This window comes from Streptomyces sp. NPDC047515, from assembly GCF_040643055.1.
GTDB lineage: Bacteria > Actinomycetota > Actinomycetes > Streptomycetales > Streptomycetaceae > Streptomyces.
The window spans coordinates 1-113,972 of record NZ_JBEYTM010000019.1; the positions used below are offsets into that span (position 1 = coordinate 1).

Consider the following 113,972-nt stretch of genomic DNA (forward strand, 5'->3'; position numbering starts at 1 on the left):
CGACATCTCGAAGCGTGGAGAACGGCCGCCGCTGCTGTCCCGCGAAGAACCGCAGATCAGCAGGTCGGGTGACAGGCGAGGTTAAACGTCAAGCTCAGGCGGCGGGCCTGGCCAGGGCCGCGACGAACGCCCGCTCGACGTCGGCGGTGGACAGCACGCCGTAGATCTCGCCGGTCTCCTCAAGGACGAGGTATTCGGTGGCGGGGCTGGCCTTGAGCCGGTCCAGCAGTGCTTCGCCGACCAGCTCGGCGGAGACCTTCATGCCCTCGGTGAGGTCCTGGGCGAGGCCGCTGACGGCGACCCAGGGGCGGCGGTGTTCGGGGATGGAGACGATGGCCGTTTCCCGGACGACGCCCTTGGGTTCGCCGTGTCCGTCGACGACGACGAGGGCGCGGGCGCCCGCTTCGTTGGCCCGGCGCAGGGCCTCGGAGAGCGGGGTGTCGGCCTCCACCGGGACGGCGCGCCGGGTGAGGGTGCGGGCGCGCAGCTCGGGAAGGTGCTCGCGCAGGCGTGCCATGCGCAGGCTGTTGCCCGCTCCGGTCCAGATGATGGCGGCGAGGATGGCGGCGAGCAGCGCGTCGGTGACGGTGTCCATGCCGCTGAGATCGCGGGGGTCGTTCCCGAACGAACCGGTGCGGGTGAGCAGCGGAAGGCCGATGAGGGTGACGACGGCGAGGGCGCGGCCGACCCAGGCGGCCGCGACGGTGCCGCTCATCGGGCGGCCGGTGATCTTCCAGACGACGGCGCGGAGCATGCGCCCACCGTCCAGGGGGAGGCCGGGGAGGAGGTTGAAGGCGGCCACCAGGAGGTTGGAGATCATCAGTCCGGCGAGGAGGACGCCGGGCACGGTGCCGGGCTCGACGAACGTCATCCCGGCGTAGAAGAGGCCGGCGAGCACCAGGGAGAGCAAGGGGCCGACGAAGGCGAGCAGGAATTCGCGGCCGGGGGTCTCGGACTCCTTCTCGATCTCGGAGACGCCGCCGAAGAACTGGAGCTGGATACGGCGCACCGGCAGCTTGTAGTGCAGGGCGACGACCGTGTGGGCGAGTTCGTGGACGAGTACCGAGGCGTAGAAGGCGATCGCGAAGAAGAGGGAGACCAGGTAGCGCGCCGCGCCGAGCTCGGGCAGCACTCGTTCGAGCTGGCCGCCGAAGACCCAGGTGATCAGTGCGGCGACGAGGAACCAGCTGGGCGCGACGTACACGGGCACACCGAAGGGGCGGCCCATGAGGAGCCCGCCGCCCGGCTCTTCGGGGCGCCGCGGTTCGCCCTTGTCGGGGCCGGCGCCGGGGGCCGTTCCCCCTGCGCCGGGCTGCGGCCGCCCGCTGTCGCCGCTCTCGTCCACGAGGTCCCTTCGGTCGGTGCCCTGCGGCACGGTCGTTCAGTGTTCCGGGGGTGTGTGGTCGATGGTATGCCGCCGAGTGTCAGTGGGGGGCCGTAGGGTCTTCGACATGACCTCCCTGCCGCGGCACGCTCAGCCGCCCACGTCCCTGTCGCCGTCGCGGGCCAGTGATTTCATGCAGTGTCCTTTGCTGTACCGCTTCCGGGTCATCGACAAACTGCCCGAGAAGCCCAGCGAAGCGGCTACCCGGGGCACGCTGGTGCATGCGGTGCTGGAGCGGCTCTTCGACAATCCGGCGGTGGAGCGCACGGCAGGCCGGGCGACGGCGCTGATCCCCGCCCAGTGGGACCGGCTGCTGGAGTCGAAGCCGGAGCTGTCCGAGCTGTTCGGGGAGGATGCCGGGGGCCAGCGTCTTGCGCGCTGGCTCTCGGAGGCGGAGAGCCTGGTGGAGCGGTGGTTCTCGCTGGAGGACCCGACGCGGCTGGAGCCCGCCGAGCGCGAGCTGTTCGTCGAGACGGAGCTGGAGTCGGGGCTGCGGCTGCGCGGGGTGATCGACCGGATCGATGTGGCACCCACGGGCGAGGTCCGGATCGTCGACTACAAGACGGGGAAGGCACCGCGTCCGGAGTACGCGGAGGGCGCGCTCTTCCAGATGAAGTTCTACGCCCTGGTGATCTGGCGGCTGAAGGGCGTGGTGCCGCGCCGTCTCCAGCTCGTCTATCTCGGCAGCGGCGACATCCTGACGTACGACCCGGTGGTGGCGGACCTGGAGCGGGTGGAGCGGAAGCTGCTGGCGCTCTGGGACGCGATCCGGCTGGCGACCGAGACGGGTGAGTGGCGGCCCCGGCCGACGAAGCTCTGCGGCTGGTGCGACCACCAGGCGGTCTGTCCCGAATTCGGCGGTACTCCCCCGCTCTATCCGTTGTCGGTACGCCCGGCGGAGTCGGAGCAGGACGTGCAGGGCAGAATGGATCCGGTCCGCGCTGAGGCCGGCCGGCCTGTGGCCCCCGAAGGACCTTGAGGAGACCTTGTGGCTATCCGCGTCCTACTGGTCGATGACCAACCGCTGCTGCGCACCGGCTTCCGGATGATTCTGGAGGCGGAAGGTGATCTCGCGGTGGTGGGCGAGGCCGGTGACGGTCTCCAGGCTCTCGACCAGGTGCGGGCGCTGCAGCCCGATGTGGTGCTGATGGACATCCGTATGCCGCGGATGGACGGCGTCGAGGCGACGCGTCAGATCACCGGTCCCGGCCGGGACGGTCCGGCGAAGGTCCTGGTGCTGACCACGTTCGATCTCGACGAGTACGTGGTGGAGGCGCTGCGCGCGGGCGCCAGCGGCTTCCTGCTGAAGGACGCTCCCGCCCATGAGCTGGTGCAGGCGATCCGTGTGGTCGCGGCGGGTGAGGCGATGCTGGCGCCGAGCATCACCCGCAGGCTGCTCGACAAGTACGCGGACCATCTGCCGTCCGGCGAGGAGCCGGTGCCCGACACCCTGCACACGCTGACGGACCGTGAGGTCGAGGTGCTGAAGCTGGTGGCGCGCGGACTGTCGAACGCGGAGATCGCCGCGGATCTGTTCGTCAGTGAGACGACGGTCAAGACGCATGTCGGCCATGTGCTGACCAAGCTCGGTCTGCGCGACCGGGTGCAGGCGGCGGTGTACGCCTACGAGAGCGGCCTGGTGCGCCCCGGCGCCCAGTGAGCGGCCCCGAGCGGCGGCCCCGGAAGCGGTCCGGGGCACGGACGACGCCCCGGCCGGGTTCGGCCGGGGCGTCGTCCGTGGCCGGCGGGGTTCAGACGGTGCCGTCGCCCAGCTCCCAGAGCTGGAGGTCGGCGGAGGAGTTGACCGCCCATTCGACACCGGTGAGGTCTTCGCGGGACGCGACGTACTGCTTGCCCTGCCAGATCGGCAGTACGGGGACGTCGTCGGCGACGATGTCCTGGAGCCGCTCGAAGGTCTTGGTCGAGGCACTGCGGTCGGCTTCGCGGCGGGACTGCGGAATGAGCGTCTTCTGGGCCGACGTCGACCTGTAGGGCGAGTTGAGGAAGTTGTTCTTGTCGAGGAACGGCGCCATGTAGTTGTCGGGGTCCGGGAAGTCGGGGAACCAACCCATGCCGTACACGGCGTAGTCGCCGCGCAGCTGTGCGGGGCGGTACTTCGCCCAGGCGGTGCCCTGGACGGTGACGTCGAACAGGCCGGTGTCGTCGAACTGCTTCTTCAGGGTTTCGAACTCGGCGGCGGTGCCCGCGCCGGCACGGTCGGTCGGGTAGTGGAGGGTGAGCTTCACAGGGGTGTCGATGCCCGCGACGTCCAGGATCTCCGCAGCCTTCGTGGCGCTGGGTTCGCTGTACTTGTTGTAGAACGAGTTGGCGTGCGCGGTGATGCCGGACGGGATCAGCGAGTACAGCGGCTCGGCCGTGGTGCCGTACACCTTGCTCGCGATCTCACCGCGGTCGACGACCTGGGCCATGGCCTGGCGGACGGCCTTGTTCTTCACGGCCGGGTCGTTGGTGTTGAAGCCCAGGAAATGGATGGCGAAACCGGGCATCTCGGTGAGCTTGATGCCGTCCTTGGGCTTTTCGAGCATCTGCTGGGACTGCTCCGGCGACATGGTGCGGGTCATCATGTCTATCTTCTTGTCGTCGAGGGCCTTGCCCATGGCCGTCGAGTCGCGGAAGACGTCCAGCTCGACCTTTTCGTTCCGCACCTTCAGATCCCCCTTGTAGTGGGGATTCCTGGTGAAGAGGATCTTGCGGACCTGGTTGTGCTCGATTTCCGGCTTCATGGTGTACGGACCGGATCCGTCCACCTGGAATCCGGTACGCGCGGACTTCGCCGCGTACTTGCTCCGCGGCACGATCCCGGCGACCGGGGTGGCGAGCTTGTACGGGAACGTCGCGTCCGGGGTGCGGAGATGGAAGATGACCTCCCGCTCGCCCCGCGTCTCGACCGTGTCGATGTTGGCGAGCAGGGCGACGGGCCCGTTGGCGGCGTTGATACGGATGACGCGGTCGATGGAGTACTTCACGTCATCGGCGGTGACGGCCCTGCCGCCGGCGAACCTCAGTCCGCTGCGCAGTTTGCAGCGGTAGCTCTCGTTCTGCGTGTCCGTGAAAGTGCAGCTCTCCGCCGCCTCGGGGACGGGCTCGCCGCCGCCGCGCGGCACGTGCGTGAGGGTCTGCACGGTCTGCCGGAGCACGTTCCACACCCCCGCCTCGTAGCCGATGGCGGGGTCGAGCGGCGCGGGGCTGTCCTTGGAGGCGACGAACTGGTCCGTGGTGCCGACAACGATGGCGGCCCTGCCATCGCCCCCGCCGCCCGACGCGCCGCAGGCGGCGAGTGCGGGCGTCAGCAGGCCGACGACGGCCGGCAGCACCAGAGTCTTGCGGTTCATCTTGGACGCTCTCCCTCATCCCGGCATTGAGACAGCGACATTAGTGGGCGCCATCGGCAATGCCGGACGGGAGATGTCCGGATGTGTCATCGGACGGTGATGGGAAATAACGGCGAGCCGCTTTCCTCTGCCGGGACCGTTTCACACAGGTCCCCATCAATCGGGATACTTCGACACCACGAAACGGACACCTGGGTGGATCTTGAAAGGCCCTCGGATACGATTCGGGTGACAAAGTTCACGCTGGAATCTCCATTTCGCCCTTGCCGTGCGTCCGGCTTACGCACTGACGTACGACAGAAAGTGCACCATTCGACGCCGAGAGCTTTTCGCTTCATTCACAGAATCACTCTCGGTGCGCGGGTCATCGCATTCCCGTGACCAGGCTCCGGAGAAATGCGAGATCGACTTCTTCCAGCGACCGTACGACGACCCGGCCGGACGCGGGGGCGATCGGTGCCACGGACGGGACGGCGACCACCCGGCAGCCGGCGGCCTCCGCGGCCGCGACGCCGGTGGCCGTGTCCTCGATGACCGCGCAGCGCTCGGGTGCCGCCCCGAAGCCGGACGCGGCGGTGAGATAGGGCTCCGGGTGCGGCTTGGTACGGGAGACCTCGTCGCCCGCGACGGTGAGGGAGAAGTGGTGGTGGCCCATCGAGTCCAGCACGCGGTCGATGATCCGCCGGTGCGAGGCGGAGACCAGTGCGGTGGGGATCTCGTGTCGGGCCAGTTCGGCCAGCAGTCGTGCCGCGCCGGGCATCAGCGGCACACCGCGGCCGATGCGCTCCTCGAAGCGGTCGTTGAGCAGCACGGTGAGTTCGGCCAGGGTGATGTCCGCACCGGTGACGTCCATGAGGTAGCCGGCACTGCGGGTCATCGGCCCGCCGACCACCACGTCCCGCCATGCCTCGTCGAGCTGGTGCCCGAGCTCGGCGAAGACCTCCACCTCGGCGTCCCACCAGAAGCCCTCGGTATCGACGAGGGTGCCGTCCATGTCGAGCAGGACGGCCTGCAACGCGGCGCCTTCGGCCGTGCGGGTCATGGACGCGGGAACCGTGCTGGTCATCCGGCACACCTTCCGTAAGGGACGAGAAGGCCGGCCGTCTTTTCCCGTGGGAAGGACGACCGGCCTGCACTGGACCGACAAGTGTACGACTTGACCTGCTACCACGCGTTGAACGTGGTCTTACCGCGCGTTGAAGTACTTCGCCTCCGGGTGGTGGATGACGATCGCGTCGGTGGACTGCTCCGGGTGGAGCTGGAACTCCTCCGAGAGATGCACCCCGATCCGCTCGGGCCCGAGCAGCTCGGCGATCTTCGCCCGGTCCTCCAGCTCGGGGCAGGCGCCGTAGCCGAGGGAGAAGCGCGCGCCGCGGTACTTCAGCGCGAACATGTCCTCGACGTCGGCCGGGTCCTCGCCGCCGAAGCCCAGCTCGGAGCGGACCCGGGCGTGCCAGTACTCGGCCAGCGCCTCGGCCAGCTGTACGGACAGGCCGTGCAGCTCCAGGTAGTCGCGGTAGGAGTTGGTCTCGAAGAGCTTGGCGGTCTCGCCGCCGATCTTCGAACCGACGGTGACGACCTGGAGGCCGATCACATCCGTCTCCCCGGACTCCTCGGGGCGGAAGAAGTCCGCCAGGCAGAGGCGTCGGCCGCGGCGCTGGCGCGGGAAAGTGAAGCGGGTGCGCTCGGAGCCGTCCTCGTGGAGCAGGATCAGATCGTCGCCCTTGGAGACGCAGGGAAAGTAGCCGTACACGACGGCGGCTTCCAGCAGGTTCTCGGTGTGGAGCTTGTCGAGCCAGCCGCGCAGATGCGGGCGGCCCTCGGTCTCGACCAGTTCCTCGTACGTCGGTCCGTCACCGGCGCGGGCCTGCTTGAGGCCCCACTGGCCCTTGAAGAGCGCGCCCTCGTCCAGCCAGGACGCGTACTCCTTGAGCTGGATGCCCTTGACGACCCGGGTCCCCCAGAACGGGGGCTCGGGGACCGGGTTGTCGACGGCGACGTCGGAGCGAACGCCCTCCTCGGGCTCGTCGACCTCCAGCACCGCCGTGTCGCGCTTGGGCACGCGGCGCTGCTTGAGCTCCGGCAGGGTCGCGCCCGGAACACCGCGCTTGACCGCGACCAGCGCGTCCATCAGGCGCAGCCCCTCGAACGCGTCGCGAGCGTAGCGGACCTCGCCCTCGTAGATCTCGTGGAGGTCCTGCTCGACGTAGGCGCGGGTGAGCGCGGCGCCGCCGAGGATCACCGGGTATTCGGCGGCCAGCTTGCGCTGGTTCAGCTCCTCCAGGTTCTCCTTCATGATCACGGTGGATTTCACCAGGAGACCGGACATGCCGATGACGTCGGCGCGGTGCTCCTGGGCGGCGTCCAGGATCGCGGAGACGGGCTGCTTGATGCCGAGATTGACCACGTTGAAGCCGTTGTTGGACAGGATGATGTCGACGAGGTTCTTGCCGATGTCGTGGACGTCGCCACGGACCGTGGCCAGCACGATGGTGCCCTTGCCCTCGGCGTCGGACTTCTCCATGTGCGGCTCCAGATAGGCCACCGCGGTCTTCATGACCTCGGCGGACTGGAGCACGAACGGCAGCTGCATCTGACCTGAGCCGAAGAGTTCACCGACGACCTTCATGCCCTCCAGCAGGGTGTCGTTGACAATGTCCAGCGCCGGACGCGACTGCAACGCCTCGTCCAGATCGCTCTCCAGGCCGTTCTTCTCGCCGTCGATGATGCGGCGCTGGAGGCGCTCGTCGAGCGGCAAGGCGAGGAGTTCCTCGGCCTTGCCGGCCTTCATCGACTTCGTGCTGACGCCCTCGAACAGCTCCATCAGCCTCTGCAGCGGGTCGTAGCCCTCGGCGCGGCGGTCGTAGACGAGGTCGAGCGCGACCTTCACCTGCTCCTCGTCGAGGCGCGCGATCGGCAGGATCTTGGAGGCGTGCACGATCGCGGAGTCGAGACCCGCCTTGACGCACTCGTCGAGGAAGACGGAGTTCAGGACGACCCGGGCGGCCGGGTTGAGGCCGAAGGAGATGTTGGACAGGCCGAGCGTGGTCTGGACGTCGGGGTGGCGCTTCTTCAGCTCGCGGATCGCCCCGATCGTGGCGATGCCGTCGCCCCGGGACTCCTCCTGGCCGGTGCAGATCGTGAAGGTCAGGGTGTCGATGAGGATGTCCGACTCGTGGATGCCCCAGTTCCCGGTCAGGTCCTCGATCAGCCGCTCGGCGACGGCGACCTTGTGCTCGACGGTACGGGCCTGGCCCTCCTCGTCGATGGTCAGCGCGATCAGCGCGGCGCCGTGCTCGACGGCCAGCGCGGTGACCTTGGCGAACCGCGACTCGGGGCCGTCCCCGTCCTCGTAGTTGACCGAGTTGAGGACGGCCCGGCCGCCGAGCTTCTCCAGCCCGGCGCGCAGGACCGGCAGCTCGGTGGAGTCCAGCACGATCGGGAGCGTGGAGGCGGTGGCGAAACGTCCGGCCAGCTCCTCCATGTCGGCGACGCCGTCGCGGCCGACGTAGTCCACGCACAGGTCGAGCATGTGCGCGCCCTCGCGGATCTGGTCGCGCGCCATCTCCACGCAGTCGTCCCAGCGGGCCTCCAGCATCGCCTCGCGGAACTTCTTCGATCCGTTGGCGTTCGTGCGCTCGCCGATCGCCAGGTAGGCGGTGTCCTGCCGGAACGGCACCGTCTGGTAGAGGGAGGCGGCGCCCGGCTCGGGACGGGGCGCGCGGGGGGTGAGCGCGGCGCCGCGGACGCGCTCGACGAGCCGGCGCAGGTGCTCGGGGGTCGTACCGCAGCAGCCGCCGACCAGCGAGAGGCCGTACTCCTGGACGAACGTCTCCTGGGCGTCGGCTAGCCCCTCGGGACCGAGCGGGAAGTGCGCCCCGTCCTTGGTGAGCACCGGCAGTCCGGCATTCGGCATGCAGAGCAGCGGGATACGGGAGTGGCGCGTGAGGTAGCGCAGGTGCTCGCTCATCTCGGCGGGGCCGGTCGAGCAGTTCAGACCGATCATGTCGACGCCGAGCGGTTCCAGCGCGGTCAGCGCGGCCCCGATCTCGGAACCGAGCAGCATGGTTCCGGTGGTCTCAAACGCCAGCGAACACAGCACCAGGAGATCGCTGCCCATCGCCTCCAGGGCGCGCCGCGCGCCCAGTACGGCGGCCTTGGTCTGCAGCAGGTCCTGCGTCGTCTCGATGATGAGCGCGTCCGCACCGCCGGCGATCAGACCCTCGGCGTTCCGCTGGAAGCCGTCCCGCAGCGCGGTGTAGGGAGCGTGCCCCAGCGTGGGCAGCTTCGTACCGGGCCCCATGGAGCCGAGCACCCAGCGCTGCTGTCCGGTGGACGCGGTGAACGCGTCGGCGACCTCGCGGGCGATGCGCGCGCCCGACTCCGAGAGCTCGTGGATCCGCTCGGCGATCTCGTACTCGCCCAGGGCGGAGGCGTTGGCGCCGAAGGTGTTCGTCTCGACGCAGTCCACGCCGACGGCGAAGTACTCCTCGTGCACGGAGCGCACGATGTCGGGGCGGGTGACGTTCAGGATCTCGTTGCAGCCTTCGAGGTTCTGGAAGTCCTCAAGGGTGGGGTCCTGCGCCTGGAGCATGGTGCCCATGGCACCGTCGGCCACCACCACCCGGGTGGCGAGCGCCTCGCGGAGGGCTTCGGCTCGGTTCCGGCTGTCGGCGGAAGGGGTCGGCGACGAGGCCATGGATTTACTCCCTGGGATGCGACGGCTGTCGGCTTTGCGGCTTCGGTGGAAGGCGCACCAGGCCAGCCTAGCCGGGCGGCGCCCGGGGCCGTCACTCCGTCCCACGGAACGGACGGCATGCTGTGCGGGGGGATGGCCGAATCGAGTGGTGACCGCAGTTTTCCTCTGTGATCGAGCACGGGTCGGCATCGACCGATAGTGTTCAGCATTGTCGAACCGAGGTGGAGGAGTACGGCGCGATGGCCAAGAACATCCAGTCGCTGGAACGGGCGGCGGCGATGCTGCGCCTGCTGGCAGGTGGCGAGCGTCGGCTGGGGCTGTCCGACATCGCCTCCTCACTGGGCCTGGCCAAGGGCACCGCACACGGCATCCTGCGCACGCTCCAGCACGAGGGCTTCGTCGAGCAGGACACGGCGTCCGGCCGCTACCAGCTGGGCGCCGAGCTGTTGCGGCTGGGCAACAGCTACCTGGACGTCCACGAGCTGCGGGCCCGCGCGCTCGTCTGGACGGACGACCTGGCCCGCTCCAGCGGCGAGAGCACCCATCTCGGAGTCCTGCACCAGCAGGGCGTGCTCATCGTCCACCACGTCTTCCGGCCCGACGACAGCCGGCAGGTCCTGGAGGTCGGGGCCATGCAGCCGCTGCACTCCACGGCCCTGGGCAAGGTGCTCGCGGCATACGACCCGGTGGCGCACACCGAGGCCCTGGAGGCCGAGCGGCAGCCCTTCACTCCGCGCACCGTCACCGACGCGGAGGAGTTCGAGGCGATGCTCGACCTGATCCGGGCGCGCGGCTGGGCGGCCGACGTGGAGGAGACCTGGGAGGGCGTGGCCGCGGTGGCCGCCCCGATCCACGACCGGCGGCGGATGCCGGTCGGCGCGGTTGCCGTGACCGGGGCGGTGGAGCGGGTCTGCGCGGGCGGGAAGCTGCGCCCCGAGCTGATCGCCGCGGTGCGCGACTGCGCCCGCGCCGTCTCCCGGGACCTGGGCGCCCGGCCCTTCTGACCGCCGCGGCCGGCGGTAACGATCGAGTTATAGGCCACACAACCCTTGACGCCTGATTCACCTGGGAGAAACACTGCCGTTCAGCGGTCGGCATTGTCGAACAGCTAACGGAAATTCGCGTTAGGGTGTGACAGCGCCAAGGGCCGGAAAACGCCCTCGCGTGAGGGCGCGGACCACCGGAGGGACCCGGGGTTCGGCTTCCCTGGACGAAGGACAAAGGAGTCGCGGGTGTCCAGCTCCGACATCTTCATCGGCGAAACCATAGGTACCGCCGTACTCATCCTGCTCGGCGGTGGTGTCTGTGCCGCCGTCACTCTCAAGCGCTCCAAGGCGCAGAACGCCGGCTGGCTCGCCATCACCTTCGGGTGGGGTTTCGCCGTGCTGACCGGCGCGTATCTGGCCGGTGGCGTTTCCGGCGCGCATCTCAACCCGGCGGTCACGATCGCTCTCGCGATCGAGGGCGGCACCAAGTGGAGCGACGTACCGCTGTACCTCGGCTCCCAGCTGCTCGGCGCGATGATCGGCGCGGTGCTGGTCTGGCTGACGTACTACGGGCAGTTCCGGGCGCATCTCACCGATCCGGAGATCACGGGCGCCCAGTCGGGTGAAGAGGCCATGGTCGACCAGGCCGCCGCTCCGAAGGCGGGCCCGGTCCTCGGCGTCTTCTCCACCGGCCCCGAGATCCGCAACGCCGTGCAGAACCTCGCCACCGAGGTCATCGCCACCGTCGTGCTCGTCCTGGCGATCCTCACCCAGGGCCTCAACAACGACGGAAACGGCCTCGGCACGCTCGGCGCCATGGTCACCGCTCTCGTCGTCGTCGGTATCGGTCTCTCGCTCGGCGGCCCGACGGGTTACGCGATCAACCCGGTTCGCGACCTCGGTCCGCGTATCGTGCACGCGCTGCTGCCGCTGCCGAACAAGGGCGGTTCCGACTGGGGCTACGCCTGGATCCCGGTCGTCGGACCGCTCATCGGCGGCGCGATCGCGGGCGGGCTCTACAACGTCGCCTTCGCCTGAGCCGTGACGCACAGAGCCGTGACCCTCCAGACCACACAGACTTCCGGGAGCACACCGTGACCGACGCACACACCACCGGCCCGTTCATCGCGGCCATCGACCAGGGCACCACCTCCAGCCGCTGCATCGTCTTCGACAAGGACGGCCGGATCGTCTCCGTCGACCAGAAGGAACACGAACAGATCTTCCCCAAGCCGGGCTGGGTCGAGCACAACGCGACCGAGATCTGGGAGAACGTCCAGGAGGTCGTCGCCGGCGCCGTCGTCAAGGCGGGCATCACCGCCGCCGACGTGAAGGCGATCGGCATCACCAACCAGCGCGAGACCACGCTGCTGTGGGACAAGAACACCGGTGAGCCCGTCCACAACGCCCTGGTCTGGCAGGACACCCGCACCGACGCGCTCTGCAAGGAGCTCGGCCGCAACGTGGGCCAGGACCGCTTCCGCCGCGAGACCGGTCTGCCGCTCGCCTCGTACTTCGCGGGCCCCAAGGTCCGCTGGCTGCTCGACAACGTCGAGGGCCTGCGCGAGCGCGCCGAGCGCGGCGACATCCTCTTCGGCACCATGGACTCCTGGGTCATCTGGAACCTGACCGGCGGCACCGACGGCGGCGTCCATGTCACCGACGTCACCAACGCCTCGCGCACCCTCCTGATGAACCTGCACTCCATGACCTGGGACGACAAGATCCTCGCCTCCATGGAGATTCCGGCGGCCGTGCTGCCCGAGATCCGCTCCTCCGCCGAGGTGTACGGCACCGCCAAGGGCGGCGTCCTGGCCGGTGTCCCGGTCGCCTCCGCTCTCGGCGACCAGCAGGCGGCCCTCTTCGGCCAGACCTGCTTCTCCGAGGGCGAGGCCAAGTCCACGTACGGCACCGGCACCTTCATGCTCATGAACACCGGTGAGACGCCCGTCAACTCGTACAACGGACTGCTGACGACCGTCGGGTACCGGATCGGCGACCAGAAGCCGGTCTACGCCCTGGAGGGCTCCATCGCCGTCACCGGCTCGCTGGTGCAGTGGATGCGCGACCAGATGGGTCTGATCAAGTCCGCGGCCGAGATCGAGACACTGGCCTCCTCGGTCGAGGACAACGGCGGCGCGTACTTCGTGCCCGCGTTCTCCGGTCTGTTCGCCCCCTACTGGCGCTCCGACGCCCGTGGCGTCATCGCCGGTCTGACCAGGTACGTCACCAAGGCGCACATCGCCCGCGCCGTCCTGGAGGCCACCGCCTGGCAGACCCGTGAGATCACCGACGCCATGACGAAGGACTCCGGTGTCGAGCTCGCCGCCCTCAAGGTCGACGGCGGCATGACCTCCAACAACTTGCTGATGCAGACGCTCGCCGACTTCCTGGACGCACCCGTGGTGCGGCCCATGGTCGCCGAGACGACCTGCCTCGGCGCCGCCTACGCCGCCGGTCTGGCCGTCGGCTTCTGGCCGGACACCGACGCGCTGCGCGCCAACTGGCGCCGGGCCGCCGAGTGGACACCCCGCATGGCCGCGGACACCCGCGACCGCGAGTACAAGAGCTGGCTCAAGGCCGTGGAACGGACCATGGGCTGGCTCGAAGACGAGGAGTAATCACCATGACCACCCTGCAGAGCGTCCCGGCACTCGGGACACACCCGGCCTCCGGCTCCCTTCCGAGCCGCGCCGAGACTCGGGAGCAGCTGTCCAAGGCGGCGTACGACCTCCTGGTGATCGGTGGCGGCATCCTGGGCATCTCCACCGCCTGGCACGCCGCGCAGTCCGGGCTGCGGGTGGCCCTGGTGGACGCCGGCGACTTCGCCGGTGCCACGTCCTCCGCCTCCTCCAAGCTGCTCCACGGCGGTCTGCGCTACCTGCAGACCGGTGCGGTGAAGCTGGTCGCGGAGAACCACTTCGAGCGCCGTGCGGTGTCCCGTCAGGTGGCTCCCCACCTGGCCAATCCGCTCACCTTCTACCTGCCGGTCTACAAGGGCGGACCGCACGGCGCGGCCAAGCTCGGTGCGGGTGTGTTCGCGTACTCGGCGCTCTCCGCGTTCGGTGACGGGGTCGGGCACGTGATCAGCCCGGCGAAGGCGCAGCGCGATGTGCCGGAGCTGCGTACGGACAACCTGAAGGCCGTCGCGGTCTACGGCGACGACCAGATGAACGATGCCCGGATGGCGCTGATGACGGTCCGCGCGGCGGTCGACGCGGGCGCGGTCGTCCTCAACCACGCGGCGGTGACCGGGCTGCGGTTCACCAAGGGCCGGGTGACGGGCGCCGACCTGGAGGACCGCACGGACGGCACGGAGTTCGGCGTCGACGCCCGGCTCGTGCTGAACGCCACCGGTCCGTGGGTCGATCACCTGCGCAGGATGGAGGACCCGAACGCGGCGCCCTCGATCCGGCTGTCCAAGGGCGCGCACCTGGTACTCAAGCGCACCAGCCCCTGGAAGGCCGCGCTGGCCACCCCGATCGACAAGTACCGGATCACGTTCGCCCTGCCCTGGGAGGACATGCTGCTGCTCGGCACGACGGACGAGGAGTACGAGGGCGATCCGGCGGACGTCGCGGTCACCGAGAAGGACACCGCGCAGATCCTGGACGAGGCCGCCTTCTCCGTCAGGGACCAGCAGCTGTCGCGCGATCTGATCACCTACTCCTTCGCGGGCCTGCGGGTGCTGCCGGGCGGTCCCGGCGACACGTCCAAGGCCAAGCGCGAGACGGTCGTGACGGAAGGGCGCGGCGGCATGCTGTCGGTCGCGGGCGGCAAGTGGACGACCTTCCGCCACATCGGCCGTACGGTGATGAACAAGCTGGCCGCGCTCCCCGGGCACCCCCTGGCGGACGACATGGAGCCGATCTCCCAGCTGCCGAAGAAGCTCCCGCTGCCCGGCATCGCCAACCCGAACGCGGTGGCGCACCGGCTGCTGATCGACGGCGGTGCGCCGGGCCCGCGGATGGCGGCCGACACGGCGCGGCACCTCGCCACGCACTACGGCTCGCTCTCCTTCGACATCGCACGGCTGGCGAACGAGAACCCGGCGCTGGCCGAGCGCATCCACCCGGACGCGCCGGAGATCTGGGCGCAGGTCGCCTACGCGCGTGATCACGAGTGGGCCGAGACGGCGGACGACGTGCTGCGCCGCCGGACGACGCTGACGATCCGGGGCCTGGCGACGGACGAGATCCGGACCGGTGTCGAGTCCATGCTCGGCGACCGGAGCTGACGGGGCCGGACGGATCGGACGGGGCGGCTGCCACGGGGGAGCCGCCCCGTCCGCACGTCCGGCGGCCCGCAGTGCGGTGAACGCGCCACACGGCTGCCATACGGGTGCAATACGGCACGGGGACAGGTGAGCCATGAAGTTTTCCGTGCTCTCCCTCACGGCCACGCCCCGCACCCGCTCGACCACCGGCTCCCCTCCCCCGCCGACCGGTTCGGGGAGGTGATCGAAACCGGGGTCGTCGCGGAGCGGCTGGGCTTCGACGCGTACTCGATGGGCCGGCTACAACACACCGTTCCGGACCATCGAGGAGGCCGTCGCGGACGGGCCCCAGCTGATCGGCAGCCCGCAGCAGATCATCGACAAGATCCTCGGCCGGCACGAGGTGTACGGGCACGACCTCCAGTCGATCACCGTGGACGGCTTCGGGCCCGAGCAGATCGAATCGCTGCAGCGGTTCGCCGAGGAGATCGCTCCGGTGGTGCGGCGTCAGGCCCCGTCGGCGCTCTGGGACTGGCCGGCCGGCCCCGACGGCCGCCCGGCCGGCGCGTGCCCGCGACGACCTGCGGCAGACCTGGCTCATCCGGCTCTCCCGACCCGCATAATGAGGAGAGACATCGGATGTCTGATTCCCGTCCGGATCCAGGAGGACCGTCATGGCTGTCACCGACGAGGCGATCGAGAAGATCAAGGGAATGATCGTCTCGGGCGCGCTACGGCCCGGCGACCGGCTCCCCAAGGAGAGCGAACTCGCAGCGGAGTTGGGGCTCTCCCGCAATTCCCTGCGGGAGGCGGTGCGCGCCCTGTCGCTGATCCGCATCCTCGATGTGCGGCAGGGCGACGGCACGTATGTGACCAGCCTCGATCCGCAGTTGCTGCTGGAGGCACTGAGCTTCGTGGTGGACTTCCACCGCGACGACACGGTGCTCGAATTCCTCGCGGTCCGCCGGATCCTGGAACCGGCCGCGACGGCCATGGCGGCCACCCGGATCAGCGAGGCCCAACTGGACGTGCTCAGCTCCCAGTTGGACGCCCTCGGTGGGCAGCCCTCGGTGGAGGAGCTGGTCGCCTGCGACCTGGAGTTCCACCGCGGCATCGTGCAGTCGTCCGGGAATTCGGTGCTCTGCTCGCTGCTCGACGGGCTCTCGGGGCCGACGACGCGGGCGCGGGTCTGGCGAGGTCTGACGCAGGAGGACGCGGTCAGCCGCACGCTCCACGAGCACCGGGCGATCGTCTCGGCCCTGCGGGACCGGGACGCGGAGGCGGCGCGCGCCTGGGCGACGGTACACGTGGCGAGCGTCGAGCAGTGGCTGCGGTCGACGCTGTAGCGCACGGCGGGTGGGTGACCGGGGCTCCGCACCGGGCCCCGCACGTCGGACACCGGCGGGGCCGAGGAATCAGCCCCGCCGGCGTCTGCGAGAACGGGTTCAGTCCTGCTTCTCGCCGCTCGCGAAACGGGAGATGACCAGGGCGACGATGATGATCGCGCCGTTGAGGAACTGGTTCCAGAGCGCCGGGACACCGCCGAGGGTCATCACATTGACCACCAGCTGAAGCGTCAGTACGCCGGTCAGCGCGCCGAACAGGGTGCCGCGGCCGCCCTTGAGGCTGATGCCGCCGATCACCGCCGCGGCGAACACCTGGAAGATCCAGCCGTTGCCCTGGGTCGCGGCGACCGATCCGTAGTGGCCGGTGTAGAGGACGCCCGCGAAGGCCGCCAGCAGGCCGCCGATGGCGAGCACGATCCAGGTGACCCGGTCCACCCGGATGCCCGCCGCGCGCGCGGCCTCCGGATTGCCGCCGATGGCGTACAGCGAGCGGCCGTGACGCAGCCAGGCCAGCGCGGCGCCGCCCACGGCGAACAGAGCCAGGCAGATCCAGACGGCGGCCGGCGCGCCGAGCCACTCGCTCTTGCCGAGGTAGCGGAAGGACTCCGGGACGTCGGTGATGGACTTGCCCTCGGTGATGCCGATGTGGAGGCCGCGCAGCATGGTGAGCATGCCGAGCGTGGCGATGAAGCCGTTGACCCGCAGCTTCAGCATCAGGAAGCCGTTGACCGCCCCGATGGCGAGGCCCACCAGCAGACAGAGCGGGATCGCCGACCAGGTGGGCAGCAGGCCCAGGCCCGCGAAGCGGCCGCCCTCGGCGGGCAGGACCAGCCACATCGCGACGACCGGTGCGATGCCGATCGTCGACTCCAGCGACAGGTCCATCCGTCCGCAGATCAGGATCAGCGCCTGGCCCAGGACCAGCAGGCTGAGCTCCGAGGACTGCTGGACGACGCTGATCAGGTTCTCGGAGGTCAGGAACACCGGCGAGACGATGAACCCGATCACCATCAGCACCAGGATCACCGGTACCAGGGAGAAGTCGCTCCACCGGATCAGCTTCAGCCGGTCCAGCGGGCTCTCGCCCGTCAGAGAGCCCTTCAGCCCTCCGTCGATGTCGTCGGCCGCCGGGGGCCGTACCGTGCCGGTCATTCCCTTTCCCCCACACCTTCCATGGCGGCGACGAGTTCCCCGTCGGTCCACCCGCTTGCGAACGTGGCGACCACGCGCCCGTGGAACAGGGCGAGCACCCGGTCACAGACCCGCAGATCGTCCAGTTCGTCCGAGATGATCACTGCGGCGTTGCCCTCGTCGGCCACCCGCCGTACGACTCCGAGCAGCGAGTCCTTGGACTTGACGTCCACACCCGCGGTGGGGCGCACCGCCACCAGCACGCTGGGCTTGCGGGCCAGCGCGCGGGCGACCACCACCTTCTGCTGGTTGCCGCCGGAGAGCCCGGAGACGGGCTGCTCGGGCCCCTGTGTCTTGATGTCCAGCGAGGCGATCATCGACCGTGCGAACTCCCTGGTGCGGGAGGGCAGTACGCTCCCCCAGGGACCGAGCTGGTCGGTGACCGTGAGGGTGGCGTTCTCGGCGACGCTGCGGTCCAGTACGAGGCCCTGGTCGTGCCGGTCCTCTGGGATGTAGCCGATCCCGGCGTCCAGCGCGTGCGGCACGCTGCCCGATCGCACGGTCCTGCCGTGCACGGAGACCGTGCCCCCGCCCGCCTTGCGCATGCCGGCCAGCGCCTCGCCCAGGGCCGTGTTGCCGCTGGCCGCGGAGCCGGCGAGGCCCAGCACCTCACCGGGACGGACCTCCAGGTCCAGTGGCTCGAACTGGCCCTCCAGGGTGAGCCCTTCGGTACGCAGGACCGGAGCGGCAGACTGGTCCCGTACCGCCGCGCCGTCGGCGCCCGCGTGCCAGGCGGTGGCGCCGGCGGACTGCTCGCCGGTCATCGCCGCCACCAGTTCGGCCTTGGCGATGTCGGCCACCGGGGCGGTCAGTACATGGCGGGCGTCGCGGTAGACGGTGACCGCCGTGCACAGTTCGTACACTTCCTGCAGATGGTGGGAGATGAAGAGGAACGCCACTCCCTGGCTCTGCAGTTCCCTGAGCTTGTCGAAGAGCCGCCCGATGCCGCGGGCATCGAGCTGGGCGGTCGGCTCGTCCAGGATGATCAGCCGGGCACCGAAGGACAGCGCCCGCGCGATCTCGACGAACTGCCGCTGCTCCACGGCGAGATCGCGCGCCCGGGTGGCGGGGTCGACCTGGACGCCGTAGTCGGCGAGGAGCCGCTCCGCGCGCCTGCGCAGCCTTCCCCAGCTGATCCAGCGGGAGTTGTCGTCGAATCGGTTGAGGAAGAGGTTCTCGGCGACGGTCAGATCGGGGACGACCATGGACTTCTGGTAGACGCAGGCGACCTTCGACTGCCAGGCCGTGGTGTCCCCGAAGGCGGGCGCGGGCTCCCCGCCGAACGCGACCGTGCCCGCGTCCGCCTTGTGGAGCCCGGTCAGGACGCTGACCAGCGTCGACTTGCCCGCGCCGTTGCGGCCGACGAGGGCGTGGGACTCACCGGGCCGCACGGTGAGCCGGACCCCGTCGAGCGCCACGGTGGGCCCGAAGCGTTTGACGATGCCTTCCGCCTGTACGGCAGGTGGTGCCTTTTCCATCAGACCCCTTCTCAGCGAAGCGCTGTAGTAATGTCGGTGCCCTGCCCTCGGGCGGCGGTCAGGGCTTGGCCGCGTCTCGGCTCTTCGTTGCCGAGAGGGAAGCCCTCTCGGCAACGAGAGGGAGGAGTCACGGCTAGCTCTTCTTCTCTAGCTGATTGGCCCACAGCTTCGGGTCGTCCACGTTGTCCTTGGTCACCAGGGGCGCGGGAAGCTGGTCCTCGAAGCCATTGGGAATCTTGATGATGTTCGAGTCGTGGTCGGTCGGGCCCACCTTGAAGGTCTTCCCGTCCAGCGCCGCCTTGGCGTAGTACAGCGCGTACTTCGCGTACAGGTCGGCGGGCTGGGAGATCGTGGCGTCGATCTTCCCGGCCTTGATGGCGTCGAACTCCTCCGGAATGCCGTCGTTGGAGATGATCGTGATGTGGCCCGGCGTACCGGCCGGCTTCAGCAGCTTCTTCTGCTCCAGGAGCGCGAGGGTGGGCTGCAGGAAGACACCGCCGGCCTGCATGTAGATGCCGTTGATGTCGGGGTTGGCGGTCAGGGTGGCCTGGAGCTTGGCGGAGGCGACGTCGCCCTTCCAGTCGGTGGCCAGCTCGAAGACCTTGATGCCAGGGAAGTCCTTGTCCATGCAGGCCTTGAACGCCTCGGACCGGTCCCGGCCGTTGATGGAGGAGAGGTCGCCCTGGAACTCGACGACCTTGCCCTTGCCCTTCAGCTGCTCGCCGAGGTACTTGCAGGCGTTGGCCCCGTAGGCCTTGTTGTCGGCCCGCACCACCATGTAGATGTTGCCCTTGTCGGGGCGGGTGTCGACGCTGATGACCGGGATCTTCTTCTCGTTCAGCGTGTTGAGCGACTCGGCTATCGCGCCGGTGTCCTGGGGCGCCATCACGACGGCCTTGGCACCCTGGTCGGTGAAGGTCTGGACGTTGGCGACCAGCTTGCCGATGTCGTTCTGCGAGTTGGTCAGCGGCAGCGCCTTGACCTCGCCCGCCTTGACCCCCTTCTCCACGTAGTTCTGGTACGAGTTCCAGAAGTCGCTGTCGCTGCGCGGCAGGTCGATCCCGACCTTTCCGCCGCCCGCGCCGTCAGTGGTGGATTCGCGGTTGCAGCCCGCGAGGGCAGTGACGGCCAGCAGTACGGCGCAGGCTGCCGCACTCGTCGTACGCACTCTCATTGGTGTCCCGTCCTTTGTGGAGTACCGGCTCGGAGCTCTGTGGGCAAAGCGGCGGTGCGTGGTGCGCGGGGGCACGGTCCGGTGGTGCGGCTCGGGCCCGTCCGGCGGATCAGGGCCGGACAGGCCCGGGACCGCGCGGCCTCGATCAGCTCTTGGCGGGGCGCAGGCGCAGTCCCTGCATGCCTCCGTCGACGGCCAGTGCCGTGCCGGTGACCGAGGCGGCGGCGGGACTGGCGAGATAGACGATCGCGGCGGCCACCTCGTCGGCGGAGACCAGCCGTCCCAGCGGCTGGCGGGCGTCCAGCGCCGCACGCTCGGCGGCCGGGTCGTCGGCCTGGCCCACCAGCCGGCCGATCCACGGGGTGTCCGCCGTGCCCGGGTTGACGCAGTTGACCCGGACGCCCTCGCGGACGTGGTCGGCGGCCATCGCGAGGGTCAGCGAGAGGACCGCGCCCTTGCTCGCGCTGTACAGGGCGCGCTGCGGCAGCCCGGCGGTCGCGGCGATCGAGCAGGTCTGGGTGATCGAGACCGCGCCGGGGCGTTCGGCGGCCGCACGCCGCAGATGGGGCAGGGCGTGCCGGGCGGTGCGGACCATGCCGAGGACGTTGATGTCCAGGACCCGGGTCCACTCCTCGTCGGCGTTGTCCTCGACCGTGCCGATGGAACCGATGCCCGCGTTGGACACGAGCGTGTGCAGGCCGCCCAGTTCGGCGGCGGCCCGGTCGACCGCCTCGCGCACGGCGTCGTCGTCGGTGACGTCCGCCTCGACGGCCAGCACGCCCTCGGGGGCGCCCGAGGTCTCCCGGTCGAGTACGGCCACCCGCGCGCCACGCGCCAGGAGCATGGTCGCGACAGCGGCGCCGATGCCGGAGGCACCACCCGTCACCAGGGCGTTCATTCCCTCGAAGTCGCTTGTGCCGGTCATCGGGCAGCCTCCTCGGTGGTGCGGCGGGCCTGCCATACGGGGCCCTCCGGATAGCGGTGTGCGGCGATCGACTCGGGGAGCATCCGGGCGGAGAAGCCCGGGGAGCTCGGGGCGGCGTAACGGCCGGACTCGATCACAGTGGGGTCGGCGAAGTGTTCGTGGAGATGGTCCACGTACTCGATCACACGGTTCTCCCAACTTCCCGAGACCGCCACATAGTCGAACATCGAAAGGTGCTGGACCAGCTCGCACAGCCCGACACCGCCCGCGTGCGGGCAGACCGGCACGCCGTACTTGGCGGCGAGCAGCAGGATCGCGAGGTTCTCGTTGACGCCGGCGACCCGTGCCGCGTCGATCTGGACGAAGTCGACGGCCCCGGCCTGCAGCAGCTGCTTGAACACGACGCGGTTGGCGACGTGTTCGCCGGTGGCGACCTTCACCGGCTGCCCGGCGCGGACGGCGGCGTGGCCGAGGACGTCGTCGGGGCTGGTCGGCTCCTCGATCCAGTGCGGCTCGTAGGGCGCGAGCGCGGTCATCCACTCCACCGCGTCGGCGACGTCCCAGCGCTGGTTGGCGTCGACCGCGATCCGGACGTCGGGCCCGACGGCCTCGCGGGCCAGGGCGAGTCTGCGGACGTCGTCGCCGAGATCGCCGCCGACCTTCAGCTTGATCTGGGTGAAGCCGTCGGCGACGGCCTCCTTCGCCAGCCTGACCAGCTTCTCGTCGGTGTATCCCAGCCAGCCGGGCGAGGTGGTGTACGCCGGGTAGCCCTCGGCGCGCAGCCGCTCGGCGCGCTCGGCCCGGCCCGGTTCGGCGGCGCGCAGGATCGCGAGGGCCTCATCGGGGGTGAGCGCGTCGGTGAGGTAGCGGAAGTCGACGAGGGAGACGAGCTCCTCGGGCGTCATCTCGGCCAGGAACTGCCAGACGGGCCGGCCCGCCTGCTTCGCCGCGAGGTCCCAGGCCGCGTTGACGACCGCGCCGGCCGCCATGTGCATCACGCCCTTCTCGGGGCCGAGCCAGCGCAGTTGGGAGTCATGGGTGAGCTCGCGGTGCAGGGCCGCGAGGTCGGCCGCGGTGCGCGGTGCCGGACGCCCGACCACGTACGGCCGCAGCGCCTCGATGGCGGCGGCCATCACCTCGTTGCCGCGCCCGATGGTGAAGCAGAAGCCATGTCCCTCGAAGACCGTGCCGTCGTGAAGGGGTTCGGTACGCAGCACGACGTAGGCGGCCGAATAGTCGGGATCGGGGTTCATGGCGTCCGAGCCGTCCAGTTGTTCCGAGGTCGGAAAACGGATGTCGTGGACCTCGAAATCCGTGACGGTCTGACTCATGTGCGCCCCCAGGGGAATAACATCGGACCTCTGTTCTGGTCATCCGATGTATAGCGTCATGAAGGCCCCAACGTCCAGGGCCGGTACGAAATTGACCGAACACAGCTCGGATGTATCCAGGGACCATGCCCTGATTCGACCGGTGATGCACTCTCGTGGAGCAGGTTCACCCGGCTGTGCGCAGGGGCTGCGGCGGGAGTGGCCGGAAGCCGTAAGGTTGGTTCGTACGCAAGGGAACTTCGGAAGGAGGCCTGGGTGATCGAGCTCGAGGGGGTTCCCGAGCTGATCGACCCGGTCATGGTGGCCGCGTTCGAGGGGTGGAACGACGCGGGTGACGCCGCCTCCACGGCGGTCGCGCACCTGGACCGGGAGTGGAAGGGCGAGGTCTTCGCGGCGCTGGACGCCGAGGACTACTACGACTTCCAGGTCAACCGGCCGACGGTCTGGCTGGACGGCGGGGTCCGCAAGATCACCTGGCCGACCACCCGCCTCTCCGTGGTCCGTATCGGCGGGGAGAAGCCCCGCGACCTCGTCCTGGTCCGAGGTATCGAGCCGTCCATGCGCTGGCGCTCGTTCTGCAACGAGCTCCTGGGCTTCGCCCATGAACTGGGCGTGGAGATGGTGGTGATCCTGGGCGCGCTGCTGGGCGACACCCCGCACACCCGCCCGGTGCCGGTCAGCGGGGTGACCTCCGACCCGGATCTGGCGCGGACCATGGACCTGGAGGAGACCAGGTACGAGGGTCCGACGGGGATCGTCGGCGTCCTCCAGGAGGCATGCACGCACGCGGGCGTGCCCGCGGTGAGTCTGTGGGCGGCGGTGCCGCACTACGTGTCGCAGCCGCCCAACCCGAAGGCGACGCTCGCGCTGCTGAACCGCCTGGAGGACCTCATCGGTCTGCGTATCCCGCTGGGCGAACTGCCGGAGGACGCCCGCGCCTGGCAGCTCGGTGTCGACCAACTGGCCGCCGAGGACAGCGAAGTGGCGGAATACGTGCAGACGCTGGAAGAGGCCCGGGACACCGCGGAGCTTCCCGAGGCGAGCGGCGAGGCCATCGCCCGGGAGTTCGAGCGCTATCTGCGCCGCAGGGATGTCGGTCCGGGACAGTCGCCCGGCGGGCACGCGACGGAGAGCGGGGACGCCTCCTATCTGCGCGACACCTCCAGCGGCCGCACCCGCCCGCCGAAGCCGGTCCGGCCGGATGCCGACGGCGACGCCGGTCCCGGATCGCCGCCCACGGGCGGCCCCGGCCGACGGCAGGTGGCCGACAAGGAGGACGACGACGGCGACGGCGACGACGGGAACCCTGAGGATCCGGAGGACTCCTCGAAGGACTGACGGGACCGGTGGAGCGCCGGGCGGACACACGCCCGGCGCTCCTGTGCTGTGCGGGTCGTTCGGCCACACCGGTCGTTCAGGAGCAGATGAACCGCGCCGCGGCCCAGTCCCCGTGGTCACCTGTCTTGGACCCGTTGGTGTCCGTGACCTTCAGGTGTACATGGCGCGCACCGTCGAGCTTCACCTCGACCGGTACGGTCGCCGATGCCCCGGTCACCTTCGGTGAGGTCCACAGGACCTTGCCGTCCGCCTCGACGGAGAACGCCACTTCGCCGTAGCCGTTGATCTCGTCGTCGATCCCGACGTCCGCGGTGAAGGCGGTGCATCGGCCGCCGAGGTAGACCTCGATGTCGGAGTCAGCATGGGTGCCGATGCCCTTCTCGTACGTCTTGCCCGCGAGGGTCAGCCGGTGTCCGTCGGCCGCGCCGGACTCGCCGTTGCTGCGGTCCCGCTCGGCGGGGCCGTAGCCGTTGACGGACTTCAGCCACACCAGATCGCTCGCCCAGGCCTCACCGGTGGGCGGCGGTGGCATCACTCCGGCCGCGAACCGCTGGACGGTGGTCCGGGATTCGCCGGCCGCCCGGTAGCGGGCGAGGGCGGTGAGCCGCGCCTCCCCCGCCGTGGCGTCCTTCGCCGGGGTGATGGACACCTCGACCCGCCGGGTGGTGCCCGCCGGGATCCGGTCCACGGTCGCGGGCCGCGCGACCTGCCAGCCCTCCGGAACGTCCAGGGTGACGGCGGCGTCCGTGACATCTGCGTCGCCCGCGGTGACATCGACGGCGACGGTGCCCTCGGTCCCGGCGCCGATCTCCTGCCCGGCCGGCGCGGAGACGCGGGCCGTGGTCGCGGCGTTCCGCCCGCCGACCGAGCTCGTCCTCAGCAGCTTCACGGAGAACTTCTTGTCGGTGGAGAGCGGCAGGGTCTTGATCTTCACGACGCCGCCGCGGTCGTCCTGGTCGTACCACCAGCCCTGCTTCGCCGCCTTGTACGCGGCCGCCGAAGTCAGCCGGGGCAGCTTGCCGTCGAGCTGGACCGCGCTCGGCGCGGAGCCGGTGTGCACGCTGAACTCGTACGGGCGGGTGCGCTGCTTGCCGGTGAACTTCCCCTGGCTCGCGCCGATCCGCACGGTGACGTCGCCCGCGCCCCGGAGCGGCGCCTTCACCTCGGCGGTCTGCGTGGCGTACTTGCCGTCGCGGTGCTGCCGGGTGACGCCGTCGTCCTCGTACAGCGTGAAGGACGACGTGCCCTGCGGGTAGATGTCCCAGGCGAGCGGCGAGTCGGCGGTGCGGTCCCGGTACGAACGGATCCCCGGCCACATCGGCACACTGGCACCGCCCTTGACGAACAGCGGCAGGGTGTCGAGCGGAGCACTGTAGTGGTCGAGGGTGGTCGGCCCCTCGTAGGTGCGACCGCTCCAGTAGTCGGTCCAGGTGCCCTTCGGCAGATAGATGCCGCCGCGCTCGGTGCTGTCCTGGTAGACGGGCGCGACGAGGAAGTCCTCGCCGGACATGAACTCGTACTTCGCCGCGTCCGTCGCCGCCTTCGGGTCGTCCGGGTATTCGAGGACCAGGGGCCGGACCATGCCGACGCCGGTCTTCGTCGCCTCGTGCGCGTAGGAGTACTGGTAGGGAAGCAGCGACTCCTTGAGCTTGAGGTAGTCGCGGTTGATGGAGGTGTACGGCTCGCCGTACCGGAAGGGCTGCTTGTCGCTGGCCGCCCAGCCGTCCATGGTCATCGTGGTACCGAGGAACATCTTCCACTGGAGGTCACGGGTGTACGTCTTGGCGCTGCCGCCGAAGATGCCGTCGACGTCGCCGGTGGTGTAGGCGAGACCGGACATCGTGGCGCCCGCGTAGGTCGGGATCTGCCAGCGGATGTAGTCCCAGGTGCCGTACTGGTCGCCGGACCACTGGACGCCGCAGCGCTGGGCGCCCGACCAGCTCTCCGGGGCGTAGGTGAAGCCGCGGGCGTCGCTGTTGTCCTCGATGCCCTGGTACGCGTCCTTGCAGCCGTCGAGCGCGAACTTGTAGCCCTCGCCGATCCAGGCGACATCGAGCTTCGCGACCCGCTGGCCCGCCTTGACCTGGTCGGCGATCTTCGCAATGCCGTCCTGCGTCCACAGCCCGAGCTGCATGCCGCGGTCCTGGAGACCCTTGGCGGTCTCGCCGAGGTTCTCGTGTCCGCAGCCGTAGCCGTCGTTGACGAGCATCCAGCCGTTCGGCATGTCGTGCTCGACGTAGCCGTCGGCGACCTTCAGGGAGTCCAGGGTGTGGCGCTCACCGCGGTTGGCATTGTGCAGGTAGCAGTCGGCGTCGCCGATCTCCATGCCGTACACGGGCGGCAGGAAGGGCTTGCCGGTGAGCTTCGTATACTGGCCGATGACGTCCTTGGCGCTGTCGCCCGCGAAGTAGTAGGCGTCGAAACGCTTCTCCTTCGCCGTGGTGGTCACCGGGTCGGTGAAGGCGTACGTGTTCGGCGCGTAGGTGTTGCGGAAGACGCCGTACCCCGCCGAGGAGAGGTAGAACGGCACCGAGTTGGGATGGCCGCCGTCGTCCCAGTTGTAGTCGACGCCGACCTCGACGGTCTTGTCGCGGTGCGAGGTGTTGCCGCGTCCGTTCTGCATCCCGGCGCCGTAGAACTGCTCGTCGGCGCCGCGGTCCAGGGTCTGGGTGGTCTGCTTCCCGTCCCAGCTCAACCCCTTGGCCTCGGACCAGACCCGGGTGCCGTCCGCGCGGTACAGCGCGAAGCGCAGGGGTGACTTGTAGGCGCGCAGGGTGACGCTGCCGGTGGAGAGTTCGTAGCGGTCGTCCCGCTCCTTCCACCGGGTGTGCGGCGGGGCGCCCTGCGGCAGGACGATGTCGTCGCCGGCCGGGTCGGAGAACGTGCCGTCCGGGGCGAGTTCGATTCGGAAGGTCTCGGCGGAGACGAAGCTGACCCGGGCCTCGGCGGCGCCGGCCCTCAAGCGGTAGACGGGACCGTCGGCGGAGAATCCGGTGAGGTCGCCGACCGTGGTGCTGTCCGGTTCGGCGGCGCCGGCCTGGGCGGCACCGGGCCCCGCGAAGACGGCGAGCAGCCCCAGCAAGGCTGCAACTGCCGCCGTTCTGATGCTCGTTGATGATTGCATAGAGCGCTTTTAGCGCAACATCGAGCACTTGACCATGGACAAAACGGAACCGGCCCTGAACTTCGTCGAGAAGTCCAAGGCCGGCTCATCGGATGACGATCAGCGGAATGTCACCGCGCGCGGCACTACAGTGCGACACCCAGCAACGCGTCGACGGTGCGCGAGACGAGGCCCGGTGCGCCCTCGTCCGTACCGCCCTCGGCGTTCTGGCGCTCGGCCCAGCGGTCCACGGCGGCCAGGGCGGCCGGTGCGTCCAGGTCGTCGGCGAGGACCTCACGGACCTCCTCGACGAGGGCCTCGGCGGGCAGTCCGTCGGGCCGGGAGACGGCGGAGCGCCACCGTCCGAGCCGCTCGACGGCATCGGCGAGCACCTGGTCGGTCCACTCCCAGTCGGACCGGTAGTGGTGCGACAGCAGGGCGAGGCGGATCGCCGCCGGATCCACGCCCGCGCGGCGCAGCTTCGAGACGAAGACCAGGTTGCCCCTGGACTTGGACATCTTCTCGCCGTCCAGGGCGACCATTCCGGCGTGCACGTACGCCTGGGCGAACGGGTATTCGCCGGTCAGCACCTGGGCGTGCGAGGCACCCATCTCATGGTGCGGGAAGGCCAGGTCGGACCCGCCTCCCTGGACGTCGAAGCCCATGCCGAGGTGGTCCAGGGCGATGGCGACGCACTCGATGTGCCAGCCGGGCCGGCCGGGGCCGAGCGAAGCCCCGTCCCAGCTCGGCTCGCCCTCACGGGCGGTCATCCAGAGCATCGGGTCGAGCGGGTTCTTCTTGCCGGGGCGCTCCGGATCGCCACCGCGCTCGGCGGAGAGCAGCCGCATCGCCTCGGCGTCGAGGTGGGAGACCCCGCCGAAGTGCGGGTCGGTCTCGACGGAGAAGTACACGTCCCCGTCGAGCTCGTAGGCGGCGCCGGCGTCCCGGAGCCGTTCGACGAGCGGGACGATGCCCGGTATCGCCTCCACGGCACCGATGTAGTGCTTCGGCGGGAGCATGCGCAGGGCGGTCATGTCCTCGCGGAACAGGGCCGTCTCGCGCTCGGCGAGCTCGGTCCAGTCCTTGCCGTCGCGCACGGCCCGCTCCAGCAGGGGGTCGTCCACGTCCGTCACGTTCTGGACGTAGTGAACCTGCCGCTTGGTGTCGAGCCACACGCGCTGAACGAGGTCGAACGCGTTGTAGGTCGCCGCGTGACCCATGTGGGTCGCGTCGTACGGCGTGATGCCGCAGACGTAGATGCGGGCGACGGGACCGGGGTCAAGGGTGATCCGTCCGCCGGTCGCGGTGTCGTGGATCCGAAGGTCGCGGCCCTTGCCAGGCAGGGCGGGGACCTCAGAAGCGGGCCAGGCATGCATGCCACGAGCGTAACCGGATGCATGTTCCGGATACGAACCGGATACCCGATCCTGGCCGAAGAGGCGGTCTTGCGCTTCGTGGGTCCATCTGTCTCGGGTACGGCGGCTCCGCCTCGTACGCCCGCTCCCCCGGCCCCGGACCGGCCCGCTGTCCTCACACCGGCGGCCAGGGGATCGACGGCCATTCGCCGCTCGGCTCCGGATGTCTTCCCGACGCCTTCAGCGCCTCCACGCGCCCCCGCAGCGCCTCGATCTCGACGACGGTGATCAGCTCGCCCAGCCGGGTGACGAGCGAGGTCCCGGGCGCCAGCTCCGCGCCCAGCCGGTCCACGACGGCGACGGCCTCGGCCGTCAACGGCTCCCCCGCCCACCCCCACAGCAGCGTGCGCAGCTTGTCGTCGGTGTTGAAGGTCACGCCGTGGTCGATGCCGTAGAGCCGGCCACCGGGCGCTGGCAGCAGATGGCCGCCCTTGCGGTCGCCGTTGTTGATGACGGCGTCGAGGACCGCCAGCCGCCGCAGCCGCGGATCGTCCGCGTGCACCAGCAGGGCCGTCCTCCCCTCCCCGGTCTGGGCGAGGGCGACGGCCTTCCAGCCCTCCCCCGGCTCCTCGTCCTCGACGAGCGCGAGGAGCGGCGGCTCCCCGGCCTCGTCCGGCCCGTCGTCCCGCGGGGCCGCTTCGATCCACAGCTGGCACATGCCCTCGCCGTACGGCCCGTCCCGCAGCACGGTGGGCGGTATGAGCCCCCAGCCGGTCGCCTCGGAGATCTCGTACGCGGCCACCTCGCGCTGGGCGAGCGTGCCGTCCGGGAAGTCCCACAGGGGCTGTTCGCCCGCCACGGGCTTGTAGACGCAGGTCACTTCCTCGCCCTCGTGGGCGACCGTGCAGTAGAGCACCGCGTTGGACGCCCTGCGGATCTGGCCGCGCACGGTGAGCCGCCCCTCGGCGAGCACCGTGAGCACGGTAACCGGCTCGGTGTCGGTCAGGCTCCGCGACGGTACCCGTTCTGGCGCGGGCATACGTGTCCTTCCGGGTCGAGCGGCAGGCTGCACAGCGGGCACGGCGGGCGCCCGGCGTTCACGACGTCCAGGGCGCGCTTGGCGAAGGCACGGGCCTGCGCACCGCTGAGGCGGACCCGGAGCATCGGCGGACCGTTCTCCTCGTCCTGCAGCAGCCGCTCCTCGGCCTCCGCGAGATCCTCGTCGGAGTCCACGTCCAGCTCGACCAGCGCCTGCGCCTCGACGATCATGCGCTGTTCCTCGCCGTCCCAGGCGAGCGCCATCGTGCCGACCCTGAACTCCTCCTCGACAGGCACGTCGAGAGGGGCGGTGTCGGTGACGTCCATGGGTGCCACGGCGGGCACCGGAGAGTTTCCGCCGGTCCGCCGCACCACCTCGTCGAGCAGTTCGTCGATGCGCTCGGCGAGCGCGGCGACCTGAGTCTTCTCCAGGGCCACGCTGGTGACACGTCCGCCTGAGGATGCCTGCAGGAAGAACGTACGACGTCCAGGCAACCCGACCGTACCGGCCACGAAGCGGTCCGGGGGGTCGTAGAGGAACACCTGACGGGACACGTCCTGTCTCCCTTGAAAATTGACGGCAGATGAAGGGCGGCCGGGGTCCGGGGGATTCACCCCGGGGAAGGCGCCTACGGCGCGTCCACCCTACTGCGCGAAGCGATCACGGCGCCCCAGCGCCGCCCCCGACCGCCGCGTCCGCATCGCTCTCCGCCGCCGGACGCCGTCCCGGCTCCGCCCCGGCGGTGCTCTCACGCGGCGCCAGCGGGGCGAGATCCCCCGTGTCGCCGAGCCGCAGCAGGAAGGGGCGCAGCCTGGTGTAGCGGATCGCGGTGACCGAACAGGGGTCGGCGTGGATCCGCTGGAAGAGGTCGAGGTGCATGCCGAGCGCGTCGGCGACGAGGGCCTTGATGATGTCGCCGTGCGAGCACATCACATAGACGGCGTCGTCACCGTACTCGGACTCGATCCGCGCGTTCCAGTCCCGTACGGCGTCCACGGCACGCGCCTGCATGGCGCGCATGGACTCGCCGCCGGGGAACGCCGCGGCCGACGGGTGCTGCTGCACGACGCTCATCAGCGGTTCGTCGGTCAGCTCCGCCAGCTTGCGTCCCGACCATTCGCCGTAGTCGCACTCGCTGATCCGCTCCTCGGTGTGCAGCACCAGCTCCGGCCGGGCGTCGAGGAGCGGCCGCAGGGTCTCCCGGCAGCGCTGCAGGGGACTGCTGACGGCGGCGGCGAGGGGCAGCTCGGCCAGCCGCCCGGGGAGCGCCGCGGCCTGTGCGGCTCCGCGCTCGTCGAGCGCGACACCCGGTGTGCGGCCCGCGAGCACCCCGGCCGTGTTGGCGGTGGAGCGTCCATGACGTACGAGGATCAGGGTGGGCATACGGGCCAGCGTAGGCCGCTGTCGCCGGTGGGGTGCGCCGGGGACCGCGGCAGGGAAGAATGCGCGCCGTGATTGTGGACTGTGCGATCTACCGGGACGGGCGTCGTACCGAAGGCCCCGCCGACCTCTCCGACGCCCTCGCGGAGGCGCGGGCGACCGGTGACGCGTTCTTGTGGATCGGGCTGTACGAGCCGACGGAGACGGAGGTCGCACGCGTCAGCAGCGAGTTCGGGCTCCATCCGCTGGCCGTGGAGGACGCCCTGAGCGCGCACCAACGGCCCAAGCTGGAGGTGTACGACGACTCGCTCTTCGCGGTCATCAAGCCAGTGGTGTACGAGCACCTGAGCGACACGGTCACCACCGACGAACTGGTGGCCTTCATCGGCGATTCGTTCGTCGTGACGGTCCGCCACGGGGAGGGCGCGCCGCTCGCCGCGGTGCGCCGCCGTCTGGAGGCGGAGCCGGAGGTGCTCAAGCACGGGCCGACCGCGGTGCTGTACGCGATCAGTGACGCCGTCGTCGACCACTACATCGACGTGGCCGGCGAGCTCCAGGACGACTTGGAGGAGTTGGAGACCGAGGTGTTCGCGCCCACCGGCACCGTGGACACCAAGAACACCGCGTCCCGCATCTACACGTTCAAGCGGCAGATCATGGAGTTCCGCCGGGCCGCCGGGCCGCTGAGTGCCCCGATGGCCCGGCTGGCGAGCGCCGAGGTGCCGTTCGTCCACGAGCACTCGCAGCCGTTCTTCCGCGACGTGAGCGACCATCTGACGCGCGCCAACGAGTACGTGGACGGGCTGGACCGGCTGCTCTCGGACATCCTCTCGGCGCACCTGGCCCAGGTGGGCGTGCGGCAGAACGACGACATGCGCAAGATCTCGGCGTGGGCGGCGATGGCCGCCGTACCGACGATGGTGGCGGGCATCTACGGCATGAACTTCGACCACATGCCGGAGCTCCGCTGGGTGTGGGCCTATCCGGCGGTGATCCTGCTGATGGTCGCCGTGGTCTTCGGCCTGTACCGCCAGTTCAAGCGCCGCGGCTGGCTCTGACGGAGGCCGGGCGCGACGCCCGGACCACGCGCCGCCGTGCGACTCGGCCCGGGGCGGCCCGGAACGACGGGTCAGGCGAACTCGTGGGCCTGTGCCGCGGGACCGCCCAGCGCGTCGCGCCGCTCGGGCGGCTCCAGACTCACCATGCGCCGCCACCCCACGAGCCGTTCGTACGCGTAGGCCCCGTGGATCCCCGCGGCCAGCACCGCCGCCCTGGCCCGTGACCAGTGCAGGATGCGGCCCATGTGATCCATCACGGCGAGGCTGACGTCGCGGTACACCCGGATCTCCGCGAGCGCGCACTCGCGGAGGATGCGCTGGATCGTACGACCGTGCCCGAAGCGGGCGAAGCGGAGCAACTCCTCGTGGCAGTACGCCAGGTGGTTGTCCTCGTCGTTCGAGATCATCTTCACCGCCCGGCCGACGTCGGGGTGGTCGGCGAAGTACTTGCGCAACAGCGTCATCTGCTCGGAGGCGCGCTGTTCGGTGACCCGGCTGTGCGCGAGGTAGGTGATGATGTCGCGCTCGGAGAGCGGCTCCCGACGCCCCAGTTGCTCATGGGCGAGGCCGATGCCGTGCCTCTCCAGCAGCATCGTGTAGTCGGTCTCGTGCGGAACCTCGACGGGCTGCAGTCCGCGCCTCCTCAGCAGCGCGTGGAAGATCCGGCCGTGCTTGTCCTCGTCGGCACCGTGGCGCGCGATCTTGGGCGCCAGGGCCCGTTGGCTCTCGGGCACGAGCTCCGCGATCCGGCCGTTCTCCCAGCCGCCCTGGGACTCCCCGCTGGCCGCGATGGAACAGAACAGCCGGAACGACTCGTCTTCGTCGAGAATCTCCTGGAACAGGTTTCTTGCCGAGAGCATCGCTGCCACCTCCGTACCGGCGTCACGCCCATCGCCAGTCAAATGCGGCGCGCCCACCCAGGCAACAGGAACGCCCCCCGGCTACGCCGGACGGGGCCGCTCCGGCCCGCCGCGTACGTCGACGCCTCCGGCCCGCACACCATTCGGCGTAACCTCGGGCGCCCGAACGCGTTGTTCCGCGTAACGGCCGTGGCGGGGAGGACCCCCGAGCCCCCACCACGGCCGTGGCGCCGCCCGGATCCCCAGGGCCGGCGCTACGCGAGACCGGAACGCTCCAGCGCATCCGTACCGGCCCGCAGAGCCGCGATCCGCTCGTCGAGCGTGAAGCCGGCCGGGGCCAGGGTCAGCGTCGTGACACCCGCCGCGGCGTACGCCTGCATGCGCTCGGCGATCCGCTCGACCGGACCGAGCAGCGTGGTCTGGTCGATCAGCCGGTGCGGCACGGCGGCGGCGGCTCCGCTCTTGTCGCCGGACAGGTACTTGTCCTGGATCTCGGCGGCTTCCTTCTCGTACCCCATGCGCTGCGCGAGCTGGTTGTAGAAGTTCTGCTTACGGCTGCCCATGCCGCCCACGTACAGCGCGGTGTACGGACGGAACATGTCGGCGAGGCCGTTGACGTCGTCACCGACGGCGAGCGGCAGGGTCGGGCAGACGTCGAAGCCCTCCAGGGTCCGGCCGGCCTTCTCCCGGCCCGCCCGCAGGTACTTCACGGCGGTGTCCTCCAGGTGCTCCGCGGAGGGGAAGATCAGCAGCGCGCCGTCGGCGATCTCGCCGGTCTGCTCCAGGTTCTTGGGGCCGATCGCGGCGATGTAGAGCGGGATGTGTTCGCGCTGCGGGTGGACGGTGAGCTTGATGGGCTTGCCCGGACCGTCCGGCAGCGGGAGCGTCCAGTGCTGTCCCTCGTACGACAGCCGCTCGCGGGACATCGCCTTGCGGACGATCTCGACGTACTCCCGGGTGCGGGCCAGCGGCTTGTCGAACTTGACGCCGTACCAGCCCTCGGAGACCTGCGGTCCCGACACGCCGAGGCCGAGCCGGAACCGACCGCCGGAGAGCGAGTCGAGAGTGGCGGCGGTCATCGCCGTCATGGCGGGCTGACGGGCCGGGATCTGCATGATCGCGGAGCCGACGTCGATGGATTCGGTCTGGGCGGCGACCCAGGAGAGCACGGTCGGCACGTCGGATCCGTACGCCTCGGCCGCCCAGCAGACGTCGTATCCGAGCCGGTCCGCCTCCTGGGCGACGGCGAGGTTGTCGCCGTCCATCCCCGCGCCCCAGTAACCGAGATTGATGCCGAGCCGCATAACCGCTCCCCTTACTGATCAGTAACGTCCCTGAGCTCCGGACTCTAGCGCGCGGCAACGTGATCCGGCAGGGGCGACTTGGTGCCGGGTTGTCCACAGGCTTCCGCCGAGTGGGGTTCTGGCCAGTAATCTCAGCGCCCATGGAGCAGAGGCATCTCGGCCGCACCGGCCTTCGAGTGTCCCGGATCGGGCTCGGCACCCTGACCTGGGGCCGGGACACCGACGAGCACGACGCCGCCGAACAGCTGAAGGCCTTCTGGGAGGCGGGCGGCACACTGGTCGACACGGCCGACGTGTACGGCGGCGGGGAGGCCGAATATCTGCTCGGGCGGCTCACCGAGGGTCTGGTGCCACGGCACGATCTGGTCATCGCCACGAAAGCGGGCAGCGTGGCCGACCCGTACCGGCGGTTCAACGGCTCGCGCGGGCATCTGCTGGCCGCGCTGGACGCCTCCCTGGAACGGCTCGGCACGGATTACGTGGACCTGTGGCAGGTCCACGCCTTCGATCCGGTGACCCCGCTGGAGGAGACCCTTCAGGCGGTGGACCTGGCGGTGTCGACCGGCCGCGCCCGGTACGCAGGGGTGTCGAACTTCTGCGGCTGGCAGCTCGCCAAGGCGGCGACGTGGCAGCTGGCCTCGCCCGGGGTGCGCACCCGGCTGGCCAGCACCCAGATGGAGTACTCGCTGTTGCAGCGGGGCGTGGAACGCGAAGTCCTGCCGGCCGCACTCGATCTGGGGGTGGGGCTGCTGCCCTGCTCCCCGCTGGGCAGAGGGGTGCTGACCGGCAAGTACCGGACGGGCACTCCGGCGGACTCGCGCGGTGCCTCGGAACTGCTGGCCCCGTTCGTCGAGCCGTATCTCGACGACCCGGCGAGCCGCATCGTGGACGCGGTGGCGACAGCCGCCGACGGCCTGGCCACGACGGCGCTCCAGGTGGCTCTCGCCTGGGTGCGGGACCGGCCCGGAGTGGTGGCGCCGATCGTCGGCGCCCGCAACGCGCAGCAGCTCACGGAGGCATTGTCAGTGGAGGCGCTTAGTCTTCCTGACGAGATCTGCCAGGCGCTCGACGATGTGTCGGCGCCCGTGCACCGCTATCCCGACCAGGACTGGAGCACGCTGTGACTGCGCTTCCCCGGGGGGAAACCCCCGGCTCCCCGGCAGCCGACGACTCCGATGTCGCGGCTCCCTCCGCCGCCGCGCCCGCATCGTCCGCGCAGGACGAGGGTCACGAGGCGGACGAGGGATCGCCGACGGCCGCCGAGGCCGCCGCCGCCGAGGAGACGGACGGCGGCACCGCCACAGGCTCCGGGACGGACGAGGCGGCGGAAGCGGCCGCCGAGTCCGGCGCGGCGTCCGCGGCCGACGGTGCCGCGGAAGGGGCCGCCGACGCCCCCGCACCGCTCTCCGAGGCCGAGGCCGAGCTGGCCGCCCAGCGCGAGCTGCGGGAGCGGATCGAGAAGCGCAAGGCCGACAAGGGCGGCCCCATCGCCGCCGGTGCGAAGCTGAGTGGCCAGGCGGCCGATCTGCTCGCGGCCGTGCGGGCCGTCGAGAGCGGCGAGAAGCCCGCTGCCGCGTTCTTCGACTCGCCCGCCCCCGCCGCTCCCCGCCGGGCCGCTCCCGCACCCGCGCCGACCCGCCCCCGCGCACCCGAGCGCGCCCCGGCTCCGCAGGGCGCCTCACCGGAGGCCGTGGCCGCCACGGCCGCCGTGCTGGCCGAGGGCGGGGCTCCCGGAACGCTGGCGGGCCCGACGGCCGAGGCACTCGGTGAGCAGGCGGGCGACGCCCTGCGCGAGGATCCCTGGCGACTGCTGACCGTGCCGGGGGTCAGGCCCGAGCAGGCCGACGGGTTCGCCCGCGCCCTGCTGGGCGCCGCGTGCGGTCCCGACGACGAGCGGCGGACCGCCGCGCTGGTCGGCTGGCTGCTGGAGCGGGCCGCGCTGCAGGGCCATACGGCGCTCGACGCGATGGCAGTTCGTGCCGCACTCGCCGAGCGCTCGGTGACCGACCCCGAGGCGGCCGTCCGGCACGCCGTCGCCGAAGGCGTCGTCCTGGTGTTCCAGGACGACGAGGACGTCCAGGATGCCGAGGACGTCCAGGATGCCGAGGCACCCGCGGGCCCCGGCGAGGAAGGCGCGCGGGAGCCGGTACAGGTGCTGCTCGGTCTCGACCGGTACGCGCTCGCCGAGGAGAGTCTCGCCGACGGTCTGGCCCGGCTCGTCAACGCCTGCGAGAAGGATGCCGACTGGACGGAGGCGGCCTCGGCCGCGGTCTCCCCGTCGGCGGCCGAGCTGATCCGTGCGGTCGCGGCCCACGGCCTGGTGGCGCACACCGGCGGCGAGGCCGCCAGGGCCGAGCCCGCCGCGCTGCTCACCGCGGCACGCGGCCTCGGACTGCGCGCCCTGGGCGCCGTGCACAGCGTCGACGGCAGGCACCGGCTGGCCGAGGCGACCGGCGACCCGTCGGCGGCCGTCACCCTCGCCGGGCTGCTGTCCGGCACGGAGGGCCCCGGCCGGAACGAGGAGGGTGCGGTCGCCGTCGATCTGCTCGTCGTGCTGGACGCCCCGCAGCTGGACGTCGAGACCGCCGCGATCCTCGTGGAATCGCTGGCCGACGGCACCCGGCTGGTCCTCAGCGGCGACCCGGGCGTACTGGCCTCGGCCGGGGCGGGACGGGTGTTCGCGGATGTGCTGGCGGCCCGTGCCTGCCCGCAGGTCGTGTCCCGTACGCCGGATCCGGGACCGATCGGCGAGCTGGTCTCCGGCATCGGCATCGGTGAGCTGAACCAGGTCGAGGCGCCCGGCAAGGAGGTGGTGATCGTTCCCGTGCGTGACGCGGGCGAGGCGGTGCACCGCACCGTGCAGCTGGTCGCCGACTCGGTGCCGCGCGCCATCGGCGTACCGTCGGCCGACACCCAGGTGATCACCGTCGGCCACGGCGGCTCGGCGGGCACCCGGGCGTTGAACGCGGCGCTGAAGCAGCGGCTCAACCCCGGTCCGGGGCGGTTCGGCGGCTTCGACCCCGGTGACCGCGTCGTTCACGTCCCGACGCCGGGCAGGACCGTGCCGGGGGTGGTTGTCTCGGCCGATGCCGAGGGCCTGCATCTGGACTGCACGGGCACGAAGACCGTCGTACCCCAGGGCCGCGTGGAGTCCTCCGTACGCCACGGCTGGGCGCTCAGCGCCCATCAGGCGGCCGCCATGCGCTGGCCCGCGGTGGTCGTCGTGCTGCCGGGCGACGCCGCGCAGGGCCTCAGCCGCCCCTGGGTGTACACCGCCTTCAGCCGTGCGGAGCGGCATCTGTCGGTCGTCCACGGGGTGGATCAGGCGCTCCAGCGCGCGATCGCCCAGTCACCGGCCCAGGACCGCACGACGCGACTGCGCACCCTGCTGGAGGCGCCGGCCCGCTGACCGGGCGGGCACCGTCCCCCACCGCCGGACGGGCCCCTGGGCCCGTCCGGCGAACGGCTCAGGAGCCGTCCACCACCAGGCCCGCCGGCTCGTCGTCCGACTCGTCCTCGTCGAAGACGGCGCTGACGTCGAAGCGGCAGACCACCAGCTCGGGATCGGCTTCGTCGAACGGTGCGCCGAGCCACTCCCCCGCCTCGGGAAGCTCCTCCGCGGCCGTGACCCAGAGCGTGGAGTCACCCTCCTCCAGGCCGAATTCCGCGTGCCGGGAAGCGATCTCGTCCGGTTCGTACTCACCGAAGAGCACCCCGAGCGCCGCGTGGACGCTGGAGCCGACCACCGCGGCGCTCCCGCCGGCGCGGTCGTCCGGATCGAGGGCGGCGATCCGCTGGGCCTGCGCGAGCAGGCGCGGCGGCTCAGCCACCGCGTAGTCGCGGCGGATCAGCACGCTGAGCGCGTTCGGCTCCTCGGGGCCGGTGTACGGCGGCAGGGAGTCCTCCGCACCCGGGATCTCGAAGGGAGTGACCTCGTCGTAGCGGTCGTAGAGCAGTTCGTCGTAGAACTCGGCAGCGGCGGCCAGTGCGTTGAACGCCTCGTAGACGGCGGGATCGTCGTTCCCGGTCCGGCGTTCGACCGCATCGAGGTGACGGTCGAGCGCGGTTTTGATCGCTTCGGCGGCGGCGCGTACCTCGGCAGCGGTGGGCTGCGCAGCATCAGACATAGTGCAGACGCTATCCGTACACGGGCTCTGCCCGCACAATAGATGCGATGCCGGAATACGAATTTGTCGATGTGTACGTGCCGCGCGGGGTGTCCCGCAAGGAGACGGCCCGCCTGCTGACCGACCACGCCGAGTACGGGCACTGGGAGTTGGACCGACTGACCCTGCGCCGTGACGGCAGCCGCAGGGTGCGGCTGCGCCGACGGATCATCCGCCAGCTCCGGGCCACCTGGTGAGACGGAGCGGGCCCCGCAGTCGCGGGACCCGCTCCTTGCCCTGCTCGCGTCGCCGGCCCGGTCCGTTACGCGGCCATCCGGGCGCGGCGGTAGAGGACCGTGCCCGTACCCGCCAGCAGTAGGCCCGCGCCGACCGGAATCAGCAGGTCGAGCCCGCCCGCTCCGGTGTGTGCGAGTTGTGCGACGCTCTGTACCTCGGGCGCGTTCGGCACGGTCCGTGGTCCGGGTGCTGGCGGCTTGTGCTCGGTGACCGGGGTGACCGGAGTACCGACCGGCGGTGTGACGACGTCCGCGTCGTTTCCGCACGCGTTGCCGGTGGCGGGGTTGAGCAGCCCGCCGATGGTGACGCTGTTCCCGCAGGCGTTCACGGGGATGTCGATGGGCACCGCGATGGTGTTGCCCGAGAGCACACCGGGCGAGCCCTGCGCGCCCCCCTCGGCCGTCGCCCCGCTCCCGGCGTCGCTCGTGACGGCCCGGTGCTTGCCGGTCCCCGCCCGGTGGGCCTGGGTCCGGTCCCCGGACACCTGGTCGCCCGAGGCGTGCCGGCCCGCCGCGGCACTGTGCGAACCGTTTCCGCAGGCGTTTCCCGCCGCCGGGTTGAGCAGTCCCACGACGCTCACGGAGTTGCCGCAGACATTGACCGGTACATGGACCGGAATCTGGACCGAATTCCCTGAAATCACCCCCGGGGAATTCGATGCGCCGCTGGACGCTCCCGCGTCGGCGTGCGCGTAGCCGCCGCTCAGCGCGAGCACGCCGCCCGCGGCCGCCACGGTGATCAGGCCTTTACGCGTGACCTGTCGCATAGATTGTTTCCTGCCTTCTGCCTTCCGGAATACCCCCGGACTTGACCGTGCGGGGGCGGAGTACCCAGCGGCCCCGGAGCGCATGGCGTGCACTTCGGGGCCGACCGGATTCAAACCCTTACGGGTTGACGCACAACATCAGGCGTTCGTGCAGGCGTTGCCGTAGGTGGGGTTCAGCAGCCCGACCACGGAGATCGTGTTGCCACACGCGCTCACCGGCACGTGGACGGGGGCCTGGACGGCGTTGCCCGAGATCACACCAGGGCTGCCGACTGCGGCGCCCTGGGCACCGGAGTCCGCGACGGCCATGCCCGCACCCGCGAGCACCAGACCACCAGTGACAGCCGCAGCAGCGACGACCTTCTTGATCATTATTCCTCCTAGTTGACAATGCGGTCCCAGCCGCGGACCGCATCACTTGTAACGAGGAAGAGGTAATCGGGCTACGAGCGTATGGTTCCTTTCACTCGTTCCGGTCAAATGCGCACACACAGACGATTGTTGACGTGAAAAATCACCGGCGGATCACCGGAGAACCGGCTGAGCACCGGCAATCGGGCGGCGGGAGTCAGCAGTTGTCGATGAAACGGTCGAGCACCCGCACACCGAACTGCAGACCGTCCACCGGAACACGCTCGTCCACACCGTGGAACATGCCCGCGAAGTCGAGCTCCGGTGGCAGCTTCAGCGGGGCGAATCCGAAGCAACGGATACCGAGGTCGTCGAAGGACTTGGCGTCGGTGCCACCGGAGAGCATGTAGGGGACCGCACGGGCGATCGGGTCCTCGGCCTTGAGGGCGATCTGCATCGCGTCGACGAGCGAGCCGTCGAAACTGGTCTCCAGCGCCTTGTCCCCGTGCACGTCCTCGCGCTTCACCCGCGGGCCGAGGATCCGGTCCAGGTCGGCCAGGAACTCGTCCTCGAACCCGGGCAGGAAACGGCCGTCCACATGGGCGGTGGCCTGTCCGGGGATCACGTTCACCTTGTAGCCGGAGCCGAGCATGGTGGGAGCCGCGGAGTTGCGGAGCGTGGCGCCGATCATCTTGGCGATGCCGCCCAGCTTGGCGAGTGTGGCATCCATGTCCTCCGGGTCGAGCGGGGTGCCGAGCGCGTCGGACAGCTCGTCGAGGAAGGACCGTACGGTCTTGGTCACCCGGACCGGCCACTTGTGCCGCCCGAGCCGTCCGACCGCCTCGCAGAGCTCGGTGATCGCGTTGTCGTCGTTGGTCATCGAGCCGTGACCCGCGGTGCCGTCCACGGTGAGCCGCATCCAGTGCATGCCCTTCTCGGCCGTCTCGACGAGGTAGAGCCGCAGCTTCTCGTTCACCGTGAAGGAGAAACCGCCGACCTCGCCGATCGCTTCGGTGACGCCCTCGAAGAGGCCCGGATGCTTGTCCACGAGGTACCGCGCGCCGTACGTGCCGCCGGCCTCCTCGTCCGCGAGGAAGGCCAGCACGATGTCGCGCGGGGGCTTGCGCCCGCTGCGCATCCGGTCGCGGACGACCGCGAGGGTCATCGCGTCCATGTCCTTCATGTCGACCGCGCCGCGGCCCCACACACAGCCGTCCGCGACCTCGCCGGAGAACGGGTGGTGCGTCCAGTCGTGGGCATTGGCCGGAACCACATCGGTGTGGCCGTGGATCAGCAGGGCGGGCTTGGACGGGTCCTCGCCCTCGATCCGCGCCACGGTGGAGGCCCGGCCCTTGTGGGACTCGAAGATCTTCGGCTCCAGCCCGACCTCGGCGAGCTTCTCCGCGACGTATTCGGCGGCGACCCGCTCCCCGGGTCCCGAGTGGTCCCCGTAGTTGCTGGTGTCGATCCGGATCAGCTCACGACAGAGGTCCACGACCTCGTCCTCGCCTGAGACGGTCCGCGCCGCGTTGGTCTCGCTCACACTGGTTCCTTCCACTGTCGCTGAGGTGCTCCTCCTCATCCTCCCGCGCCCGGCCCGCGCGCCCAAGGCCCCCCACCCCCGTCATGCGCCCTTCACACTCCCCCTGGCGTGATCGAGCACCCCCGGATGTTTGCTATTGTTTTCCACGTCGGAACGGGCCGGGCCCGCGAGACAGACACCTTGTCCGGGTGGCGGAATGGCAGACGCGCTAGCTTGAGGTGCTAGTGCCCTTTATCGGGCGTGGGGGTTCAAGTCCCCCCTCGGACACCAGCTGAGACCCCACTTCACGTGGGGTTTTCTGCATTTCTGGGCAGTGGCGTGACCAACCACGTGACCAACAGTCCAGCGAATCGCCTGGTCAGACCAGGGATGACAGGCCGATTCGGCCCGCACCGGAGGCGGCGAGCTGCCGCGCCCCGTCCTTACGTGAGTGGCCGTACCCGGCCATGGTGTGGCCCGGCGAGTGGTGCCGGACGTTCGCGGAGATCTCTGCGGGGTTCTCCCCGGCCCCCAGGTCGTTCGTGACCTTGCTGTGCCGCCAGTCGTGAATCCGGAAGTCTTCCGGCAGGTGCAGATATCGCGCCGAACGGAACGTGGCGTCTTCGGCTCTCGCCGGGCGCTGCCACCGCGGCGCAGCCCGTAGCGGAGTTGCGGGCCGGCGAGATGGTCCGGGTCGATCCGGGCCACGCGGTGCAGGGCATCGGTTCGCAGTCGTGCGGGCCGTGGGTGCTGTCGGAGTACCGGATCGACGCGGCGGCCGCGAAGTTCCCCTTCGTGGTCGGGGAGTTGGGCCGCACCGGGCGGGCGAGGCCCGGAGTCGCGCCCGTAGAGCGGACGACGTAGCATCGGGGCTTTGCGCGATCTTCGTACTTCGCAGGGGGAAGTGATGGGCGGCAGTCGCAGACGGCGCGGCGCGCTCCTCGCCGGGGCGGTCGCCGGGGCGGTGCTCGTCTCCGGCATCGGCCTCTGGGCGACGGGCAGTTGGCCTTTGCGGGACAGCTACTGCTGGGGCGCATGGAAGCAGGACAGCGGTGCCGCCTTCCTCGGTGACAGCGGTGTCGCCAGGTCCGGCTCCGAGCGGCGCGCCACCGAGTCCGCGCCGCCCTCGGCCGGACGTCACCACGCCCGCTGCACGGTCGCGGTGACCTCCACGGTCCCGGACGACGACTCGGCCGAGCCGCTCAGGTTCAAGGACCAGGTGACGGTCGAGTACGGTCCGGTTCCCACCGGGGTCGCGGAGCATCGCGCGTGGATGGCCCGGTACTTCCACGGCTCGGCCTCCCGATTGCCCGACGGCCTCGACGGGTTGGTCGCCCGTGACCGGGCCATGCTGGTGCTGCCCGGCAGCTGCGACGTGGACGGCAGGCCGTCCACGGTGACGATCCACAGCGAGAGCACCGGCAACGGCCATCTGGGCAGAGTGAACATGCCGTTCGCGATCGGCAGCCGGTACGACGTCACCCAGATGCTGTTGGATGCCGCCAACACCGGTATGCGCGAGGCCGGGTGCGCACCGGACAAGCCGCTGCGCTCGACCTCGCCCGTCGTGGCGGTCGCCGAGGACGACGAGAGGGCCGGGTACCCGCTGTGCCGCATACCCGGGCTGACCTTCGAATTCAGCCAGGGCTCCCAGTACCAGGAGCAGGTGGGGGTGGTCGGCGAGCGCCTTCAGACCTGTTCGGTGGTGTGGCGTTCGCGAGGGGAGCCCGACGAGCCCGCGGCGCAGTACGTGATGGCGGGCGAGCCCCGCATGGTCGCGCTGTTCAAGGGGCTTCCCGAAGGCGCCGACAAGGGACTCGTACGCACCGAGTGCCATGGTCGGCAGACGGTGTTCTACGGAAACGTCCAGTCGGGGCTGAAGGGTTCGGGCAGCCACGACCGGCGGGTGTTCATGAACTTCACCGAGTCCGTGCGCAAGCGCATCGGGTGCGGGGGCCGGTGAGATCGCGTGATGGGCGAAGAGACCACGGAGAGCAGGGCATCGGCAGTGGACGACGAGCAGACCCCGGTTCCTCGGGAACGGGAACAGCCCTCGGCTCCTCAGGAAGAAGAACGGGAAGAGCGGGGGGAACAGGCGCAGGAGCCCCGGCCCGGACCGTCCCCCGAGCAGCGGCCCGCTCCCGAGCGCTCTCCCCTGCTGCGCCGCCTGTTCCGCAGCCGCACCGCCCTCGCCGTCACCGCCGCCGGCCTGGTCGGCGCGCTCCTCGGCGCCGGTGCGGTGGCCTGGCGGACGGACACGATCCCGCTGCTCGGTCCCGCCCCCTGCTGGGACTCGCTCGGCGACACGACCATGTCGGACCTCTTCGGCGACCGCAGGACCGAGACCGAGGAGCAGTCCCTGCACGCCAATCCGCGCGATCGCGGACCGTCGTACGGACAGTGCCGCATCACCAGCTACAAGGACGGCAATCCCCGCCGACAGGTGACCCTGCGGGTGCATGAGCTGGACGGTCTGCGGGGCACCGACGCGCACGAGTGGCCGCAGGAGTTCCTCGCGGGGGGCATGGTGTCGCTCGGCGACGGGCTGCCCGGGATGACCTCGTCGTCGCGCGCCTGGCTGGCGCTGCCGCAGAGTTGTACGGGCCGGGACGAGTTCGCCGGTCCCACCGTGGTGGACATCGGCATGGGACTGGCCGGACTGGACGACGGTTCGGAGTACGACCGGAGGGACCGCGCCGCCCTGACCCGCGCGGTGGTGGAGGCGACCAATGGGGTCATCCGCGAATTCGGCTGCTCCGGCACCTACCGGATACCTCGCGCCCTGCCCACCCTCGTGGACCGGCAGGACACGAAAGCCAATGCCTTCTGCGGCGTCAAGGGCCTCACCGTCCCCGCGGCGTACCGCAAGGCTCTGAGCCGGACTCGCGTCAGCGACGACGGCGGGCCCGCCCGGATCTGCGAGGCGAGTGGGGGCTACGAACCCATCGTGCGGATGACCACCGTGACGGACCCGGCGCTGACCGAGATCTTCTCCAGCGGGGCGCGCAAGGCCGGTCTGCCGCTCAAGGGCTCCAAGGGGTTCGGTCGGCTCGACGGATCGCGGGCCGTCTACCGGGCGAGCTGCCAGACCGGGCCCGTGATCTTCATGGTGGAGCAGCTGGAACAGCCGACGGACGAGGGCTTCGACCTCACGCGTGAGCTGCTGCCCGGCTATGTCGCCGCCGAGGCCGAGCGCATCGGGTGCGGCCCGGAGAAGGTGACGCCGCCGAGCGCCTGAGTCCGGGGGCAGGGCCCCGCCGGGCGGGTGGAACGGGCGATACTGTGCGCACACCCGGGAGACGACAAGAGGGGCCCACCGCACCATGTTCACCGCCGTACCGGCAGGCGCACCCCGATGAGGGGGCGCGCGAAACCCCCGGTGGCGCCGCTGCCGCAGCGGGACGGGATCGATCCGGTCCGGCTGCGCCTTCCCGAGGATCCGGACGGGCGGTGGGCGACGGTCCGCGATCATCTGCTGGCACGGTTCGCGGGCGCCATCGGCGCGGCACGGGTGGACGCCATGCTCACCGAGGGCCGGTTCGTCTCCGTGCGCGGCCCGGTGTCCGCCGACGAGCCGTACGCCGCGGGCGGGTACATCTGGTTCCACCGGGACTTCGCGCCGGAGGAGCCGGTGCCGTTCCCGGTCCGTGTGGTCCACCGCGACGCGCATCTCGTCGTCGCCGACAAGCCGCACTTCCTGGCGACGACGCCGCGCGGCCGGCACATCACCGAGACGGCGGTGGCCCGGCTGCGCCGTGAGCTGGGCCTGCCCGAGCTGCAGCCCGCGCACCGGCTGGACCGGCTCACCGCGGGCCTCGTCCTCTTCGTCGTCCGGCCCGGGGAGCGGGGCGCGTACCAGACGCTGTTCCGGGACCGCCTGGTGCGCAAGGAGTACGAGGCGGTGGCGCCGTACGATCCCGGTCTGGCCTTCCCGCGGACCGTGCGCAGCCGCATCGTCAAGGAGCGCGGCGTCATCGCCGCCCGCGAGGAGCCGGGCGAGCCGAACAGCGAGAGCCGGATCGAGCTGCTGGAGCACCGGAAGGGACTGGGCCGCTACCGGCTGCTGCCCGCCACCGGGCGCACCCATCAGCTGCGGGTCCACATGAACGGCCTGGGACTGCCGCTCGTCCACGACCCGGTCTACCCCGTGGTCCGGCCGGAGGGTGCGACCGACGACTGGTCGCACCCGCTCCAGCTCCTCGCCCGGTTGCTGGAGTTCACCGATCCGGTCACGGGCGAGCCGCGCCGCTTCGAGAGCGGACTGCGGCTCTCCGCGTGGCCGGACCGGTGAGCCGCCGTCCTCAGTGACCGCGGGCGATCCACTCGTCCAGATGCGGGGCCTCCGCGCCGATGGCGGTGGAGTCGCCGTGTCCGGTCCGGACGGTGGTCTCCGGCGGAAGGCTGAGCAGCCCGTCCCGGATGGAGTCGACGATGGTCGGGAAGTGGGAGAACGACCGCCCGGTGGCGCCCGGCCCACCCTTGAAGAGCGTGTCGCCGGTGAAGACGGTGGACAGCTCGGGGGCGTACAGACAGACGGCACCCGGGGCATGACCGGGCGTGTGCAGGACCCGGAGCGTCGTCCCGGCGATCTCCAGCTCCTGCCCGTCGGCCAGTTCGCCGTCCGGGGCGCGGTCCGGGTGGGTCTGCTGCCACAGCGGCAGGTCGTCGGGGTGCAGCAGGATCGGTGCGCCGGTGGCGTCGGCGAGCGCCGGAGCCGCGTCGATGTGGTCGTTGTGCGCGTGCGTGCAGACGATGGCGCGCAGCGTACGGCCGTTCAGCGCGGACTCGATGGCGGCGGCGTCGTGGGCGGCGTCGATGACGATCGCCTCGCTGTCGTCGCCGACGATCCAGACGTTGTTGTCGACGTCCCACTCCCCGCCGTCGAGGGCGAAGGTTCCGGAGGTGACGAGGTGGTCGATGCGGGCGGCCATCAGAGGATCACCACCGAGCGCAGCACGTCGCCGCCGTGCATCCGGTCGAAGGCCTGCTCGACGTCGCCGAGACCGATGGTCTCGGTGACGAACGCGCCGAGGTCGATCCGGCCCTGCTGGTGCAGGTCGATGAGCATCGGGAAGTCGCGCGAGGGCAGGCAGTCGCCGTACCAGGAGGACTTGAGCGAGCCACCGCGGCCGAAGACGTCGAGGAGCGGCAGTTCCAGCTGCATCTGCGGGGTCGGGACGCCGACCAGGACGACGGTGCCGGCGAGGTCGCGGGCGTAGAAGGCCTGCTTGTACGTCTCCGGGCGGCCGACCGCCTCGATGACGACATCCGCGCCGTTGCCGCCGGTCAGGGAGCGGATCGCCTCGACCGGGTCGGTGGAGCCGGAGTTGACGGTGTGCGTGGCGCCCATCGTCTTCGCCGTCTCCAGCTTGCGGTCGTCGATGTCCACGGCGATGATCTTCGCCGCGCCGGCCAGCCGCGCGCCCGCGATCGCCGCGTCACCGACGCCGCCGCAGCCGATCACGGCGACCGAGTCGCCGCGCCCGACCTGCCCGGTGTTGATGGCGGCGCCGATGCCCGCCATCACGCCGCAGCCGAGCAGCCCGGCGACGGCCGGGGAGACCTCCGGGTCGACCTTGGTGCACTGACCGGCGGCGACCAGGGTCTTCTCGGCGAAGGCGCCGATGCCGAGCGCCGGCGACAGTTCCGTGCCGTCGAGCAGTGTCATCTTCTGCTCGGCGTTGTGGGTGTTGAAGCAGTACCAGGGGCGGCCGCGCAGACACGCACGGCACTGCCCGCACACGGCACGCCAGTTGAGGATGACGAAGTCGCCGGGCTCGACGTCCGTGACGCCCTCGCCGACGGACTCCACGACGCCCGAGGCCTCGTGGCCGAGCAGGAAGGGGAAGTCGTCGTTGATGCCGCCCTGCTTGTAGTGCAGATCGGTGTGGCACACGCCGCACGCCTGGATCTTCACCACGGCCTCGCCGGGGCCCGGGTCCGGGATCACGATCGTCTCCACCCGTACCGGCTCGTTCTTCCCCGGTGCGATGACCCCTTGCACCTGCTGCGACATACCGTGGTCTCCCTGTTTCCATCATTTCGCGAAGATCGAACACGAACAACCGTACGCCCCGTGAGGGTGTCACGGCGGCGCGCCGCGTTGGCGGGAAACGACTGCTGTCCACCCGTCGGGATGTACCGGTTCCGGACAGATGATGCCGACTGCTGAACTTCGCCGGCCCCGAGGGGGTCCTTCGATGCAGAGGGACCACGGAACCGATACCTGCGGGGGCAGGGGTTCGTCGGTCCGACCGAAGAGGAATGACGGATCACGGGGGAAGCACCTTGACCGAGATTGCCGAGATCACGGAGAAGATCAGCGAGCGGGCCGACGGGCCCGGACCGGCTCCCGGAGCGACCGCGCTCGGCGCGCCCGTCGGGGGACTCGTGCCGTACACCGACGCGTTGCCCGTGCCGCCGGTGCTGCGCCCGCGGAGCGGCGACGTGCTCCGCGAGACCGAGATCGCCCTGTCACCCACCTGGGTGCGGCTGCACGCGCAGCTGCCGCCGACCCTGATGTGGGGGTACAACGGCACGGTGCCGGGGCCGACCATCGAGGTACGGCGCGGGGAGCGGGTCAGGATCGCCTGGACCAACCGCATCCCCAGGGGCAGCGAGTACCCGGTCACCGCCGTGGAGGTCGGCCCGGTGAAGCCGGGCGAGCCGCTGCCGCACAACCGGCCCGGACGCGACGGGGCCGAGCCGAACGCGGACGTGGCCGCGCTGCCCGCCTGGACGGTGACGCATCTGCACGGCGCGCAGACCGGTGGCGGGAACGACGGCTGGGCGGACAACGCCGTCGGCTTCGGTGACGCGCAGCTCTCGGAGTACCCGAACGACCACCAGGCCGCCCAGTGGTGGTACCACGACCACGCCATGAACATCACCCGGTGGAACGTCTACGCGGGGCTCGTCGGGACGTATCTGATCAGGGACGACGAGGAGGACGCGCTCGGTCTGCCGTCCGGCGAGCGGGAGTTGCCGCTGATCCTCGCCGACCGCAACCTGGACACCGACGAGGACGGCCGGCTCAACGGGCGGCTGCTGCACAAGACGACGGTGGTCGTGGAGGCCGACCCGGAGACCGGGAAGCCGGTGTCCATTCCGTTCCTCGGTCCGTACACGACGGTCAACGGCCGCATCTGGCCGCATCTCGACGTGGACGACGCGTGGTACCGCTTCCGGCTCGTCAACGCGTCCAATGCCCGGATCTACGATCTGGTGCTGGTCGACGACGAGAACAACCCGGTCCCGGGCGTGATCCGGCAGATCGGCAGCGACGGCGGGCTGTTGCCGCGCCCGGTGCCGGTCGACTTCGACGAGGTGCTGCCGCAGCTGACGGTCGCCCCGGCCGAGCGGATGGATCTGCTGATCGACTTCTCGGCGCTGGCCGGCCGCCGGGTCCGCCTGGTCAACCGGGGCAGGCTCGCGGCGGGGGTGCCGGATCCGGCGGCGAGTGTGCCGTTCCCGCAGGTGATGGAGTTCCGGGTACGGGAGACGGGGCGGCGGCGGGACGAGTTCGAGCTGCCCGAGGTGCTGTCCGGTTCCTTCCGGCGGTACGAGCACGGCCGGGTGGAGCACGGGCACCGGCTCGTCGTGCTGACGGCACCGGGCACGGTCGGGGGCGGCGGCCACCCGGAGATCTGGGAGATGGCCGAGGTCGAGGACGCCGATGTGCGGGTGCCCTCGGACGGGATCATCCAGGTGCGGGGCGAGGACGGCACGGTGCGCACGTACCGCAGGATCGCCCGGACGTTCAACGACGGGCTCGGGTTCACCGTCGGCGAGGGCACCTTCGAACAGTGGTCGTTCCTCAACCTGGGCGGCCCGACGCATCCGATGCACATCCATCTGACGGACTTCCAGGTGATGGGCCGGGAGGCGTACACGCTGGACGGCTTCGATCCGGCGGTCGGCGGAACCCGCTCCCCCGTGGCGTTCGACCACGGCACCAAGATCCCGACGCCGCCGAACGAGCAGGGCTGGAAGGACGTCTTCCGGGTGCCCCAGGGGCAGTTGGTGAAGGTGCTCGGCACGTTCGACGGGGCGTACGGGCGGTTCATGTACCACTGCCATCTGCTGGAGCACGAGGACATGGGCATGATGCGGCCGTTCGTCGTGATGCCGCCGGAGGCGATGAAATTCGACCACGGCGCCGGGCACGGCGGCCACCAGGGGCACGGCGGCTGACCGGCCGCCCCGGCTCCTGCCGGCTGCCCCCGCGGGCTCATCCCGCGGGGGCAGTTGTGTGTCCGGGCCCCGCGGACCCGCCTGCCGCCCGCGTGTGCCGGAAGGACGCGGGCCCGCGCCGGTCTCCTCGGACGGCCCGCGGTACGGGCCTCAGGGCGCGAGTACGTCCAGCTCGTGCAGGGCGCCCACCGCGATCTCCTTCGTCAGCCGCTCCGCCGCCACCTCGTCGCCCTCGCGCACCGCTTCGGCGAGCCGGACGTGGAGGGTGACCGCGGCCGGGTCCGGATCCTCGAACATCACCTGGTGGTGGGTGCGCCCCGCCAGGACCTCGGCGACGACGTCGCCGAGCCGGGCGAACATCTCGTTGCCGGAGGCGTTGAGCACGATCCGGTGGAACGCGATGTCGTGCTCCAGGTAGCCCTCCAACTGCTGGCCGCGCGAGGTGGCGACCATGCCGAGCGCGCACTCGGTGAGGGCCGCGCACTGCTCCGGGGTCGCGTTGCGGGCGGCGAGGCCGGCCGCGACCGGTTCGATCGCCGAGCGCAGCACGGTCAGGGACCGCAGCTGGCGCGGGCGGTCGGCGCCGGCCAGCCGCCACCGGATGACCTGCGGGTCGTAGACGTTCCACGCCTCGGTCGGACGCACGGTCACACCGACCCGGCGCCGGGACTCGACCAGGTGCATGGATTCGAGGACGCGGACCACTTCGCGTACGACCGTGCGCGAGACGTCGAAGCGCTGGGCCAGCTCGTCGGTGCGCAGTACCTGCCCCGGCCGGTGCTCCCCCGCGGCGATCTCCAGGCCCAGGGTGTCCAGCACATGTGTATGCAGCCCAGGGCCCGGTGTGGTCATGGCCACCAGCCTACGGGGCCCCCTTCAGGAACAAAAAGTACGACGTTTATGTCACAGCATCTTGAATAAGTCGTACGTATGAGTTTCAGTAGCGCGACGGACCGATGTCGAGGAAGACGTCGAAGAGGACAGCGAGGCACCACCAATGAGCACCCCCCACGTCGTCGTGGTGATGGGCGTCGCAGGGACCGGCAAGACCACGATCGGCCCCCTGCTCGCCGCCGAGCTCGGCGTTCCGTACGCCGAGGGCGACGACTTCCATCCCGCGGCGAACATCGCCAAGATGTCGGCCGGCACACCGCTGGACGACTCCGACCGGTGGCCCTGGCTCGATGCGATCGGCCAGTGGGCACACGGTCGGGCGGGGCTCGGCGGGGTGGTGAGCAGCTCGGCGCTCAAGCGCGTCTACCGGGACCGGCTGCGGGCCGAGGCGCCCGGCGCCGTCTTCCTCCACCTGACCGGCGACCGGACCCTGATCGAGGCGCGTATGGCGGAGCGCAAGGGCCACTTCATGCCCACCGCACTGCTCGACTCGCAGTTCGCCACCCTGCAGCCGCTGCAGGAGGACGAGGCCGGCGTCTCGGCCGATGTGTCCGGCACCCCCGAAGAAATCACCCAGCGAGCCGTCGCCGCGTTGCGCCGGCTCGACAACTAAGGATCACCACCGTGACCGGTCTCAGCGTCGAGATGCTGGCAGCGGACGCCGTCGAACCCATCACTTCGGCAGGCAACGCGCAGTTGGGCATCGCAGTCCTGGCGGGCATCGCCGTCATCGTTCTGCTCATCACCAAGTTCAAGATGCACGCGTTCCTCGCGCTGACCATCGGCTCGCTGGCGCTCGGCTCCTTCGCCGGCGCCGCACCGGCCAAGACGATCGCCAGCTTCACCGCCGGCCTCGGCTCGACCGTCGCGGGTGTCGGTGTCCTCATCGCGCTCGGCGCCATACTGGGCAAGCTGCTCGCCGACTCCGGGGGCGCGGACCAGATCGTCGACACCATTCTCGCGAAGGCGAGCGGGCGGGTCATGCCGTGGGCGATGGTCCTGATCGCCTCGATCATCGGCCTGCCGCTGTTCTTCGAGGTCGGGATCGTGCTGCTGATCCCGGTGGTGCTGCTGGTCGCCAAGCGCGGCAACTTCTCGCTGATGCGGATCGGCATCCCGGCACTGGCCGGCCTCTCCGTGATGCACGGGCTCATTCCGCCGCACCCCGGCCCGCTGGTGGCGATCGACGCCCTCGGCGCCAACCTCGGTGTCACGCTGGCACTGGGTGTGCTGGTCGCCATCCCGACCGTGATCATCGCGGGCCCGGTCTTCTCCCGCTACGCCGCCCGCTGGGTGGACATCAAGGCTCCGGAGAAGATGATCCCGCAGCGGCCGTCGGAGGAGCTGGAGCGTCGTCCCGGCTTCGGCGCCACCCTGGTGACGATTCTGCTGCCCGTCGCGCTGATGCTGGTCAAGGCCCTGGTCGACATCGTCGTGGACAATCCGGAGAACCACGTCCAGCGGATCACCGATGTGATCGGCTCGCCGCTGATCGCGCTGCTCGCGGCCGTCATAGTCGGCATGTTCACGCTGGGCCGGGCGGCCGGTTTCTCCAAGGGCCGGCTCTCCACCACCGTCGAGAAGTCCCTCGCCCCGATCGCGGGCGTGCTGCTCATCGTGGGTGCGGGTGGCGGTTTCAAGCAGACCCTCATCGACGCCGGTGTGGGTCAGATGATCCTGGACTTCTCCAAGGACTGGTCGATCCCGGCGCTGCTGCTGGGCTGGCTGATCGCTGTCGCGATCCGGCTCGCGACCGGTTCGGCGACGGTGGCGACCATCTCGGCGGCCGGCCTGGTCGCCCCGCTGGCCGCGGACATGTCCACGTCCCACGCCGCCCTGCTGGTCCTCGCCGTCGGCGCGGGCTCGCTCTTCTTCAGCCATGTCAATGACGCCGGGTTCTGGCTGGTGAAGGAGTACTTCGGAATGAACGTCGGTCAGACGATCAAGACCTGGTCGGTGATGGAGACCATCATCTCCGTGGTCTCGCTGGTCTTCATCCTTCTGCTGTCGCTGGTCCTCTAGCGAGCGGCGGCCCGTACGGTCCTCCCCCCCCAGCGCATGCGGGGACCGTGCCCAGTGGCGCTCGACCGACCCGGTACGCATGCCACGGCATGCCTCCGGGTCGGCGAGCGCCATCGCCATGTGCCCGGCCGGCACGATCCCGATCGCGAGCGCCAGCCAGTCATGGACGAAGGTCGCGCTCGTGCGCCACACCAACGGCGCGAGGCCGGTGAACCACATCAGCGCCCCGGTGCCGGTCGTCACCAGGACCGCGCCCGCGATCCAGGCCGCGTACAGCTTCTGTCCCGCGTTGCGCCGGGGGCCGCGGGCGCCTGCCCGTACCCGATGTCAACTCCGCCCGTTCACCACACAGTTGACGCCCACCGATCGGGTGCGCGTCCCGGCGCCGCGCCCGGCCGAACATGTCAGACTTGGTGCCATGTCGAACCGTGAACCTCTCAAGCCTTTTCTGCTCACCTTCCCCGGACCGCTGCGCGACCGGTTGGTGGGGGCGGTGCTCGCCGGCGAGAAGGTGTCGACGACCGGGTTGCTCGCGGAGTACGAGGCGGAGAAGGAGGAGCTGCCTCCCGTGGGTGAGCGGTCCGCGCTGATCGACTCGGACGGCCGGGAGATCGCGGTGCTGGAGGTGACGGAGGTGCGGGTGCTGCGCCTCGGGGACATCGATCTTCAGCATGCGATCGACGAGGGCGAGGGCGACACCTCGGTGGCCGAGTGGCGTGCGGGGCACGAGAAGTTCTGGCACAGCCAGGAGATGCGGGAGGCGCTCGGCGACCCGGAGTTCACGGTCGACGACGACACCATGGTCGTCGCCGAACGGTTCCGGGTCGTCGAACTGCTCGATCCCGTCGTGGGCGCGGCGGAACGGTAGACGGGACCCGTCGGGCCCCCTACGGCCGCGGGGCGGGGATCTCATGGCAGGTCAGGGGTGGGACGACGGTGCCGGGACGGCCGGTGCGGGCGAAGGCGGTCCAGGTGGCGCGCATCGCCCGGCCCAGCTCTTCCACGTCCTCCCAGGTGCTGTCCCCCAGCATCGGGGACTGCCGCCAGGCGGCCCGGGAGCCGAGGAGCAGCGGCAGTTCCACGCAGTGGGTGGCGCCGAACGCGGATCCTGCCGGGCGCCAGTCCAGTCGGTAGGCGTGGACGCGGGCCCCGGCCCGCGCGAGCCGTCGGCCGAACGCGGCGAGCGGTTCGGCGTACATCCGGCGGGTCGGCTCGGCCGGGTCGCCGTTCTCGCTCTTCTCGCCGGGGAAGGCGGACATGTCGTCCGCGTTCCAGCCGTACATGATGTCCATCCCGCGTACGTGCGTGTCGAGCCCGGTATGGCCCGTCCCGACGGGTCCGAACGGTGGTTCCAGGGTGGAGCCGGAGCGTTCCCGGTGCTCCAGGGCGGTGTCCCGTTGGGCCGCGAGGAGGGCGGCGGGGTCGACGGTCCGCGGGTCGGCTCCGGGGGCGTGGACCGCGAGCCATTCGGTGAAGATCCGGCCGAGGGCGGCGGCGTCGGCCCGGGACCGTGTCGCGATCGCCAGCGGTGCGCTCTGCAGGATCGCGCGGTGGAACAGCCCCTGGGCCTCGGGCAGCGCCATCAGCAGCCGGATGGAGAGCGCCCCGGCGGACTGTCCGAAGACGGTGACGTCGTCGGGATCGCCTCCGTACCCGGCGATGTGCGTGTTCACCCAGCGGAGCGCTTCGAGCTGGTCGTACAGGCCGAGGTTGCCCTCGGCGAGCCCGTCGAGGCAGAGGTATCCGAGCGCGCCCAGGCGGTAGTTGACGGACACGACGACGACCTCGCCCTCGGCGGCGAGTGCGCCGCCGTCGTACCAGTCCATGAGGCCCGCGCCGCTGCTGAACCCGCCGCCGTGGAACCAGACCATGACCGGCCGCGCCGCGGTGTCGCGGGCGGGTGTGGTGACCGTGAGGTTCAGGCAGTCCTCGCCCTGCGGGCGCCGGTCGTGCGGTGGCCCCATGACCGCGTCGAGCCGGGACGGCAGTTGCGGGCAGATCTCACCGCTCGGCGGGCGGGTGTCGTGACCGCCCACCGGTCGGGGCCGCGCGAAGCGTTCGGCCACGGCGTAGCGGACCGGGCCGGACCGGACCACGGCGGGGCCCGTCACGCGCTGCCCCCGGAGAGCGATTCCACCGGGGCCCGCAGGGGCTCGGGCGCCTCTTCGGGCACCAGACGGAACAGGGCCACGGCGCCGGCCAGGCTGACGGCGCAGATCCCGACGAGGTACCACGTCACCCCGGTCGACGACCCGCCCGAGTTGAGCAGCGCCGTGGAGATCATGGGGGCGAGACCGCCGCCGAGGATGGCGCCGCTCTGCAGGATCATCGAGGAGCCCGAGTAGCGGACGTTGACGGGGAAGGTGTCGACGATGATGCTGCCCTGCACACAGTGGGTGACCGGAATGATGAGGCCCATCCCGAGCAGAGCCACCACCGCGAGCGCGGAGTTGCCGGTGTCGAGGAGCGGGAAGAAGGCGACGCACCAGGCGAGGATGGCGGCGGATCCGGCGATGAACATCGTCCGCCTGCCGTGCCGGTCGGCAAATGCCGTCCACACCGGAATGGTCACGAACCACAGGGCCGCCGCGGCGGTGACGCTCACGATGAGGAACTGCTTGTCGTAGTGGAGGTGCTGGGAGCCGTAGGACAGGGTGAAGACCATGAACACATAGGCGACGGCCGAGTTCGCCACAACGGCGAGCAGGGTCAGCGCGAGCCTGGGGAAGCCGACCTTGAGGGATTCGGCGAGCGGGAAGCCGACCACTTCGCCCTGGGCGCGGGCGCGGGCGAAGGACGGGGATTCCGTCACCCGCAGCCGGATCACCAGGCCCACGGCGACCAGTACGAAGCTGAGCAGGAACGGGATGCGCCAGCCCCACGAGGTGAACGCGTGGTCGCCCAGGACCGAGTTGGTGACCAGGAAGACGACGTTGGCCAGGACCAGTCCGCCCGGTGTACCCATCTGCGGGAACCCGGCGTACAGGTTCTTCCTGCCCTGTGGTGCGTGTTCCATCGACATCAGGGTCGCTCCGGCTCCCTCGCCGCCGAGTCCGATGCCCTGGACGATACGCAGGGCGACCAGGAGGACCGGGGCCCAGAAGCCGATGGTGTCGTAGCTCGGGATGGCGCCGATGAGCGTGGAGCCGATGCCCATCAGGACGAGGGAGACCACCAGCGTCGCCTTGCGGCCGATGCGGTCTCCGTAGTGGCCGAAGACCAGACCGCCGAGCGGACGTGCGATGAAACCGACGGCGAAGGTGCTGAAGGCGGCCAGGGTGCCGGCGGCCGGGCTCAGCGAGGGGAAGAACTGCTGGTTGAAGATGAGCGCCGCGGCCGTGCCGTAGAGAAAGAAGTCGTACCACTCCAGCGTGGTGCCTGCGAGCGTGGCGAGGGCGGTTCTGCCGGCAGTGGCTCGGGCGCCGCCCGAGCGTTCTTCGCGAGGTGAAGTGTTCACGGGGTGACCTATCACTTGGATGGCGGGCTGTGGGCGGTTCGCCCCGGACAGCCGCTACGACGGCCGGGCTTCACCCGTCGTTAACCGTGGATCCTGGTGCCCTGAGACATGACGCACAAATAACGAATCCGGGACACGGCATACCCGTTTGGATATAGCAGAACACCCTCGCAAGGTCCGGCCTCCCCGTCACCGCACGCGACCCACCTATGCCATTTCCGATATGGCTCCACACAGGAATCGCATTTGTCCGGCATGGCTGTGCCGATCAGAGTGGGAGGCATGACGGCAGAGACTGGGCGGTGGATCCGCAACTTCGTGGCCGGGCGATTCGTGGAGCCCGACGAGAATCGCAGCTTCGACAAGACCGACCCCGCCACCGGCCGGACGTTCGCCCGGGTGCACGAGGCGGACAGGGCGCTGGTGGACCGCGCCGTGGCTTCGGCCCGACGGGCCCTGCACGACGGATGGGCGACGACACCGGTGCGGGAACGCGCGGCACTGCTGCGCCGTGCCGCGGACCGGATCGAGGAGCGCTTCGAGGAGTTCGTCGCGGCGGAGGTCGCCGACACCGGCAAGCCGGTGACCCAGGCGCGGGAGCTCGATGTCGCGCGTGCCCTGGCGAACTTCCGCACCTTCGCCGACGTGGTGGCCGCCGCCGGGCAGGAGTCCTTCCTCACCGATCTCGCGGGCGGCCGGCAGGCACTCAACTACGCGGTGCGCAAGCCGCTCGGCGTCGTCGCGGTCGTCGTCCCGTGGAATCTGCCCCTCCTGCTGCTGACCTGGAAGGTCGCCCCGGCCCTGGCCTGCGGCAACGCCCTGGTCGTCAAGCCCAGCGAGGAGACCCCCGCCACCGCCACGCTGCTGGCCGAGGTGCTCGCCGAGGTCGGGCTCCCCGCCGGGGTGTACAACGTCGTCCACGGCTTCGGCGACGGCTCCGCCGGTGAGTACGTGACCTCACACCCTGGGATCGACGGCGTGACCTTCACCGGTTCGTCCGCCACCGGCTCGCACGTCATGAGGACGGTCGCGCCCCGGGTCCGCCCGGTCTCGTTCGAACTGGGCGGGAAGAACGCCGCAGTCGTCTTCGACGACGTCGACCTGGACGAGGCGCTGACCGGGCTGACCAGGTCGGTCTTCACCAACACCGGTCAGGTCTGTTTGTGCACCGAGCGGGTCTACGTCCAGCGCTCGGTCTTCGACGACATCGCCGAAGGGCTCGCGGAGCGGGCCCGGGGCCTGCGACTGGGCGATCCGACGGACGAGCGGACCACCACCGGACCGCTGATCTCCCAGACGCACCGGGACAAGGTGCTGGGCTGCTTCGAGCTCGCCGAGCGGGCCGGGGCGAACGTGCTCACCGGCGGCGGCGTGCCACAGCTGGGCCCCGGACTCGCGGGCGGTTCCTGGATCGAGCCGACGCTGTGGACGGGGCTGACCAACGCGGACCGGGTGGTGCGCGAGGAGATCTTCGGGCCGGTGGCCGCCCTGATCCCCTTCGACACCGAAGCGGAGGCCGTCGCCCTGGCCAACGACACCGAGTACGGCCTCGCGGCCTCGGTGTGGACCAACGATCTGCGCCGCGGTCACCGGGTGGCGCAGGCCATGAACGTCGGGATGGCCTGGGTCAACACCTGGTTCCTGCGCGATCTGCGCTCCCCGTTCGGCGGTGTCGGGCTCTCCGGCATCGGCCGCGAGGGCGGCGCGTCCTCCCTGCACTTCTACACCGAGCCGACGAATGTGTGCGTACAGCTGTGACCGATCATCACGACCCCGACCTGTCCGCACCGATCGACGCGGCCGTGGCACGCCTGGCGGCCGCGTCCGCCACCGGCACTCCGTGCGCTCCCGTCCGGGAGTTCCTGGGCCGCGACGACATCGATGCCGCCTATGAGGTGCAGCGGCGCCTCGCCGCAGCCAGAAGCGCGGCCGGGGCCCGGGTGGTGGGCGCCAAGATCGGTCTCACCGCCCCTGCCGTGCAGCAGCAGTTCGATGTGTTCCGGCCGGACTTCGGGGTGCTCTTCGACGACATGATGTACGCGCACACCGAACCGCTGCCGCTGAACCGCTTCCTCCAGCCGCGCGCGGAGGGTGAGATCGCCTTCGTGCTCGGCCGGGACATCGACCGGCCCGGCGCGGGCGTCGCCGATGTGCTGCGGGCCACCGACTTCGTGCTGCCCGCCATCGAGATCGTCGACTCCCGGATCACCGGCTGGGACCTGGCCATCACCGACACCGTCGCCGACAACGCCTCCAGCGGCGCGGTCGTGCTCGGCACCACCGCGTACCCGCTGAGCGGGCTCGACCTCTCCCGGGTCGGGATGGTGCTCCATCGGGACGGTGAGCCGGTCTCCTTCGGCGCCGGCCACGCCTGCCTCGGCTCCCCGGTCGTCGCCGTTGCCTGGCTGGCGCGTGAACTGGCCGCCCGGGAGCAGCCGTTGCGGGCCGGGGACGTGGTGATGTCCGGGGCGCTCGGCCCGATGGTGCCGATCAGCGGTCCGGGCCGGTACCGGCTGGCACTGGACGGACTCGGCGAGGTCGAGGCAGTCATCGAGGAGGAGACCCAGTGAGTTCCACCGCATCCGGCACCGTTCCGGTCGCCGTCATCGGGTCCGGCAACATCGGAACCGATCTCATGATCAAGGTGCTGCGGCTCTCCGAGTCGCTGCGCATGGGTGCGATGGTGGGCATCGACCCCGACTCCGACGGGCTGGCCCGCGCCGCCCGGCTGGGGGTCGCCACCACGCATCGCGGCATCGACGGACTCGCGGCGATGCCCGAATTCGCCGGCATCAAGGTGATCTTCGACGCGACCTCGGCCAAGGCCCATGTGCGCAACGCGCGGCTCGCCGCGGAGCACGGCAAGCTGATGATCGACCTCACCCCCGCGGCTCTCGGGCCGTTCGTGGTGCCGTCGGTCAATCTGGACGAGCATCTGGACGCGGCAGACGTCAACATGGTGACCTGCGGGGGCCAGGCGACCATTCCGGTCGTGGCCGCCGTCTCCCGGATCGCGCCGGTCGCGTACGGGGAGATCGTCGCCTCCATCGCGTCGAGGTCGGCCGGTCCCGGCACCCGGGCCAACATCGACGAGTTCACCGAGACGACGAGCGAGGCGATCCGGCTCGTCGGCGGCGCCGAGGCCGGCAAGGCCATCATCGTCCTCAACCCCGCGGACCCCCCGCTCGCCATGCGCGACACGGTCTTCTGCCTCGTCGAGGGCGAACTGTCGGGCGCGGACCGGGACCGGATCGTGGCCTCCGTACAGCGGATGGCGCGATCCGTACGGGAGTACGTGCCCGGCTACCGGCTCAAGCAGGACGTGCAGTTCGACCCGGTCGAGGACACCCTCGTCCCGGCCCTCGGGCGACGGGTCACCGGGGTCAGGGTCTCGGTGTTCCTGGAGGTGCTCGGCGCCGGCCACTACCTGCCCGACTACGCCGGCAATCTCGACATCATGACCTCCGCCGCGGTCCGCACCGCGGAGAAGGTCGCCGCACTCCGAGGATGGGTGACCTCATGAAGCTGTACGTCCAGGACGTGACCCTGCGCGACGGCATGCACGCGATGGGGCACATGTACACCGTCGACCAGGTGCGCCGGATCGTCGCCGCGCTCGACCGCTCCGGCGTCGCCGCCATCGAGGTCGCGCACGGCGACGGTCTCGGCGGATCGAGCGCGAACTACGGGTTCGGCGCGCACAGCGACGAGGAGTGGATCGAGGCCGCGGCGGACGTCCTCGAACACGCGAAGCTGACGACACTGCTGCTGCCGGGCATCGGCACCATCGACCATCTGCGCCGCGCCCACGCCCTCGGGGTGCGCAGCGTACGCGTCGCGACGCACTGCACCGAGGCCGATGTCGGCGCGCAGCACATCTCCTGGGCCCGGGAGAACGGGATGGACGTCTCGGGGTTCTTGATGATGAGTCATCTCAACTCCGCCGAGGGGCTCGCCCGGCAGGCCCGGCTGATGGAGTCGTACGGGGCGCACTGTGTCTATGTCACCGATTCCGGTGGGCGGCTGACGATGCGTGAGGTCGCTGCCCGGGTCGACGCGTACCGCGACGTGCTGGACGAGTCGACGGAGATCGGCATCCACGCGCACGAGAACCTCTCGCTGTCGGTCGCCAACAGTGTGACCGCCGTGGAGCACGGCGCGTACCGCGTCGATGTGGCGCTGGCGGGGCAGGGCGCGGGGGCCGGCAACTGTCCGGCGGAGCCGTTCGTCGCCGTCGCCGATCTGCTGGGCTGGGAGCACGGCTGCGACCTGTTCGCGCTCCAGGACGCCGCCGACGACATCATCCGCCCGCTGCGCGACCGGCCGGTGCAGGTGGACCGGGAGACCTTGACGCTGGGCTACGCCGGTGTCTACTCCAGCTTCCTGTTGCACGCCGAACGCGCGGCGCGGCGCTACGGGGTCGACACCCGCCAGATCCTGCTGGAGGTCGGCCGGCGCCGGATGGTGGGCGGCCAGGAGGACCTGATCGTGGACATCGCACTGGACCTGGCCGCGCGGCGCGAGGCCCTGACGGAAGGGAACGACAAGTGATTTCGGCGGAACTGACGGGCATACTGGCGCAGCGGCTGGACACGGCGCAGACATCCCGCACCGACACCCCTAGCCTCGCCGACAGCCATGAGTTCGACATCGACGACGCGTACGCCGTCCAAGCCGCGTTGCTGGCGCTGCGGGTGGCGCGCGGCGAGCGGATCGTGGGCGCGAAGCTCGGGTTCACCAGCAAGGCCAAGATGGCGCAGATGGGCGTCAGCGATGTGATCGTGGGCCGGCTCACCGACGCGATGCGGATCGCGGACGGCGACGAGGTCGACCTGTCGCGCTTCATCCACCCGAAGGCGGAGCCAGAGGTCGCCTACCGGCTCTGCCGGGACGTGGACCTGGACGACCCCCTGACGGACATCGGGTCCTGTGTGGACGCGATGGCTCCGGCCATCGAGATCATCGACTCGCGGTACCGGGACTTCCGTTTCACGTACACCGATGTCGTCGCGGACAACACCTCCGCGGCCGGTTACGTGATCGGCCCGTGGCGGGCCGTGGAGAGCGTCGCCAACCGTGCGGTGCGGCTGCGTACCGCGGCGACGGAGGCGGTGGGTTCGACCGCCGCGATCCTCGGTGACCCGGTGCGCGCGCTCCACGCGCTGCTGGACATGTGCCGGCGCCGCCGGATTCCGCTGAAGGCCGGGCAGGTGGTGCTGGCCGGGGCGGCCACGGCGGCCGTGCCGCTGGTGGCCGGGGTCACCGAGTGCGAGGTGGCGGGCGTCGGGTCCGTCGCGGTGAAGGGGTTCTGATGGACGGTGCACGGGTGATCGAGGGCAGGGCCACGCCGCGTGGCCGGTTCCCTCATGTGAAGGTCGTCGGTGACCTGGTGTTCGTCTCCGGCACCAGTTCGCGGCGGCCCGACAATACGTTCGTGGGCGTCGAGGCCGATGAGTTCGGCACCACGGAGCTGGACATCAGGGCACAGACCCGGGCGGTGATCGAGAACATCCGGGACATCCTCGCCGAGGTGGGCGCCGAGCTCCGCGACATCGCCCAGATCACCACCTATCTGGTGTCCATGAACGACTTCGGCGGATACAACGAGGTCTACGGCGAGTTCTTCGACGAGCGGGGGCCGACCCGCACGACCGTCGCGGTGCACCAGTTGCCGCATCCCCATCTGCTGATCGAGATCCAGGCCGTCGCCCATCTGCCGCGGCCCCGTCAGTCCATCGCAGCGCACAGCACGGAGGTGTCCTCATGACCGTCCTTCCCCCGGTCATCAATTTCCAGGGCTGGATCGCCGAGCACGAGCACCTGCTCAAGCCGCCGGTGAACAACCGCACCATGTCCCTGGGCCAGGACTTCATCGTCCAGATCGTCGGCGGCCCCAACCAGCGGACCGACTTCCACCTGGACCCGTACGAGGAGTGGTTCTACCAGGTCAAGGGCGATATGCACGTCGACGTCATGACCGAGGACGGGCCGCGGACCGTGCACATCCGGCAGGGCGAGGCCTGGCTGCTGCCCGGCAATGTGCCGCACTCCCCGCAGCGGCCCGACGCCGGTTCGATCGGGCTGGTCATCGAACGCGTCCGGGAGGAGGGCACTCTGGAGAAGTTCCAGTGGTACTGCCCCGAGTGCGCCACGAAGATCCATGAGATCGAGCTGCAGGTGCGGGACATCGTCGCGGATCTGCCGCCGGTCTTCGCCGAGTTCTACGGGGACGAGAAGGCGCGCACGTGCCCGAACTGCGGTGCCCTGCATCCCGGGAAGGGCTGAGCGTGGACCGCACGATCGACATCCACACCCACTACGTTCCGCGCGGCTGGCCGGATCTCACGGCCGAGGCAGGTCCCGAGGCGCCCTGGCTGCGGATCGAGTCCGAGTCCGACGCCGTGATCATGATGGGCTCCAAGGAGTTCCGGCGGATCCGGGCCGACGCCTGGGACGCCGATACCCGGCTGCGGGACATGGACGCGGACGGAGTGCACCGCCAAGTGGTCTCCCCCACCCCGGCGTTCTTCACCTACGGCCGCGACGGGGCGGAGGCGGCGAAGGTCTCGCGGATCTTCAACGACCTCGCGCTGGAGATCGTCGCCCCGGCTCCGGACCGGCTGATCCCGTTCTGCCAGGTGCCGTTGCAGGACCCCGACGCGGCCTGCCGCGAGCTGGAACGGAGCATCGCCAACGGGCACCGGGGGGTCGAGATCGGCAACCATGTCGGTGATCGCGACCTGGACAGCGAGGGCGTCGTGACCTTCCTCCAGCACTGTGCCTCGCTCGATGTGCCGGTGTTCGTGCACCCCTGGGACATGGCGAGTTCCCCGCGGCTGGACCGGTGGATGGCGCAATGGCTCACGGCCATGCCCGCCGAGACCCATCTGTCGATTCTCGCCCTGATCCTGGGCGGTGTCTTCGACCGGATCGACGACCGGCTGAAGATCTGTTTCGCGCACGGCGGCGGGTCCTTCGCCTTCTGGCTCGGCCGGATGGAGAACGCCTGGCACGGCAGGAACGACGTCATCGGCACCTCGGAGCGCCCGCCCTCGCACTATCTGGGCCGGTTCTACGTCGACTCGGTCGTCTTCGACGACCGTGCCCTGCGGCTCCTGGTCGACACGGTCGGCGCGGACCGGGTGATGGTGGGCAGCGACTACCCGTATCCGCTGGGCGAACGTCCGGCCGGTGAGGTGGTCCGCACGAGCGCCTTCCTCGACGCGCGCAGCCGTGAGCTGATCACGCACGGCAACGCGGAGCGCTTTCTCGGGCTGACGGGGGCGGACGCGCCCTGATCTGCTGAGTCCGGGATCGGGTTCGGACAGCCGACGAGGCATTCGAGGTCTTCGCCCGTGGTGTCGCTCCGGACCGGAGCACCCACGCCTGCGGCGAGGGACGGGGCGCATCCACCCCCGGGGGTGGATGCGGCCCGTCCCTCGCCGACAGTGTCGGATCGGCCTTCGGCCGACCGGTCCGCGAAGGCTCTCACAGGGGCGACGGGCTGCCTTCGAGGCCTTCAGAACGGTTGATCGGGTGATCGAGGAGAACCTCGTCCACAACGGCGAATCCGTTGGTGAGGGTCACGGCCTGGGGTTCGAGCTCCGCGACGACACTCTCGGCCGCGTCGGGGAGTTGCCTCACCTGAGCACTGGTCAGGTGCCCCTCCGCGAGCAGGTCCCCGCTGTGGGCCGCGACGCGACGCAGGGCGAACAGACGGTGCAGCAACCGCAGTTGGTGCTGTGCCTCAGGGTGGGAAGCCTGGACGGCGGCATCCAGAAGAGCTTGTGCGGCCTGGCGGTGCGCGTAGGCGTCGACCAGTTCCAGAGCCGGTGTGACGGTGGTGTTCCATCGGTTGAGAGGGTCGCCGGCCTTTCCGCTGCGCAGGCGGGTACGCGCACGCTGATGCCAGATGCGTTCGATGTCCGCCAAGAGGTCTTGGAGGAAGACCGGATCGTCGAGCTCGCGGTCCTCGGGCGCCGCATCACGGGACGCCTTCGGAGTGAAATGCCCGAGGAGCATTTCGCCGGCCGCCTTGACCCAGATGACAAGGTTGTCACCCTCCGCCGTGATGGTTCCCTCGTTGGCCGCCAGCTGGCCCGCGATTCCGTTGGCCAGGAAGAGCCCCTGCGCACCACAGCGTTCGCGGCACTCGGTCATGACGGCGCGGGCCCGCCACGTGATCCAGCCCTTGGCTATGGCTGCGAACCGCTCACCGTTCTCCCGCTCCGATTCCGTTGCCTGCGCCCACTGCCGTACCGCGGCGCGGTGCAGAAGCGTCGCGGCGTAGGTGGTGGCGATGGCGTCGAGGAGTGGAGTGTGGTGGCTGCGGTGGGCGAACAGCGGAACGCTGCCGCGGGCCGACACGCCGGAAGTCTGTCTCGTGTGGGCGTGCCGTACGGCCACGGCGAGCGCGTGGCGCGTGACACCGAGGCTGTAGCCGCTCATACAGAGCTTGCCGGTGGTGACGCGGCCGATGGAGCGCAGGAAGCGCTTGCGGGGGCTGCCGATCGAACTGGTGAAGACGCCTTCCGGTGTGAGGTGTCCGTGGTCGGACTGCAGAAGCGCCTCCTGTGGCAGCCGGACATGGTCGAAGGACGTGACGCAGTGGTCGACGGGGGCGGTGGCCGTCTGCGGCAGCCTGCGTATCTCGACTCCTGGCATCGGGAGCCCGGCATCGTCGCTGAGTGGAGTGAGGAACAGGAAGACGCCCTGGTCCTTCTCGTCCACGATGAGGCGGGCGGCGACGACAGCGGTTTTGGGTCCGCCGGTGGAGCTGGTGTTCGGCATGAACTTACGGGCGGCCGCATGGGGGGTGTTCAGCACGAACTCGCCCGTGGCCCGTTCGTACGTGGCGGTGGTCTCCAGTTGCGCGGCGCTGTTGCCGTGCCCGGCCTCCGTGCACAGGAAGGTTCCCGTACGCCGCAGCTCGGCGAACTCCCGCAGATCACGGTCCGGGCCCGCTGTGTGGTCGAGGAGGCTGCCGAGGAAGAGGTTGTAGTGGATGCTCGCCACTGTTCCCAGTCCCGCGTCCACCGGGCCGACCCATTCGTGGAGTGCCGCAAGTCGTTCCACGTCGACGACGAAGTCCTCAGGGCAGTCGAGTGCTTCGTTGATCAGGTGTAAACGCTCGTAGGACAGCGCGGCGCGTTCATCCGGTGACAGGCCTTCCCTGAAGCGGAACGGCTCAGTACTGAACAGCTTGCGCCAGGGCTCGTGGAGTTGCTCCATTTGTTCGCCGAAGAGCGCCCGTTTCAGCGCTGCAGCGGTTGAAGCCGCCTGGTCAGAGGAGAGCGAGGTCTTGATCACGCTTCGGAACGCTAGCTCATACGTTCGGTCATCACGGCGTGATGATCAACACGATTAAGATCATTCAGATGACGGTATCTGCTCACTTCGAGGTGTGGGAAAGCCTGCTCGGGTCAGGGAATGCGCGAGCACACCCACCCGGTCGCCGCTCGGTGATCCGGGGCCGCTCCTCGGAGACGGAGCGGCCACCGCAGCCGTCGGCCTCAGGGCCTGTCGGGCGGCCTTCGATCGGACAGCGGACGCGGTCTGGTGCGTGCGATTCCAAGGCGCCGGGATGTCCTCGGACGGGGTCTCCCCTGCTCGAACGAAGCCGAGACCTCGGGGATGGAGCTACCAGGGCATTTCGGCAACGCGGGAGGGGGTCCCCCTGGCCCTTACGACCTCGCCCGCGATTGGCAGTGGGAGAAGGAGCGGCGTCCAGGGCCTTCGAATCCAAGGCGGAGGGGGGAGTCGGATGGGGCCTCCCCTGCTCGAACGCAGCTGAGAGCTTGGGGAAGGAGCGTCGGCGACTGACGACAACGCCGGAGGCGGAGGTCCCGGACACCGCGACGCCGCTGACAATCGCGGGCGAGGTCGTTAAGGCCTTGGGGGAGTGCGTGCCAGGGCGTGGCCGCCCGATCAGAGGCCGCCCGACAGGCTCTCAGGGGGAGTCGTCGCCCTCCGCGCCCTGCGGGGCCATGTGGGCGGCGATGCCCTCCAGGCTCCGGATCAGCGCCTGCGCCGACGGGCCCAACGCACGGGCGGCCGAGAGGGTCAGCCCGACGCTGTGGCCGATCGGGTCCAGCGGCACTGCCAGCCGGACGATCCGGGTGTCGTCCCGGGTGATCAGGCTGGGCAGTGCCGCGACGACATCGGTCTCCAAGAGGAGTTGACGGACAGTCAGAAACGATGTGGTCTCGACCCGGTTCATCGGCAGCGGCATGCCGTGCCGGGCGAAGAACTCCTCGATCTCCCGCCGCAGCGCGGTCTCCGCGCCCGGCAGGATCCACGGGTAGTGCGCCAGGTCCGAGAGCTCCACCGAGGTCTGCCCGGCGAGCGCGTGCGAGGCCCTGACCACGAGTTCGACCGACTCGTCGTAGAGCTTGCGGCGCACGGTCCGCTCGTCGGAGGGAACGGTGAGCCGGCCGACGATGAAGTCGATGCGGCCGGCCTCCAGCTCCAGGAGCAGCGCTTCCGGCGACGCCTCGCGGACGATCACCGTCAGATAGGGGCGCTCCTTCTTGATCTCGGCGATGGCCCTCGGGAGGAGCACGTTGGACCCGGCCAGATGGGTGCCGACGATGACCGTGCCGCGGTCGGCGTCTGCCAGCTCCACCACATGGCGGCCCGCCTGCGCCAGTTGGGCCAGCACGGCCCGCGCGTGCTCGGTGAATGCCTCACCGAAGACGGTGGCGGTGACGCCACGGGGCCCGCGTTCGTACAGCGGGACGCCGAGGATGTCCTCCAACTCGTGCAGGCTGCGGGTGGCGGCCGGCTGGGTGACGTGCAGTTCCGCGGCGGCGCCGACGACGCTTCCCTGCCGGGAGAGCGCGTCGACGAGGACCAGGTGGCGGAACTTCAGCCGACCGTCGAGGAGACGCGGGATCTTCACTCCACGACTCTATCCGCGGCGCGCCGGACCACCCCGGACGGGCCCGGTCCGGGTCCGGAAGCCGGAACTCCAAGGACGTGCGTGCCCTATCCCACCGCCCGCGCCGCCGCCCTGCCCGCCGCGCGGCCGGAGAATATGCAGCCACCGAGGAAGGTCCCTTCCAGCGAGCGGTAGCCGTGCATCCCGCCGCCGCCGAATCCGGCCGCCTCCCCCGCCGCGTACACACCGGACAAGGGCGTACCGTCCTCGGTCAGCACCCGGGAGGACAGATCCGTCTCCAGTCCGCCGAGCGACTTGCGGGTCAGGATGTTGAGCCGTACGGCGATCAGCGGACCGGCCTCGGGGTCGAGGATGCGGTGCGGCGGCGCCGTACGGATCAGCCTGTCGCCGAGATAGGCGCGGGCCCCGCGGATCGCGGTGATCTGGAGGTCCTTGGTGAAGGGGTTGGCGATCTCGCGGTCGCGCGCGGTGATCTCGCGGCGCAGTTCGGCCGCGTCGATCAGCGGCTCGTCGGTGAGCGCGTTCATCCCGCGGACCAGTGCGCCGAGGTCCTTCTCGACGACGAAGTCCACCCCGTTGTCCATGAACGCCTTCACCGGGGCCGGTACGTCCGCGCGGGCCCGGCCGATCACGTCGCGGACCGACTTCCCGGTCAGGTCGGGATTCTGCTCGGAGCCGGAGAGCGCGAACTCCTTGCCGATGATCTTCCGGTCGAGAACGAACCAGGTGTGGCCGTGGCCGGACCTCATGATGTGTTCGAGGGTGCCCAGGGTGTCGAAGCCGGGGAAGAGCGGGACCGGCAGCCGTTTGCCGCGGGCGTCCAGCCACAGCGAGGACGGTCCCGGCAGGATCCGGATGCCGTGCCTGGCCCAGATCGGGTTCCAGTTCTCGATGCCCTCGGTGTAGTGCCACATCCGGTCGCGGTTGATGTGGTGGGCGCCGGCCTCCTCGGCGATGCCGAGCATGAGTCCGTCCACATGGGCGGGAACGCCGGAGAGCATCTTCGCGGGCGGGGTGCCGAGCCGACGGGGCCACTGCTTGCGTACGAGGTCGTGGTTGCCGCCGATGCCGCCGGAGGTGACGATCACCGCCTGGGCCCTCAGCTCGAAGGCGCCGGCCGTCACCCGGCTGCTCGCGGTGCCCCGGGCGGCCGCGCTCGGCTCCAGGATCTCGCCGCTCACCGTGTCGACGGCGCCCGCGGTGCGGCCGAGCCCGGTGACCCGGTGGCGAAACCTCAGCCGGACGAGCCCCTTGGCGACGCCCGCACGGACCCGGCGCTCGAAGGGGGCGACGACGCCGGGGCCGGTGCCCCAGGTGATGTGGAAGCGGGGTACGGAGTTGCCGTGCCCGTTCGCGTCGTAGCCGCCGCGCTCCGCCCAGCCGACGACGGGGAAGAGCCGCAGCCCCTGGGCGTGCAGCCAGGAACGCTTCTCACCGGCGGCGAAGTCGACGTACGCCTCGGCCCACTTCCGTGGCCAGCGGTCCTCCTCACGGTCGAAGCCCGCCGTGCCGAGCCAGTCCTGGAGGGCCAGCTCATGACTGTCCTTGACGCGCAGCCGGCGCTGCTCGGGCGAGTCGACGAGGAAGAGACCGCCGAAGGACCAGTGTGTCTGGCCGCCGATCGACTGTTCGGGCTCCTGGTCGAGCAGGATCACCGACCGGCCCGCGTCGACCAGCTCGGCGGTGGCCACCAGCCCCGCGAGCCCTGCCCCGATCACGATCACATCAGCGTCGTACGTCATGGGTTCCATCCTTTTCGGGGCGATCCGGTCGCGGCCACGGTGACGGTCCGGCTCGGACGCCGGAAGTTACTCGTGCGTCAGATCCTCTGCACCGGCCGCTGCGGCGTCAACCGCCCGGTCGGCGGCACTCCGGCCGCGCCCTCGGGGCGCAGGCGCTATCGTCGAAACAAATCAGCCACCTCTGGCCTGACTTGAGGTAGAAGCGTGTCGGTGCTGGTCCTCGTGCTCGCCGTGAGTGCCGCCTGCTGTCTGGGATTCGGCTTCGTCCTTCAGCAGGCCGCCGCTTCGCACGCCCCGAGGAGCGACTACCTCTCGCCCCGGCTGCTGCTGGACCTGATGCGGGTACCGAGCTGGCTGGCCGGGATCGGGCTGATGGTCTGCGGCATGGTGCTGGGCGCCCTGGCCCTGGGAAAGGGCGAGGTGTCCGTCGTCGAACCCCTGCTCGCCACCAACCTGCTCTTCGCGATGGCCCTGTCCCGCCATCGCACCGGGCAGCGGCTCGGCCGACAGGGCTGGTCCGGGCTCTGGCTGCTGGCCGGCGGGGTCACCGCGTTCCTGCTGGCCGGCGAGCCCCGGGGCGGCGAGGCGGTGACCAATATGCTGCGGCACTGGCTGGTCATCGGCGTGGTCGTGGGCGCCGCCCTGCTGCTCACCACCTTCGCCAAGCGCTCGCCGTCCGGGGCCGCCCCGGCGCTGCTCGCGGTGGCGGCCGGACTGCTGTACGGACTCCAGGACGCCCTCACCCGGCTCAGTGGCCAGCGCCTGTCCGAAGGGGGCTGGACGGAACTGGTGACGTCGTGGCAGCCGTACGGGGTGGTGGTGCTGGGGGTGACGGGGCTGCTGCTGGTGCAGAGCGCGTTCGAGACGGGACCGCTGCGGGTCTCGTTGCCCCCGTTGACCGCGTCCCAGCCGCTGGCCGGGATCGCCTGCGGGGTGGGCTTCCTCGGTGACCAGTTGCGTACCGACGCCGGTGCGCTGGCCTGGCAGGCGGTCGGCCTCGCGGCGATCGTCGTCGGGATCGTGCTGCTGGGACTGCATCCGGCGATGCCGGAGGGGCCCGTGGGCGGACGCCGGGAGAAGAGCCTCCAGCCGAACTGAGCGACGTCTGTCCGGTCACAGGGGGGTGATCGCGCTGGTTATTAATAATGGCCAGCATTAAAGTGGCCTCATGGCCAGAACGTCAGGCGCAGAGACCAGGCACAAGCTGATCCGCGCGGCCGAGGAGATCTTCGCCGCGCAGGGCACGGACGGCGCCCAGCTGCGGGACATCGTCCGACTGGCCGGGCAGAGCAACCCCTCCGCGGTCCAGTACCACTTCGGCTCCCGGGCCGGGCTGCTCGACGCGGTGATGGAGGGGCGGCAGACCCGGACCGAACAGGTGATCGCACCGCTGCTCGACGAACTGGCCGCGGACTGCGGCGTACGGGAACTGCTCACCGCGCTGGTGACGGCCGAGGCGAGCCTGCTCGCCGACGACCGGGGCCGCCGCTGTCTGCGGATCTCCGCCCAGCTCAGCCATGAGACCGGACTGCGGACCGGTGGCCCGCACCCCGCACTCGACGGCACCGCCTACGGGCGGCTCATCGGACGAATCGGGGACTGCCTCGGCACGCTGCCCGGACCCGTGCGTCTGGAGCGTCTGGATCTGGCGCTCACCCTGATCGGCGCGGCGCTGGCCGACCGCGCCCGCCAGAGGCTCGACGGCACCCGGCCGCTGACCGACGAGGAGTTCTTCCTCGCCGATCTCGTGGAGACCACCACCGCGTTCCTGCACGCGCCCCTACCGGGCGGCGCGTGAATCTCCCGCACCACACGAAGGACAGTGTCATGACCGACCAGAACAAGCTCAGCGACAAGACCGTCGTCATCACCGGCGGTGCCCGGGGCCTCGGCGCCGAGGCCGCCCGTCTCGCCGTGGCGGGCGGCGCCAACGTGGTGATCACCGACGTGCTCGACGAGGAGGGGGCCGCCACCGCCGCCGGGCTCGGGGCGCGGGCCCGCTTCCTCCACCACGACGTGACCTCCGAGGCGGACTGGCAGCGCGTCGCCGAATTCACCCTCGCCGAGTTCGGGCGGATCGACGGCCTGGTCAACAACGCCGGCGTATCGACCGGTCAGCCGCTGGAGACCGAGACGGTCGAGCACTTCCGCAAGGTCATCGACATCAACCTGACGGCCGTCTTCATCGGCATGAAGACGGTGATCCCGGTGATGAAGGAGAACGGCGGCGGTTCGATCGTCAATATCTCCTCGGCCGCCGGGCTGATGGGCCTCGCCCTGACCTCCAGCTACGGTGCCTCCAAGTGGGGTGTCCGCGGTCTGTCGAAGGTCGGCGCGGTGGAGCTCGGCACGGCGAAGATACGGGTGAACTCCGTGCACCCGGGCATGGTCTACACCCCGATGACCGCGTCCGTGGGCATCCAGCAGGGCGACGGCAACTACCCGAACACCCCGATGGGCCGCGTCGGTGAGGCCACGGAGATCGCGGAGGCGGTCGCCTTCCTGCTCTCGGACGCCGCCTCGTACATCACCGGTGCCGAGCTGGCCGTGGACGGCGGCTGGACCACGGGCCCGACTGTGAAGTACGTCATGGGCCAGTGATCACCGCCGGTGGCCTGATGTTGGATGAGGGGTATGACTCCTTCTGACGAGATCCTGGACATCGTCGACGAGAACGACGTGGTCGTGGGACAGGCCCCGCGCGGTGAGGCGACCGCGCGGGGCCTTCGCCATCGCTGCGTCTTCATCGAGGTCCGGGACTCCGGGGGCCGGCTCTTCGTGCACCGCAGGACCCCCACCAAACTGGTCTTCCCGTCCCACTACGACATGTTCGTCGGCGGGGTGGTCGGGGCGGCCGAGTCGTACGACGAGGCGGCGCTGCGGGAGGCCGAGGAGGAGCTGGGCGTCTTCGGTCTCCCCCGCCCCGAGCCGCTGTTCAAGTTCCTCTACGAGAGCGCGGAGCACTCCTGGTGGAGCCACGTCTACCAGGTGCGGTGCGAACTGCCGGTGAACCCGCAGGCGGAAGAGGTCGCCTGGCACACCTTCCTCACCGACGCGGAGCTGGCGGCGCGGCTCGGCGACTGGGAGTGGGTGCCGGACGGCCTGGAGGCGTACCACCGGCTGCGCGCCTTCCGGGCGGGCGGACCGGCCTCCTGAGCCGGGCGATCTCCCTGTCGGACAACCCCGGCAGCCCGGCGCCTGCCGTCGTGCGCCCGCCAGCGGTTACGGGGACAGCCCTTAGGGTTCACGCGTGAACGATTTCGTACAGAGCCTGCGCCTGTGGTTCGCGCCGCAGCGCGTCCGCGAAGAGGGCGACACCCCCGACTACCGCTTCTCGCTCGCCAACGAGCGCACCTTCCTCGCCTGGATCCGTACGGCACTCGCACTGATCGGCGGTGGTTTCGCGGTCGACCAGTTCCTTCCGGAGCTGGCGTGGGGCATACGGGCGGGGCTGGCGCTGGCGCTGCTGGCGGCCGGTGTGCTGTGCGCGCTGCGGGCGGTCAATCACTGGGTGCGGTGCGAGCGGGCGATGCGGCGGGGGGAGGATCTGCCGGTCTCCCGGTTCCCGTCGCTGCTGGGTCTCGCGGTCGCCGTCGTCGCCGTGGCGATGGTGGTGGTGGTCCTCTTCGGCTGGGAGGGCCGGTGACGGACGGCGGGCGTGACCCCGGGCTGCAGCCCGAGCGGACCAGGCTGGCGTGGCGGCGTACGACGCTGTCGTGCACGGTGGTGGCGCTGCTGGCGGTCCGGCAGGCGCTGCGCGGCGGCGCGACACCGGTCGGGATCCTCGCCGTGTCGCTGAGCGCGCTGGCCTGGCTGGGCTTCCTGGTCGTGGCGCACCGGCGGGTGCTCGGGATGGGGACCGCACGGCCGCAACCGCTCTCGGCGCGCGGCGCGCTGACCGCGGCGGCGTGCACGGTCGCGCTCGCGGTGTTCGCCGCGGCCACGCTGTTGTGACGGCCTCCCCCACGACAGGGAGTGGATCAGCGAGCGGCGTCATGCGGCTTCGATGGCAAGGCGGAGGAAGGAATCGACGCGGAGCGTCGTTGACCGACGACAACGCCGCAAGCGGAGTCGCAGGGCGTCGGGAGCCCGCTTCCTGCCGTGGGGGAGGCCGTGAGCTCCTCCAAGGCCCGGCACCGGAACGGTCAGACCTCCGGCGCCTCCCAGGGGACGGTCACGACGATCTTTCCCCGGGTGCGCCCCTGCTCGTTCAGCCGGTGGGCGTCCGCCGCCCGTTCCAGCGGGAAGACCCGGTCGACATGGACCGTGACGACGCCCTGCTCGGCCAGTTCGGCCAGGTGGGCGAGGTCCTTGGCGTCCGGGCGTGCCCGCAGCCGACGGCGATGCCGGGCTGCACCACGACACCGGACACGTCCCAGCCCGGAATCACCGGAAACAAGGCGTCCAGACCGGAGTCGAGGTGGCCCTCGCGGGCCTTCCAGTCGACCGGGTTGACCGCCGCGGCCCGCACCTTCACCAGGACGGTGTCGGGGCCGACCTCGGGGTCGGGCCGTTCCCCGTACTCCGGGACGTCGGCCCCGCCGTAGCTGCTGTAGCTGATCGCCTTCATGCCCCGACCCTCGACGCGGGCCGGGGCACCCGCAACTCAGGCCGGGGCGCCCCGGGGAACGGCTCCGTCACCAGCGCGGGATCGAGGGGGCGCGCCAGCCGGGCTCGGCCTTGCGCATCGCGGCCTCGTCGTCCCGCTCGCGCATCGTGCCGTCGTCGTCGAGCCAGCGCCGGTGCAGCGCGGCCAGGCGTTCGCGGTCGAGCTCCACGCCGAGTCCGGGCGCGTCGGAGACGGTGAGCCGGCCGTCCCGGAAGACATGGCGGGTGGCGATGACGTCCTCCGTCTGCCAGGGGTAGTGGCTGTCGCAGGCGTAGTCGAGGTTGGGGACGGTGGCCGCGACATGGGTCATCGCGGCGAGGCTGATGCCCAGGTGGGTGTTGGAGTGCATGGAGAGTCCGACGCCGAAGGTGCGGCAGATCCCGGCCAGTTCGCGGGTGCGGTGCAGTCCGCCCCAGTAGTGGTGGTCGGAGAGGACCACCTGGACGGCGCCGCGGGCGAAGGCCTCCGGGACCTCGGCGAGCGTGGTCACGCACATGTTGGTGGCGAGGGGTACGTCGGTGGCGGCGGCGACCTCGGCCATCAGGTCCGTGCCGCTCGCCGGATCCTCCAGGTATTCGAGGACATCCTTCAACTGCTCGGCGACGTACAGCGAGGTGGCGACCGACCAGGCACCATTGGGGTCGAGGCGCAGCGGCCGGCCGGGGAACTCCTCGGCCAGCGCACGGATCGCGGCGATCTCCCGGTCGGGTTCGAAGACACCGCCCTTGAGCTTGAAGGAGGTGAAGCCGTGTTCGCGGGCGAAGCGCCGGGCCTGGGCCACGACTCCGGCCGGGTCGACGGCGGCGCCCCAGTCGTCCCGTTCGCCGCCCTCGGGGTGAGCGGCCCAGCGGTGGAAGAGGTACGCGCTGTACTCGACGCCGTCGCGGACCTTGCCGCCGAGCAGGGCGTGCACGGGCAGGCCGAGGGCCCTGCCCAGCGCGTCCAGGCAGGCGACCTCGAAGCCGGAGACGACGGAGAGCCGGAGCTTGTCGGCGGTCTGGACACCACGCAGCCCGCCCGCGTCGACACGCTCGTCGGCCGCGCGTGAATCACCGCACACCTCCTCGGCCAGCGCGAACAGGCCGTTCAGATCGCTGACCGGGCGTCCGGCGAGGGCGGCGGCGAGCGGCCGGGCGAGTTCGAGGTACTTGCCGTCCCCGTACGTCTCCCCGATACCGGTCGCTCCCCCGCGTGTGACGACTTCCACAATGAGCCGCGGAGTGTACGGCTGGTGCACGCCCTGGGTGTTGAGCAGCGGCGGGTCGGCTATCAGGATCGGGGTCAGCCGGACGTCTTCGATCAACAGCGCTGGTTTCATACATGAACCATATTCAGGGATGAGACTGAGCACCAGACTCCGGGCCCCGCCGGACCGGAGTCCGCCCACTGGATTCGGGGAGTTCACTGGACGACATACCGACTGGTCGGCATCATGAACACCGACCGTCTTTCACCCCGGAGGTGCGCACGATGAGCCCAGTCCACCCGCCAGGTCTCGATCTCGACCGGCTGCGCGGACATCTCGACCGCGAGCGGCCGGGTCTGGTGAACGGACCGCTCGTAGCCCGGCTCATCGAGGGCGGCCGGTCGAACCTGACGTACGTCGTCACGGACGGCACCGGCCGCTGGGTCGTCCGCAGGCCCCCGCTGGGTCATGTGCTGGCCACCGCGCACGACATGAAGCGCGAGCACCGGGTCATCAGTGCCCTGCATCCGACGGCCGTGCCGGTGCCCGAACCGGTGCTGCTCTGCGAGGACGACTCGGTGATCGGGTCGCCCTTCTACGTCATGGAGTACGTCGAGGGCACCCCGTACCGCACGGCCGAGCAGCTCGCCCCGCTGGGCGCCGAACGCACCCGGGAGGCCGTCCTCGGCCTCGTCGACACCCTGGTCGAACTGCACGCCGTGGACCCCGGGTCCGTCGGGCTCGGCGACTTCGGCCGCCCCGAGGGCTTCCTCGACCGGCAGCTGCGCCGCTGGGGCAAGCAGCTGGACGCCTCCCGCAACCGCGAACTGCCGGGCATCGACGAACTGCACGCCGCGCTCGGCCGTGACCTGCCCGTCTCCCCCGCGCCCACCGTCGTACACGGCGACTACCGACTGGACAACGTCCTGATCGGCTCCGACGACCGGATCAAGGCCGTCCTCGACTGGGAGATGTCGACGCTCGGCGACCCGCTGACCGATCTCGGCCTGCTGGTGATGTACAGCTCCGACCTCGGCCTGACGAAGTCCCCGGTCTCCACCACCAGCGGCGCGGCCGGTCACCCCGCTCCCGCCGAACTGATCGGGCGCTATGCCGCGCGCTCCGGCCGGGACACCTCCGCCATCTCCTGGTACACGGCGTTCGCCTGGTTCAAGCTCGCCGTGATCCTGGAGGGCATCCACTACCGCTACACCCTGGGCCGGACCGTCGGCACCGGCTTCGACCGCATCGGCGATCTCGTCCCCGTCTTCATCGAGCACGGCCTCACTACCCTCCAGGAAGGCTGATCACCCCCATGGACTTCGCATTCGACGCCCGTACCGAGGAGCTGCGCACCAAGCTGCTCACTTTCATGGACGAGCATGTCTACCCGGCCGAGAAGATCGCGGACGAACAGCGCGCGCTGCTCGCTTCCCCGTGGGAGACCCCGCAGATCGTCGAGGACCTCAAGGCCGAGGCGCGACGGCAGGGGCTGTGGAACCTCTTCCTCCCCGACGCCGACCACGGTGCCGGGCTGACCAACCTCCAGTACGCCCCGCTCGCCGAAATCACCGGACGCTCACCGCAGTTGGCGCCGACCGCTCTCAACTGCGCGGCCCCGGACACCGGGAACATGGAGGTGCTCTTCCAGTTCGCCACGGACGAGCAGAAGAAGCAGTGGCTGGAGCCGCTGCTCGCCGGGGAGATCCGCTCGGCGTTCGCGATGACGGAACCGGAAGTGGCCTCGTCGGACGCGACGAACATCGAGACCCGCATCGTGCGCGACGGTGACGACTACGTCATCAACGGCCGCAAGTGGTACATCTCCGGGGCGATGAACCCGAACTGCCGGATCTTCATCGTGATGGGCAAGACAGCGACCGCCGATGACCCTGACGGCGCCGACGTCCGCCGCCAGCAGTCGATGATCCTGGTCCCGCGCGACACCCCCGGTCTCGAAGTGCGGCGCGCCATGCAGGTGTACGGCTACGAGGACCACGTCCACGGTGGTCACGCCGAGGTCGTCCTCACGGACGTACGGGTGCCCGGCGCGAACCTGATCGGCGAGGAGGGCGGCGGCTTCGCCATCGCCCAGGCCCGGTTGGGGCCCGGCCGCATCCACCACTGCATGCGGCTGATCGGCATGGCCGAGCGGGCGATCGAGCTGATGTGCAGGAGGGCGGTGTCCCGTACGGCTTTCGGCAAGCCGCTCGCCCAGCAGGGCGTCGTACAGAACTGGATCGCCGACGCACGGGTCACGGTCGAGCAGTTGCGGCTGCTGGTCCTGAAGACGGCATGGCTGATGGACACGGTGGGCAACCGGGGCGCGCACACGGAGATCCAGTCCATCAAGATCGCCACCCCGCGTGCCGTGGTCGACATCCTCGACCGGGCGGTGCAGCTGCACGGCGCGGGTGGCGTCAGCCAGGACTTTCCGCTGGCCGAACTCTGGGCGGCGGCACGGACGTTGCGGCTGGCGGACGGACCGGACGAGGTGCACCAGCGGTCGCTGGCACGGCGCGAGATCAAGCGGTACGTGTAGCCGGTGGCCCGGTGGGGGGTGCGGGGGCCTGCCTGGTTGCCGCCCTGTCCTCGATCGCCGGCCGGACCCGGTCTTCGGCGCCGGGCTCCTTCGTGACCGCCTGTCCTCAATCTCCGTGTGGGCTTCGATCGTTGCCGGGTCGGCTCACATCGCTGCCGGGCAGGTCCGGGGTGTCGCCGGGCGGACCTGATCGTCCGATCCGGTCGAGGAGGTCCGTGTAGAGGGAGCGTCTGTCGGGGCGGGCGTGGGCCGCGGCCCGGCGGAGGGCCGGGATCGCCGCCTCGCCCATCCCGGCCAGCCCCTCGGCCGCCGTGCGGCGTACGACGGGGTGCGGGTGTGCGAGCAGTGCCGTCACGGCGGGGATCGCGGGCTCCCAGCCGGCGTGGCAGAGCGTGCGGATCGCCGTGCGCGTCACGTCCGGCCGGGGGTCGTCCAGCAGGAGCATCGTGTGGCCCAGATGGGTCCGCCGGTCCAGCATGGTCCGTGAGGTGCGGTGGGCACGCAGACGGACCCCGACCCGGGGATGGGTCAGCAACTCCGCGAGCAGATCTCGCAGTGCAAGATCCCCGTCCGGGGCCGGGCCCGCATGGGCCTCGGCCAGTTCCGTGAGGGCCCGGCCCGTCTGTTCCGGGGTACCGGTTCGCGCCAGGTCCAGCAGTTCCCGCCGGGACGGGCGGTGCGGGGCTGCGGCGGGCACGGCAGGGGCACGGTCGCGGAGCGCGGCCCGAGCCGCCTCGTCCCGCGAGACGGCGTCCGGGCCGCGCAGCGGGCCGTCGACGAGCAGGAGCCGGTCCGCGAGTTCGTCGCGTCCCTCGGCGCGCAGCCGGCGACAGGTCCGCGTGAGCGCCGGGGTCCGCAGCAGTCCGCGGCCGACGAGCAGGTCGAGGAAGCCCCAGGCCCCGGCGTCGAGACGGTCGCCGAGGGTCCTGGCGAGCGCGTCGGCGGGGTAGGCGCGCAGTGCGTGGCCGACCGCGGGTCCGGCGGTGCGCGGGGCCTGTTCCCACCACTCCAGCAGCAGGGGTACGAGCGGTTCCAGCGCCCACGGGTCGAGCTTCGAGGCCGCGAGAGCCACCCGGTCGCGCAGGATGTCGTCGCCCCGGAGCTCCGCCTCGCCGACGGCGCCCAGTGCGCGGGCGAGGTCGACGCCGACGGGGATGTCGACGCGCCCCCGGAGGAAGGCGCGAAGCACCGACAGCCGGGCCTCGGGCTCGGGCCACTTTGCCAGCGCCAGGGCGGCGGTCTCCCTGCGGTCCGGATGGGTCGACCCCAGCATGTCCAGCAGGCGTTCGCGCAACGCGGTCGAGCGGGGCTGATCGAGATCGTCGATACGCACCTGCCGGGGCGGCGCCGTGGGGGTACGGGCGGTCTCGGCGATGGTCCAGGGCGGTGCGTCGAGGGGCTGAAGCGCCGTCATCCAGTCGAGCAGCGCGGTCCGGACGACGGGAGCCGCGCCGCGGTGGACCTCGATCAGCGCGCGCAGTCGGTCCCGTGAGCCGACCGTGCCGTCGTCCCGTCGGCGGAACTCCTCCAGTGTGCCCAGGGCGCGCACCGCGTCGTCCAGTGCCGCCCGCCATGCCCGCGCCTCGGCCGGCATGCCCGCGGTGGCGGTCTCGGGGATCGAGAACGCCTCGCTCAGCACGGCGGTCTCGGCCCGCCGGGGGTCGGCGCCGAGCCGGGCCGACGCCAGTGCCTGGTCGAGGTCGGTGCGGACCAGTACCGCACCGAGGCCGCGCAGCAGCGTCAGCGTGGACCGGACGGGCGTCGCGGGTGCGGGGCGCAGGGCCCGTATCGCGGCGGCGACGATCGGCCGGCCGGTCGCCGTCAGCTTCGGCGCGGCCGCTTCGAGTACCGCGATCAGGTCGTGCCGGTCCTCGTCCCGGGCGTCGGCGAGCGTGTCGAGCAGGACCCGGGTGGACCGGGCGAACACCGCCAGCTCCCCGGCCGTCCGGGGTGCGGGGCAGACGCGCAGCGCGAACCGCACCGTCCTGTCCCGCACGGCGGGCCGGGCACCGGCCAGGCGGAGCCAGTCGGCGAGCATCGGCCGCAGCTCGTTCAGCCGCCAGGAGCGGAGGGGCTCGTCCCGCTCCACGAGGCGCAGCGCAACCGAAGGGTTCCAACCGTCGTCCAGCAGCGACCTGATGTCACGCTCCGCCGCCGCGCTGCCCGCCGCCGGCCGCTGGGCGGCCGCCGAGGGGGTGATCCCGTGTCTGGCCAGCGGTATCGCCAGTTCCGTCACCTCTCCGGAGGCCAGAGCGACCCGCCTCGCAGCCACCAGGGAGAGCAGGCCGGCCGCCACCGGTGACGCCTGGTCGTCCAGCGCGAGGACCGAGCGCGCCGTGAGCGCGCCGTCGAGCCCCTCCAGCAGCAGTGCGCGGGTACGGCCGTCCCGGCTGTGCTCGGCGGCGGCGAGAAGCGTCGCCGCGTAGGCGTCACCGAGGACGGCGCGCAGAGCCGCGACGAGCGCTTCGCGCAGCCCAGGGTTGTCGTGGTGCCCGAGCCAGAAGAGCAGTTCGGGCAGCGCCGCGGGGGTGCCCGCGCGGACCAGCGTCTCGGCGGCGGTCTTCTTGATGTTCATGTTCGGACGGCCGAGACAGGCGGCGATCGCGGTGGACGCCCAGTGCGCCCGTGCGTGGCCCAGGGCGAGGAGTGCCTGCCGGACGGTCTGGATGTCCTGGGCGGTGGTCAGCGCGATCAGGCTCGCCGACAACGCCTGTGCGTCCTCGCCGGTGGCGTCGCGGGCGAGCAGGGCGATGACGTGCTTGCGCACATGCCGGTCGCGGTGGCGCAGCAGTCGGTGCACCCGGGCGCGGGTGCCCGCCCAGGGGGCCCGCCGCAGCAGTTCGAGGAGGATCGCCTGTTCGCGGTCGGACAGACCGGGCCGGTCCAGCAGATCCAGCGCCGTGGTCGCGACCAGGGCGTGGCCGGCCTCTCGGGCGTCCGCCGCGTCCAGCAGGCAGACGGGCCGGATCGCGCCCCGCTCGTGGAGCCGACGGCCGAGGGCGTGCACGGCGTCCAAGGCCTCCTGCGGCACCACGGGCTCACCGCTCGGCCGTCCGGGCTCCCGATCCGCCGACGCCGCCAGGCCGGACACGACGCGCAGCAGCAGATCGGCGATGACCGGCAGGGTGCCGGGGCTGCCGTGGGCCGCCAGCCGGCAGAGCGCCGCCATCGGCTCGTCCGGGCCCGGACGCAGGCTCAGCAAGGCCGTTTCGCGTTCGTCCGGGCCGCTCAGGGCCTCTCGTACGGATCCTGCCGGGCTGATCCAGATGAAAGACCCGAGCTCGGCCGCGATGCTCGTCGGCAGGTCGGCGGGGTCCAGGCGTACGAGGAGGTCGCGCCGTTGGTCCGGATCCCGGGTCAGCAGCCACAGCAGTTGGAGGGCGCGGTCGCGTACGGCGCGCAGATGAGGCGCGATGGCGCCCCCGGCCGGGCCCAGACCCAGTCCTTCTCGCAGGGCCAGCACCGTCCGCTGCCCGCCGATGGCCTCCAGGGCGTCCAGGGCCGGCGCGGGAGCCGAGGGCAGCAGAGCGATCACGGCGTCCTCGGCGTCCGCGTGGCGCAGCTCACGGATCGCGTCGAGGAACGGACCGGGAACGGCGGTCGAGGAGAGCGCGCCCGTGATCGCCTCGCCGATGGGGAGCTCGCCCGTGCCCTGCCCGGCCAGGGCCACCAGCAGGGCGAGCCGTCGTGACCGGCCCACATCGTCGGCGAGCGCCTCCGTCAGCAGCCGGAACACCCGCTTTCGGCAGGTGTACAGGATCGTCGCGACCTCGCCGGGCGGAATCGAGTGGTCGGACAGGGCCAGGCCGATGGCGGCCGCCACGTCCGGACCGTCCACGAAGTGCCCGCGCCGGTGCAGTCCGCGCAGACAGGCCATCGCCGGTCCGCCGAACAACAGGGGGTCGCCCGCGGCGACGGCCATGAGTGCACCGATGTCGTCGCGGTCGGCCAGATCGCCGAGCAGTTCCATGCCCCGTCGGCGCAGTCGAGGCGCAAGGCCCGGATCGGCGACGACCCGGCGCAGCAGGTCCTTGTGGCCGTGGCGAGCGGCGGCCCTGAGGGCCGCATCGGCCACCGCGGGGCTCGTCCGGACCGCACCGGCGGCGAGAAACCCGGTGAGGCGTCCCGGCGACAACGGCTCCATCGCCGCCCACGGCTCGGCGAGTTCGCCCAGCGCGCCGGCGACGACCTGGTCGCTGTAGGCGCCGAGCAGGCCGCTCAGGGCCTCGCGGACCAGCGCGGGAGCCAGCAGCCCGGCGTGCAGCCCCTGCCGGGCGAGCCGCAACGCCTCTGTCTGCAGCACCGGATCACCGCTGTCCGCCAGTTCGCCCACCAGACGCGCCGGCCGGTGCGCACCGGTGATGTCCGCCTCCCGTACCGCCTGGTAGAGGAGTTCGCCCGGGGCTTCGTCACGGATCACCGCAGGCTCGACGAGGAGTTCGGCGCGCAGCCACGCGATCCTCACCCGTACCGGTGGCCCGGCCGTGCGCCAGGACGGGCGGGGCCGGCCCCTCAGCCGCGGGCCGAGCCGCTCGTGGAGCCCTGCCAGGAGGAGATCCGCCTCCGGCGGCCCCGTCGGCGACACCGGAAGCAGAGCGGCGAGTTCGGCCGTCTCCGCGTCGTCGCAGAGGCCCGCGGTGACGCGCTCGGTGAGCAGGGCCGCACCGAGATGACGCATGCCGGGGTCCTCGTGCCGGATCAGCCGTCCGAGCACTGCCGTCGAGCAGTCGTGCGCTTCCAGGAGCCGGGACAGATGACCGGCGTCGGCCCTGCGGACGGCATCGTGGAACTCTTCATCGGCCGGCGTATTCACCGTCGGATGCTAGCCGGGTCGTTCCCGGCCCCACCAACGGAATTCGCCTCTCCCCCGTCAGTAGCCGCCGAACGGCACGTGATCCGCCAGGGCCAGATCGCGGACGAATCCCCTCACACGCAGCAGGCATCGGGCGGCGAGGCGGACGGCCGGTCCGTGGCGCGCCCCGTAGGCCGCCGCCCAGAGCGCGGGGACGTGCGCGGACGGCTGGATGTGAGTCATACAACCAGCTTCGACCCGTTGCGGAGGTCGGTCCAACAGATGGTTCAGCCGGCTGCGATCGATAGCGTGGATGGATGGAGACAGGCCGGCTCCGCCCCTTCATGGCGGTGGTCACGCCCGGCACCTTCACCCGTAATCTGCAACCGTCCCGTAGTCCGCTGTCCCGTAGTCCCTGGTGGATCAGCGAGCGGCCTCGGATGCGGTGCATCGCAACGCGGAGGGACCTCCGCACACTCGCAGTATGCGGAGGTCCCGACAATGCGGCGAGGTGCCGTTCAGCTGTCGCCGTCGCACGCCCGCCAGGGATTACAGGACAGCCCTCAGGGGCGCAGGGCGCGCAGCAGCAGATCGGCCAGGTGGTCGGCGACCTCCTGCTGGCTGAGCGGACCATCGGGGCGGTACCAGGTCGACAGATGGTGGACCGAGCCGAAGTGGTAGTCGACGATCAGGTCCGCCGGGGTGGCCGTGGAGAAGACTCCGCTCCGCTGGCCCTCTTCCACCAGGGCCCGGAACCGCTCGTGGTAGCGGCGCCGCTCGACCCGCACCTGCTTGTTCTTCTCCGGGCTGAGATGGTGCATGGACCGGAAGAAGATCGAGGCGTCGTCGAGGTTCTCGATGGTCGTGACGACCACGTCCGCGGCGGCGTCCCGCAGCCGCTGTTCGACCGGGGCGTCGGCGTCCGCGAAGGCGTCCAGTCGCTCCTGCTGGAGCCGGAGCACGCGGGCGTAGACCTCCTGGAGGAGGTCCTCCTTGGAACCGAAGTAGTGGTAGAGGGCGCCCTTGGTGACGCCCGCCGCCTCGACGATCTCCTGGACGGAGGTCCGGTCGTAGCCCCGCTCGGCGAAGAGCCGGGTGGCGGCGGCCAGCAGCCGCTGAGGGACGGGGGGCGTCTCCCCGTCCGTCGCCTTGGCCATTGCCGCCACCTTCCTTCCGTACCGTGCGTGCATCCGTGCCGAGCGTGGGGCGGACCACCGTGCGTGCAGCGGTCCGCCGTTCCTGAGACGGTCTATCGGGGGGAACGCAGTTCCCGCCTGAGGATCTTCCCACTCACCGTCTTCGGGAGTTCGGCCAGGATCTCGACCTCGCGCGGGTACTTGTACGCGGCGAGCCGTTCCTTGCAGTACGCGGCCAGCTCCTCGGGTCCGGCCGCGGTGCCCGGCCGCAGGCTGACGTAGGCGCGGACGGTCTCGCCGCGGTAGGCGTCGGGGACACCGACGACGGCCGCCTCCCGGACCGCCGGGTGGGTGTAGAGGACGTCCTCCACCTCACGCGGCCAGACCTTGAAGCCGGAGGCGTTGATCATGTCCTTCTTGCGGTCGACGACGTACAGCCAGCCCTCCCGGTCCATGAAGCCGATGTCGCCGGTGCGCAGCTCGCCGTCCGGGAAGGCGGCGGCGGTGGCCCCGGGCAGCCGCCAGTAGCCGGATACGACCTGCGGCCCGCGGACCGCGATCTCGCCCTGCTCGCCGAAGGGCACCTCCTCACCGTTCTCGTCGAGGATCCTGACCACCGTGTCGGGGCCCGGTACGCCGACGGAGAGCGTTCCGGAGACCGGGTCGACGGGGGCCTCCCGCTCCGGCGGTACGGAGGCGCAGGGGGCGGTGCACTCGGTGAGGCCGTAGCCGTTGCGGATGTACGGACCGAAGCCCGCCCGGAACTTCTCGACGAGTGCGGGCGGCAGTGGCGCACCGCCGGAGGAGATCACCCGGAAGGACGAGAAGTGCTCGGGGGTGGCGTCCGGGTCGGCGGCGAGTGCCATGAAGGCGGTCGACGGGCCCACCGTGTAGGCGGGGCGGTGTTCGGCGAAGGCTTCGAGGACGACGCCGGGGTGGAACCGGTACGCGAGGACGAGGGTGCCGGCGTTGGCGAGGCAGGCGGCCAGCTGGCAGACCATGCCGGTGATGTGGAAGAGCGGGGCGAGCGCGAAGTACGAGGAGCCCTCGGCGACGGGGTGCCCGGCCCGCTGGCGCTCGGCGTTGACCATGATGTTGCCGTGGGAGTTCATGGCGCCCTTGGGGGTGCCGCTGGTCCCGGAGGTGTAGCTGATCAGCGCCACGTCGGCGCAGGCGGGTCCGCGTCCCTCGGGCGCTGGGAGGCCCTGCCGCGCGACGGCAACCAGATCGTCGGCGCCCTCGGGGACGGGCAGGCGCTCGAAGCCGAGTACGCGTGCGTCGTTGCGTGTCTGGAGGTCCAGCTCGCTGGTGGTGAGCGCGATCCGCACACTGGGGGCGTCGGCGGCGGTGTCCCGCAGATACGCCTCCCAGGCCCGGTCCGCGCAGATCAGCGCGGTGACCTCGGCGTCCTTCAGTACGTGGCCGACCTCGCCGGACTTGTACATGGGGTTGAGCGGGACGACGGTGGCACCGGCCTTCCAGGCGCCGAGCAGCGCGAGCACGAACTGCGGGGTGTTCTGCAGCATGATCGCGACGCGGTCGCCGCGCTCCAGGCCCTTGGCGGCGAGATGGCCGGCCACGGAGTCGGAGAGCGCGTCGGTCTCGCGGTAGTCGAGGCGTCCGTCGAAGTAGGCGAGCGCGGTGTGCCCGGGGCTGCGGGCGACGGAGGCGCGAAAGGCGTGGACCAAGGTCTCGGCGGGGCTGACGGGGGCCCGCTGGGCCTCGCTGAGCAGGGAGATCCAGGGCTTGGCCGCGTAACGTGACTCGCTCATGCGCCGGTCTCCTCCCACTTCCGCTGGAGGTGGTTCATATTGCCCAGCCAGTGATCGGTGTCCTTGGTGCGGGCCCGGTAGTACCCGGCGACCTCGGGGTGCGGCAGGACGAGGAAGCGGTCCTCGGCCATGGCGTCGAAGAGCGCGTCGGCGACGGCCTCGGGCTCGATGGCGCTGGGGGCGAGGACGAGTTCCCCGGCCGATCCGGCTGCGGTGAGCATGTCCGTGCGCACGCCCTGCGGGCAGATCGCGTGGACCTTGATGCCGCGGTGGCGGTAGGTGAGCGAGAGCCATTCGGCGAAGGCGACGACGCCGTGCTTGGTGACGCTGTACGGCGCGGCGCCGATCATCGTCAGCAGTCCGGCGGCGGAGGCGGTCGAGACGAAGCGGCCGCTGCCGCGCTCCAGCCAGCCGGGCAGCAGCGCCCTGGCCGCACGGACGTGGGCCATCACATTGACGTCCCACGCGGCGGCCCAGACCTCCTCGTCGGCGAAGGCGTCGCCGGGCGAGGCGAGGCCCGCGTTGGCGCAGTAGATGTCGACGGTGCCGTCCAGCGCGTCCCGGGCGGCGTCCATGATCCGCGAGGCGTCGCCGGCGACGGCCGTACCGCCGATCTCCTCGGCCAGCGGCCCGATCCCGGCCTCGTCGAGGTCGTTGACCACGACTCGCGCGCCTTCCGCGGCGAACCGGCGGGCCAGAGCGGCCCCGATGCCGCCTCCGGCCCCTGTGACCACTACGCCCGCGCCCTGCACCGTATTCATCGGGTCCCGCCTCTCTCAGCCGACTGCACCAGCAGACTAACCAGTCGGTATGTTGCGAGGGAAGAGGTTGACGCCGCTCGGGCGACACTCCTGTCACAACCGTCGCGTCCGGCTCATTCCGTATGGCCTGAACGCGCGCTAGCGTGCGTGACCATGACAGAGGTCGCGATCACGGAGGTAGCCGAATGAGCCTGTCCAGACGTGGTTTGCTGGCCGCCGGCGGTGCGGTGGGGGCCCTCGCGGCGACGGCCGCCGGGACCGGGGCCGCGACCGCCGCCCCCGCGTCCGGCAAGGAGCGGGGCAACGGGCACGGCCGGGTCCGTACCGGCTTCGACCGGCTGGCGGCGGACGGTTACGCGCTGCTGAAGGGCCAGAAGGTCGGCGTCGTCACCAACCCCACCGGGATCACCTCCGACGTGCGCCACATCGTCGATGTGATGCACCCGGACGAACGCGTCGACCTGATCGCCGTCTTCGGGCCCGAGCACGGTTTCCGCGGCACCGCGCAGGCGGGCGGTTCGGAGGGACGCTACGACGACCCCGCCACCGGACTCCCGGTGTACGACACGTACTCGAAGAGCCGTCAGCCGCTCGCGGACGTCTTCACCGCGTCCGGCGTGGACACGATCGTCTTCGACATCCAGGACGCCGGAGCCCGCTTCTACACGTACATCTGGACGCTGTACGACTGCATGGAGGCGGCGGCGCTCGCGGGCAAGCGGTTCGTCGTCCTGGACCGGCCGAACCCGGTGACCGGGCGGGCGGCGCTCGGTCCGGTGCTCGACCCGGCCTTCGCCACGTTCGTGGGCCGGCGGGAGATCGCGCAGGCGCACGGCATGACGGTCACCGAACTGGCGCTGCTCTTCAACGCCGAGTTCCTGGCCCGGCGGCCGGTGGACCTGCGCATCGTGAAGATGACGGGGTGGCGGCGCTCGGACTTCTTCGACACGACCGGACTGCCGTGGGTGCCACCGAGCCCCAACATGCCGACGCCGGACACCGCGCTGGTGTACTCGGGGACCTGCCTGTTCGAGGGGACGAACCTCTCCGAGGGGCGCGGCACCACCCGGCCGTTCGAACTGCTCGGCGCGGAGGGCATCGACCACCGGTGGGCGGAGGCCGTGAACGCGCTCGGCCTGCCGGGGGTCGCGTTCCGCGAGGCGTACTTCGCGCCGACGTTCTCCAAGTTCCAGGGGACGACGGTGGGCGGGGTGCAGCTGCACGTCCACGACCGAGAGGCCTTCGACCCGGTACGCACCGGGATCGCGCTGCTGGTGACGGCGAAGCGGACCTGGAGCGGGTTCGCGTGGCGCTCGGACAACTGGATCGACAAGCTCACCGGCAACACCCGGGTCCGCACGATGATCGACGCGGGGGCGGACACGGATGAGGTGGTCGGGGCCTGGGCGAAGGACCTCGCCGCGTTCCGGTCGGTCCGCAGGAGGTATCTCCAGTACCGGTGACACGGTCCGAGCCGGGTGGGCCCGAGGGTTCGGGCCCACCCGGCGAACGGGTTCCGTCCTCGGAAGCCGGACGGTCAGCACATGCCCTACCGATGGGCGGGGAACTCCACCACCTGCTGGTACGTCGGGCGGTTCTGCCAGTGGACGGACTTCTGGGCGATGCCGCCCAGCGGCCGGTGGACGATCGAGTCCGAGCACCACTGGTCGCCGGCCTTGCAGTTGTCGTCGCCCGGGTAGACCTCCGTCGCCGGCTCGGCCACGGCCTGCTTCAGGGAGGACAGCAGCGCGTCACGGCAGCCGGCCGGATCGCCGTTCCCGCAGTACGTCTTGGCCAGTGGTCCCTTGACGGGCTGTCCGAGGACCCGGCGCAGATCCTTGTCCACGAAGCCCCACCAGCCGTACTGGAACGCCGAACCACTGTGCGCCCCGCTCGGTCCATGGCTGGCCGCCGGGGACTCGTCGGTGGCGAGGTTGGCGGTCAGTGCCTCGTACAGCCCGTCGCCGAGGCCCGGCCTGAATTCGGCCTCGACCAGCTTCGGCCACCACGCGTCCATGATCCGTACCGCGTCGGCGTAGGTGTACGCGTGCGATCCGGCACTGCTCTCCCTGCGCTGCGAGCCGGCCGCCCGCCAGGACTCCAACTGCTGGACGGCGGCGTTCAGTTCCGGGTCGGTGACCGGCCGGGAGCGGATCACCTTCAGCAGCTCGGGCAGCAACTGCTCGCCGCGCAGATCGGTGACCGCGGCCTGGGCCATCGCCCGGCTGAGGGAGGCGCGGGTCACGCCGCCCTCCTCGACCAGCTTCGCCACCCGGTCGTCCAGCAGATCGGCCCGGTGCACCGCGCCGAGTCCGAAGCCCGCGGAGGCGTACCCCTTGGCCTGCTTGTTGTTCCAGGAGACGTAGTAGTCCTGGCCGCTGGAGTGCGGGTGCTCGGCGAACGGGGTGTACGCGGCCGTGTTGGCGGCCGGGTCGTACCCCTTCCACTCGTAGGCCCGCTCGGCCTTGACCGGCAGCGCCGGGTCGATGCCCGCCGCGCGCACCGGATTCATGCCGCTGTTGTAGTACGCGGCGGTGCGGGAGTCGGCGTAGAACCAGTTGAACGCGTAGTCGATGTTGCTCGCCGCCTGCTGGAAGGAGGCGGCGTCCTTGACGTACCCGGGGTCGTTGAGCATCTGGAAGCCGATGATCGAGTCGGCCTCGTGGCGGTAGGTGGTGCGCAGCGAGGTGTATGCGACGGGCTTGCCGCCCACAGTGGCACGGTGGGTGACGATGCCGTAGTTCGTGCGCCGGACCTGCATCCGGTAGGAGCCCTTCGCCGTGGAGTCGGCGACGGTCGGCTTCCAGGAGTTGGTGCGCTCCAGGGTCTCCATGGCGGTGCAGGTGCCGCGGTAGAGGTAGTGCGTGGAGTCCTTGGTGGGCGCGGAGCCGTCGGGCTCGCACAGGTCGATGGTGTAGGTGTCGGTGATGTCCTGACCGGCCGAGGTGGCGCTCCAGGCGTAGTCCTGGCCGCGGCCCATCTGGATGTACATGCCGACACCGGCGAAGGAGACACCGCGGGCGCTGATGCCGGGGCCCTGGAGCTCCTGGAGCATCATCAGCTGCGGGGCGAAGTAGCCGGTCTGCGGCCCGAAGACGGCGATCGGGTTGCCGCTCGCGGTGTGCTTGCCGGAGACCAGCAGGGCGTTGGACATGCCGCGCTTCTGGGCACCGGAGCCGGAACCCGGCAGCGAGCCCTCGGGGACGACGCCGTCGTCGTAGATGCCCTGGGCCTTCCTGAGCGTGGCGGGGGCCTTGACGGGGGCCTTCCTGTCGGTGCCCGCGGAGCCGGTGCGGTCGTGGATCAGGGGCTCGGCCGTGACGGACCCGGCGTCGGGCAGCGCGGTGCCGCGCGCCGTGGCGGGCTTGCCCGCGTACGGGAACGACGTGCCGTCGTGGATCGTCAGTACGGCCTCGGGGTCCTCGCGCTGGCGGAACGACTCCCAGACCTTGGTGCCCTCGGCGACGCCGTACTTCTGCTGCGCGGAGAGCAGCGAGAGCGCCGCCTGCACCTCACCACCGCCACCGCCACCGAACTGACCGCCGACCACGGAGGCGATGGAGATCAGGTCGGTCAGCTCGAACGGCTGGATCTCCCCGATGTTGGTGATGGCGTCGATCTTGCCGGTGAGCACGTACTCACCGGGGAAGTAGCGGCCCTTCTTGGACTTCTCGCGGTACGCGTTGATGCCGTCGACATATGCCTGGGCGTCCGCCATGGCCTGTTCGCCGCGGGCGCCCTCGTGGGTCCTGATGTAGTCGACCTGTGCTTCGAGATCCGCCTCGGTGTACGGCGCCTGCGGCCAGAACTGCTGCTCCAGGCCCTGATTGGCCAGCGCGCCGCCGGCGAACGAGGTGAGTTCGCCACGTCCGATGTGCCGGAAGAGGTCCATCAGCCAGAGCCGGTCCTGCCCGGCGGCGAATCCGGCGCCGAACTCCGTGCCGTAGCGGGTGGTGCCCTTGATGTGCGGGACACCGGACGCCTTGTCACGGGTGATGGTGACGTCGGCGCGCGGCGAGGTGACGGACTCGACCTGGTCCTTGGGGACGCCGAACGAGGCGTCGTTGAAGAAGTCGGTGAGCTTCTGGTCGGTGAGACCGGCGTGTCCGGCCACCAGGCCGTTGTAGCGGTCGAGTTGATCGTCGCTGTGGGCGGGGTGCGTACCGAACGCCTTGTTGCCGAGGATGTCGACGAGGGTGGCGTTGCCGTTCTCGCCGGGTGGCAGGATGTCGTCGCACTGCCCCTGGCAGTAGTCGGTGACGGGTGCCGGTTCCGCCGCCGCGGCGCCGGACTGCGGCGAGGCCGCGAGCAGGGTGGCGCCGAGCGCGAGTACCGCCGCGACGGTGGCGGCTCTGAACTTGACGGTGCGTGGGGGCATGCGTGCTCCTCCGAGAGGCCGATGCGCCGGAGGTTACTGGCGGTATGACTCGCCGGTAAGGTGAACAACGGTCACCTTTTCCGAATCGTCACATGCGCTCGCACGGGCCCCATGACGGCCGGCGGTCCCGGATGGTGGACGTCGTCGCACGTCGATGGATCCGGAACGGGCAGTCGTACGTCCATTCCTTGACGCCGAAGTACGAGCGACGGAGGTGACGGCGCGATGGCCGGATTCCGGAGTCTTGCGAGACAGGTCCGCGATCCGAGGGGAGACCTGGCGCTGCGGCGGTATTCGCTGCGCAAGTGCCTGGAGAGGTTCGCCCCTTACGGGCACCGGGCGACCTGGGACCACCTGTGCGCCCGGCACGGGATCGAGCCCGAGGACCGGTCCCCCGATCCCGCGCGACTGGTGCGCGCGCTGGACGAGCTGGAGGCGGCGCGGGCCGTCTGGCTCGGATACGAGGCGAGGTTCGCCGAGCGCCGCAGGCGGGAGAAGCACGACGGACTGCGCAGCCCCGGCGCGTTCGACGACTGGCACCGGCGCACCTGGGGCGGGTACGGGGTCGCGCGCTGCGAGGACCCGGCGGTCCACCCTTCGGCACCGCTCGCCCAGGTTCTCCACCGGCTGATCGCTGCCCTGGAGTCGGAGCCGGGGACGGTCTGCCCGGTGTGCACGGGCGCCGAGATCGCCTGGCGGCCGGATCTGCGGTCCGAACCGTGGTCGGGGCCGGTCTGCGCGGGGTGCGGGATCCTGGTGCCGCAGCCGGTGCTCACGCCGGGGGCGCTGACGAAGGCCCGGAGCGCGCGGCGCCGGAATCTGGCGTCGGCGGCATGACGGGCGGCGGGAGCGGCCGGCGGCGGGAGCTGCGCCCGAACGGGCGGGCCCGCGCTTCTACCGGGAGTCGGCCGACGGGCGCTCCGGCATCAGGCGCGAGCCGCTGATCCGCCGGCCCGTCACGTCGTCCGGGTTGGAGAGCACACAGTTCTCCAGCGACAGGCAGCCGCAGCCGATGCAATCGGTGAGGTGATCCCGGAGCCGGCCCAACTGCTCGATGCGCTCGTCCAGTTCGGAGCGCCACGCAGCCGAGAGCCGCGCCCAGTCCTCGCGGTTCGGGGTGCGCTCCTCCGGGAGTTCGGCGAGGGCGTCCCGGATGGTGGCGAGCGGAATTCCGACCCGCTGTGCCGCACGGACGAACGCGACCCTGCGCAGCGCGTCCCTGGTGTAGCGGCGCTGATTGCCACTGGTGCGGCGACTGCTGATCAGGCCCTTGGCCTCGTAGAAGTGCAGGGCCGAGACGGCGGCCCCGCTGCGCGCGGAGAGCTGGCCGACCGTGAGTTCATGGAGTGTCTGCGGGATCTGGGGCACCCCTCCAACCCTACGTGCCCGCCCCCGGCCGGCCCGTCGTTGACAGGAACGCACCCGGCAACCATGCTGAGCAAGCGCTTAGGCCTCCCCGGCGGTCGGGAGTGGATCGCCGGGAGCCCGCTCCCTACCGCGAGGGAGGCCGTTGGACAGGCGTGCGACGCCGGATGACCGAGAGCGGGAAGGGCAGGGACATGGCAGAGCCGAGGATCTTCACGTCCGCGCAGGAGCTGCGCGACGGAGTGGGCGAGCAACTGGGTCACAGCGAGTGGCTGGAGGTCGAACAGAAGAGGATCGACCTCTTCGCCGAGGCCACGGGCGACCACCAATGGATCCACGTGGACCCGGAGCGGGCCGCGGCCGGGCCGTTCGGCACGACGATCGCGCACGGATACCTCACGCTCTCGCTGCTGCCGGCCCTGGTGCCGCAGATCATGCGGGTCGAGGGCATGAAGATGGGCATCAACTACGGGACGAACAAGGTCCGCTTCCCGTCCACCGTGCCCGTGGGCTCCCGGCTGCGCGCGACGGCCGTCCTGAAGAGCGTCGAAGAAGCCGGGGGCGGTGTGCAGGTCACCGCCGTCGTCACGGTCGAGCGCGAGGGCGGCGACAAGCCGGTGTGCGTGGCCGAGTCGGTGTCGCGCTACTACTTCTGAGCCGCTGCTTCCGAGCCGCACTCCCACTACCGACGACGCGGCCCGTCGGCGTCACCGCCCGGCGGCGACCATGCGCAGCACGAGGTCGGCGTACAGCTCGCCGACCTCGTCCGGCGTCCGGCTGCCCTGCGCGTTGAACCAGCGCGCCACGTCGATGCAGAGCGAGAGCACCGCGAGCGTGGTGCCCGGGATGTCGGGGACATCGAACTCCCCGGCCCGCACGCCCTCGCTGATGATCCGGCGCACCACGGCGTCGCTCCTGCGGCGCAGCTCGACGATCTCGGCGCGGTGCTCCTCGCCGAGGGCGTCGAGCTCGTACTGGACCACGCGGGCCGTGGTGTGCCGCTCGGCGTGCCAGCGGACGAAGGACCGCACGGCCTCGGCCAGCCGCTCGGCGGCCGTGCCCTCGCCGTCGGCGGCGGCCTCCAGCACGAACAGGGCACGGTCGTGACCGATCCTGCTGATCCGGTGGAGCAGCTCTTCCTTCGTCTTGTAGTGGATGTAGAGCGCGGCGGGGCTCATCCCCGCCCGGCCGGCGATGTCACGGGTGGTGGTGGCGTGGTAGCCGCGCTCGGCGAAGGCGTCGACGGCGGCGACGAGGAGCCGCCTGGCCGCCTCGGGTGTCACCTCGGCCCACGGCGCGCTGTCGCCGTCGGTCTCCTCCGCCGTGCTCATCGTCACTCGCCCCTCTCATCAGCAGGACGAACACCATACCCCGAACCTGAGCAAGCGCTTAGCGCCTGTCCGGCGGGATCGTCAGAGCTTCTGGAAAGGATCGTGCTCGGCGAGGATCTTCTCCAGCCGGGCCTGGTCGACCCGGCTGACGATCTGCCCCGCCTCCTGACGGTCACGGACGACCTTGGCCAGGGTGAAGCAGGAGGTGACGAGGTAGAGGACGCCGATCGCGAGGAATCCGCGGACCCAGGCGTCGGCGTCCAGGAAGTAGATACCGAAGGCCACCGCGGCCATCGCCACCCCGAAGGACGCGACGGCCTGGCCGTAGAAGGCCGCGGTGCTCTGCTGCTTGACCGATGTTGTCTCACTCATGGCGCCCAGCATCGGCCGAGGTGGTGTGCGCCACATCCGTCCCCGTACTCAGTCCGGTACTCAGACTCCCGTTCGATGAGGTGGCCGGGAGCCAGGGGGATCAGAAGGCGGAGACTCCCGTGAGCGCGCGGCCGATGATGAGTTTCTGGATCTGGCTGGTGCCCTCGTACAGCGTCATCACCCGGGCATCGCGCAGCAGCTTGCCGACGGGGTACTCGTCGATGTAGCCGTAGCCGCCGAAGACCTGGAGCGCGTTGCTGGCGGCGCGGACGGCGGCCTCGGAGGCGAAGAGCTTCGCCTTGGAGGCGGCGGTGGCGAAGTCCTCGCCGCGGTCGACGAGGTCGGCCACCCGCCAGGTGAGCAGCCGGGCGGCGTCCACGTCCACGGCGATGTCGCTGATGAGTTCCTGGACGAGCTGGTGGCTCGCGATGGACTTGCCGAACTGCTCGCGCTCACCCGCGTAGCCCACGGCGGCGTCGAGGGCGGCCTGCGCGATGCCGACGCAGCCGGCCGCCACCGACATCCGGCCCTTGGCCAGGGCGGACATCGCCATGGAGAAGCCCTTGCCCTCAGGGCCCAGGAGCGTCGAGGCGGGGACGCGAACGTCCTCCAGGACCAGCTCGGCCGTGGCCTGGCCGCGCAGGCCGAGCTTGCCGTGGATGGTGCGCCGGCCGAGGCCCGGGGTGTCGGTGGGAACCAGGAAGGCGGATATGCCCCGGTGCCCGGGGGTGTCGCCGGTGCGGGCGAAGAGGAGCACCACATCGGCCCAGGTGCCGTTGGTGATGAACATCTTGCTGCCGTTGATGACGTACGAGTCGCCGTCCCGGACGGCCTTCGTCGTCAGATTCCCGGCGTCCGATCCGGTGCCGGGCTCGGTGAGGCCGAAGCAGCCGAGCGCCTCGCCGGCGGTGAGCCTCGGCAGCCAGTACCGCTTCTGCTCCTCGTCGCCCCAGGCCGCGATGGTCTTGGTGACCAGGCCGAGGGAGACGGAGACGATGCCGCGGACCGAGGAGTCACCGCGGCCGAGCTCCTCGGTGACCAGGCAGTAGGCGAGGTGGTCGCCGCCCGAGCCGCCGTACTCCTCGGGCACGGTCAGCCCGAGGAACCCGACCGAGCCCAGCTTCGTCACGATCGACTTGTCGACGTTCTCGGCCCGGTCCCACTCCACGACGTGAGGGGCGATCTCGCGGGCGACGAAGTCCTTGGCGAGCAGCCGGACGGCTTCCTGCTCCTCGTCGAGTTCCAGGTTCATCCTTCGACTCCCCACTTTAATTAGCACTGCTAGTTTTTCATGCGCAGGCCCTACTATGAGCCGCATGGCCCGACCGCGCAAGCCCCTCCTCAGCAGAGACCGGATCATCGAGACGGCGAGCGCGCTCGTGGACTCCGAGGGGCTCGACGCCGTCTCCACCCGTCGGCTCGCCGCCGAACTCGGGGTCAGCGGACCCTCGCTCTACAACCACTTCCGCAACAAGGACGAGATCCTGGACGCGGTCGCGGACGCCGTATCGGCCCAGGTCGATCTGTCGATGTTCGACGCGTCGGACACCCGCGACTGGCGCGCCGCCCTGCACGACTGGGCCGTCTCCTATCGTGCGGCGCTCACCGAGCACCCGCACATCGTCCCGGTGCTCGCCCAGGGGCCCGGCCGCCGCCCGGCCGGTCTGCGGGTCGCCGACGCGGTCTTCGGCGCGATGACGAGGGCGGGCTGGCCGCCCGCCCAGGCGACGTACATCGGGGCCCTCATGCGTTACTTCATCACCGGCTCGGCCCTCGGTTCGTTCGCCCGCGGCTTCGTCGACGACGAGACGGCGTACGACCCCGCCGACTATCCGCACCTCGGCCAGGCGCACCTGCTGGCCGAACGCCGCCAGAAGGTCGACGAGGGGGCGTTCGAGACCGGGCTGCGGGCCCTGGTCGACGGACTCTCCCTCCAGCACGAGCAGCTCACATCCGCCGGGACCGTTCGGCCGGCGCCGAAGCGTTCCTGACGCATCCTGGAACACATGGCACGCATGGCACATCCCGACCCGGCCGCGCCCCGGCTCGCCGCCCTGGCCGCGCTTCTCGCCGACGAGACCCGCGCCACCTTCTGCCTGGCCCTGCTCGACGGCCGCGCCTGGACCGCGGGCGAGCTGGCCAGGCACGCCTCGGTGGCACCGTCCACCGCCAGTGAACATCTCGGCAAGCTCGTCGCGGGCGGTCTGCTGGCCGAGGAGCGCCAGGGCCGCCACCGCTATCTGCGACTCACCGACGAGCGGACCGCGCACCTCGTCGAGGATCTGGCGGCCCAGGTGGTCCCCGGCTCCACGACCGGGCGGCCGCGCACCCTGAGCGCGACCGGCGCGGGCAGCGCGCTGGCCCGCGGACGCACCTGCTACGACCATCTCGCGGGCCGCATCGGCATCGCGATCGCCGATGCCATGACCGAACGGGGACTGCTGGAGCAGGACACCGGCTTCGCGCTCACCGACGACGGCCTCGACTGGTTCGACGCACGGGGCATCGCACTGGAGCCGAGATCGCGACGTCCGCTCGTACGCAGCTGCCTGGACTGGACGGAGCGCAGGCCGCACCTGGCGGGGGTCGCGGGCGCCGCGCTGTGCCGGCACGTGCTGGACTCCGGCTGGTGCGTCCGGATCGGGTCCGGACGTGCGGTGATGGCGACATCGGCCGGGGAACGGGCGCTGCACGAACACCTGGGCATCGAGGCGACAACGATTCGATAGGTGCCGAACGGTCACGGCCCTACGGTCGGTCCCATGACGACGACACCCGACCCGACAGCGACACCCTCGGCACACCGCGACTGGCGCGCCTCCGCCGCGGCCTGCACCACCGTGCTGCTCTGGGCCTCCGCCTTTGTCTCCATCCGCAGCGCCGGCGAGGCGTACTCGCCCGGCGCGCTCGCACTCGGCCGGCTGCTCACCGGCGCCCTGGCGCTCGGCACGCTCCTGCTGCTGCGCCGCGAGGGGATACCGCCACGGGCCGCCTGGCCCGGAATTCTGAAGTCCGGACTGCTCTGGTTCGGCCTCTACATGGTGCTCCTCAACTGGGGTGAACAGCAGGTCGACGCGGGCACGGCCGCGATGGTGGTGAACATCGGTCCGCTCCTGATCGCGCTGCTCGGTGCCCGGATGCTCGGGGAGACGCTGCCCGGCAGGCTGCTGACGGGCATGGCCGTGTCGTTCGCGGGCGCCGCGGTGGTCGGACTCTCGATGTCGGGGCACGGGAGGGCGTCGGTGCTCGGCGTGGTGCTCTGCCTGCTGGCCGCGGTGGCGTGCGCCCTGGGGGTGGTCGGCCAGAAGCCCGCGCTGCAGCACGGCTCCGCGCTGCAGATCACCACATTCGGCTGCCTGGTCGGCGCCGTCGGCTGTCTGCCGTTCTCCGGCGCGCTGATCTCCGACGTGGCCGAGGCGCCCCTGTCCGCCACCCTGAACATGGTCTACCTGGGTCTCTTCCCGACCGCGCTGGCGTTCACCACCTGGGCCTACGCACTCGCCAGGACGACAGCGGGGCAGATGGGCGCCACCACCTACGCGGTGCCCGCCCTGGTGGCGCTGATGTCCTGGCTGCTGCTGGACGAGGTGCCGGCGCCGCTGACCGTCGGCGGAGGTCTGCTCTGTCTGGCCGGGGTGGCGGTCTCCCGACTGCGTACGCAGCCTGGCCCGACGCAGAGGATTCCGGCACAGCCGGTGGAGGGACGCCGACATGACCCGGAGCCCCAGGGAACCGGCCGGCCGTAGGAGGACGAAGAACCGGGCGGCCGACGGCCGGGAAGCCGAGCGGGACGCCCTCGCCGAGGAGATCGTCGGCCCGGCCTCCCAGCTCTTCGAGCGCGGCGAGATGGATGCCCGGCTGCTCACCACGAGCCGGGCGGCGGACGGACCGAAGGGGTAGCGGGCTCCTGGAACGCGGCCGGTGCTGTGGCCGGAAAGGTTTGCCGTGAGGCTCGCGGCGTCCGATGCGGTGCATCGCAAGGCGGAGGATCGCCCTCGTGCCGGACACACTCGGGCGATGCGACATCGCGGCGAGGTCCCGTACCGCACGCCTCTCGGCAGCCCGCCGGTGACCTCAACAACCCGCGATACACCGTTCGTTCGGCAGACCCCGGGTCAGCCGGCCGGATTCCGGAGAGGGGTCGGTTTGGTGGTGAGCAGTGCGGTGATCTCCTGGGCGAGCTCCGGGCCGAGTTCGCCCCAGCCGTCCTTGTAGCCGTAGACGCTCGCCAGGGTGCGGGCGTCGTAGTCGCCGTTCATGATCTCGATGTCGTTGGTGGTGATGAGTCCCGGGTGGGCGACGCCGACAGCTCCCGAGATCTTCAGCAGCTCCTTACGCAGGGTGCGCAGGTAGACAGCGGCCCGGGTGGCCTTCGAGGGCGCGTCGACGCCGCGCACCAGCCACGGGTCCTGGGTGGCGATGCCGGTGGGGCACTTGTCGGTGTGGCATTTCTGCGCCTGGATGCAACCGATGGACAGCATTGCCTCGCGGGCGACGTTGATCATGTCGACACCCAGGGCGAAGGCGACGGCGGCGTTCTCGGGCAGGCCGAGCTTGCCGGAGCCGATGAAGGTGAGGTCGTCGGTCAGACCCCGCTCGGCGAACGTGCTGTAGACGCGGGAGAAGCCCATCCGGAACGGCAGCGACACCGAGTCGGTGAAGATCAGGGGAGCCGCCCCGGTGCCGCCCTCGCCTCCGTCGATGGTCACGAAGTCGACCCCGCGATCACCACGCGCCATCAGCGTGGCCAGCTCCCGCCAGAAGCTCATCTCCCCCACAGCGCTCTTGATCCCGACCGGCAGACCGGTCTCGGTAGCGAGCAGCTCCACGAAGTCGAGCATCGAGTCGACGTCGTGGAACGCGGTGTGCCGCGAGGGGGAGGCGCAGTCCTTGCCGGCCGGGATGCCGCGGATCTTGGCGATCTCGGGGGTCACCTTCGCGCCCGGCAGCATCCCACCGAGCCCCGGCTTGGCGCCCTGGGAGAGCTTGATCTCTATCGCCCTGACCGGGGCGCCGGCGACCACGTCCTTGAGCTTGTCGAGGTTGAAGGTGCCGTCCTCGTTGCGGCAACCGAAGTACGACGTCCCGATCTGGAGGACGAGATCGCCGCCGTTGCGGTGGTACTGCGAGAGGCCGCCCTCGCCCGTGTTCTGCATCGTGCCGGCCAGCGCCGCGCCCTTGTTGAGCGCCGTGATGGCCGCGCCGGACAGCGATCCGAAGCTCATCGCCGATATGTTCACGACGCTCGCCGGCCGGAACGCCTTGGCGCGCCCGCGCGGGCCGCCCAGCACCTTGGCCGAGGGCAGCGGGGCCTGCGGGTCGTGCAGGTCGGGCAGCGTGCCGGCGAACGTGCGCTGCTTCACGTACGCGTGCCCTTGCACGTGCTCGACGTCTACGTCGGTTCCGAACCCGAAGTAGTTGTTCTCTTCCTTCGCCGACGCATAGATCCAGGTGCGCTGGTCACGGCTGAACGGGCGCTCTTCCTCGTTGGACGTCACGACGTACTGCCGCAGCTCCGGCCCGATCGTCTCCAACAGGTACCGGGCGTGCCCGATCACGGGGAAGTTTCTGAGCAGTGCGTGCTTCTTCTGGACGAGGTCGCGGGCAGCCACCAGCGCCAATGCTGTTGCGGCGGCCGCGCCGATGCTCCGAGCACGCATGAACGTTCCTCTCCTCGACTGCTCGATACCCGACTCCATCGCTGTGCGGCGGACGTCGTGGGCGTTGGGCGGCGGACACGGCCAGGCAGGCATCGGCGTCCGACGACGAAACGCCACATGATATTAAAGGTCGCGCGGACGGGCGGGCGGGTCAGGGTGCGTGAGTCCGGACACGCCGTCGGCGTTCTTCAGAGACCATGGCTGACATCTTCGGCGATCCAAACGAAACGGCCTGGCAGTGCCTGGTCAGGTCGGTTGTGGCCGGCCCACTTCGAGGGCCGCACCTGGGACGGCCGGCACCACCACGTCGCCCTCGTCTCCGTCGCCCGCGCCTTCCGCACCCTGCAACGACTGGCCAGAGCCGCAAAAGACGCGGCGCCGGCCTGAGCCTCTACCAAGCCGTCCGTGAACTGCAGACCCTGCTCGCGGTCAGGACCGGCGCCTGCCCCACCTGCCACCGCGACACACCCACCCCGATACCGACCTGGCCAAGCACTACTGGAAGACGATCAGGGCCCGGCCACCCCTGCCCGCGATCATGTGGTCGAAGGCCGTGGGGATGCCGTCCAGCGCGATCCGTTCGGTGACCATCATGGACAGGTCGAACCTGCCCGCCCGGATGTGTTCGGCCAGGACCGGCAGGTCGCGGGCCGGATCGCTGTTCCCGTACACGCAGCCCGTCAGCGAGCGGCCCCAGTGGAAGATCTCCAGGGCGTTGAAGGACACCAGCTGGTCCTTGCCGCCGATGCCGACGACCGTGGTGCGGCCGCCGCGGCGGGTGGAGTCCCAGGCGCTGCGGATGGTGACGGGCCGCCCGACGCACTCGACCGCCACGTCCGCGCCCTGGCCGTCGGTGAGCTTGCGGATCGCGCGCGGGGTGGTGTCGGAGGCGATCACGTAGTCGGTGGCGCCCGCCCGCCGGGCCAGTTCCTCCTTCCCGGGAGACACATCGACCGCGATGATCTTCGAGGCGCCCGCGATCCGGGCGGACTGGAGCACGGCGAGGCCGACCCCGCCGATGCCGAAGACGACGACGGACTCACCGGGGCGGACCCGGGCGCTGTGGTGGACCGCGCCGTATCCGGTGAGGACCGCGCAGCCGAGCAGCGCGGCGTCGGTGAGCGCGACGCCGTCCGGAGCGGTCAGCACGCACTTCGCGGCGACGACGGTCTCCTCGGCGAACGCGGCCACGTTCAGGCCGGGATGCAGTGCGGTGCCGTCGGCGGTACGGGCATGGACGCCGGCCGCACCGGACAGGGCGTCGGCGCAGAGCCAGACCTCACCGATCCCGCAATGGTGACAACTTCCGCAGGAAGGCGCCCAGTTGAGCACGACCCCGTCGCCGGGTGCGACATGGCTGACGCCCTCGCCGACCGAGACGACGGTGCCCGCGCCCTCATGTCCGAGGACGGCGGGTACCGGCACCCGCATGGTGCCGTCGGACAGCGAGAGGTCGGAGTGGCAGACCCCCGCGGCAGCGAGACGGACCCGCACCCTGCCGGGGCCGGGCTCCGGGAGTTCGATGTCGGTGATCTCCAGCGGGGCTCCGACGGCGGGCAGTACGGCGGCGCGGACCACGAGCAGGCTCCTTGACGGTCGGCAGCGGGATCGGGGCAGGGGCGCAAAGATCAGAACTGCAACGACTTGGTCTGGAGATACTCGGCGAGTCCGTGCGAACCGAGCTCGCGGCCGACGCCGGACTGCTTGTATCCGCCGAACGGGGCGAGCGGGTTGAACCGGCCGCCGTTGATGTCGACCTGCCCGGTGTCCATCCGGCGGGCGAAGGCCACCGCCTCGGTGTCGTCGCCCGCCCAGACCGCTCCCGCGAGCCCGTACACGGTGCCGTTGGCGATGCGCAGGGCGTCGTCCTCGTCCCGGTAGCGGATGATCGAGACGACGGGGCCGAAGATCTCCTCCTGGGCGATGGTCATCTCCGGGGTGACGTCGGCGAACACGGTGGGGCTGACGAAGTAGCCCCGCTCGCGTGGGGCATCGGGGCCACCCGCGACGAGGCGCGCACCCTCGGCCACACCCTTCTCGATGTATCCGCGCACCCTCGCGTGCTGCTTGGCGTTGACGAGGGGCCCGATGCGGTCGCCGTGCTTGGCGGCGGCCTCCGCGGCGAGCGCGACCGCCTCGTCGTACCGGGAGGTGTGCACGAGCATCCGGGTCCAGGCGCTGCACGTCTGACCGGAGTTGCCCATGACGTTCGCGATGCCGACGCCGACGGCCTTGGCGAGGTCCGCGCTCGGCAGAATGACATTGGCGGACTTGCCGCCCAGTTCGAGGGCGACGCGCTTGACGGCCGCGCCCGCCGTGGCACCGATCTGCTTGCCGACTGCGGTGGAGCCGGTGAAGGAGACCAGGTCGACGCCCTCGTGCTCGACCAGCGCCTGTCCCGCGACCGCGCCGAGGCCGGTGACCAGGTTGAACACGCCTGCGGGGATGCCCGCTTCATGGACGGCTTCCGCGAAGAGCTGGGCGGTCAGCGGGGTGTCCTCGGCGGGCTTGAGGACGACCGTGCAGCCCGCCGCGAGGGCGGGGGCGACCTTGGCGACGATCTGGTGCAGCGGGTAGTTCCACGGCGTTATCGCGCCGACGACGCCGACCGGTTCAAAGTAGACGGTGGAGTTGCCGACCTTCTCCTCGAAGGCGTACGACGCGGCGAGTTCGGCGTACGAGCCGGCCACCAGGATCGGCACGCCCGCGTGCACCGCCTGCGAGAACGGCAGCGGCGCGCCGAGTTCGGCGGTGACCGTCCCGGCGATCTCGTCCTTGCGGGCGACGAGCACGTCGCGCAGGGCGGCGAGCTTCGCTGCGCGCTCGGTGGGCGAGGTCGCGGCCCAGGCGGGAAAAGCGGCGCGGGCGGCCCGTACCGCGGTGTCGACGTCCTCGGCCGTTCCCGCCGGGACATGGGCGATGACCTGCTCGTCCGCCGGATCGACCACCGCGATCGTGTCCGTGCCCGCGGCGGCCCGCCACTCGCCGCCGATGTACATCCCGTCGTGGGCCTTCATCGCGTTCCTCCCGGGGGCCGTGGTCACGGCGTACTCGTCCGCGCCCCAAACTAGCGCTGTTAGTTTTCGGGCGCCAGGGTTCATTCCGCCAGAGGGCTCTCCATGGCTCCCTTCACCGTGTCACGCCGTGCGCCGGATGTCCGTCCGGCCGGGCCAGTAGTGCGCCAGTAACGCCCTCCTCCTAGCGTCCGGGGCCAGCCCGCCCCACCCCCGTGACTTCCCCCGCAGTTCCGGGACTACCGGGACGGGCTCCCCGGTACCCATCCAGGAGGAGCATTCCCATGCACCTGCCCCGATCCCCCCGGCACAGATCCGCCGCGTGGGCGACGGCCGCGATCACGTCGGCGGCCGTGCTGATCGGCCCGGCCCCCGCCTTCGCACAGTCCGACGCGACGGCGAGGAGCACCGCCGCGCAGAGCACCGCCGAGGTCGACTCCGCCGTTCTCGACACCGTCAAGAAGGGCAAGTGGTCGACCTTCTTCGTCGTCCTGAAGAAGCAGGCGGACCTGTCCGCGGCCAAGGGCGGGCGCGGCCACGCCGCGAAGGCGAAGGCGGCGTTCACGGCGCTGCGCGCCGAGGCGAGGGCGCCGTCGACGTCGACGACACGCACTGCGGCGGCACGGCCGGCGCGAACAACGTGTGGGGCGAGGGCAGGCTCGACGTCTTCGCGTCCGTCGACAGGGCCCCGCACACCGCGGCCGTCGTCACCGGCAAGGTCACCGACAGGGCGACCGGCGCCGCACTCTCCGGCGTCACCGTGAAGGCCTCGGGGTCCGTCTCGACCCGCTCCGTGACGACCTCGGCGGACGGTTCCTACCGGCTGACGCTCCCGGCAGGCTCCTACGACCGTGCACGAGGTGCGGACGGCGCGGGCGGAGCTCCTGGTGCGCGAGGGCCGCCCGCGGGAGGCACTGGCGGTACTGGCCGACGAGCGGGCCCGGTACGACCCCGTTGCCGGCCTGGGCGCACCTGCTGTCGGGGCGCCCCGAGCACGCGGTCCGGCCGGCGTCGCAGGAGACGGTGCGCGCCGAACAGGCGGGCGAGCGACTGTCGTTGACCGAGGCCTACACGGTGCGCGCGGCCGCGCTCGCGGCACTGGGCCGGGAGCGGGCGGCGTACGAGGAGTTCGGCCGGGCAACGGCCCTGGCAGCAGAACTCCCCTACCCGGCGGGGGCGTTCGCGGCGGTCGAGGCCGCCGGGACGGACTGGAGCGCCACCGGGACCGGGTTCCCCGGGCGGCCGTCGTCAGCCGATTTCCGCGGGCTCCGTGCCGGGGCTCTCGAACTGGGTGCGGTACAGCTCCTCGTACCGTCCGCCCGCCGCGAGGAGCTCTTCGTGGGTGCCCCGCTCCGTGATCTGCCCGTTCTCCACCACCAGGATCAGGTCGGCCGCCCGTACGGTGGAGAGGCGGTGGGCGATCACGATCGCGGTGCGTCCGGCCAGCGCTTCGGTGAGCGCCTCCTGTACCGCGGCCTCGGAGGTGTTGTCCAGGTGGGCGGTGGCCTCGTCGAGGATGACGACGCGCTGGCGAGCCAGGAGCAGCCGGGCGATCGTCAGCCGCTGGCGTTCGCCGCCGGAGAGCCGGTAGCCGCGTTCGCCGACGACGGTGTCGAGTCCGTCGGGCAGCGAGGCGACCAGACCCTCCAGCCGTGAGCGGCGCAACGCGTCCCAGAGGTCCTCCTCGGTGGCTCCGGGCCGGGCGAGCAGAAGGTTGGCGCGGACCGACTCGTGGAAGAGGTGGCCGTCCTGCGTGACCATGCCGAGGGTGTCGCGCAGGGTGTCGGCGGACAGATCGCGTACATCGATGCCGCCGATGCGTACCGAACCCTCGTCCGTGTCGTACAGGCGCGGCAGCAGTTGCGCGATGGTCGACTTGCCCGCGCCGGAGGAACCGACGAGCGCGACCGTCTGGCCCGGCTCGGCGCGGAAGGAGACCCCGCGCAGCACTTCGCCGCCGCCGCGGGTGTCGAGGGTCGCGACGTCTTCGAGCGAGGCGAGGGAGACCTTGTCCGCTGACGGGTAGCCGAACCGGACCTGGTCGAACTCCACGGCCACCGGGCCCTGAGGGAGCGTCCGCGCGTCCGGCTTCTGGTCGATGAGCGGCTTGAGGTCGAGGACCTCGAAGACCCGCTCGAAGCTGACGAGGGCGCTCATCACCTCGACGCGTGCCCCGGCGAGCGCGGTGAGCGGCGCGTACAGCCGGGTCAGCAGCAGGGCCAGGGAGACGACGGCGCCCGCGTCCAGTTGCCCGCGCAGCGCGTAGTACCCGCCGAGTCCGTAGACGAGGGCGAGCGCCAGCGCCGACACCAGGGTGAGGGCGGTGATGAACGCGGACTGGGCCATGGCCGTGCGCACCCCGATGTCGCGCACCCGGCCCGCTCTGGCGGCGAATTCTGCTGATTCGTCGGCGGGCCGGCCGAAGAGCTTGATCAGTGTGGCGCCGGGGGCGGAGAAGCGCTCGGTCATCCGGGTTCCCATCGCGGCGTTGTGTGCTGCCGCCTCACGCTGGAGCCGCGCCATCCGGGTACCCATCCGGCGCGCGGGCAGGACGAACACCGGCAGCAGCACCAGCGCGAGCACCGTGATCTGCCAGGAGATGGAGAGCATGACACCGAGGGTGAGGAGCAGTGTCACGACATTGCTGACGACGCCGGACAGCGTGTTGCTGAAGGCGCGCTGGGCCCCGATGACGTCGTTGTTGAGACGGCTGACAAGCGCACCGGTGCGGGTACGGGTGAAGAACGCGATCGGCATGCGCTGCACATGGTCGAAGACGGTGGTGCGCAGATCCAGGATCAGCCCTTCGCCGAGGTTCGCCGAGAGCCAGCGGCCGGCCAGACCGAGCGCCGCCTCCGCCACGGCGATCACGGCGATGAGCAGGGACAATCGCGTGACGGTGCCCCCTTCCTCGCCGGCCACGATCGCGTTCACGACGCGGCCCGCGAGGATCGGAGTGGCGACCGCGAGCAGCGCCGTCGCCACGCTCAGGATCAGGAAGAGGGCGACCCGGCGCCGGTGCGGTCGGGCGAACGCGGCGATGCGCCGCAGGGTGGCTCGGTCGAAGGGGCGTCGGTCCGCTTGCGCGTTCATGACGTTGTGGAGCTGCGTCCACGCGGTGGCTTCCATGCTCATGGGAGGAACGTACGACCTCCAGTGGACTTGAGGTCAACGCCGGGGTCCGATCGGCTCCCGAGGTCCGCTTCCCGGATCCGGGGGCACCGGCCGAAGAGCGTGGCACCAGGCGGTTCCGGCCGTCGAGGCCCTGCCCTCCGGCCGCGACACCACGGGCTTTCGCCTGGATCAGGATGGAACAGGATGGAACAGGATGAAATCCGATGGAACCTGACGAAAGACCCTACACGTCGAGACCGGGAACCTCCTTGGGCAGGGGGCAGATCCGGCGGCCGTGGTGGTCGAAGACGTACAGGTGGGCGAGGTCGACCAGGAGCGGGACCTGTCCGCCGGTGCGCAGCCGCATGTCGGGGCCGGTACGGACGACGAGGTCGGCTGCCGAGATCGCGGGGCGGTCCGGGCCCCGGGGGGCGCTCGGGTCGCTGTCCGGGCCGGGCTCGCCGAGGGTGACGACCGGGCCGCCGATGTGCCCGATGGCACGTTCCTTGAGGCGTTCCAGTACGCCGACCCCGCCACCGGGGCCGGTGCGGCGCCGGCGTGGCGCGGCTCTGCCGGGGCGGGCCGATTCGAGCTCGGGGACCATGGCGGGACGCGATCCCGTGTTGAGGTGGACCAGTGCCTCGTGGCCCTGGTACTCGACGTGCTCGACGATGCCGCTCAGCGCGACCTCGCCGGGGCGGGCCTGGCTGGGCGGCGCGATCCTGGCGGCCTCGGGGCGCAGTCCGACGATGAGCCGGCGGCCCTGCTGGATCCGGAGCAGCTGGTGGTCCGGGCTGAGCGGTTCGGGCAGCGGCAGCCGCTGACGGCCGAGGTCGATCGACATGCGCCCCTCCAACGGGGCATGGACGACGGCCTGCAGCAGGTTGATGCGCGGGGTGCCGATGAACGCGGCGACGAAGACGTTCTCCGGCAGGGCGTAGACCTCGCGCGGCGGGCTCACCTGCTGGAGCCGTCCGCCGCGCATCACGGCGACCCGGTCGCCCAGCGACATCGCCTCCGCCTGATCGTGCGTCACATAGACGGTGGTGACACCCAACTCCTGGGTGAGATGCGCTATTTCGGCCCGCAGATGGTTGCGCAGCTTCGCGTCGAGGTTGGAGAGCGGCTCGTCCATCAGGAAGACGGAGGGGCGGCGCGAAATGGCCCGGCCCATGGCGACCCGCTGGCGTTCACCGCCGGAGAGCTGACCGGGATAGCGGTCGAGGACCGTTTCGATGCCGAGCATCCTGGCCGTGTGCTCGACGCGGTCGGTGTGGTCCAGGCCGGGGTTCTCCAGCTTCAGCGGAAAGCCGATGTTGGCCCGGTTGGTCATGCTCGGGTAGAGCGCGAAGTTCTGGAAGACCATGGCCATTTCACGTTCGCGGGGCGCCAGGTCGTTGGCCGGTTCGCCGTCGAGTAACAGCTCGCCCTCGGTGATCTCCTCCAGGCCGGCGATCATGCGGAGCACGGTCGACTTGCCGCACCCCGAGGGGCCGAGCAGGACGACGAATTCGCCCGGGTCGACGGAGAGTGAGAGACGGTCGACGGCACGCGTGGTGCGTCCGTACGTCTTGCTGACGTTGTGCAGGGAAATGGCGCGAGTCATATGTGGTTCCGCCCGGGACTGGTGGGGTGGAGCGGTGGGCAGCGGCTGCAGTGGGCCGAAATTAGCCCACGGTCCCGGGTGGTGGGAATGACTCGCGCAAAGGTTGCGCGGTACTGGGGTGGGTGAGCCGGAATTGTCAGGTGAGGTTCCGGTTCGCCGAGCGCGGTCGGCGCCGTGGCTGCGGCCCGGCCGGGCCGCTTCGACGTTTCGGGCGCGTACGCCCAGCCGCGCCGCGGCAAGCAGGAGCGCGCCGAGCACGACGAACGGCGCCGCGGTGCCCGCCACTCCTCCGACGGCGGGCGGATACGCGGTGAGGACATCGGTGGCGCAGAGCACGGCGAGGCTGATGAAGATCCCGGCCCGAACCCCGCGGACACGCGGAATGCGGCCGACGAGGACCTCGGTGACCGGGTCCGTGCGGGCCGCGGGCCGGTTCACGGGCGATCGTACGGATGGTGACGGTCATGCCGACATCGGCGCCCCTTGGAAGGGGCGCTCTCAGTCAGTCCAGGACCTGGGCCAGGTACGCCCGGAGCAGGACGCGGGTCTCGGCGACGATGGCCCGGTCGCCCGCCGGGTCGGTACGGAAGGCGAGTTGGAGGAGGGCGTCGGCGGCCTCGACGCAGACGAGCACCGTCCGGAGCAGATCGTCGTCGGGAGCCCGGCCGAGGTGCCCGGAGAGCAGTTCGGTGAGCCGGCCGGCCACCCGGCGGTTGGCTTCACTGGCCGGGTCGTCGTCGGGGGCGGGTGCGCCGAAGTCGACGAGCGCGAAGCCGGCCACGGAGCGCTTCATCGCCAGGTACTCGTCCAGGACGGCATCGATGGCGCTGCGCCAGTCGCCGGCCTCGATGGCGGCGAGGCGGGCTGTGATGCGTTCGGCGTAGCTGTCCAGATTGCGCCGTGCGAGCGCGTCGGTCAGCGCGCGCTTGTTGGAGAAGAACCGGTAGACGGAGCCGATGGGGACCTCGGCGCGGACGGCGACGGCCCGGGTGGACAACTGCTCGTAGCCGGTCTCGTCGAGGAGTTCGGCGCAGGCGTCGAGTATCCGGGCGAGACGTTCGGCGCTGCGCTGCTGCACGGGGGCGCGGCGGAGGTTCGTGTTCGCTTGGGGCACGGGCTCCATCATGCCGTGGGTCTCCTCTGCGGGTGACGGGTCGGTGCGGGGCGCGGCCGTCATGCGATGAGCAGGGAGAGCCCGCCGATGGTGTAGGTGATCATCAGGACCAGCAGCGGGAGTTGCCCCGCGACGGCCCGGCCGGGCGGGAAGAGGCGCACGGACCGGTCGTGGGCGGCGATGACGCCCAGCACATGCCCCAGGACGATCGCGGCGACCTGGAGCGTGGCCACACCACCGGGCCCGAGGGGCGGCTCCGGCGGGAGCGGATTGTCAGTGCCGGATACCACCATGACTGTGCGTGGTCCTTCGGTGACGAAGAGCGTGAAGTAGTGGGCGACGAGATAGCCGAGGGCGATCGGGACGAGCGAGTGCGCGAAGGAGGTGAGGGGGTGGCCGAGTCGGCCGGAGATCAGCCGGGTGGCGCCGGCACAGAGGGCGTAGAGGCCGGCCACGAGGGCGACGGCGCCCAGGAGCCCGAGCGTGGCGGCGGTGGTGCGGCCCAGGGGTGAGGTCTGGACGGTGGTGATCCAGGAGGGGGCGTCGGAGAAGCCGTCATAGGCGGTGGAGCCGAGCATGACGCAGACGGTGGCGACGAGTCCGGGGGTGAACGGGGAGCGGAGCACGAGGCGGCGGTCGGCGGTGCGGCGGCCGAGCGGGGAGAGCCGGGCGAGCAGTCCCGAGTAGACCTCGAACGCGTCCGCCCGGTCGAACCATCCGGCGCCGTGCCGGGCGGCGCCGGCGAGGTGGACGGCGGCGTAGAGGGAGAGGAAGAGCAGGAGGGTGGTGGTCGACGCGGGGTCGGGGGCGACGAGTTCGAGCCAGGTGAAGGCGAGGAGCCCGGTCGCGGCGGGCCAGAGACCGAGGCGTTCGGGAAGGGGGCGGCCTGCGGCGGGGTCACGGCCGAGCGCGCGGCAGCTGAGGAGGTGGACGGTACGGAGCGGGTTGAGCAGCCGCCAGACGGGACCGAGAAGGAGCGAGGCGGGGACGAGCCCGACCCAGAGGAGTACGTAGACGGCACCGGGGGCCGGGTTGCGGTCCGGGTCGTCCGGTCCGAGCAGGAGGTGGAACGTGACGAACGCGGCGGCGGCCAGCCCGAGTACGCGCACGACGGTACGGGTGGACCGGGCGTCGGCGAGACGCTGGACGGCGGCCGGGACCGGGCGGCCCGCCCGGTCGCCGCGGAATCGGGAGGTGGACCAGAGCAGGCCGAGCGCCAGGAAGGAGACGAAGAGCGCGGCGAACGCTCCGGCGAAGGCGTAGAAGGGGGACAGCGGAAGGTCGTGCTGGGCACCGATGCCATGGGCGAGGACGCTCACCGTACGACGAGTTGGGTCAGGAGCAGGTCGGACTCGTGTGTCTCGACCTCGAAGAGCCCGGTGCGGTCGGCGGTGAAGCTGAGGGTGACGGTCTTTCCCGCGGGCAGCCGGGCCTCCTTGTCGTAGCCGTGGACGTGGAGGGTGTCGGCGCGGTCGCTGCGGACCCGGAGCTCGACGGTGCGGCCCTTCTTGACCTCGGTACGGCCGGGGGCCGGGCTGACCCTGCCGTGGGAGACGACGATCTCCAGGGTCGTGTCGGGCCGGGGCGATTCGGGTCGGGACGATTCGGGACGGGGGTCGACGGGGGTGGTGGGCTGTGCGGTGGCGGTGAGGGACGTGGCTGCCTGGACGGGGGCGGCGTCGACGGCCCACGCGGTGTGGTCGTCGGCGTAGAGCCGGGCGGTGAGGCCGGTACCGCCACCGGCGCCGCGGACGAGGGAGGCGGGAAGGTGGTACCAGGGGCCGTAGACCCTGGCGAGGGGTCGGCCGTCGAGGAACAGCCGGGCGTGGCCCCGCCCGAGAAGGGCGGCGCCACCCACACTGTCCGGGGTGAACCGGAAGTTGCGTACGGAGAGATGGACGTTCCACCCGTCCTCGGAGTCCGGCCGCACGGCGACCGTCACCTCGGGGGCACCCTTCGCGTCCACTTCGCGCAGCCGGTGGCCGGAACCGTCGTCGGCGGCCAGGAGCCGGCCGATGTCGCCGTCGGCCTGCTCGTGACTGGTGCCGGGCTTGTGGTGGGTGGTGGCCCGCCCGCCGCAGGCGCTCGCACCGAACACGAGGGCGCCTGCGGTGAGCACGGTGACGGCACAGACGGCGGTCCGGGTGAGCCGGTCGGAACGCCGTTGCCGGCGCGAGTGGTTCATGATGCGTCTCCTTCCGGGGCGGATATCGGGGAAGCGGGTTGCCCAGGGGCCGGGGCGCGGCCTGAGCCCCGGGCCGGCACCGCACCCGGGTCCGGCACCGCGTCCTGCCCCGACGGGCCGCTTCCGCCCGACGTACCCGGGCCGCCGTCCGGCGCGCCCCGGTCGCCGCCCCGTTCGCCGTGCCGCTCGCCACCCCGGTCGCCGTGCCGGGCGGAGGCCACCACGGCCCACACCACCCAGATCACACCGAGCAGTCCACGCACCCAGGCCGGGCTGAGCGGAATCCACGGGATCATGAATACGCCCTTGTCGACGGCATCGAGCAGGGTGAGCGCCCCCAGGACCACCGTGGTCCAGCCCAGCCAGGGCCGTTCGCCCCGCAGCGCCAGGCCGATCCCCGTCCACCACACCCCGGTCAGCAGCAGGGCCAGCGCGGGCACATGGGTGGAGGCCAGCCCCATGGTCGATCCGGCCACATCCAGTCCGAGGCCGATCGCACCGAGCACCGTGACCACGGTCGCGAGCCGGCTGCCACGTAGTCTGCGCCACCACAGCACCCCGCCGACCAGCGCGAGCACCACCGCGACCGCCAGCGCCAACTGCACCTCGATACGTTTGACGCCCCGTGCTCCGTACCAGTCGCAGCCGGCCGGCAGCCGTCGGGCCTGCACGTTGTAGTCGGCGCAGACCAGCAGTTGGGCGAGCTTGACCGGTTCGCCGACGAGCCGGTCGGTGCGCCCGGACACGGCGCCACGCTCGGAACCGCAGACAGGCAGGGCGCGCGGGGAGGACGCGCCGGTGTCGGACTGCCAGCAGTTGCCGTCGCCCTGGCCGTCCCACCACACGTCGGTGCGGTTGGGCCGGGAGTTGCCCGCCCTGTCCGTACCGAGGTGATTGCCCGCGTACCGGTTGTGGTGGGAGGTGTCGGCCTGCTTGGACAGCGCGTTCTCGCCGCGGATGAAGGCCGGGACCGCGCTCAGGAAGAACGCGGCGCGCTTCTGGCCGTAGATCCAGTTGTTCTCGTACACGTTCCAGTTGCCGCCCGCGGTGATGATGCCGGAACCCGGCGGCATGGAGATCTGCGGGCAGACGACCCCGTCCTCGTACCCCCGGTCCACGGGCGGCTTGGCGCAGGTGCCGTCGGCGACGTACGGGTAGTAGTCGGCGTTGTTGTCGTGGATCAGGTTGCGTTCGAAGCGGGCGTGGTTCTGGGGCAGCCCGGGGTGGCCGGGGAAGGCGCTGTCCATCGAGGCGCCGCCCATGTTGTGGTCGAACTCGTTGTCGTGGACGTGGACGGAGTCGCCCGCGGTGCCGGAGTAGCCGACCATGTTGTGGTGGCTGCGGCAGCCGGTGATCTCGATCGAGTAGCGCGGCACCTCGTAGCCGTACCCGTCGTTGATGTTCGACGCGCTGCCGGGGTAGATGCCCGAGTCACCGTTGCCGTACGACTCGCAGTTCTTGTACAGCCCGTGGTCGCTCGCGAAGGTCAAAAAGCCGTATTCGTCGTTCCACCGGGTGAGGACGGAGTCGATGACGAAGCCGTCCTGGGCGAGGACGTACAGGGAGTTGAACGTGGTCCGCTGGGCGGTGAAGTTCTTGAAGTAGACGCCGTCGGAGCCGTCCGCGCGGATCGCGTTGAGCTTTTGGTACTTGGCGTCGATGACGACGTCTGTGCGCTCGGCGCCCGTCCCCTCGATCTGGAGGTCCTTCTTTCCGAGGATCGCCACCAGGTTCTGGTTGTGCGGGCACCGCGCCTGCTGCGCGTAGGACAGGATCTGGTAGCCGAGCTTGGAGTTGGGCGCCTTCAGCCGGGCGCACTCGCCCGTCGGCTTGGGCAGCGAGGGCTCCTCCTCGTACAGGCCGGGCAGGATCGCGATGTTCATGCCGGGTCTGCCGACCGCGTCGACGGCCTGCTGCAGATGGCGGTAGCCGGACTTCTGGCAGCGGTCGAACAGCTTCAGGTTGCGGGACCGCAACCCTGCCGGGAAGCCGGATATGCGGCGCTCGAAGTCCGCCCGGTCGCTCTTGCAGACCAGCAGATCCGGTTCGCCGGTGCGATACACGGGGACGCTGCCGGTTCCGTCGGGCAGGGTGACCGGCCGTTCCTCGTGCGCCTGGGCGGCCGGAGCCGCGAGGAGGGCGGCGGCGAGCGCCGCCAGGACCACCAGAAGTCTTCGTGTCCACGACATGTGCGGGAGAGTAGAGCATTGTTCAACTTTTGAACCCCCCCTGCGCGCCGCGAATACCGTTGACGCACCCTGCTTCGATTCCTACGGTTGTCCATAGGATTCCTTCGGCACCGGGAGCGCACATGAGCGGCATCGAGCAGGCGAGGAAGACGGCGGAAGGGCTGGAGCATTCCGCCGGCTTCGGCAATCAGCACAGCTCGGAGGCGGTACCGGGGGCGCTGCCGATCGGCCGCAACTCGCCCCAGCGCGCGCCCCTCGGGCTCTACGCGGAGCAGCTGAGCGGCTCGGCCTTCACCGAACCACGGGCGCACAACCACCGTTCCTGGCTCTACCGGATCCGCCCGTCGGCCGCTCATCCGCCGTTCGCCCGCATCGACAACGGCGCGATCCGGACCGCCCCGTTCACCGAATCCGTGCCCGACCCCAACCGGCTGCGCTGGGACCCCCTCCCCGAGCCGGCGCCCGGGACGGACTTCCTGGCCGGCCTGTGGACCCTCGGCGGCAACGGCGACGCGACGCAGCGCACCGGCATGGCCGTGCATCTCTACCACGCCAACGCGCCCATGACCGACCGGGTGTTCAGCGATTCGGACGGCGAGCTGCTGATCGTCCCGGAGCGCGGCGGCCTGCTGCTCCGTACCGAACTGGGCCTGCTGCGCGCCGATCCGGGGCACATCGCGCTGATCCCGCGGGGCATCCGCTTCCGCGTGGAGCTGCTCGATGCCACCGCCCGCGGTTATGTCTGCGAGAACTACGGCCAGCCGTTCGCCCTCCCCGACCTCGGCCCGATCGGCGCCAACGGCCTGGCGAACGCCCGCGACTTCCTCGCTCCCGTCGCCGCGTACGAGGACACCGAACGCCCGGTGGAGGCGGTGAACAAGTTCTGCGGGAATCTCTGGTCCGCGACCTATGACCACTCGCCACTGGATGTGGTCGCCTGGCACGGCAACCACGCTCCGTACGTCTACGATCTGCACCGTTTCAACGTCATCGGCTCGATCAGCTACGACCACCCCGACCCGTCCATCTTCACGGTGCTGACCTCGCCGTCCGACACCCCCGGCCTGGCGGGTGTCGACTTCGTCGTCTTCGCGCCGCGCTGGCTGGTCGGCGAGAACACCTTCCGGCCCCCCTACTTCCACCGCAATGTGATGAGCGAGTACATGGGCCTGATCGAGGGCGCGTACGACGCGAAGACGGCCGGCGAGGGCGGTTTCGTCCCGGGCGGCGGTTCGCTGCACAACATGATGTCGGCGCACGGACCGGACCGGGAGACCTTCGACCGGGCGAGCGGGGCGGAACTGAAACCGCAGAAGATCGATGACGGTCTCGCCTTCATGTTCGAGACCCGCTGGCCGGTGACGGCGACCGGGCAGGCGGCGACCGCCAGGCATCTGCAGCACGGCTACGACGACGTGTGGCAGGGTCTGAGCCGCAACTTCAGGCCGTAGGCAACGACGCCGCTTCCCGGCCCCCGCGTCGTCGCGGCCACCGTGTCGCAGTACGGAGAGACCAGGTGACCCAGGTGCCTCACATGCCCAAGACGTCCCAGGGGCCCGCCTTCGCTCCCGATTCGCTGGTCCTGAACCGCAAACTGCCGCTGTGGTACCAGGTCTCGCAGTCCTTGCGCGCCTCGATACTGGGGCGCGCCAAGGATGCCTCGGCGCGACTGCCGACCGAGGAGCAGCTCGCCGCGCACTACGGCGTCAGCGTCCTGACGATGCGCCAGGCGCTCAAGGAGCTGGAGACGGAAGGGCTGATCAGCAGGCACCGGCGGCGCGGCACCTTCATCGAGCCGCGCGCCCGCCGGGTCTCGCCGGTCCGGCTGCTGGGCTCGATCGACGCGATCGTGGCCCAGCAGTCGGGCGAGCGGACCGCGGTCCTCGGCCATGGCCCGGTCGCCGTACCGGGCGATCTCACGGAGTACTTCCCCGACTGCCCGGAGGTGGTCAGCTACCGCAGGCTGCGCCGCGACGGGGACAGCGGTGAGCCCACCAACTGGGCGGAGAACGCGGTGCGTCCCGAGGTGGCGGCCCGGCTCGACGTCTCCGATCTCGAACGCTGGCCGATGACCAAGGTGCTGCGCGACCGGGTCGGTGTCCGGATCGCGCGCATCACCGACACGGTCGAGGCGCGCCTCGCCGACCCGGTCACCGCCGAACTCCTCCAGGTGCCGCTGCTGAGCCCGATCCTGTTCTACACGGGTGTGACCTACGACGAGAGCGGACAGGTGGTGGATGTGGCGCAGATCCGCTACCGGGGCGACCGGTTCTCGTTCTCGGTGACGGTGGAAGCGCACTGACGGCCCGCCCTGCGACGCCGTTACGATGCCGGAGGCGGCGTGGCGACGGGGAGGACGACACGGTGGCAGCACGGGCGGCGGCCGGAGCCGGCGGGGACGACGACGTCCCGCTGCTCGACGACCTCATGCCATGGTCCGTACGGCCGCTGCGGACCGGCCGCCCCTGGGTGACCGCCCCGGACGCCGGTTCGCTCAAGGCTCGTTGGGAGCGGCTGGTCCGGGCCGAGGCCGCCGAGCGCGAACGGCTGTTCCGGCCCACTCGGTCCCGTACCCCGCGGACCCCGGTGGCGGCGCTTCCGGGGCAGGCCACCGGCACCGGCCGGTTCGCCCACGAGTCCGGGCCGTGCCCCGAGCCGGTACGGATCCTGCACGGCCCGTTCGACGAGCAGTGGCTGATCCCCGACCACCGGCTGATCGATGCCGCCCGTCCCGAGCTGTGGCGGGTCGCCGACGGGCACCAGCTCTTCGCCGTCGAGCACGGGTACGTGCCCCAGGACACCGGGCCGGCCCTGACCGTGACGGCGCTGCTGCCGGACGGCCATTCCCCCGCGGGCCGGCCGGGCCGGATCCGGCCGCTGTACCGGCGCCCCGGTGGTCTCGAACCCAATCTGGCCCCCGGACTGCTCGCCCTGCTCCGTGACCGCCACGGGGACACGGTCACCGATCGCTCCGTGCTGGCCTGGGCGCTCGCGGCGGCCCGCCACTCCCCCGCCGGTTGCGTGGTGCCCCTGCCCGCCGACCCGGAGTGCTGGTCGGCGGGGGTGGAGCTGGGGG

94 protein-coding genes, 1 tRNA gene and 4 pseudogenes (1 of these 99 running past the window's edge) are annotated in these 113,972 nt (G+C 70.8%); 49 read left to right on the forward strand and 50 right to left on the reverse strand.

What is annotated here, in order from left to right; genetic code table 11:
- Positions 1-94: 94 nt before the first annotated feature.
- On the reverse strand, positions 95-1,345 hold the full coding sequence (locus ABZ826_RS17750) for a site-2 protease family protein (RefSeq protein WP_361448710.1): 1,251 nt from the start codon (positions 1,343-1,345) through the stop codon (positions 95-97).
- A gap of 172 nt (positions 1,346-1,517) precedes the next feature.
- Here ABZ826_RS17750 and ABZ826_RS17755 point away from each other — a divergent pair, with 172 nt between their 5' ends.
- Both ABZ826_RS17755 and ABZ826_RS17760 read left to right on the forward strand, forming a co-directional pair.
- Complete coding sequence (locus ABZ826_RS17755) at positions 1,518-2,363, forward strand: PD-(D/E)XK nuclease family protein (RefSeq protein ID WP_361448713.1); 846 nt, start codon at positions 1,518-1,520, stop codon at positions 2,361-2,363.
- Between the two features lie 9 nt (positions 2,364-2,372).
- Positions 2,373-3,044: a response regulator transcription factor gene (locus tag ABZ826_RS17760; protein ID WP_361448414.1), complete on the forward strand. Its 672-nt coding sequence runs from the start codon at positions 2,373-2,375 to the stop codon at positions 3,042-3,044.
- A gap of 91 nt (positions 3,045-3,135) precedes the next feature.
- On the opposite strand, the gene ABZ826_RS17765 is transcribed toward ABZ826_RS17760, so the two are convergent.
- From ABZ826_RS17765 to metH, 3 genes are all read right to left on the reverse strand, one after another.
- Positions 3,136-4,737, reverse strand: a complete 1,602-nt coding sequence (locus ABZ826_RS17765) for an ABC transporter substrate-binding protein (RefSeq protein WP_361448417.1) — start codon at positions 4,735-4,737, stop codon at positions 3,136-3,138.
- Positions 4,738-5,101: 364 nt separating this feature from the next.
- The gene (locus tag ABZ826_RS17770) at positions 5,102-5,803 is read right to left on the reverse strand and encodes an HAD family phosphatase (protein ID WP_361448419.1); all 702 of its coding nucleotides are present in this window, start codon (positions 5,801-5,803) and stop codon (positions 5,102-5,104) included.
- Between the two features lie 120 nt (positions 5,804-5,923).
- Entirely contained in the window at positions 5,924-9,436 is a 3,513-nt protein-coding gene (metH, locus tag ABZ826_RS17775) for a methionine synthase (RefSeq protein ID WP_361448422.1), read from the reverse strand.
- Positions 9,437-9,675: 239 nt separating this feature from the next.
- Here metH and ABZ826_RS17780 point away from each other — a divergent pair, with 239 nt between their 5' ends.
- From ABZ826_RS17780 to ABZ826_RS17805, 6 genes and pseudogenes are all read left to right on the forward strand, one after another.
- Positions 9,676-10,440, forward strand: a complete 765-nt coding sequence (locus ABZ826_RS17780; RefSeq protein WP_361448425.1) for an IclR family transcriptional regulator — start codon at positions 9,676-9,678, stop codon at positions 10,438-10,440.
- 228 nt (positions 10,441-10,668) lie between these two features.
- Positions 10,669-11,460, forward strand: a complete 792-nt coding sequence (locus ABZ826_RS17785) for an MIP/aquaporin family protein (RefSeq protein WP_361448428.1) — start codon at positions 10,669-10,671, stop codon at positions 11,458-11,460.
- Between the two features lie 56 nt (positions 11,461-11,516).
- The gene (gene glpK / locus ABZ826_RS17790) at positions 11,517-13,043 is read left to right on the forward strand and encodes a glycerol kinase GlpK (protein WP_361448431.1); all 1,527 of its coding nucleotides are present in this window, start codon (positions 11,517-11,519) and stop codon (positions 13,041-13,043) included.
- 5 nt (positions 13,044-13,048) lie between these two features.
- Positions 13,049-14,659 (forward strand): glycerol-3-phosphate dehydrogenase/oxidase, encoded by a 1,611-nt coding sequence (locus ABZ826_RS17795; RefSeq protein ID WP_361448434.1) that lies wholly within the window; start codon positions 13,049-13,051, stop codon positions 14,657-14,659.
- A gap of 274 nt (positions 14,660-14,933) precedes the next feature.
- A pseudogene (locus ABZ826_RS17800) lies at positions 14,934-15,170 on the forward strand (LLM class flavin-dependent oxidoreductase); the annotation flags it as partial.
- A gap of 142 nt (positions 15,171-15,312) precedes the next feature.
- A complete protein-coding gene (locus tag ABZ826_RS17805; protein WP_361448437.1) occupies positions 15,313-15,984 on the forward strand; it encodes a FadR/GntR family transcriptional regulator in 672 nt (223 codons plus the stop codon).
- A 99-nt stretch (positions 15,985-16,083) separates the two neighbouring features.
- Here the strand turns inward: ABZ826_RS17805 and ABZ826_RS17810 are convergent, their stop codons facing one another.
- The 5 genes from ABZ826_RS17810 to ABZ826_RS17830 all read right to left on the reverse strand — a co-directional run bounded on the left by ABZ826_RS17810 (position 16,084) and on the right by ABZ826_RS17830 (position 22,083).
- Positions 16,084-17,136, reverse strand: a complete 1,053-nt coding sequence (locus ABZ826_RS17810) for an ABC transporter permease (RefSeq protein WP_361448440.1) — start codon at positions 17,134-17,136, stop codon at positions 16,084-16,086.
- On the reverse strand, positions 17,133-18,653 hold the full coding sequence (locus ABZ826_RS17815; protein ID WP_361448443.1) for a sugar ABC transporter ATP-binding protein: 1,521 nt from the start codon (positions 18,651-18,653) through the stop codon (positions 17,133-17,135). The genes ABZ826_RS17810 and ABZ826_RS17815 overlap by 4 nt, the downstream gene beginning before the upstream one ends.
- A 133-nt stretch (positions 18,654-18,786) precedes the next feature.
- Positions 18,787-19,827, reverse strand: coding sequence for a sugar ABC transporter substrate-binding protein (locus ABZ826_RS17820; RefSeq protein ID WP_361448446.1), 1,041 nt, complete (start codon positions 19,825-19,827; stop codon positions 18,787-18,789).
- A gap of 145 nt (positions 19,828-19,972) precedes the next feature.
- A complete protein-coding gene (locus tag ABZ826_RS17825) occupies positions 19,973-20,752 on the reverse strand; it encodes an SDR family oxidoreductase (protein ID WP_361448449.1) in 780 nt (259 codons plus the stop codon).
- Complete coding sequence (locus tag ABZ826_RS17830) at positions 20,749-22,083, reverse strand: L-fuconate dehydratase (RefSeq protein WP_361448452.1); 1,335 nt, start codon at positions 22,081-22,083, stop codon at positions 20,749-20,751. The genes ABZ826_RS17825 and ABZ826_RS17830 overlap by 4 nt, the downstream gene beginning before the upstream one ends.
- 255 nt (positions 22,084-22,338) lie before the next feature.
- Here ABZ826_RS17830 and ABZ826_RS17835 point away from each other — a divergent pair, with 255 nt between their 5' ends.
- A complete protein-coding gene (locus tag ABZ826_RS17835; protein WP_361448455.1) occupies positions 22,339-23,421 on the forward strand; it encodes a PAC2 family protein in 1,083 nt (360 codons plus the stop codon).
- Positions 23,422-23,497: 76 nt separating this feature from the next.
- Here ABZ826_RS17835 and ABZ826_RS17840 read toward each other — a convergent pair whose 3' ends face one another.
- The 5 genes from ABZ826_RS17840 to ABZ826_RS17860 form a co-directional block, all read right to left on the reverse strand.
- On the reverse strand, positions 23,498-26,545 hold the full coding sequence (locus ABZ826_RS17840; RefSeq protein ID WP_361448458.1) for an NPCBM/NEW2 domain-containing protein: 3,048 nt from the start codon (positions 26,543-26,545) through the stop codon (positions 23,498-23,500).
- A gap of 125 nt (positions 26,546-26,670) precedes the next feature.
- Entirely contained in the window at positions 26,671-27,900 is a 1,230-nt protein-coding gene (gene mshC / locus ABZ826_RS17845) for a cysteine--1-D-myo-inosityl 2-amino-2-deoxy-alpha-D-glucopyranoside ligase (protein ID WP_361448461.1), read from the reverse strand.
- A 154-nt stretch (positions 27,901-28,054) separates the two neighbouring features.
- Entirely contained in the window at positions 28,055-28,918 is an 864-nt protein-coding gene (locus tag ABZ826_RS17850; protein WP_361448464.1) for an SCO1664 family protein, read from the reverse strand.
- The gene (locus tag ABZ826_RS17855) at positions 28,882-29,472 is read right to left on the reverse strand and encodes a DUF3090 domain-containing protein (RefSeq protein WP_072484378.1); all 591 of its coding nucleotides are present in this window, start codon (positions 29,470-29,472) and stop codon (positions 28,882-28,884) included. The genes ABZ826_RS17850 and ABZ826_RS17855 overlap by 37 nt, the downstream gene beginning before the upstream one ends.
- A 106-nt stretch (positions 29,473-29,578) precedes the next feature.
- Entirely contained in the window at positions 29,579-30,301 is a 723-nt protein-coding gene (locus tag ABZ826_RS17860) for a histidine phosphatase family protein (protein ID WP_361448468.1), read from the reverse strand.
- A 59-nt stretch (positions 30,302-30,360) separates the two neighbouring features.
- On the opposite strand from ABZ826_RS17860, the gene corA reads away from it, so the two are divergent.
- Positions 30,361-31,356: a magnesium/cobalt transporter CorA gene (gene corA, locus ABZ826_RS17865; RefSeq protein ID WP_361448471.1), complete on the forward strand. Its 996-nt coding sequence runs from the start codon at positions 30,361-30,363 to the stop codon at positions 31,354-31,356.
- Between the two features lie 71 nt (positions 31,357-31,427).
- Here the strand turns inward: corA and ABZ826_RS17870 are convergent, their stop codons facing one another.
- Both ABZ826_RS17870 and ABZ826_RS17875 read right to left on the reverse strand, forming a co-directional pair.
- Complete coding sequence (locus ABZ826_RS17870) at positions 31,428-32,216, reverse strand: ferritin-like domain-containing protein (RefSeq protein ID WP_361448474.1); 789 nt, start codon at positions 32,214-32,216, stop codon at positions 31,428-31,430.
- A 254-nt stretch (positions 32,217-32,470) separates the two neighbouring features.
- A complete protein-coding gene (locus ABZ826_RS17875) occupies positions 32,471-33,520 on the reverse strand; it encodes an LLM class F420-dependent oxidoreductase (protein ID WP_361448477.1) in 1,050 nt (349 codons plus the stop codon).
- A 140-nt stretch (positions 33,521-33,660) separates the two neighbouring features.
- Here ABZ826_RS17875 and ABZ826_RS17880 point away from each other — a divergent pair, with 140 nt between their 5' ends.
- Positions 33,661-34,644 (forward strand): aldo/keto reductase, encoded by a 984-nt coding sequence (locus ABZ826_RS17880; RefSeq protein WP_361448480.1) that lies wholly within the window; start codon positions 33,661-33,663, stop codon positions 34,642-34,644.
- Complete coding sequence (locus ABZ826_RS17885) at positions 34,641-36,929, forward strand: ATP-dependent RecD-like DNA helicase (protein WP_361448483.1); 2,289 nt, start codon at positions 34,641-34,643, stop codon at positions 36,927-36,929. The genes ABZ826_RS17880 and ABZ826_RS17885 overlap by 4 nt, the downstream gene beginning before the upstream one ends.
- 58 nt (positions 36,930-36,987) lie before the next feature.
- On the opposite strand, the gene ABZ826_RS17890 is transcribed toward ABZ826_RS17885, so the two are convergent.
- A complete protein-coding gene (locus ABZ826_RS17890) occupies positions 36,988-37,647 on the reverse strand; it encodes a hypothetical protein (RefSeq protein WP_361448486.1) in 660 nt (219 codons plus the stop codon).
- 47 nt (positions 37,648-37,694) lie between these two features.
- Between ABZ826_RS17890 and ABZ826_RS17895 the strand changes: the two genes are divergently transcribed.
- The gene (locus tag ABZ826_RS17895; RefSeq protein ID WP_030918345.1) at positions 37,695-37,883 is read left to right on the forward strand and encodes a DUF5703 family protein; all 189 of its coding nucleotides are present in this window, start codon (positions 37,695-37,697) and stop codon (positions 37,881-37,883) included.
- 65 nt (positions 37,884-37,948) lie between these two features.
- On the opposite strand, the gene ABZ826_RS17900 is transcribed toward ABZ826_RS17895, so the two are convergent.
- From ABZ826_RS17900 to ABZ826_RS17910, 3 genes are all read right to left on the reverse strand, one after another.
- Positions 37,949-38,689, reverse strand: coding sequence for a chaplin (locus ABZ826_RS17900; protein ID WP_361448490.1), 741 nt, complete (start codon positions 38,687-38,689; stop codon positions 37,949-37,951).
- 138 nt (positions 38,690-38,827) lie between these two features.
- Positions 38,828-39,061 (reverse strand): chaplin, encoded by a 234-nt coding sequence (locus ABZ826_RS17905; RefSeq protein WP_361448493.1) that lies wholly within the window; start codon positions 39,059-39,061, stop codon positions 38,828-38,830.
- A gap of 196 nt (positions 39,062-39,257) precedes the next feature.
- Positions 39,258-40,583, reverse strand: a complete 1,326-nt coding sequence (locus ABZ826_RS17910) for a M20/M25/M40 family metallo-hydrolase (protein WP_361448496.1) — start codon at positions 40,581-40,583, stop codon at positions 39,258-39,260.
- A gap of 182 nt (positions 40,584-40,765) precedes the next feature.
- Between ABZ826_RS17910 and ABZ826_RS17915 the strand changes: the two genes are divergently transcribed.
- The 5 genes from ABZ826_RS17915 to ABZ826_RS17935 all read left to right on the forward strand — a co-directional run bounded on the left by ABZ826_RS17915 (position 40,766) and on the right by ABZ826_RS17935 (position 44,853).
- A tRNA-Leu gene (locus ABZ826_RS17915) sits at positions 40,766-40,853 on the forward strand.
- A 378-nt stretch (positions 40,854-41,231) separates the two neighbouring features.
- On the forward strand, positions 41,232-41,426 hold the full coding sequence (locus ABZ826_RS17920) for a hypothetical protein (RefSeq protein WP_361448499.1): 195 nt from the start codon (positions 41,232-41,234) through the stop codon (positions 41,424-41,426).
- 10 nt (positions 41,427-41,436) lie between these two features.
- Positions 41,437-42,525 (forward strand): hypothetical protein, encoded by a 1,089-nt coding sequence (locus ABZ826_RS17925; protein WP_361448502.1) that lies wholly within the window; start codon positions 41,437-41,439, stop codon positions 42,523-42,525.
- A 9-nt stretch (positions 42,526-42,534) separates the two neighbouring features.
- Positions 42,535-43,800 (forward strand): hypothetical protein, encoded by a 1,266-nt coding sequence (locus ABZ826_RS17930; RefSeq protein WP_361448505.1) that lies wholly within the window; start codon positions 42,535-42,537, stop codon positions 43,798-43,800.
- Between the two features lie 117 nt (positions 43,801-43,917).
- On the forward strand, positions 43,918-44,853 hold the full coding sequence (locus ABZ826_RS17935; protein WP_361448508.1) for a pseudouridine synthase: 936 nt from the start codon (positions 43,918-43,920) through the stop codon (positions 44,851-44,853).
- Positions 44,854-44,863: 10 nt separating this feature from the next.
- On the opposite strand, the gene ABZ826_RS17940 is transcribed toward ABZ826_RS17935, so the two are convergent.
- A complete protein-coding gene (locus ABZ826_RS17940; protein WP_361448511.1) occupies positions 44,864-45,493 on the reverse strand; it encodes an MBL fold metallo-hydrolase in 630 nt (209 codons plus the stop codon).
- Positions 45,493-46,578 carry an S-(hydroxymethyl)mycothiol dehydrogenase gene (locus tag ABZ826_RS17945; protein ID WP_361448514.1) on the reverse strand — a complete coding sequence of 362 codons (1,086 nt, stop codon included), beginning with the start codon at positions 46,576-46,578 and terminating at the stop codon, positions 45,493-45,495. Before ABZ826_RS17945 ends, ABZ826_RS17940 begins: the two co-directional genes overlap by 1 nt.
- A gap of 272 nt (positions 46,579-46,850) precedes the next feature.
- Between ABZ826_RS17945 and phsA the strand changes: the two genes are divergently transcribed.
- Positions 46,851-48,755: an O-aminophenol oxidase PhsA gene (gene phsA / locus ABZ826_RS17950; protein WP_361448517.1), complete on the forward strand. Its 1,905-nt coding sequence runs from the start codon at positions 46,851-46,853 to the stop codon at positions 48,753-48,755.
- A 150-nt stretch (positions 48,756-48,905) separates the two neighbouring features.
- On the opposite strand, the gene ABZ826_RS17955 is transcribed toward phsA, so the two are convergent.
- Positions 48,906-49,607 carry an FCD domain-containing protein gene (locus tag ABZ826_RS17955; protein ID WP_361448520.1) on the reverse strand — a complete coding sequence of 234 codons (702 nt, stop codon included), beginning with the start codon at positions 49,605-49,607 and terminating at the stop codon, positions 48,906-48,908.
- A gap of 145 nt (positions 49,608-49,752) precedes the next feature.
- On the opposite strand from ABZ826_RS17955, the gene ABZ826_RS17960 reads away from it, so the two are divergent.
- On the forward strand, positions 49,753-50,262 hold the full coding sequence (locus ABZ826_RS17960; protein WP_361448523.1) for a gluconokinase: 510 nt from the start codon (positions 49,753-49,755) through the stop codon (positions 50,260-50,262).
- An 11-nt stretch (positions 50,263-50,273) separates the two neighbouring features.
- A complete protein-coding gene (locus tag ABZ826_RS17965) occupies positions 50,274-51,671 on the forward strand; it encodes a gluconate:H+ symporter (RefSeq protein ID WP_361448526.1) in 1,398 nt (465 codons plus the stop codon).
- Between the two features lie 45 nt (positions 51,672-51,716).
- Here the strand turns inward: ABZ826_RS17965 and ABZ826_RS17970 are convergent.
- Positions 51,717-51,962 (reverse strand): annotated as a pseudogene (locus ABZ826_RS17970) (formate dehydrogenase); the annotation flags it as partial.
- A gap of 127 nt (positions 51,963-52,089) precedes the next feature.
- On the opposite strand from ABZ826_RS17970, the gene ABZ826_RS17975 reads away from it, so the two are divergent.
- Positions 52,090-52,539: an ASCH domain-containing protein gene (locus ABZ826_RS17975; RefSeq protein ID WP_361448716.1), complete on the forward strand. Its 450-nt coding sequence runs from the start codon at positions 52,090-52,092 to the stop codon at positions 52,537-52,539.
- Between the two features lie 19 nt (positions 52,540-52,558).
- Here the strand turns inward: ABZ826_RS17975 and ABZ826_RS17980 are convergent, their stop codons facing one another.
- Complete coding sequence (locus ABZ826_RS17980) at positions 52,559-53,782, reverse strand: carboxylesterase family protein (protein WP_361448529.1); 1,224 nt, start codon at positions 53,780-53,782, stop codon at positions 52,559-52,561.
- The gene (locus ABZ826_RS17985; protein WP_361448532.1) at positions 53,779-55,128 is read right to left on the reverse strand and encodes an MFS transporter; all 1,350 of its coding nucleotides are present in this window, start codon (positions 55,126-55,128) and stop codon (positions 53,779-53,781) included. The genes ABZ826_RS17980 and ABZ826_RS17985 overlap by 4 nt, the downstream gene beginning before the upstream one ends.
- A 282-nt stretch (positions 55,129-55,410) precedes the next feature.
- On the opposite strand from ABZ826_RS17985, the gene ABZ826_RS17990 reads away from it, so the two are divergent.
- From ABZ826_RS17990 to ABZ826_RS18025, 8 genes are read left to right on the forward strand one after another with little or no spacing between them, the layout of a single operon-like run.
- Positions 55,411-56,886 carry a 2-hydroxymuconic semialdehyde dehydrogenase gene (locus ABZ826_RS17990; RefSeq protein WP_361448535.1) on the forward strand — a complete coding sequence of 492 codons (1,476 nt, stop codon included), beginning with the start codon at positions 55,411-55,413 and terminating at the stop codon, positions 56,884-56,886.
- Positions 56,883-57,698, forward strand: a complete 816-nt coding sequence (locus tag ABZ826_RS17995; RefSeq protein WP_361448538.1) for a fumarylacetoacetate hydrolase family protein — start codon at positions 56,883-56,885, stop codon at positions 57,696-57,698. Before ABZ826_RS17990 ends, ABZ826_RS17995 begins: the two co-directional genes overlap by 4 nt.
- Complete coding sequence (locus ABZ826_RS18000; protein ID WP_361448541.1) at positions 57,695-58,651, forward strand: acetaldehyde dehydrogenase (acetylating); 957 nt, start codon at positions 57,695-57,697, stop codon at positions 58,649-58,651. Before ABZ826_RS17995 ends, ABZ826_RS18000 begins: the two co-directional genes overlap by 4 nt.
- Complete coding sequence (dmpG, locus tag ABZ826_RS18005; protein WP_361448544.1) at positions 58,648-59,679, forward strand: 4-hydroxy-2-oxovalerate aldolase; 1,032 nt, start codon at positions 58,648-58,650, stop codon at positions 59,677-59,679. Before ABZ826_RS18000 ends, dmpG begins: the two co-directional genes overlap by 4 nt.
- Complete coding sequence (locus tag ABZ826_RS18010; protein WP_361448547.1) at positions 59,676-60,440, forward strand: 4-oxalocrotonate decarboxylase; 765 nt, start codon at positions 59,676-59,678, stop codon at positions 60,438-60,440. The genes dmpG and ABZ826_RS18010 overlap by 4 nt, the downstream gene beginning before the upstream one ends.
- Complete coding sequence (locus tag ABZ826_RS18015) at positions 60,440-60,895, forward strand: RidA family protein (protein ID WP_361448550.1); 456 nt, start codon at positions 60,440-60,442, stop codon at positions 60,893-60,895. The genes ABZ826_RS18010 and ABZ826_RS18015 overlap by 1 nt, the downstream gene beginning before the upstream one ends.
- Positions 60,892-61,413, forward strand: coding sequence for a 3-hydroxyanthranilate 3,4-dioxygenase (locus ABZ826_RS18020; protein ID WP_361448553.1), 522 nt, complete (start codon positions 60,892-60,894; stop codon positions 61,411-61,413). The genes ABZ826_RS18015 and ABZ826_RS18020 overlap by 4 nt, the downstream gene beginning before the upstream one ends.
- A 2-nt stretch (positions 61,414-61,415) precedes the next feature.
- Positions 61,416-62,426, forward strand: coding sequence for an amidohydrolase family protein (locus tag ABZ826_RS18025; RefSeq protein ID WP_361448556.1), 1,011 nt, complete (start codon positions 61,416-61,418; stop codon positions 62,424-62,426).
- Positions 62,427-62,616: 190 nt separating this feature from the next.
- Here ABZ826_RS18025 and ABZ826_RS18030 read toward each other — a convergent pair whose 3' ends face one another.
- The 3 genes from ABZ826_RS18030 to ABZ826_RS18040 form a co-directional block, all read right to left on the reverse strand.
- The gene (locus ABZ826_RS18030; protein WP_361448719.1) at positions 62,617-64,359 is read right to left on the reverse strand and encodes an acyl-CoA dehydrogenase; all 1,743 of its coding nucleotides are present in this window, start codon (positions 64,357-64,359) and stop codon (positions 62,617-62,619) included.
- A gap of 718 nt (positions 64,360-65,077) precedes the next feature.
- Complete coding sequence (locus ABZ826_RS18035; protein ID WP_361448559.1) at positions 65,078-66,028, reverse strand: LysR substrate-binding domain-containing protein; 951 nt, start codon at positions 66,026-66,028, stop codon at positions 65,078-65,080.
- 86 nt (positions 66,029-66,114) lie between these two features.
- Entirely contained in the window at positions 66,115-67,770 is a 1,656-nt protein-coding gene (locus ABZ826_RS18040; RefSeq protein ID WP_361448562.1) for an FAD-binding dehydrogenase, read from the reverse strand.
- Positions 67,771-67,974: 204 nt separating this feature from the next.
- Between ABZ826_RS18040 and ABZ826_RS18045 the strand changes: the two genes are divergently transcribed.
- From ABZ826_RS18045 to ABZ826_RS18070, 6 genes are all read left to right on the forward strand, one after another.
- Positions 67,975-68,868, forward strand: a complete 894-nt coding sequence (locus tag ABZ826_RS18045) for a DMT family transporter (RefSeq protein ID WP_361448565.1) — start codon at positions 67,975-67,977, stop codon at positions 68,866-68,868.
- Positions 68,869-68,938: 70 nt separating this feature from the next.
- Complete coding sequence (locus tag ABZ826_RS18050) at positions 68,939-69,568, forward strand: TetR family transcriptional regulator (RefSeq protein WP_361448568.1); 630 nt, start codon at positions 68,939-68,941, stop codon at positions 69,566-69,568.
- 29 nt (positions 69,569-69,597) lie between these two features.
- Positions 69,598-70,371: a glucose 1-dehydrogenase gene (locus ABZ826_RS18055; RefSeq protein WP_361448571.1), complete on the forward strand. Its 774-nt coding sequence runs from the start codon at positions 69,598-69,600 to the stop codon at positions 70,369-70,371.
- A gap of 33 nt (positions 70,372-70,404) precedes the next feature.
- Positions 70,405-70,926 carry an NUDIX domain-containing protein gene (locus tag ABZ826_RS18060; protein ID WP_361448574.1) on the forward strand — a complete coding sequence of 174 codons (522 nt, stop codon included), beginning with the start codon at positions 70,405-70,407 and terminating at the stop codon, positions 70,924-70,926.
- 94 nt (positions 70,927-71,020) lie between these two features.
- Positions 71,021-71,416, forward strand: a complete 396-nt coding sequence (locus tag ABZ826_RS18065; RefSeq protein ID WP_351074890.1) for a DUF202 domain-containing protein — start codon at positions 71,021-71,023, stop codon at positions 71,414-71,416.
- Positions 71,413-71,724, forward strand: coding sequence for a DUF202 domain-containing protein (locus tag ABZ826_RS18070; RefSeq protein ID WP_361448577.1), 312 nt, complete (start codon positions 71,413-71,415; stop codon positions 71,722-71,724). Before ABZ826_RS18065 ends, ABZ826_RS18070 begins: the two co-directional genes overlap by 4 nt.
- 191 nt (positions 71,725-71,915) lie before the next feature.
- Here the strand turns inward: ABZ826_RS18070 and ABZ826_RS18075 are convergent.
- Positions 71,916-72,340 (reverse strand): annotated as a pseudogene (locus ABZ826_RS18075) (zinc-binding dehydrogenase).
- A 67-nt stretch (positions 72,341-72,407) separates the two neighbouring features.
- Entirely contained in the window at positions 72,408-73,697 is a 1,290-nt protein-coding gene (locus ABZ826_RS18080) for an enolase C-terminal domain-like protein (RefSeq protein ID WP_361448580.1), read from the reverse strand.
- A 152-nt stretch (positions 73,698-73,849) separates the two neighbouring features.
- On the opposite strand from ABZ826_RS18080, the gene ABZ826_RS18085 reads away from it, so the two are divergent.
- Together ABZ826_RS18085 and ABZ826_RS18090 are read left to right on the forward strand one after the other, a co-directional pair.
- Positions 73,850-74,872 carry a phosphotransferase family protein gene (locus ABZ826_RS18085; RefSeq protein WP_361448583.1) on the forward strand — a complete coding sequence of 341 codons (1,023 nt, stop codon included), beginning with the start codon at positions 73,850-73,852 and terminating at the stop codon, positions 74,870-74,872.
- 8 nt (positions 74,873-74,880) lie between these two features.
- Entirely contained in the window at positions 74,881-76,107 is a 1,227-nt protein-coding gene (locus tag ABZ826_RS18090) for an acyl-CoA dehydrogenase family protein (protein WP_361448586.1), read from the forward strand.
- 106 nt (positions 76,108-76,213) lie between these two features.
- On the opposite strand, the gene ABZ826_RS18095 is transcribed toward ABZ826_RS18090, so the two are convergent.
- The 5 genes from ABZ826_RS18095 to ABZ826_RS18115 all read right to left on the reverse strand — a co-directional run bounded on the left by ABZ826_RS18095 (position 76,214) and on the right by ABZ826_RS18115 (position 84,568).
- Positions 76,214-80,920 (reverse strand): HEAT repeat domain-containing protein, encoded by a 4,707-nt coding sequence (locus tag ABZ826_RS18095; RefSeq protein WP_361448589.1) that lies wholly within the window; start codon positions 80,918-80,920, stop codon positions 76,214-76,216.
- 57 nt (positions 80,921-80,977) lie between these two features.
- Positions 80,978-81,142 (reverse strand): hypothetical protein, encoded by a 165-nt coding sequence (locus tag ABZ826_RS18100; RefSeq protein WP_361448592.1) that lies wholly within the window; start codon positions 81,140-81,142, stop codon positions 80,978-80,980.
- Between the two features lie 320 nt (positions 81,143-81,462).
- Positions 81,463-82,056, reverse strand: a complete 594-nt coding sequence (locus tag ABZ826_RS18105) for a TetR/AcrR family transcriptional regulator (RefSeq protein WP_351074876.1) — start codon at positions 82,054-82,056, stop codon at positions 81,463-81,465.
- Between the two features lie 92 nt (positions 82,057-82,148).
- Complete coding sequence (locus ABZ826_RS18110; RefSeq protein ID WP_361448595.1) at positions 82,149-83,807, reverse strand: AMP-binding protein; 1,659 nt, start codon at positions 83,805-83,807, stop codon at positions 82,149-82,151.
- Positions 83,804-84,568, reverse strand: coding sequence for an SDR family oxidoreductase (locus ABZ826_RS18115; protein ID WP_361448598.1), 765 nt, complete (start codon positions 84,566-84,568; stop codon positions 83,804-83,806). Before ABZ826_RS18115 ends, ABZ826_RS18110 begins: the two co-directional genes overlap by 4 nt.
- A 185-nt stretch (positions 84,569-84,753) precedes the next feature.
- On the opposite strand from ABZ826_RS18115, the gene ABZ826_RS18120 reads away from it, so the two are divergent.
- Positions 84,754-86,031 (forward strand): DUF1343 domain-containing protein, encoded by a 1,278-nt coding sequence (locus ABZ826_RS18120; RefSeq protein WP_361448601.1) that lies wholly within the window; start codon positions 84,754-84,756, stop codon positions 86,029-86,031.
- Positions 86,032-86,117: 86 nt separating this feature from the next.
- Here the strand turns inward: ABZ826_RS18120 and ABZ826_RS18125 are convergent, their stop codons facing one another.
- The gene (locus tag ABZ826_RS18125) at positions 86,118-88,946 is read right to left on the reverse strand and encodes a penicillin acylase family protein (RefSeq protein WP_361448604.1); all 2,829 of its coding nucleotides are present in this window, start codon (positions 88,944-88,946) and stop codon (positions 86,118-86,120) included.
- Between the two features lie 225 nt (positions 88,947-89,171).
- Here ABZ826_RS18125 and ABZ826_RS18130 point away from each other — a divergent pair, with 225 nt between their 5' ends.
- Positions 89,172-89,783, forward strand: coding sequence for a hypothetical protein (locus tag ABZ826_RS18130; protein WP_361448607.1), 612 nt, complete (start codon positions 89,172-89,174; stop codon positions 89,781-89,783).
- A gap of 57 nt (positions 89,784-89,840) precedes the next feature.
- Here the strand turns inward: ABZ826_RS18130 and soxR are convergent, their stop codons facing one another.
- Positions 89,841-90,314, reverse strand: coding sequence for a redox-sensitive transcriptional activator SoxR (gene soxR, locus ABZ826_RS18135; protein ID WP_361448610.1), 474 nt, complete (start codon positions 90,312-90,314; stop codon positions 89,841-89,843).
- A 191-nt stretch (positions 90,315-90,505) separates the two neighbouring features.
- On the opposite strand from soxR, the gene ABZ826_RS18140 reads away from it, so the two are divergent.
- Entirely contained in the window at positions 90,506-90,967 is a 462-nt protein-coding gene (locus tag ABZ826_RS18140) for a MaoC family dehydratase (RefSeq protein ID WP_361448613.1), read from the forward strand.
- Between the two features lie 51 nt (positions 90,968-91,018).
- Here the strand turns inward: ABZ826_RS18140 and ABZ826_RS18145 are convergent, their stop codons facing one another.
- The 3 genes from ABZ826_RS18145 to ABZ826_RS18155 all read right to left on the reverse strand — a co-directional run bounded on the left by ABZ826_RS18145 (position 91,019) and on the right by ABZ826_RS18155 (position 93,266).
- Positions 91,019-91,642: a TetR/AcrR family transcriptional regulator gene (locus ABZ826_RS18145; RefSeq protein ID WP_361448616.1), complete on the reverse strand. Its 624-nt coding sequence runs from the start codon at positions 91,640-91,642 to the stop codon at positions 91,019-91,021.
- An 81-nt stretch (positions 91,643-91,723) separates the two neighbouring features.
- A complete protein-coding gene (locus ABZ826_RS18150; RefSeq protein ID WP_361448619.1) occupies positions 91,724-92,014 on the reverse strand; it encodes a YiaA/YiaB family inner membrane protein in 291 nt (96 codons plus the stop codon).
- A 100-nt stretch (positions 92,015-92,114) separates the two neighbouring features.
- The gene (locus ABZ826_RS18155; RefSeq protein ID WP_361448622.1) at positions 92,115-93,266 is read right to left on the reverse strand and encodes an acyl-CoA dehydrogenase family protein; all 1,152 of its coding nucleotides are present in this window, start codon (positions 93,264-93,266) and stop codon (positions 92,115-92,117) included.
- A gap of 64 nt (positions 93,267-93,330) precedes the next feature.
- On the opposite strand from ABZ826_RS18155, the gene ABZ826_RS18160 reads away from it, so the two are divergent.
- The 4 genes from ABZ826_RS18160 to ABZ826_RS18175 are packed head-to-tail and all read left to right on the forward strand — an operon-like array spanning position 93,331 to position 95,914.
- A complete protein-coding gene (locus ABZ826_RS18160; RefSeq protein WP_361448626.1) occupies positions 93,331-94,005 on the forward strand; it encodes a TetR/AcrR family transcriptional regulator C-terminal domain-containing protein in 675 nt (224 codons plus the stop codon).
- A 24-nt stretch (positions 94,006-94,029) separates the two neighbouring features.
- Positions 94,030-94,743: a winged helix-turn-helix domain-containing protein gene (locus ABZ826_RS18165; protein WP_361448722.1), complete on the forward strand. Its 714-nt coding sequence runs from the start codon at positions 94,030-94,032 to the stop codon at positions 94,741-94,743.
- Positions 94,744-94,776: 33 nt separating this feature from the next.
- Positions 94,777-95,760, forward strand: coding sequence for a DMT family transporter (locus ABZ826_RS18170; protein WP_361448629.1), 984 nt, complete (start codon positions 94,777-94,779; stop codon positions 95,758-95,760).
- Positions 95,726-95,914 carry a hypothetical protein gene (locus tag ABZ826_RS18175; RefSeq protein WP_361448632.1) on the forward strand — a complete coding sequence of 63 codons (189 nt, stop codon included), beginning with the start codon at positions 95,726-95,728 and terminating at the stop codon, positions 95,912-95,914. The genes ABZ826_RS18170 and ABZ826_RS18175 overlap by 35 nt, the downstream gene beginning before the upstream one ends.
- Before the next feature lie 215 nt (positions 95,915-96,129).
- Here the strand turns inward: ABZ826_RS18175 and ABZ826_RS18180 are convergent, their stop codons facing one another.
- The 3 genes from ABZ826_RS18180 to ABZ826_RS18190 form a co-directional block, all read right to left on the reverse strand.
- Positions 96,130-97,674: an FMN-binding glutamate synthase family protein gene (locus ABZ826_RS18180; protein WP_361448635.1), complete on the reverse strand. Its 1,545-nt coding sequence runs from the start codon at positions 97,672-97,674 to the stop codon at positions 96,130-96,132.
- Between the two features lie 495 nt (positions 97,675-98,169).
- Positions 98,170-99,252 (reverse strand): Zn-dependent alcohol dehydrogenase, encoded by a 1,083-nt coding sequence (locus ABZ826_RS18185; RefSeq protein ID WP_361448638.1) that lies wholly within the window; start codon positions 99,250-99,252, stop codon positions 98,170-98,172.
- Between the two features lie 50 nt (positions 99,253-99,302).
- Complete coding sequence (locus ABZ826_RS18190) at positions 99,303-100,691, reverse strand: aldehyde dehydrogenase family protein (protein WP_361448725.1); 1,389 nt, start codon at positions 100,689-100,691, stop codon at positions 99,303-99,305.
- A 580-nt stretch (positions 100,692-101,271) separates the two neighbouring features.
- Between ABZ826_RS18190 and ABZ826_RS18195 the strand changes: the two are divergent.
- Positions 101,272-101,535 (forward strand): annotated as a pseudogene (locus ABZ826_RS18195) (carboxypeptidase regulatory-like domain-containing protein); the annotation flags it as partial.
- Positions 101,536-101,936: 401 nt separating this feature from the next.
- Here ABZ826_RS18195 and ABZ826_RS18200 read toward each other — a convergent pair.
- The 6 genes from ABZ826_RS18200 to ABZ826_RS18225 form a co-directional block, all read right to left on the reverse strand.
- Complete coding sequence (locus ABZ826_RS18200; RefSeq protein ID WP_361448641.1) at positions 101,937-103,823, reverse strand: ABC transporter ATP-binding protein; 1,887 nt, start codon at positions 103,821-103,823, stop codon at positions 101,937-101,939.
- 223 nt (positions 103,824-104,046) lie between these two features.
- Positions 104,047-105,408 carry an ABC transporter ATP-binding protein gene (locus ABZ826_RS18205; RefSeq protein WP_361448728.1) on the reverse strand — a complete coding sequence of 454 codons (1,362 nt, stop codon included), beginning with the start codon at positions 105,406-105,408 and terminating at the stop codon, positions 104,047-104,049.
- A gap of 502 nt (positions 105,409-105,910) precedes the next feature.
- Entirely contained in the window at positions 105,911-106,531 is a 621-nt protein-coding gene (locus ABZ826_RS18210; protein WP_361448731.1) for a TetR/AcrR family transcriptional regulator, read from the reverse strand.
- Positions 106,532-106,581: 50 nt separating this feature from the next.
- The gene (locus ABZ826_RS18215) at positions 106,582-107,841 is read right to left on the reverse strand and encodes a hypothetical protein (protein WP_361448644.1); all 1,260 of its coding nucleotides are present in this window, start codon (positions 107,839-107,841) and stop codon (positions 106,582-106,584) included.
- The gene (locus tag ABZ826_RS18220) at positions 107,838-108,707 is read right to left on the reverse strand and encodes a hypothetical protein (RefSeq protein WP_361448647.1); all 870 of its coding nucleotides are present in this window, start codon (positions 108,705-108,707) and stop codon (positions 107,838-107,840) included. Before ABZ826_RS18220 ends, ABZ826_RS18215 begins: the two co-directional genes overlap by 4 nt.
- A complete protein-coding gene (locus ABZ826_RS18225) occupies positions 108,704-110,896 on the reverse strand; it encodes a right-handed parallel beta-helix repeat-containing protein (RefSeq protein WP_361448650.1) in 2,193 nt (730 codons plus the stop codon). Before ABZ826_RS18225 ends, ABZ826_RS18220 begins: the two co-directional genes overlap by 4 nt.
- 122 nt (positions 110,897-111,018) lie before the next feature.
- On the opposite strand from ABZ826_RS18225, the gene hmgA reads away from it, so the two are divergent.
- From hmgA to ABZ826_RS18240, 3 genes are all read left to right on the forward strand, one after another.
- Positions 111,019-112,347 carry a homogentisate 1,2-dioxygenase gene (gene hmgA / locus ABZ826_RS18230; RefSeq protein WP_361448653.1) on the forward strand — a complete coding sequence of 443 codons (1,329 nt, stop codon included), beginning with the start codon at positions 111,019-111,021 and terminating at the stop codon, positions 112,345-112,347.
- Between the two features lie 83 nt (positions 112,348-112,430).
- On the forward strand, positions 112,431-113,198 hold the full coding sequence (locus tag ABZ826_RS18235) for a GntR family transcriptional regulator (RefSeq protein ID WP_361448656.1): 768 nt from the start codon (positions 112,431-112,433) through the stop codon (positions 113,196-113,198).
- A 62-nt stretch (positions 113,199-113,260) separates the two neighbouring features.
- Positions 113,261-113,972 carry the 5' portion of a type ISP restriction/modification enzyme gene (locus tag ABZ826_RS18240; protein ID WP_361448659.1) on the forward strand. It continues 515 nt past the right edge of the window, so the window shows 712 of its 1,227 coding nt (coding positions 1-712); the start codon lies at positions 113,261-113,263; the stop codon falls past the right edge of the window.

Bases quoted from the DNA above. Each gene is read 5' to 3' on its own strand.
- ABZ826_RS17815 (WP_361448443.1), bottom strand. From the start codon at position 18,653: ATGGAAAAGGCACCACCTGCCGTACAGGCGGAAGGCATCGTCAAACGC.
- ABZ826_RS17820 (WP_361448446.1), bottom strand. From the start codon at position 19,827: ATGAGAGTGCGTACGACGAGTGCGGCAGCCTGCGCCGTACTGCTGGCC.
- ABZ826_RS18145 (WP_361448616.1), bottom strand. From the start codon at position 91,642: ATGAGCACGGCGGAGGAGACCGACGGCGACAGCGCGCCGTGGGCCGAG.
- ABZ826_RS17990 (WP_361448535.1), top strand. From the start codon at position 55,411: ATGACGGCAGAGACTGGGCGGTGGATCCGCAACTTCGTGGCCGGGCGA.
- ABZ826_RS18105 (WP_351074876.1), bottom strand. From the start codon at position 82,056: ATGGCCAAGGCGACGGACGGGGAGACGCCCCCCGTCCCTCAGCGGCTG.
- ABZ826_RS17960 (WP_361448523.1), top strand. From the start codon at position 49,753: ATGAGCACCCCCCACGTCGTCGTGGTGATGGGCGTCGCAGGGACCGGC.
- ABZ826_RS17850 (WP_361448464.1), bottom strand. From the start codon at position 28,918: ATGCCCGCGCCAGAACGGGTACCGTCGCGGAGCCTGACCGACACCGAG.
- ABZ826_RS18180 (WP_361448635.1), bottom strand. From the start codon at position 97,674: ATGCGTGCTCGGAGCATCGGCGCGGCCGCCGCAACAGCATTGGCGCTG.
- ABZ826_RS17765 (WP_361448417.1), bottom strand. From the start codon at position 4,737: ATGAACCGCAAGACTCTGGTGCTGCCGGCCGTCGTCGGCCTGCTGACG.
- ABZ826_RS18040 (WP_361448562.1), bottom strand. From the start codon at position 67,770: ATGACGTACGACGCTGATGTGATCGTGATCGGGGCAGGGCTCGCGGGG.
- ABZ826_RS17940 (WP_361448511.1), bottom strand. From the start codon at position 45,493: ATGGCCGCCCGCATCGACCACCTCGTCACCTCCGGAACCTTCGCCCTC.
- ABZ826_RS17945 (WP_361448514.1), bottom strand. From the start codon at position 46,578: ATGTCGCAGCAGGTGCAAGGGGTCATCGCACCGGGGAAGAACGAGCCG.
- ABZ826_RS18205 (WP_361448728.1), bottom strand. From the start codon at position 105,408: ATGACTCGCGCCATTTCCCTGCACAACGTCAGCAAGACGTACGGACGC.
- ABZ826_RS17955 (WP_361448520.1), bottom strand. From the start codon at position 49,607: ATGACCACACCGGGCCCTGGGCTGCATACACATGTGCTGGACACCCTG.
- ABZ826_RS18015 (WP_361448550.1), top strand. From the start codon at position 60,440: ATGGACGGTGCACGGGTGATCGAGGGCAGGGCCACGCCGCGTGGCCGG.
- ABZ826_RS18060 (WP_361448574.1), top strand. From the start codon at position 70,405: ATGACTCCTTCTGACGAGATCCTGGACATCGTCGACGAGAACGACGTG.
- ABZ826_RS17755 (WP_361448713.1), top strand. From the start codon at position 1,518: ATGCAGTGTCCTTTGCTGTACCGCTTCCGGGTCATCGACAAACTGCCC.
- ABZ826_RS18080 (WP_361448580.1), bottom strand. From the start codon at position 73,697: ATGAAACCAGCGCTGTTGATCGAAGACGTCCGGCTGACCCCGATCCTG.
- ABZ826_RS17935 (WP_361448508.1), top strand. From the start codon at position 43,918: ATGAGGGGGCGCGCGAAACCCCCGGTGGCGCCGCTGCCGCAGCGGGAC.
- ABZ826_RS17890 (WP_361448486.1), bottom strand. From the start codon at position 37,647: ATGTCTGATGCTGCGCAGCCCACCGCTGCCGAGGTACGCGCCGCCGCC.
- ABZ826_RS18120 (WP_361448601.1), top strand. From the start codon at position 84,754: ATGAGCCTGTCCAGACGTGGTTTGCTGGCCGCCGGCGGTGCGGTGGGG.
- ABZ826_RS18150 (WP_361448619.1), bottom strand. From the start codon at position 92,014: ATGAGTGAGACAACATCGGTCAAGCAGCAGAGCACCGCGGCCTTCTAC.
- ABZ826_RS18155 (WP_361448622.1), bottom strand. From the start codon at position 93,266: ATGAACCTGGAACTCGACGAGGAGCAGGAAGCCGTCCGGCTGCTCGCC.
- ABZ826_RS18235 (WP_361448656.1), top strand. From the start codon at position 112,431: ATGCCCAAGACGTCCCAGGGGCCCGCCTTCGCTCCCGATTCGCTGGTC.
- ABZ826_RS18115 (WP_361448598.1), bottom strand. From the start codon at position 84,568: ATGAATACGGTGCAGGGCGCGGGCGTAGTGGTCACAGGGGCCGGAGGC.
- ABZ826_RS18125 (WP_361448604.1), bottom strand. From the start codon at position 88,946: ATGCCCCCACGCACCGTCAAGTTCAGAGCCGCCACCGTCGCGGCGGTA.
- ABZ826_RS18050 (WP_361448568.1), top strand. From the start codon at position 68,939: ATGGCCAGAACGTCAGGCGCAGAGACCAGGCACAAGCTGATCCGCGCG.
- ABZ826_RS18030 (WP_361448719.1), bottom strand. From the start codon at position 64,359: ATGGAGCAACTCCACGAGCCCTGGCGCAAGCTGTTCAGTACTGAGCCG.
- ABZ826_RS17905 (WP_361448493.1), bottom strand. From the start codon at position 39,061: ATGATCAAGAAGGTCGTCGCTGCTGCGGCTGTCACTGGTGGTCTGGTG.
- ABZ826_RS18020 (WP_361448553.1), top strand. From the start codon at position 60,892: ATGACCGTCCTTCCCCCGGTCATCAATTTCCAGGGCTGGATCGCCGAG.
- ABZ826_RS17975 (WP_361448716.1), top strand. From the start codon at position 52,090: ATGTCGAACCGTGAACCTCTCAAGCCTTTTCTGCTCACCTTCCCCGGA.
- ABZ826_RS17930 (WP_361448505.1), top strand. From the start codon at position 42,535: ATGGGCGAAGAGACCACGGAGAGCAGGGCATCGGCAGTGGACGACGAG.
- ABZ826_RS17860 (WP_361448468.1), bottom strand. From the start codon at position 30,301: ATGCCCACCCTGATCCTCGTACGTCATGGACGCTCCACCGCCAACACG.
- ABZ826_RS17810 (WP_361448440.1), bottom strand. From the start codon at position 17,136: ATGACCGGCACGGTACGGCCCCCGGCGGCCGACGACATCGACGGAGGG.
- ABZ826_RS17875 (WP_361448477.1), bottom strand. From the start codon at position 33,520: ATGCGGCTCGGCATCAATCTCGGTTACTGGGGCGCGGGGATGGACGGC.
- ABZ826_RS18130 (WP_361448607.1), top strand. From the start codon at position 89,172: ATGGCCGGATTCCGGAGTCTTGCGAGACAGGTCCGCGATCCGAGGGGA.
- ABZ826_RS17880 (WP_361448480.1), top strand. From the start codon at position 33,661: ATGGAGCAGAGGCATCTCGGCCGCACCGGCCTTCGAGTGTCCCGGATC.
- hmgA (WP_361448653.1), top strand. From the start codon at position 111,019: ATGAGCGGCATCGAGCAGGCGAGGAAGACGGCGGAAGGGCTGGAGCAT.
- ABZ826_RS17870 (WP_361448474.1), bottom strand. From the start codon at position 32,216: ATGCTCTCGGCAAGAAACCTGTTCCAGGAGATTCTCGACGAAGACGAG.
- ABZ826_RS18170 (WP_361448629.1), top strand. From the start codon at position 94,777: ATGACGACGACACCCGACCCGACAGCGACACCCTCGGCACACCGCGAC.
- corA (WP_361448471.1), top strand. From the start codon at position 30,361: ATGCGCGCCGTGATTGTGGACTGTGCGATCTACCGGGACGGGCGTCGT.
- ABZ826_RS18210 (WP_361448731.1), bottom strand. From the start codon at position 106,531: ATGGAGCCCGTGCCCCAAGCGAACACGAACCTCCGCCGCGCCCCCGTG.
- ABZ826_RS17830 (WP_361448452.1), bottom strand. From the start codon at position 22,083: ATGAGTCAGACCGTCACGGATTTCGAGGTCCACGACATCCGTTTTCCG.
- ABZ826_RS18175 (WP_361448632.1), top strand. From the start codon at position 95,726: ATGACCCGGAGCCCCAGGGAACCGGCCGGCCGTAGGAGGACGAAGAAC.
- ABZ826_RS18220 (WP_361448647.1), bottom strand. From the start codon at position 108,707: ATGAACCACTCGCGCCGGCAACGGCGTTCCGACCGGCTCACCCGGACC.
- ABZ826_RS18055 (WP_361448571.1), top strand. From the start codon at position 69,598: ATGACCGACCAGAACAAGCTCAGCGACAAGACCGTCGTCATCACCGGC.
- ABZ826_RS17780 (WP_361448425.1), top strand. From the start codon at position 9,676: ATGGCCAAGAACATCCAGTCGCTGGAACGGGCGGCGGCGATGCTGCGC.
- ABZ826_RS17900 (WP_361448490.1), bottom strand. From the start codon at position 38,689: ATGCGACAGGTCACGCGTAAAGGCCTGATCACCGTGGCGGCCGCGGGC.
- ABZ826_RS18165 (WP_361448722.1), top strand. From the start codon at position 94,030: ATGGCACATCCCGACCCGGCCGCGCCCCGGCTCGCCGCCCTGGCCGCG.
- ABZ826_RS17770 (WP_361448419.1), bottom strand. From the start codon at position 5,803: ATGACCAGCACGGTTCCCGCGTCCATGACCCGCACGGCCGAAGGCGCC.
- mshC (WP_361448461.1), bottom strand. From the start codon at position 27,900: ATGCATGCCTGGCCCGCTTCTGAGGTCCCCGCCCTGCCTGGCAAGGGC.
- ABZ826_RS17825 (WP_361448449.1), bottom strand. From the start codon at position 20,752: ATGACCGGCACAAGCGACTTCGAGGGAATGAACGCCCTGGTGACGGGT.
- ABZ826_RS18200 (WP_361448641.1), bottom strand. From the start codon at position 103,823: ATGAGCATGGAAGCCACCGCGTGGACGCAGCTCCACAACGTCATGAAC.
- ABZ826_RS18225 (WP_361448650.1), bottom strand. From the start codon at position 110,896: ATGTCGTGGACACGAAGACTTCTGGTGGTCCTGGCGGCGCTCGCCGCC.
- metH (WP_361448422.1), bottom strand. From the start codon at position 9,436: ATGGCCTCGTCGCCGACCCCTTCCGCCGACAGCCGGAACCGAGCCGAA.
- ABZ826_RS17805 (WP_361448437.1), top strand. From the start codon at position 15,313: ATGGCTGTCACCGACGAGGCGATCGAGAAGATCAAGGGAATGATCGTC.
- ABZ826_RS18190 (WP_361448725.1), bottom strand. From the start codon at position 100,691: ATGAAGGCCCACGACGGGATGTACATCGGCGGCGAGTGGCGGGCCGCC.
- ABZ826_RS18085 (WP_361448583.1), top strand. From the start codon at position 73,850: ATGAGCCCAGTCCACCCGCCAGGTCTCGATCTCGACCGGCTGCGCGGA.
- ABZ826_RS18110 (WP_361448595.1), bottom strand. From the start codon at position 83,807: ATGAGCGAGTCACGTTACGCGGCCAAGCCCTGGATCTCCCTGCTCAGC.
- ABZ826_RS17840 (WP_361448458.1), bottom strand. From the start codon at position 26,545: ATGCAATCATCAACGAGCATCAGAACGGCGGCAGTTGCAGCCTTGCTG.
- ABZ826_RS17895 (WP_030918345.1), top strand. From the start codon at position 37,695: ATGCCGGAATACGAATTTGTCGATGTGTACGTGCCGCGCGGGGTGTCC.
- ABZ826_RS17795 (WP_361448434.1), top strand. From the start codon at position 13,049: ATGACCACCCTGCAGAGCGTCCCGGCACTCGGGACACACCCGGCCTCC.
- ABZ826_RS18100 (WP_361448592.1), bottom strand. From the start codon at position 81,142: ATGACTCACATCCAGCCGTCCGCGCACGTCCCCGCGCTCTGGGCGGCG.
- ABZ826_RS18160 (WP_361448626.1), top strand. From the start codon at position 93,331: ATGGCCCGACCGCGCAAGCCCCTCCTCAGCAGAGACCGGATCATCGAG.
- ABZ826_RS18140 (WP_361448613.1), top strand. From the start codon at position 90,506: ATGGCAGAGCCGAGGATCTTCACGTCCGCGCAGGAGCTGCGCGACGGA.
- ABZ826_RS18090 (WP_361448586.1), top strand. From the start codon at position 74,881: ATGGACTTCGCATTCGACGCCCGTACCGAGGAGCTGCGCACCAAGCTG.
- dmpG (WP_361448544.1), top strand. From the start codon at position 58,648: ATGAAGCTGTACGTCCAGGACGTGACCCTGCGCGACGGCATGCACGCG.